This window comes from Staphylococcus sp. NWU MKU2 (assembly GCF_033283605.1).
Classification (GTDB): domain Bacteria; phylum Bacillota; class Bacilli; order Staphylococcales; family Staphylococcaceae; genus Staphylococcus; species Staphylococcus haemolyticus.
On record NZ_JAVSMH010000002.1, the window covers coordinates 115,344 to 230,686 of the forward strand.

The 115,343-nt window shown below is 32.0% G+C and carries 98 protein-coding genes, 1 pseudogene, 1 riboswitch and 3 other annotated features (2 of these 103 cut by a window edge); of the genes and pseudogenes, 83 read left to right on the top strand and 16 right to left on the bottom strand.

Features of this window, described 5'->3' with window-relative positions:
* From SBL15_RS04050 to ccpA, 6 genes are all read left to right on the top strand, one after another.
* On the top strand, positions 1 to 2,689 hold the 3' portion of the coding sequence (locus SBL15_RS04050; RefSeq protein ID WP_317955242.1) for a DNA translocase FtsK. 1,205 nt of this gene lie to the left of the window's left edge; only the last 2,689 of its 3,894 coding nucleotides appear in the window; the start codon falls outside the window, past its left edge; the stop codon is at positions 2,687 to 2,689.
* Between the two features lie 20 nt (positions 2,690 to 2,709).
* Positions 2,710 to 4,023 carry a UDP-N-acetylmuramate--L-alanine ligase gene (gene murC, locus SBL15_RS04055; protein WP_011275483.1) on the top strand — a complete coding sequence of 438 codons (1,314 nt, stop codon included), beginning with the start codon at positions 2,710 to 2,712 and terminating at the stop codon, positions 4,021 to 4,023.
* Positions 4,024 to 4,104: 81 nt separating this feature from the next.
* On the top strand, positions 4,105 to 4,611 hold the full coding sequence (locus SBL15_RS04060) for a DUF948 domain-containing protein (protein WP_011275484.1): 507 nt from the start codon (positions 4,105 to 4,107) through the stop codon (positions 4,609 to 4,611).
* Between the two features lie 71 nt (positions 4,612 to 4,682).
* Complete coding sequence (locus SBL15_RS04065; RefSeq protein WP_317955244.1) at positions 4,683 to 6,269, top strand: Maebl; 1,587 nt, start codon at positions 4,683 to 4,685, stop codon at positions 6,267 to 6,269.
* 282 nt (positions 6,270 to 6,551) lie between these two features.
* The gene (locus tag SBL15_RS04070; RefSeq protein WP_107613656.1) at positions 6,552 to 7,643 is read left to right on the top strand and encodes a bifunctional 3-deoxy-7-phosphoheptulonate synthase/chorismate mutase; all 1,092 of its coding nucleotides are present in this window, start codon (positions 6,552 to 6,554) and stop codon (positions 7,641 to 7,643) included.
* A gap of 320 nt (positions 7,644 to 7,963) precedes the next feature.
* Complete coding sequence (gene ccpA, locus SBL15_RS04075) at positions 7,964 to 8,956, top strand: catabolite control protein A (RefSeq protein ID WP_053016754.1); 993 nt, start codon at positions 7,964 to 7,966, stop codon at positions 8,954 to 8,956.
* Positions 8,957 to 9,101: 145 nt separating this feature from the next.
* Here the strand turns inward: ccpA and SBL15_RS04080 are convergent, their stop codons facing one another.
* Positions 9,102 to 10,259 (bottom strand): acetoin utilization protein AcuC, encoded by a 1,158-nt coding sequence (locus SBL15_RS04080; protein ID WP_107613654.1) that lies wholly within the window; start codon positions 10,257 to 10,259, stop codon positions 9,102 to 9,104.
* Between the two features lie 34 nt (positions 10,260 to 10,293).
* Positions 10,294 to 10,926, bottom strand: a complete 633-nt coding sequence (locus SBL15_RS04085; RefSeq protein ID WP_037536877.1) for a GNAT family N-acetyltransferase — start codon at positions 10,924 to 10,926, stop codon at positions 10,294 to 10,296.
* Positions 10,927 to 11,090: 164 nt separating this feature from the next.
* On the opposite strand from SBL15_RS04085, the gene acsA reads away from it, so the two are divergent.
* The gene (acsA, locus tag SBL15_RS04090) at positions 11,091 to 12,800 is read left to right on the top strand and encodes an acetate--CoA ligase (RefSeq protein WP_317955249.1); all 1,710 of its coding nucleotides are present in this window, start codon (positions 11,091 to 11,093) and stop codon (positions 12,798 to 12,800) included.
* Between the two features lie 333 nt (positions 12,801 to 13,133).
* Entirely contained in the window at positions 13,134 to 14,801 is a 1,668-nt protein-coding gene (locus SBL15_RS04095) for a formate--tetrahydrofolate ligase (RefSeq protein ID WP_037536874.1), read from the top strand.
* A gap of 139 nt (positions 14,802 to 14,940) precedes the next feature.
* Here SBL15_RS04095 and SBL15_RS04100 read toward each other — a convergent pair whose 3' ends face one another.
* Positions 14,941 to 15,855: a biosynthetic peptidoglycan transglycosylase gene (locus tag SBL15_RS04100; RefSeq protein WP_107611780.1), complete on the bottom strand. Its 915-nt coding sequence runs from the start codon at positions 15,853 to 15,855 to the stop codon at positions 14,941 to 14,943.
* 384 nt (positions 15,856 to 16,239) lie between these two features.
* Here SBL15_RS04100 and tyrS point away from each other — a divergent pair, with 384 nt between their 5' ends.
* The 3 genes and pseudogenes from tyrS (at position 16,240) to SBL15_RS04115 (ending at position 19,625) form a co-directional block, all read left to right on the top strand.
* Positions 16,240 to 17,502 (top strand): tyrosine--tRNA ligase, encoded by a 1,263-nt coding sequence (gene tyrS, locus SBL15_RS04105; protein WP_011275493.1) that lies wholly within the window; start codon positions 16,240 to 16,242, stop codon positions 17,500 to 17,502.
* 124 nt (positions 17,503 to 17,626) lie between these two features.
* Positions 17,627 to 18,097: a MarR family transcriptional regulator gene (locus SBL15_RS04110; protein WP_053016751.1), complete on the top strand. Its 471-nt coding sequence runs from the start codon at positions 17,627 to 17,629 to the stop codon at positions 18,095 to 18,097.
* A 119-nt stretch (positions 18,098 to 18,216) separates the two neighbouring features.
* Positions 18,217 to 19,625, top strand: a pseudogene (locus tag SBL15_RS04115) (DHA2 family efflux MFS transporter permease subunit).
* Between the two features lie 79 nt (positions 19,626 to 19,704).
* Here the strand turns inward: SBL15_RS04115 and SBL15_RS04120 are convergent.
* Positions 19,705 to 20,982: a S1C family serine protease gene (locus SBL15_RS04120; RefSeq protein WP_107611760.1), complete on the bottom strand. Its 1,278-nt coding sequence runs from the start codon at positions 20,980 to 20,982 to the stop codon at positions 19,705 to 19,707.
* A 167-nt stretch (positions 20,983 to 21,149) separates the two neighbouring features.
* Here SBL15_RS04120 and SBL15_RS04125 point away from each other — a divergent pair, with 167 nt between their 5' ends.
* From SBL15_RS04125 to SBL15_RS04135, 3 genes are all read left to right on the top strand, one after another.
* Positions 21,150 to 21,773, top strand: a complete 624-nt coding sequence (locus SBL15_RS04125; RefSeq protein WP_317955251.1) for a 1-acyl-sn-glycerol-3-phosphate acyltransferase — start codon at positions 21,150 to 21,152, stop codon at positions 21,771 to 21,773.
* Positions 21,774 to 22,108: 335 nt separating this feature from the next.
* A complete protein-coding gene (gene nagE / locus SBL15_RS04130) occupies positions 22,109 to 23,572 on the top strand; it encodes an N-acetylglucosamine-specific PTS transporter subunit IIBC (RefSeq protein WP_107611758.1) in 1,464 nt (487 codons plus the stop codon).
* A 224-nt stretch (positions 23,573 to 23,796) separates the two neighbouring features.
* Entirely contained in the window at positions 23,797 to 24,927 is a 1,131-nt protein-coding gene (locus tag SBL15_RS04135; RefSeq protein WP_107611757.1) for an HAD family hydrolase, read from the top strand.
* Positions 24,928 to 25,049: 122 nt separating this feature from the next.
* Here SBL15_RS04135 and serA read toward each other — a convergent pair whose 3' ends face one another.
* The 3 genes from serA to SBL15_RS04150 form a co-directional block, all read right to left on the bottom strand.
* The gene (serA, locus tag SBL15_RS04140) at positions 25,050 to 26,648 is read right to left on the bottom strand and encodes a phosphoglycerate dehydrogenase (protein WP_107611756.1); all 1,599 of its coding nucleotides are present in this window, start codon (positions 26,646 to 26,648) and stop codon (positions 25,050 to 25,052) included.
* Positions 26,638 to 27,798: a pyridoxal-phosphate-dependent aminotransferase family protein gene (locus SBL15_RS04145; RefSeq protein ID WP_107611755.1), complete on the bottom strand. Its 1,161-nt coding sequence runs from the start codon at positions 27,796 to 27,798 to the stop codon at positions 26,638 to 26,640. The genes serA and SBL15_RS04145 overlap by 11 nt, the downstream gene beginning before the upstream one ends.
* 115 nt (positions 27,799 to 27,913) lie before the next feature.
* Positions 27,914 to 28,354 carry an OsmC family protein gene (locus SBL15_RS04150; protein ID WP_107611754.1) on the bottom strand — a complete coding sequence of 147 codons (441 nt, stop codon included), beginning with the start codon at positions 28,352 to 28,354 and terminating at the stop codon, positions 27,914 to 27,916.
* 79 nt (positions 28,355 to 28,433) lie between these two features.
* On the opposite strand from SBL15_RS04150, the gene SBL15_RS04155 reads away from it, so the two are divergent.
* A complete protein-coding gene (locus SBL15_RS04155) occupies positions 28,434 to 29,180 on the top strand; it encodes a glycerophosphodiester phosphodiesterase (protein ID WP_107611753.1) in 747 nt (248 codons plus the stop codon).
* A gap of 75 nt (positions 29,181 to 29,255) precedes the next feature.
* Here SBL15_RS04155 and rpsD read toward each other — a convergent pair whose 3' ends face one another.
* On the bottom strand, positions 29,256 to 29,858 hold the full coding sequence (rpsD, locus tag SBL15_RS04160; protein WP_011275505.1) for a 30S ribosomal protein S4: 603 nt from the start codon (positions 29,856 to 29,858) through the stop codon (positions 29,256 to 29,258).
* Between the two features lie 224 nt (positions 29,859 to 30,082).
* A complete protein-coding gene (locus tag SBL15_RS04165; protein ID WP_107611752.1) occupies positions 30,083 to 30,550 on the bottom strand; it encodes a GAF domain-containing protein in 468 nt (155 codons plus the stop codon).
* A gap of 130 nt (positions 30,551 to 30,680) precedes the next feature.
* Here SBL15_RS04165 and ezrA point away from each other — a divergent pair, with 130 nt between their 5' ends.
* The 7 genes from ezrA to SBL15_RS04200 all read left to right on the top strand — a co-directional run bounded on the left by ezrA (position 30,681) and on the right by SBL15_RS04200 (position 38,870).
* Positions 30,681 to 32,375: a septation ring formation regulator EzrA gene (ezrA, locus tag SBL15_RS04170; protein ID WP_107611751.1), complete on the top strand. Its 1,695-nt coding sequence runs from the start codon at positions 30,681 to 30,683 to the stop codon at positions 32,373 to 32,375.
* A gap of 374 nt (positions 32,376 to 32,749) precedes the next feature.
* The gene (locus tag SBL15_RS04175; RefSeq protein WP_317955254.1) at positions 32,750 to 33,886 is read left to right on the top strand and encodes a cysteine desulfurase family protein; all 1,137 of its coding nucleotides are present in this window, start codon (positions 32,750 to 32,752) and stop codon (positions 33,884 to 33,886) included.
* Positions 33,887 to 35,110 carry a tRNA uracil 4-sulfurtransferase ThiI gene (gene thiI / locus SBL15_RS04180; protein WP_317955256.1) on the top strand — a complete coding sequence of 408 codons (1,224 nt, stop codon included), beginning with the start codon at positions 33,887 to 33,889 and terminating at the stop codon, positions 35,108 to 35,110.
* 41 nt (positions 35,111 to 35,151) lie between these two features.
* Positions 35,152 to 35,928: a TSUP family transporter gene (locus SBL15_RS04185; protein ID WP_317955258.1), complete on the top strand. Its 777-nt coding sequence runs from the start codon at positions 35,152 to 35,154 to the stop codon at positions 35,926 to 35,928.
* Between the two features lie 90 nt (positions 35,929 to 36,018).
* The gene (gene tpx, locus SBL15_RS04190) at positions 36,019 to 36,513 is read left to right on the top strand and encodes a thiol peroxidase (RefSeq protein WP_317955260.1); all 495 of its coding nucleotides are present in this window, start codon (positions 36,019 to 36,021) and stop codon (positions 36,511 to 36,513) included.
* A 131-nt stretch (positions 36,514 to 36,644) separates the two neighbouring features.
* Positions 36,645 to 37,592: a class I SAM-dependent methyltransferase gene (locus tag SBL15_RS04195; protein WP_317955262.1), complete on the top strand. Its 948-nt coding sequence runs from the start codon at positions 36,645 to 36,647 to the stop codon at positions 37,590 to 37,592.
* Positions 37,593 to 37,673: 81 nt separating this feature from the next.
* Positions 37,674 to 38,870, top strand: coding sequence for an acetate kinase (locus SBL15_RS04200; protein WP_107611746.1), 1,197 nt, complete (start codon positions 37,674 to 37,676; stop codon positions 38,868 to 38,870).
* 181 nt (positions 38,871 to 39,051) lie between these two features.
* Here SBL15_RS04200 and SBL15_RS04205 read toward each other — a convergent pair whose 3' ends face one another.
* On the bottom strand, positions 39,052 to 39,435 hold the full coding sequence (locus SBL15_RS04205) for a hypothetical protein (RefSeq protein WP_107613804.1): 384 nt from the start codon (positions 39,433 to 39,435) through the stop codon (positions 39,052 to 39,054).
* Between the two features lie 186 nt (positions 39,436 to 39,621).
* Positions 39,622 to 40,119, bottom strand: coding sequence for a universal stress protein (locus SBL15_RS04210; RefSeq protein WP_011275514.1), 498 nt, complete (start codon positions 40,117 to 40,119; stop codon positions 39,622 to 39,624).
* Positions 40,120 to 40,262: 143 nt separating this feature from the next.
* Between SBL15_RS04210 and ald the strand changes: the two genes are divergently transcribed.
* On the top strand, positions 40,263 to 41,384 hold the full coding sequence (gene ald / locus SBL15_RS04215) for an alanine dehydrogenase (RefSeq protein WP_011275515.1): 1,122 nt from the start codon (positions 40,263 to 40,265) through the stop codon (positions 41,382 to 41,384).
* A 72-nt stretch (positions 41,385 to 41,456) separates the two neighbouring features.
* Here ald and SBL15_RS04220 read toward each other — a convergent pair whose 3' ends face one another.
* The gene (locus SBL15_RS04220; RefSeq protein ID WP_107612623.1) at positions 41,457 to 42,512 is read right to left on the bottom strand and encodes a M24 family metallopeptidase; all 1,056 of its coding nucleotides are present in this window, start codon (positions 42,510 to 42,512) and stop codon (positions 41,457 to 41,459) included.
* A 154-nt stretch (positions 42,513 to 42,666) separates the two neighbouring features.
* On the opposite strand from SBL15_RS04220, the gene SBL15_RS04225 reads away from it, so the two are divergent.
* Positions 42,667 to 43,356, top strand: coding sequence for a metal-dependent hydrolase (locus SBL15_RS04225; protein WP_107612625.1), 690 nt, complete (start codon positions 42,667 to 42,669; stop codon positions 43,354 to 43,356).
* 122 nt (positions 43,357 to 43,478) lie between these two features.
* On the opposite strand, the gene SBL15_RS04230 is transcribed toward SBL15_RS04225, so the two are convergent.
* Complete coding sequence (locus SBL15_RS04230) at positions 43,479 to 43,892, bottom strand: universal stress protein (protein WP_011275518.1); 414 nt, start codon at positions 43,890 to 43,892, stop codon at positions 43,479 to 43,481.
* A 228-nt stretch (positions 43,893 to 44,120) separates the two neighbouring features.
* Here SBL15_RS04230 and SBL15_RS04235 point away from each other — a divergent pair, with 228 nt between their 5' ends.
* The 9 genes from SBL15_RS04235 (at position 44,121) to SBL15_RS04275 (ending at position 57,247) form a co-directional block, all read left to right on the top strand.
* On the top strand, positions 44,121 to 45,425 hold the full coding sequence (locus SBL15_RS04235) for a DRTGG domain-containing protein (RefSeq protein WP_107612627.1): 1,305 nt from the start codon (positions 44,121 to 44,123) through the stop codon (positions 45,423 to 45,425).
* Between the two features lie 37 nt (positions 45,426 to 45,462).
* Positions 45,463 to 46,401 (top strand): bifunctional oligoribonuclease/PAP phosphatase NrnA, encoded by a 939-nt coding sequence (locus SBL15_RS04240; RefSeq protein ID WP_317955263.1) that lies wholly within the window; start codon positions 45,463 to 45,465, stop codon positions 46,399 to 46,401.
* 21 nt (positions 46,402 to 46,422) lie between these two features.
* Complete coding sequence (locus SBL15_RS04245) at positions 46,423 to 49,626, top strand: DNA polymerase III subunit alpha (RefSeq protein WP_317955264.1); 3,204 nt, start codon at positions 46,423 to 46,425, stop codon at positions 49,624 to 49,626.
* Between the two features lie 156 nt (positions 49,627 to 49,782).
* The gene (locus SBL15_RS04250) at positions 49,783 to 51,012 is read left to right on the top strand and encodes an NADP-dependent malic enzyme (protein ID WP_107611710.1); all 1,230 of its coding nucleotides are present in this window, start codon (positions 49,783 to 49,785) and stop codon (positions 51,010 to 51,012) included.
* 128 nt (positions 51,013 to 51,140) lie between these two features.
* Positions 51,141 to 52,007 carry an acetyl-CoA carboxylase, carboxyltransferase subunit beta gene (gene accD, locus SBL15_RS04255; RefSeq protein ID WP_107611711.1) on the top strand — a complete coding sequence of 289 codons (867 nt, stop codon included), beginning with the start codon at positions 51,141 to 51,143 and terminating at the stop codon, positions 52,005 to 52,007.
* On the top strand, positions 52,000 to 52,947 hold the full coding sequence (locus SBL15_RS04260; RefSeq protein ID WP_107637939.1) for an acetyl-CoA carboxylase carboxyltransferase subunit alpha: 948 nt from the start codon (positions 52,000 to 52,002) through the stop codon (positions 52,945 to 52,947). Before accD ends, SBL15_RS04260 begins: the two co-directional genes overlap by 8 nt.
* Positions 52,948 to 53,232: 285 nt before the next feature.
* Positions 53,233 to 54,201, top strand: coding sequence for a 6-phosphofructokinase (pfkA, locus tag SBL15_RS04265; protein ID WP_037536816.1), 969 nt, complete (start codon positions 53,233 to 53,235; stop codon positions 54,199 to 54,201).
* 18 nt (positions 54,202 to 54,219) lie between these two features.
* Positions 54,220 to 55,980 (top strand): pyruvate kinase, encoded by a 1,761-nt coding sequence (pyk, locus tag SBL15_RS04270; protein ID WP_107611713.1) that lies wholly within the window; start codon positions 54,220 to 54,222, stop codon positions 55,978 to 55,980.
* Between the two features lie 289 nt (positions 55,981 to 56,269).
* A complete protein-coding gene (locus SBL15_RS04275) occupies positions 56,270 to 57,247 on the top strand; it encodes a tRNA dihydrouridine synthase (protein ID WP_037536813.1) in 978 nt (325 codons plus the stop codon).
* Positions 57,248 to 57,365: 118 nt separating this feature from the next.
* On the opposite strand, the gene SBL15_RS04280 is transcribed toward SBL15_RS04275, so the two are convergent.
* Positions 57,366 to 58,727: an amino acid permease gene (locus SBL15_RS04280; protein WP_317955266.1), complete on the bottom strand. Its 1,362-nt coding sequence runs from the start codon at positions 58,725 to 58,727 to the stop codon at positions 57,366 to 57,368.
* Between the two features lie 349 nt (positions 58,728 to 59,076).
* Between SBL15_RS04280 and SBL15_RS04285 the strand changes: the two genes are divergently transcribed.
* From SBL15_RS04285 to SBL15_RS04420, 28 genes are all read left to right on the top strand, one after another.
* A complete protein-coding gene (locus SBL15_RS04285; protein ID WP_107611714.1) occupies positions 59,077 to 60,195 on the top strand; it encodes a citrate synthase in 1,119 nt (372 codons plus the stop codon).
* A 43-nt stretch (positions 60,196 to 60,238) separates the two neighbouring features.
* Positions 60,239 to 61,507 carry an NADP-dependent isocitrate dehydrogenase gene (gene icd / locus SBL15_RS04290; RefSeq protein ID WP_016930833.1) on the top strand — a complete coding sequence of 423 codons (1,269 nt, stop codon included), beginning with the start codon at positions 60,239 to 60,241 and terminating at the stop codon, positions 61,505 to 61,507.
* Between the two features lie 368 nt (positions 61,508 to 61,875).
* Positions 61,876 to 62,586 carry a response regulator transcription factor gene (locus tag SBL15_RS04295; RefSeq protein ID WP_037536805.1) on the top strand — a complete coding sequence of 237 codons (711 nt, stop codon included), beginning with the start codon at positions 61,876 to 61,878 and terminating at the stop codon, positions 62,584 to 62,586.
* The gene (gene pnpS / locus SBL15_RS04300) at positions 62,586 to 64,283 is read left to right on the top strand and encodes a two-component system histidine kinase PnpS (RefSeq protein WP_317955268.1); all 1,698 of its coding nucleotides are present in this window, start codon (positions 62,586 to 62,588) and stop codon (positions 64,281 to 64,283) included. Before SBL15_RS04295 ends, pnpS begins: the two co-directional genes overlap by 1 nt.
* A gap of 242 nt (positions 64,284 to 64,525) precedes the next feature.
* A complete protein-coding gene (gene polA, locus SBL15_RS04305; protein ID WP_317955270.1) occupies positions 64,526 to 67,156 on the top strand; it encodes a DNA polymerase I in 2,631 nt (876 codons plus the stop codon).
* 15 nt (positions 67,157 to 67,171) lie between these two features.
* Positions 67,172 to 68,044 (top strand): bifunctional DNA-formamidopyrimidine glycosylase/DNA-(apurinic or apyrimidinic site) lyase, encoded by an 873-nt coding sequence (mutM, locus tag SBL15_RS04310; RefSeq protein WP_037536799.1) that lies wholly within the window; start codon positions 67,172 to 67,174, stop codon positions 68,042 to 68,044.
* Positions 68,045 to 68,060: 16 nt separating this feature from the next.
* A complete protein-coding gene (gene coaE, locus SBL15_RS04315) occupies positions 68,061 to 68,669 on the top strand; it encodes a dephospho-CoA kinase (RefSeq protein ID WP_037536797.1) in 609 nt (202 codons plus the stop codon).
* A gap of 220 nt (positions 68,670 to 68,889) precedes the next feature.
* Positions 68,890 to 69,915, top strand: coding sequence for a type I glyceraldehyde-3-phosphate dehydrogenase (gene gap, locus SBL15_RS04320; RefSeq protein ID WP_107611717.1), 1,026 nt, complete (start codon positions 68,890 to 68,892; stop codon positions 69,913 to 69,915).
* A 255-nt stretch (positions 69,916 to 70,170) separates the two neighbouring features.
* Complete coding sequence (gene nrdR, locus SBL15_RS04325) at positions 70,171 to 70,641, top strand: transcriptional regulator NrdR (RefSeq protein WP_011275538.1); 471 nt, start codon at positions 70,171 to 70,173, stop codon at positions 70,639 to 70,641.
* Positions 70,642 to 72,027: a replication initiation and membrane attachment family protein gene (locus SBL15_RS04330; protein WP_317955273.1), complete on the top strand. Its 1,386-nt coding sequence runs from the start codon at positions 70,642 to 70,644 to the stop codon at positions 72,025 to 72,027.
* Positions 72,028 to 72,948, top strand: a complete 921-nt coding sequence (gene dnaI, locus SBL15_RS04335) for a primosomal protein DnaI (RefSeq protein ID WP_037536791.1) — start codon at positions 72,028 to 72,030, stop codon at positions 72,946 to 72,948. It begins immediately after the preceding gene.
* Positions 72,949 to 73,268: 320 nt separating this feature from the next.
* The gene (thrS, locus tag SBL15_RS04340; RefSeq protein ID WP_107611719.1) at positions 73,269 to 75,206 is read left to right on the top strand and encodes a threonine--tRNA ligase; all 1,938 of its coding nucleotides are present in this window, start codon (positions 73,269 to 73,271) and stop codon (positions 75,204 to 75,206) included.
* Between the two features lie 49 nt (positions 75,207 to 75,255).
* A riboswitch (Lysine riboswitch) is annotated at positions 75,256 to 75,431 on the top strand.
* Positions 75,432 to 75,589: 158 nt separating this feature from the next.
* A complete protein-coding gene (locus tag SBL15_RS04345) occupies positions 75,590 to 77,083 on the top strand; it encodes an amino acid permease (protein WP_107613785.1) in 1,494 nt (497 codons plus the stop codon).
* A 63-nt stretch (positions 77,084 to 77,146) separates the two neighbouring features.
* Positions 77,147 to 77,274 (top strand) — a sequence feature (ribosomal protein L20 leader region).
* A gap of 22 nt (positions 77,275 to 77,296) precedes the next feature.
* Positions 77,297 to 77,824 (top strand): translation initiation factor IF-3, encoded by a 528-nt coding sequence (infC, locus tag SBL15_RS04350; protein ID WP_029376631.1) that lies wholly within the window; start codon positions 77,297 to 77,299, stop codon positions 77,822 to 77,824.
* 27 nt (positions 77,825 to 77,851) lie between these two features.
* A complete protein-coding gene (gene rpmI / locus SBL15_RS04355; protein WP_002448990.1) occupies positions 77,852 to 78,052 on the top strand; it encodes a 50S ribosomal protein L35 in 201 nt (66 codons plus the stop codon).
* Between the two features lie 54 nt (positions 78,053 to 78,106).
* On the top strand, positions 78,107 to 78,463 hold the full coding sequence (rplT, locus tag SBL15_RS04360) for a 50S ribosomal protein L20 (protein ID WP_011275545.1): 357 nt from the start codon (positions 78,107 to 78,109) through the stop codon (positions 78,461 to 78,463).
* Between the two features lie 150 nt (positions 78,464 to 78,613).
* Positions 78,614 to 79,222 (top strand): NUDIX domain-containing protein, encoded by a 609-nt coding sequence (locus SBL15_RS04365; RefSeq protein WP_107611721.1) that lies wholly within the window; start codon positions 78,614 to 78,616, stop codon positions 79,220 to 79,222.
* A 12-nt stretch (positions 79,223 to 79,234) separates the two neighbouring features.
* Positions 79,235 to 80,158, top strand: a complete 924-nt coding sequence (locus SBL15_RS04370; RefSeq protein WP_107611722.1) for a hypothetical protein — start codon at positions 79,235 to 79,237, stop codon at positions 80,156 to 80,158.
* Positions 80,159 to 80,316: 158 nt separating this feature from the next.
* Positions 80,317 to 81,621 carry a trigger factor gene (gene tig, locus SBL15_RS04375; RefSeq protein WP_317955275.1) on the top strand — a complete coding sequence of 435 codons (1,305 nt, stop codon included), beginning with the start codon at positions 80,317 to 80,319 and terminating at the stop codon, positions 81,619 to 81,621.
* 157 nt (positions 81,622 to 81,778) lie between these two features.
* Complete coding sequence (gene clpX / locus SBL15_RS04380; protein ID WP_033080133.1) at positions 81,779 to 83,041, top strand: ATP-dependent Clp protease ATP-binding subunit ClpX; 1,263 nt, start codon at positions 81,779 to 81,781, stop codon at positions 83,039 to 83,041.
* A gap of 217 nt (positions 83,042 to 83,258) precedes the next feature.
* A complete protein-coding gene (yihA, locus tag SBL15_RS04385) occupies positions 83,259 to 83,846 on the top strand; it encodes a ribosome biogenesis GTP-binding protein YihA/YsxC (protein WP_317955277.1) in 588 nt (195 codons plus the stop codon).
* Positions 83,847 to 84,016: 170 nt separating this feature from the next.
* Entirely contained in the window at positions 84,017 to 85,363 is a 1,347-nt protein-coding gene (gene hemA, locus SBL15_RS04390) for a glutamyl-tRNA reductase (protein WP_107614160.1), read from the top strand.
* Between the two features lie 21 nt (positions 85,364 to 85,384).
* The gene (locus SBL15_RS04395; protein ID WP_016930842.1) at positions 85,385 to 86,197 is read left to right on the top strand and encodes an inner membrane protein YpjD; all 813 of its coding nucleotides are present in this window, start codon (positions 85,385 to 85,387) and stop codon (positions 86,195 to 86,197) included.
* Positions 86,198 to 86,227: 30 nt separating this feature from the next.
* Positions 86,228 to 87,160: a hydroxymethylbilane synthase gene (hemC, locus tag SBL15_RS04400; protein WP_107611725.1), complete on the top strand. Its 933-nt coding sequence runs from the start codon at positions 86,228 to 86,230 to the stop codon at positions 87,158 to 87,160.
* Between the two features lie 26 nt (positions 87,161 to 87,186).
* Complete coding sequence (locus tag SBL15_RS04405; protein WP_107613833.1) at positions 87,187 to 87,867, top strand: uroporphyrinogen-III synthase; 681 nt, start codon at positions 87,187 to 87,189, stop codon at positions 87,865 to 87,867.
* The gene (gene hemB / locus SBL15_RS04410) at positions 87,857 to 88,831 is read left to right on the top strand and encodes a porphobilinogen synthase (RefSeq protein ID WP_107611727.1); all 975 of its coding nucleotides are present in this window, start codon (positions 87,857 to 87,859) and stop codon (positions 88,829 to 88,831) included. The genes SBL15_RS04405 and hemB overlap by 11 nt, the downstream gene beginning before the upstream one ends.
* Positions 88,832 to 88,853: 22 nt before the next feature.
* The gene (hemL, locus tag SBL15_RS04415) at positions 88,854 to 90,137 is read left to right on the top strand and encodes a glutamate-1-semialdehyde 2,1-aminomutase (protein ID WP_107611728.1); all 1,284 of its coding nucleotides are present in this window, start codon (positions 88,854 to 88,856) and stop codon (positions 90,135 to 90,137) included.
* An 80-nt stretch (positions 90,138 to 90,217) separates the two neighbouring features.
* Positions 90,218 to 91,294 (top strand): AbrB family transcriptional regulator, encoded by a 1,077-nt coding sequence (locus SBL15_RS04420; protein WP_107611729.1) that lies wholly within the window; start codon positions 90,218 to 90,220, stop codon positions 91,292 to 91,294.
* Positions 91,295 to 91,421: 127 nt separating this feature from the next.
* On the opposite strand, the gene SBL15_RS04425 is transcribed toward SBL15_RS04420, so the two are convergent.
* Positions 91,422 to 91,976, bottom strand: a complete 555-nt coding sequence (locus tag SBL15_RS04425; protein WP_317955281.1) for a DNA-3-methyladenine glycosylase I — start codon at positions 91,974 to 91,976, stop codon at positions 91,422 to 91,424.
* A 56-nt stretch (positions 91,977 to 92,032) separates the two neighbouring features.
* Positions 92,033 to 92,251, top strand: a binding site (T-box leader).
* A gap of 43 nt (positions 92,252 to 92,294) precedes the next feature.
* Here SBL15_RS04425 and SBL15_RS04430 point away from each other — a divergent pair.
* The 4 genes from SBL15_RS04430 (at position 92,295) to radC (ending at position 97,789) form a co-directional block, all read left to right on the top strand.
* A complete protein-coding gene (locus SBL15_RS04430; RefSeq protein WP_107611731.1) occupies positions 92,295 to 94,925 on the top strand; it encodes a valine--tRNA ligase in 2,631 nt (876 codons plus the stop codon).
* An 11-nt stretch (positions 94,926 to 94,936) separates the two neighbouring features.
* Positions 94,937 to 96,199 carry a bifunctional folylpolyglutamate synthase/dihydrofolate synthase gene (locus SBL15_RS04435; RefSeq protein WP_107611732.1) on the top strand — a complete coding sequence of 421 codons (1,263 nt, stop codon included), beginning with the start codon at positions 94,937 to 94,939 and terminating at the stop codon, positions 96,197 to 96,199.
* A gap of 192 nt (positions 96,200 to 96,391) precedes the next feature.
* The gene (locus tag SBL15_RS12980) at positions 96,392 to 97,087 is read left to right on the top strand and encodes a prepilin peptidase (RefSeq protein ID WP_411861507.1); all 696 of its coding nucleotides are present in this window, start codon (positions 96,392 to 96,394) and stop codon (positions 97,085 to 97,087) included.
* Between the two features lie 15 nt (positions 97,088 to 97,102).
* Entirely contained in the window at positions 97,103 to 97,789 is a 687-nt protein-coding gene (radC, locus tag SBL15_RS04440) for a RadC family protein (protein ID WP_107613701.1), read from the top strand.
* Between the two features lie 407 nt (positions 97,790 to 98,196).
* Here radC and SBL15_RS04445 read toward each other — a convergent pair whose 3' ends face one another.
* Entirely contained in the window at positions 98,197 to 98,376 is a 180-nt protein-coding gene (locus SBL15_RS04445; RefSeq protein WP_053016712.1) for a hypothetical protein, read from the bottom strand.
* A gap of 168 nt (positions 98,377 to 98,544) precedes the next feature.
* On the opposite strand from SBL15_RS04445, the gene SBL15_RS04450 reads away from it, so the two are divergent.
* From SBL15_RS04450 to SBL15_RS04535, 18 genes are all read left to right on the top strand, one after another.
* A complete protein-coding gene (locus SBL15_RS04450) occupies positions 98,545 to 99,021 on the top strand; it encodes a DUF4930 family protein (protein ID WP_053018225.1) in 477 nt (158 codons plus the stop codon).
* An 80-nt stretch (positions 99,022 to 99,101) separates the two neighbouring features.
* Positions 99,102 to 99,224, top strand: a complete 123-nt coding sequence (locus SBL15_RS04455) for a hypothetical protein (RefSeq protein ID WP_011275568.1) — start codon at positions 99,102 to 99,104, stop codon at positions 99,222 to 99,224.
* A 196-nt stretch (positions 99,225 to 99,420) separates the two neighbouring features.
* Complete coding sequence (gene mreC / locus SBL15_RS04460; protein WP_053016710.1) at positions 99,421 to 100,257, top strand: rod shape-determining protein MreC; 837 nt, start codon at positions 99,421 to 99,423, stop codon at positions 100,255 to 100,257.
* Positions 100,257 to 100,766 (top strand): rod shape-determining protein MreD, encoded by a 510-nt coding sequence (gene mreD, locus SBL15_RS04465; RefSeq protein WP_107611737.1) that lies wholly within the window; start codon positions 100,257 to 100,259, stop codon positions 100,764 to 100,766. Before mreC ends, mreD begins: the two co-directional genes overlap by 1 nt.
* 46 nt (positions 100,767 to 100,812) lie before the next feature.
* Positions 100,813 to 100,889 (top strand) — a sequence feature (ribosomal protein L21 leader region).
* A 13-nt stretch (positions 100,890 to 100,902) separates the two neighbouring features.
* Positions 100,903 to 101,211 carry a 50S ribosomal protein L21 gene (gene rplU / locus SBL15_RS04470; RefSeq protein WP_107611738.1) on the top strand — a complete coding sequence of 103 codons (309 nt, stop codon included), beginning with the start codon at positions 100,903 to 100,905 and terminating at the stop codon, positions 101,209 to 101,211.
* A gap of 3 nt (positions 101,212 to 101,214) precedes the next feature.
* The gene (locus SBL15_RS04475) at positions 101,215 to 101,535 is read left to right on the top strand and encodes a ribosomal-processing cysteine protease Prp (protein WP_037536746.1); all 321 of its coding nucleotides are present in this window, start codon (positions 101,215 to 101,217) and stop codon (positions 101,533 to 101,535) included.
* Positions 101,536 to 101,546: 11 nt separating this feature from the next.
* Positions 101,547 to 101,831, top strand: a complete 285-nt coding sequence (gene rpmA / locus SBL15_RS04480) for a 50S ribosomal protein L27 (RefSeq protein WP_011275573.1) — start codon at positions 101,547 to 101,549, stop codon at positions 101,829 to 101,831.
* Between the two features lie 152 nt (positions 101,832 to 101,983).
* Entirely contained in the window at positions 101,984 to 103,276 is a 1,293-nt protein-coding gene (gene obgE / locus SBL15_RS04485) for a GTPase ObgE (RefSeq protein ID WP_011275575.1), read from the top strand.
* Between the two features lie 11 nt (positions 103,277 to 103,287).
* The gene (locus tag SBL15_RS04490) at positions 103,288 to 103,743 is read left to right on the top strand and encodes an ACT domain-containing protein (protein ID WP_037536739.1); all 456 of its coding nucleotides are present in this window, start codon (positions 103,288 to 103,290) and stop codon (positions 103,741 to 103,743) included.
* 12 nt (positions 103,744 to 103,755) lie between these two features.
* Positions 103,756 to 104,361: a Holliday junction branch migration protein RuvA gene (ruvA, locus tag SBL15_RS04495; RefSeq protein WP_107611741.1), complete on the top strand. Its 606-nt coding sequence runs from the start codon at positions 103,756 to 103,758 to the stop codon at positions 104,359 to 104,361.
* 52 nt (positions 104,362 to 104,413) lie between these two features.
* The gene (ruvB, locus tag SBL15_RS04500) at positions 104,414 to 105,409 is read left to right on the top strand and encodes a Holliday junction branch migration DNA helicase RuvB (protein ID WP_037536735.1); all 996 of its coding nucleotides are present in this window, start codon (positions 104,414 to 104,416) and stop codon (positions 105,407 to 105,409) included.
* A gap of 12 nt (positions 105,410 to 105,421) precedes the next feature.
* Entirely contained in the window at positions 105,422 to 106,447 is a 1,026-nt protein-coding gene (queA, locus tag SBL15_RS04505) for a tRNA preQ1(34) S-adenosylmethionine ribosyltransferase-isomerase QueA (protein ID WP_317955286.1), read from the top strand.
* 19 nt (positions 106,448 to 106,466) lie between these two features.
* Positions 106,467 to 107,606, top strand: a complete 1,140-nt coding sequence (gene tgt, locus SBL15_RS04510) for a tRNA guanosine(34) transglycosylase Tgt (RefSeq protein ID WP_037536731.1) — start codon at positions 106,467 to 106,469, stop codon at positions 107,604 to 107,606.
* 15 nt (positions 107,607 to 107,621) lie between these two features.
* Positions 107,622 to 107,882, top strand: coding sequence for a preprotein translocase subunit YajC (gene yajC, locus SBL15_RS04515; protein WP_011275581.1), 261 nt, complete (start codon positions 107,622 to 107,624; stop codon positions 107,880 to 107,882).
* Positions 107,883 to 108,106: 224 nt separating this feature from the next.
* Positions 108,107 to 110,392 (top strand): protein translocase subunit SecDF, encoded by a 2,286-nt coding sequence (gene secDF / locus SBL15_RS04520; RefSeq protein ID WP_317955288.1) that lies wholly within the window; start codon positions 108,107 to 108,109, stop codon positions 110,390 to 110,392.
* Positions 110,393 to 110,533: 141 nt separating this feature from the next.
* Positions 110,534 to 112,807, top strand: a complete 2,274-nt coding sequence (recJ, locus tag SBL15_RS04525) for a single-stranded-DNA-specific exonuclease RecJ (protein ID WP_317955290.1) — start codon at positions 110,534 to 110,536, stop codon at positions 112,805 to 112,807.
* Between the two features lie 21 nt (positions 112,808 to 112,828).
* Positions 112,829 to 113,347, top strand: a complete 519-nt coding sequence (locus SBL15_RS04530) for an adenine phosphoribosyltransferase (protein WP_317955291.1) — start codon at positions 112,829 to 112,831, stop codon at positions 113,345 to 113,347.
* 367 nt (positions 113,348 to 113,714) lie between these two features.
* Positions 113,715 to 115,343, top strand: the 5' portion of a protein-coding gene (locus tag SBL15_RS04535) for a RelA/SpoT family protein (RefSeq protein WP_107613604.1). Its footprint extends 561 nt past the window's final position; only the first 1,629 of its 2,190 coding nucleotides appear in the window; the start codon lies at positions 113,715 to 113,717; its stop codon lies beyond the right edge, outside the window.

The following is a 115,343-nucleotide window of genomic DNA, read 5'->3' on the forward strand; positions in this document are numbered from 1 at the left end:
ATCATTAGCTGATGAGCATAATGGGCTAGTTCAATATCAAAATGATGAACAAACAAATAGTGATAAAGTTGATAATCAAACAGAAGTTACAAATGGATCTCATGAACCATACAATTATGAAGAAATTGATTTAAATAAAGTTTCTAGCGTCCAACAAGTTAGTCAGGATGATGTACAAGTTAAAAATGTATCAGAAGATCAATCATCAAAAATTAACAATAATAAAGTGGAAAGTTATTCAAATGAAAAATTTGATGAATACTTAGAGGACACCAATAGTCATGAAGATATGCTTCATGATGATGATTTACACGATCAAGTCATGGATGATGGTGAAAATGAAGGTATTAGTAATAAAACAACTGCTGATTACAATGATGAAAAAATAGACGATGCTAATTATAGAGAGATTAATGAATCAGAATCACTTATGCAAGATAAAGTGAATGATTTATCATTTAATGAAGAAGTGAATAACTCTGAAGATCAACAAAATTCATCTGAAAATAATATCAATAACGCTGTTCGTAATGCTGTTTCTTCAGATATAGAATACGCAACTAATGAAGACGAGGAAAATGATGAAAGATTGGCACAAGATACGAATAAAGAAGATCAAAAGTTATCACATACAGAAGATATACAAAACGAGTCTTATAATAACGAAGATGTATTATTTACGTCTAATACAACAGATGATTCAGAACATCTTGAAAAAGATAGTTTAAGTGAAGATAACAAACCTGAACAATCATTTAATAAAACTAATAAAGCACCTCAAAAAATGTCAATCAAGCCAGGTAGTAAACCATTTAATGTTGTAATGACACCTTCTGATAAGAAGCGTATAATGGATGCTAAAAAAAATTCAGTTTCAAGAAACAAAGTTAATGTGCCTGAATTAAAACCTGAAACAAAAAAAGAAGCACAAGATGAGGAAATGAATGCAGAATTCGACAATCATTTAAATGAGACACAATTAAATTCTGACGAATCATCTGATTTTAATGTGGCATCTCTTGAATACAATGAAAGTTCCGAACATTCAGTTGAAAAAGACAATATTATTAATGACGAAAACACAAGAGAAAATGAACATCAAGATGATGATAATAGTCAAAACAATGAAATACCTATAGGTAATCAATTTAGTAAAGTTCAAAATTCAAATAATCAATATGATAATAAACTAGATATTAATGAGTTTGTTTCTAAAGAGGGTTATTCCGAAGATTCTTCAACAAAGAATCATAAAGATGGAAATGACGCTAATCATAAGGCTCTAATAAGAAGAGGACCTAATATTAAGCTACCAAGCCTTGATTTATTAGAAGATCATGAAGAACATGAAATAGATGAATCATGGATTGAAGAGAAAAAACAAGAATTAAATGACGCTTTTTATTATTTTAATGTACCTGCTGAAGTTCAAAATGTTACAGAAGGACCAAGTGTGACTCGTTTTGAATTGGCGGTAGAAAAAGGTGTCAAAGTTTCAAGAATTACAGCTTTACAAGATGATATTAAAATGGCTCTAGCTGCTAAAGATATTCGAATTGAAGCACCAATTCCTGGAACAAGTTTAGTTGGTATTGAAGTACCGAATTTAAATCCTACGAAAGTCAATTTAAAATCTATTTTAGAGAGCCCTAAATTTAAAAATGCCGAGTCTAAATTAACAGTAGCAATGGGTAATCGAATCAATAATGAGCCATTATTGATGGACATAGCTAAAACACCTCACGCATTAATTGCAGGGGCGACTGGTTCAGGTAAATCTGTGTGTATCAATAGTATTTTAATGTCATTACTTTATAAAAATCATCCTGAAGAATTAAGATTATTACTTATTGACCCTAAAATGGTAGAACTTGCACCATATAACGATTTACCACATTTAGTTTCACCAGTTATTACTGATGTAAAGGCAGCTACACAAAGTTTAAAATGGGCAGTAGATGAAATGGAAAAACGTTACAAATTATTTGCGCAATTCCACGTAAGAAATATTACTGCTTTCAATAAAAAAGCACCATATGAGCAAAGAATGCCAAAAATTGTTATTGTTATTGATGAGTTAGCTGATTTAATGATGATGGCACCTCAAGAAGTAGAACAATCAATTGCTCGAATAGCTCAAAAGGCTCGTGCATGCGGTATACACATGTTAGTTGCAACACAACGACCTTCTGTGAATGTAATTACTGGTTTAATAAAAGCTAACATACCTACACGTATTGCATTTATGGTATCTTCAAGCGTTGACTCAAGAACGATTATAGATAGTGGCGGTGCAGAACGCTTGTTAGGATATGGGGATATGCTTTATTTAGGTAGCGGAATGAATAAACCAATTCGTGTCCAAGGTACTTTTGTTTCGGATGATGAGATTGATGATGTAGTTGATTTCATTAAAGATCAAAGAGAACCTGACTATTTATTCGAAGAAAAGGAATTACTAAAAAAGAATCAAACACAAGCTCAAGATGAATTATTTGATGATGTGTGTGAATTTATGGTTAAAGAAGGACATATATCTACTTCATTAATTCAAAGACATTTCCAAATTGGTTATAACCGTGCAGCTCGAATTGTAGATCAACTTGAACAATTAGATTATATTTCAGGTGCAAACGGTTCTAAACCTAGAGATGTATTTATAACTGAAGCAGACTTAAAGAAAGATTAATTTAAAGGAGTTTTATGTATATGACGCATTATCATTTTGTTGGTATTAAAGGCGCTGGAATGAGTTCGTTAGCACAGATCATGCATGATCTTGGTCATGAAGTGCAAGGGTCTGATATTGAAAAATATGTATTTACAGAAGTAGCATTGAAAAATAAAGGAATTAAAATACTACCATTCAATGCAGATAATATTAAAGAAGGGATGGTAGTAATACAAGGTAATGCGTTTCCAGATACACACGAAGAAATTGTTAAAGCGCATGATTTAAAATTAGATGTTATTCGCTATCATGACTTCTTAGGTCACGTAATTGATCAATATACATCTGTTGCAGTTACAGGTGCTCACGGAAAAACGTCAACAACTGGTTTACTATCACATGTTATGAATGGTGATAAAAAAACATCATTCTTGATTGGTGATGGAACTGGTATGGGATTACCTGCGAGCGATTATTTTGCATTTGAAGCATGTGAATATCGTCGACATTTCCTAAGTTATCATCCAGATTATGCAATTATGACAAATATTGACTTTGATCATCCTGATTACTTCAAAGATATTGATGATGTAGCAAGTGCTTTCCAAAGCATGGCGCACAATGTCAAAAAAGCAATTATTGCTTGGGGTGACGACGACCATCTAAGACAACTTAAAGCTGATGTTCCAATTTATTACTATGGTTTAAATAAAAATGATGATATTTACGCAGATAACATTCAAATCACGGATAAAGGCACTCAATTTGATGTTTATGTTAATGGTGAATATTATGATCAATTTTTATCACCTCAGTACGGTGATCATAATATCCAAAATGCATTAGCTGTTATCGCAATTAGTTACCTAGAAAAGATGGACGTTAACAACATTAAAGAGGCATTAGAAACATTTGGTGGTGTAAAACGTCGCTTTAATGAAACAAATGTTGCTAATCAAGTATTAGTAGACGATTATGCTCACCATCCTAGAGAAATTAGTGCTACAATTGAAACAGCACGTAAAAAATATCCAAATAAAGATATTGTGGCAGTTTTCCAACCACATACTTTCTCAAGAACACAAGCCTTCTTAGACGAATTTGCAACATCATTAAGTAAAGCGGACCATGTTTATTTATGTGAAATATTTGGTTCCATTCGTGAAAATACTGGCGATTTAACGATTCAAGATTTGATAAATCGTATTGACGGATCTGCGCTTATCGAAGAAAATAATATTGACGTATTAGATCAATTTGATAATGCAGTCATCTTATTCATGGGTGCTGGTGACATTCAAAAGTTACAACGTGCATATGAAGAACATGTCGGCATGACAAATGAATTTTAATATGTTTATATATAATTATGTTGGGTATTTATAATTAATAGCTTTTATTTAAAAGTAAATGGTAATTAGGAGGCGTTTTTAATGGATTGGATTTTACCAATTGCTGGAATTATCGCTGCGATTGCATTCTTAGTATTATGTATTGGAATCGTTGTTGTTTTAATTTCAGTTAAAAAGAATTTAGATCACGTTGCTAAAACACTTGATGGTGTTGAAGGCCAAGTTCAAGGTATTACTCGTGAAACAACTGATTTACTTCACAAAGCTAATCGCTTAACTGAAGATATTCAAGGAAAAGTTGAACGTTTAAACTCTGTTGTCGATGGTGTTAAAGGCATCGGTGATTCAGTACAAAACTTAAATGGTTCAGTTGATCGTGTAACTAACTCAATTACACATAATATTTCTCAAAATGAAGATAAAATTTCTCAAGTAGTTCAATGGTCAAATGTTGCAATGGAAATTGCTGACAAATGGCAAAATAGACACTACCGTAGAGGAAGTGCAAACTACAGAAACACATCTGTAGGTAATGATGCAAATCATTCTAACGAAAATTACACTACTAACGTTGAGAAAAACTTTTAATATGATTCAATCAAATGCACTTAAATGAGGTTTTTACTTATTTAAGTGCTTTTCTTATAGGAGGAGTTAATATGAGCAAGAAATATAATCGTGACGCATTTGAAACTACAAATTCTGGTAATGATTTACACGGAAAAGGTGCTAATCAACAAGATAGTGCAGCACAATCAAATGCAACAAAGCATTATGACAGAGATTCATTCGTAACATCTAATACAGGTAGTGATTTGCATGGACAAGGTGCTAATCAACAAGATAGTGCAGCACAATCAAATGCGACAAAACATTACAATAGAGATGAATTTGAAAAAAATAATTTTGGTCATGATTTACATGATAATGGACCAAACCAAAAAAATGGTAAATCTAGACAGGGTTTAAATACAGAACATTATAATAGAGACGAGTTTGTGACTAACAACACTGGTAAAGATTTACACGGTCAAGGTGAAAATCAAAATTCTAATAATTATGATGTTTCAAATTCTCAATATAGTCACAACAAGTTCAGTTCTCATCCTTCACGTAAGGACTTTGTAATTAGTTTTATTACAGGTGCTTTAATCGGTTCAGCTGTAGGTTTATTTTATAAAAATAAAGCTGAAGAAAAAATTGATGGTGCGAAGGCTAAAGAAAAAGAATTGAGAAATCGTTACCAAAATATTAAGCAACAAACTGAAAGTAACATCGAAAATGTTAAACAAAAAATTGATGACTTTAAAAACAGAGACAATTCAGAAGTTAGCACTGATGAACTTGTAGCTCAACAAAATGCAATCAAAGTTGAAACGTCGAATAATTTAGCAGATCAATCATCACAAGCGCAAGAAATACAAGAAGCTAAAGCTGAAGCTAAAAAAGATTCAAAATCGAAAGAAAATAGTGCTACAGAATTAGCTGCACAACAAAATGCAATCAAAGCTGAAACGTCAGATGATTTATCAGACCAATCACCACAAGCACAAGAAATACAAGAAGCTAAAGCTGATGAAATTCAAAATTTAAGAAATAATGAAGATAATAGTGCTGAAGAAATTGTAGCTCAACAAAACGCAATTAAAGCTGAAACGTCAGATGATTTATCAGACAAGTCACCACAAGCGCAAGAAATACAAGAAGCTAAAGCTGAAACAGAGAAAGAAGAAGAAAATGAACCTAAAGAGGTTAGTGCAACTGAATTAACAGCACAACAAAATGCAGTAAAAGTTGAATCATCAAATAATAATTTATCAGATCCTTCAATTAAGGATGATGCAAGCCATTATAAAAATGTTACTGCGAAAAATCTAGCATCAGCTGCTAAAACAAAAAAAAGTAAATTAGATAATGACTCAAACGTAGCCAATAAAACAAAAAATTTATTAGAAGAGCCTTCTGTTGCTAAATCAATTGGTAATAAAACTGTACCTAATTTAGTAACAAAAAATGATAATACCTTTAACAAAGATGAAGACCAAGTTAAAAAACATCAAGCTCACGCAACTTCTAAATTTGAAAATGGTGTTATCACACACGATACAAAATCAAACAATGAAAAATCAACAGGGAATAGTAAGCAATCACAAAATGAACCAAAAGCTAAAAATAAAACACCTAAACAACAACAAAGAGCTGAAAAAGCTAAAAGTAAAATAGATAAACGTACTTTTAATGATTAATGAAACTTTAACTTATTAATTAAGTTAATATTCATTCACTAAATGGAGTGGATTCAGAAATCTATATATATTAGATTTTTGATTCGCTCCATTTTTTATATCAAAAACGATTAATTAAACATTTCACAATAATAATTAGACAATTCATAAATTTTAGAAAATTTTTTGACTTCTAAGGTTGAACTATTATTTTTAAATTGTTAGAATATTATCTATCTAATATTATTTTATCGCTTTAAAGTAATATAATTGATTAAGTAACTTTTATTGAGGTGAGTAGTAATGTCAACGAAATTAGAACAATACAGAGAAGAAATTGTTTCGATTAATAATCAAATTTTAGAATTATTATCTAAACGTGGTGAGTTAGCTCAAAAGATTGGTGAAGAAAAAATAAAACAAGGCACAAAAGTTTATGATCCACAGCGCGAAAAGGAAATGATTAATGAATTAATGGATCGTAACCAAGGACCTTTTAATGATAATGTTATTAAGCAATTATTCAAAGAAATCTTCAAAGCGTCAACTGACTTGCAAAAATCTGAGAATGAAAAACATCTTTATGTATCACGTAAATTAAAACCTGAAGATACAATTGTTAAATTTAACAACGGTGGCATTATTGGCGATGGGAATAAATCATTTGTATTTGGACCTTGTTCTGTAGAATCTCAAGAACAGGTAGATGCAGTCGCAAAAGATTTGCAAGCTAGGGGAGAGAAATTTATTCGAGGTGGCGCATTTAAACCACGTACATCACCTTATGACTTCCAAGGTTTAGGCGTTGAAGGCCTTAAAATTTTGAAAAATGTTAAAGATAAATTCGGTCTTAATGTTGTTAGTGAAATTGTAAATCCTGCTGATTTTGAAGTTGCTAATGAATACCTAGATGTATTTCAAATTGGCGCGCGTAACATGCAAAACTTTGAATTACTGAAAGAAGCTGGCAGAACTAATAAACCTATCCTATTAAAAAGAGGATTGTCTGCGACTATTGAGGAATTTACCTTTGCAGCCGAATATATTGCTTCACAAGGAAATAAAAATATTATCCTGTGTGAACGTGGTATCCGTACTTATGAAAAAGCAACACGTAATACTCTAGATATATCTGCTGTTCCAATTTTAAAACAAGGAACGCATTTACCTGTAATGGTAGATGTAACGCATAGCACAGGACGCAAAGATATTATGTTACCAACTGCAAAAGCTGCTTTAGCTGTTGGTGCAGATGGTGTAATGGCAGAAGTTCATCCAGACCCATCTGTCGCACTAAGTGATAGTGGTCAACAAATGGATTTAAATGAATTTGATCAATTTTACAATGAATTGAAACCATTAGCTGAATTATATAATTCAAAAAAATTAAAATAATAAGTTCACCTAATTAGATAATTGAAATACATGAGCTATTCGTTTTACTGAATTATAAGTATGTTTTATAATACTAATTCTGGTAATAATGAATAGCTCTTTAAATTGTCAAACTTTAGCTATTCTATTTATTAATCAATGATTTCATTTTTATTTAATAATATGGCAAATCACTCTTTTGTAATAAAAATAATATAAAATTTGACATAAATGTGAAATTATTAACAATAGGTTTGAATGAAAGCGATTTTGTGGTAAACTTTGAAAATGAAATGAAAACACGTTATAATAATAAATAAAACGCTTACAAGGAGGAAATTATGACAGTAACTATATATGATGTTGCTAGAGAGGCCCGAGTATCTATGGCAACCGTTTCACGAGTAGTGAATGGTAATCAAAATGTTAAACCTGAAACTAGAAAAAAAGTTAATGAAGTAATCAAAAGATTAAATTATCGACCAAACGCTGTTGCAAGAGGACTAGCTAGTAAACGAACAACAACAGTAGGCGTTATCATTCCTGATATATCCAATATCTATTATTCTCAATTAGCTCGTGGTATTGAAGATATAGCAACAATGTATAAATATCATTCTATAATTTCTAACTCAGATAATGATTCTGAAAAAGAAAAAGAAATATTTAATAATTTATTAAGTAAACAAGTGGATGGTATTATCTTTTTAGGTGGAACGATTTCTGATGAAATTAAAGATTTAATTAATCAATCATCTGTTCCAGTCGTCGTATCAGGTACGAATGGAAAAGATGACAATATCGCTTCTGTTAATATCGATTTCAAAACTGCAGCCATGGAAATTACTGAGCAGCTAATTCAATCAGGTGCTAAAGAATTTGCATTAGTAAGCGGTGATTACTCTAAAAAAGCTCAAGAAGATGTATTCAATGGTCTTAAAGAAGTAGTGGATCGTCATCAATTAAAATTAAATGAAACTGTGCAATTCTCTGGATCTGAAAGTTATAAAGACGGTATTAAAGTATTCGAGGATTTAAAAGAGAATTTACCTGATGCTATTTTATCAATAAGTGATGAACAGGCAATAGGTATTATGCATAGTGCATTAGATGCTGGTATTAGAGTACCAGAAGATTTACAAATTGTTAGTTTCAACAATACACGATTAGTAGAGATGGTAAGACCAAAACTATCTAGTGTTATTCAACCATTATATGATATCGGTGCTGTAGGCATGCGTTTATTAACAAAATATATGAACGAAGAAGAAATTGAAGAACCTAATGTTATTTTACCTCACCGTATTGAGTATAGAGGTACAACCAAAGACTAGTAGTAAAAAAATAATTTATTATTAATAGTTACAATTTCAACACATACCAACTGACAAATGTAGAAGTTATGTTAAAACTCTCCAGTTATAGTTGTTTTAAGGGAGCGGTACGATGATTTTCAAATTAAATCATCATACCGCTCCCTTAGTGTGTATACCAATGAACGATTCTACTTGCTCGTTCGTTGTTTTTCTGTGAGATTTCATATGTTCTGGGTATTGTTTGATAGTCGCGATAATCTTCTGTCCAATGTTTAGGTAGGTTTACTGGTGAGTACGCACGCCATTTTTTAATCCATTGTTCTGGTAAAGGTCCTTCTTGAATAGGTTTATTAATTAATGCTAAAAATATATGACTCCACGCTCTTGGGACTACTTGCCAAATATTATAACCTCCACCACCAAACATTAAAACTTTTCCATCTGTATATTTGTTCGCTAATTTATTAATTATATACGGAATTTCGTATAAAGTTTCTAATGAACAACTCATATGTGTTAAAGGATCTAAGTAATGAATATCCACACCATGCACACTAAGTAGGATATCAGGTTTATAAGCCTCAATAACACTTGTCACGGATTCTTCAAAGACTTTTAAATAATTATCATGTTCAGTATAAGGTTCTAACGGTAAATTTACTGTATAACCATAACCCAAATCTTCGCCGCGTTCAGTGTAATGTCCTGAACCTGGAAATAAAAATTTCCCTGTTTCATGGATGGAATAACACATGATTGTATTATCAGTATAAAGGCTCCATTGAGTCCCATCACCGTGATGCGCATCTGTATCAATGACCATTACACGCTGATTATATTTAGTAGCAAGATATTTTGCTGTAATGGCAACATCATTATAAATGCAAAATCCATTGGCACGTCCGGGTAAACTATGATGTAATCCGCCACCTAAGTGACAACCATTTAATATATTTTCATTCATTATTTCATCTGCCAAATTAAGTGCACCGCCAACTATCCTTGCACTATGTCTGTGCATATGTCGAAATTGGAATGTATCATCTGTATTTAATCCATATTTATTAGCCTCCGATGGACTTAAAATTCCATGAGACGCATGTTTAATTGCTTGTATATAATCATATTTATGAATTAAAGCCAATTCCTCTTCAGTGGCTATTCTAGGAGTAATGATTTGATCATCCTTCAACATTTTCATCATTTGGAGTAATTCTGTAGTTAATTTTAATCGCATTTGATTAAAAGGGTGATTATCGTTAAAACGATATTTTAATAGTTCATCTGAATAGACATAACCCGTTCTTAAATTATTTTGCATAAATATCATACCCCTTAAATTTTTAACAGAAATCTTAAAATAAAAATCGATTCTTATAACGTAAATCATCAAAAGACTGTTGCTGGTCTAATGTAATTCTGTTTCCAATTCTCGCCATTAAACAATTAGCTGGATGACTCGTAATTTCTGGATCATCAGTAGCAAATACTTCTAATCCACCTTTAGACATTAATTTTTGCATCATTTTTTTATATTCAAAAACATCTAATTTAGCTGATTTCAAATCCCAATGCCAATAATACTCAGTTGTCAAAACAATATAGTCTTCAAACTCATCTTGAGAAAGACTTAATGAAATAAGCTCACCACCTAGATGAAACTGTCTAAAATCGCGATGCACTTCTATAGCACCTAACTCAATTAAATAGGGTAGCTGTCCTTCAGCCCATCTTTCAAATTCATCGGGATAGTGATATGTTACATACCCTATGACGTGTTTGTTTTCTCGAGCAATATAAATACGACCTTCAGGTAATTGCGTAATTTCTTTCAAAGCGTCAAATTGATCTTTTGCTGGTCTAAAGGCATTTAAGGACTCATCGAAAGAAAGCGTTTTCAAATAATTGCATGAAACAGGGCCTTCAATAGTGAAATGCTTATTGTTAATTGTAAGGTGCTTGGTTACGTTTGTTTTAATGTGTTTCATTCATCTCACTCCCAATATGAACTACTATTATAGTTATTTTATATTTATTTAGAGAAATAAACAAATTAAATTGTAATAATTATCTAAAAATTTTGAATAACACAAAAATTAATGTATAATACTTTTTAAAGAAAGCGATTTCATTAAACAAGGGGGAGTTTACAATGAAAGTAGAAGTATTTGAAAGCGAGCAAGGTAATTATAATTTACAAGATTATGAAAAGACATATCAGGACTTTGATTGGGATGAAGTGAAAAAAGCTTTCTCATGGAATGAAACAGGAAAAATAAATATGGCTTACGAGTGTATTGATCGTCATGTTGATAATGGTAAAGGCGATAAAATTGCACTTAATTATAGAGATGAAAAACGTAAAGAACAATATAGTTTTAAAGAATTAAAAGTGCTATCAAATAAGGCTGCCAACGTTTTAGTAGATAAAGCGAATGTTCAAAAAGGTGATCGTGTATTTATCTTTATGCCAAGAACGCCTGAACTATATTTTGCCTTTCTGGGTATTCTAAAAATTGGTGCTATCGTTGGTCCACTATTTGAAGCTTTTATGGAAAAAGCAGTAACTGATAGATTAGAAAATAGTGAAGCAAAAGTCATTGTTACTACAAATAGTTTACTAGGCAGAATTCCTAAGGATAAATTACCTCACTTAGAAACAATCGTAGTTGTTGATGATGAAGTTGATGAACAATATGTTGATTTCAATAAAGAATTGAAACAAGCAAGTGAAGAATTTGATATTGAGTGGTTAAAAGAAGATGATGGTTTAATCTTACATTACACATCAGGTTCTACTGGTCAACCTAAAGGGGTATTACACGTTCAAATAGCAATGTTACTTCATTATATTTCAGGTAAATATGTATTAGATTTAAAAGAAGACGACATTTACTGGTGTACAGCTGATCCTGGTTGGGTTACAGGTACATCTTATGGTGTGTTTGCACCGTGGTTAAATGGTGTTACAAATTGTATAGCGGGTGGTCGATTCTCTCCTGAACAATGGTATAGCATGATTGAAACATTTAAAGTAACAATTTGGTATACTGCGCCTACAGCATTAAGAATGTTAATGAGCGCAGGTGATGATGTAGTAGAAAAATATGATTTATCATCATTACGATCAATTTTATCTGTTGGTGAGCCACTTAACCCTGAAGTTATTAAATGGTCTAAAGATGTATATGATAAACGTGTATTAGATACATGGTGGATGACAGAAACAGGGGGCCATATGATTGTGAATTATCCTGCAGTTGACGTTAAATTAGGTTCTATGGGTAAACCATTACCGGGAATAGAGGCTGCTATTATAGATGACTCAGGTAATGTATTACCACCGAACAGAATGGGTAATTTAGCTATTAAAAAGGGTTGGCCATCTATGATGTATTCAATTTGGAAAAACCCTGAAAAATATAATTCCTACTTTATTGGAGATTGGTACGTTTCAGGTGATTCAGCATATCAAGATGAAGATGGTTATTTCTGGTTCCAAGGCCGTGTAGATGATGTTATTATGACTGCTGGTGAGCGTGTAGGTCCATTTGAAGTAGAATCTAAATTAGTTGAGCATGAAGCAGTAGCTGAAGCGGGTGTTATCGGTAAACCAGATCCTGTCAGAGGCGAAATTATCAAAGCCTTTATTTCATTACGCCAAGGATATGAACCTTCAGATGAGTTAAAAGCAGATATTCGTAAATTTGTTAAAGAGGGACTATCAGGTCATGCAGCACCAAGAGAAATAGAATTTAAAGATAAATTACCTAAAACACGTTCTGGTAAAATTATGAGACGTGTGTTAAAAGCTTGGGAGCTTAATTTAGATGCAGGTGATTTAAGTACGATGGAAGATTAAACTTTAATAAGTGTAAGTAAGCTAGGACAATTATTGGTCCTAGCTTTTTTAATGATTATAGTTGACCTAAGTAGAAATAAAGGTTTTTGAAATCATACTATGATGTAATTTTACTTTAAATATTTAGATTTATAAAATAGATTTATTTAAATTAGCAGATTTATCATAAAATTAAGTTAAATTTTACACAAATCATTGGAAACGCTCTCAAAAATTCGACATCGCTTACATTGTTAGTTATTATTAATATGTAAGATTAAAAGAAACCTTAAGCAACTGATTTGAGGTATTCTTACATAAATCAAATTATAATTAACAAGGGGTTGAAATAAGTTGGCACATTTATCAGATTTAGATATTGCTAATCAATCAGAACTAAAACCTATTGGAGAAATCGCTGAAAAAGCTGGAATCCCAGCAGACGCTTTAGAACAATATGGTCACTATAAAGCTAAGATTGATATCAATCAAATCAAACCAAAAGACAACAAAGGGAAAGTCGTTTTAGTAACTGCAATGAGTCCAACACCAGCAGGTGAAGGTAAATCTACAGTTACTGTTGGATTATCTGATGCGTTCAACGAATTAAAGAAAAATGTAATGGTAGCTTTACGTGAACCAGCATTAGGACCTACATTTGGTATTAAAGGTGGGGCAACTGGTGGAGGTTATGCTCAAGTATTACCAATGGAAGATATTAACTTACACTTCAACGGTGACTTCCACGCAATTACTACTGCAAATAATGCTTTATCTGCATTTATCGATAACCACATCCATCAAGGTAATGAATTAGGCATTGATGTACGTCGTGTTGAATGGAAACGTGTATTAGACATGAACGACCGTGCATTACGTCATGTAAATGTTGGTTTAGGTGGACCTACTAACGGTGTACCTCGTGAAGATGGTTTCAATATTACAGTTGCCTCAGAAGTAATGGCAATCTTATGTTTAGCTCGTAATATTAATGACTTAAAAGAAAAAATTAGCCGTATTACAATTGGTTACACTCGTGATCGTAAACCAGTTACAGTTGCAGACTTAAAAGTTGAAGGCGCATTAGCAATGATTCTTAAAGATGCTATTAAACCTAACTTAGTTCAAACTATTGAAGGTACACCTGCATTAGTTCATGGTGGACCATTCGCTAACATTGCACATGGTTGTAACTCAATTTTAGCTACTGAAACAGCACGTGATCTTGCAGACATCGTTGTAACAGAAGCAGGATTCGGTTCAGACCTTGGTGCTGAAAAATTCATCGACATTAAAGCTAGAGAAGCTGGCTTTGAACCTTCAGCAGTAGTTTTAGTTGCAACAGTTCGTGCCCTTAAAATGCATGGTGGCGTAGCTAAAGATGACTTAAAAGAAGAAAATGTTGAAGCAGTTAAAGCTGGTATTGTTAACTTAGAACGTCATGTTAACAACATCCGTAAATTTGGTGTTGAACCAGTTATCGCATTAAATGCATTTATTCATGATACAGATGCTGAAACTGAAGCAGTAAAAGCTTGGGCTAAAGAAAATAACGTTAGAATCGCTTTAACTGAAGTATGGGAAAAAGGCGGTAAAGGTGGCGTTGAATTAGCTAACCAAGTACTTGAAGTTATTGAACAACCAAATGATTTCAAATTCTTATATGATTTAGATCAATCATTAGAAGAAAAAATTGAAACAATCGTAAAAGAAATCTATGGTGGTTCTTCAGTTACATTTAGTAAAAAAGCTAAAAAACAACTAAAAGAATTTACTGACAATGGTTGGGGTCAATATCCAATCTGTATGGCTAAAACTCAATATTCATTCAGTGATGATGCAACTGCTTTAGGTGCTCCAACTGATTTTGATATTACTATTAGAGAATTAGAGGCTAAAACAGGTGCAGGATTTATTGTTGCATTAACAGGTGCAATCATGACTATGCCTGGATTACCTAAAAAACCAGCTGCATTAAATATGGACGTTACAGAAGACGGCCATGCAGTAGGCTTATTCTAGTAGACTGAAGTACCTACTATCATAATGTATTATTATGTTACATTGAAAACTGCCGACAAAGCGCAAAACTTGTCGGCAGTTTTTTTGAATTTGTTTTTGAAACAAAATATGAATTTAATTAAATAAGACATTTAATCAATTATGCAGATTGATTATTAGTTAATTGCGGTTTTGTAAGTAAATGGTCATAGATATGATATCGTTTAGCGTGGCGGTATTCCTCTTTATCGATTACACCTTCAACAAGCATTCGTTTTAATACATAGTGTTGACGATTAACACTGATTTTGACTTCTTTATAAGTTTTTAATTCACCATTTTCTTCATAGGGTGTATACATATACGGGCTTTGTAATAAACCAATTAAGTAAGCAGACTGTGCAATATTTAAATCTTTCGGTGGAATACCGAATAAACTATAAGACGCAGACGCAATACCTGTAATATTGTTACCTTCATAATCTCTACCGAAAGGTACAATATTTAAATATGTATAGATGATTTCATTTTTTGACAATAAATTTTCAAGACGCATTGCTAAAATAAGTTCATTTGCTTTTCGACTATATGTTTTTTTACTTGATAGCACTTGGTTTTTGACTAATTGTTGAGTAATTGTACTACCACCAGTGCTTTGATCAAGATTAAATACATCTTGTATCATTGCTCGTACGAGTGCTTTTGGAAGGATACCTTTATGTTTATAAAACATAGTATCCTCGGAAGAGGTAAGGGCTTTAATGACATTTGGATTGACGTGTTTAGGACCAACTATTAGAGAGTTCTCAGATTTATCATATTCACTTAAGACATCAGAATTTTCATGATTTATTAAATCGTCACCTGCAAAATGCAAGACTTTCTGTTTTAATTCACGGTCGCTTATTTTAGACGATTCATGCGTTAAATGATTGAAATAAATAACTGTACCTATAAATTCTATTAAACATATAAATAACCCAACACTAAATAATCCTACAATTGCATGTTTCGTTTTTTTGTAGGACTTTTCAAATGAATTAAATTTAGTATCTCTATTAATGTTGGTTGACATCTCTTTCACCTTAAGCCTCCTGAAATTTAAATATAGTATACCATAATCACTGATTTGACTTTTATATTTTTAATACTTATAATTAATTACAATTCAATATATTTTGGATGAGAGGACAAGTAATATATTTGTGATTTCCAGAGAGTTAGTGGTAGCTGTGAACTAATAGTTGCACTTATATGAATACACCTCATTATGAATTGTCCAACGTTTATTAATGAACGTATCATTGATAGAGTGAATAGCAATATGCTATTTAAGTATGGTGGTAACGTGCTCAAGCGCCCTTACATTTAACGATGTATGGGTGCTTTTTTATTTTTCATAAATAGAGTATAGATCACTAAATATTAAAAATAAAATCTTTGTTTAGGAGGAATATTGATGTCAAACGCTTTAATTGAAGAGTTACAATGGAGAGGTTTAATTTATCAACAAACAGATGAAAGTAGCATAGAAGAATTATTAAATAAGGAACAAATTTCTTTATATTGTGGTGCTGACCCTACTGCTGATAGTCTGCATATTGGTCATTTGCTTCCCTTTATGACTCTAAGACGTTTCCAAGAACATGGTCATCGTCCTATCGTTCTAATTGGTGGGGGAACTGGTATGATTGGTGATCCATCCGGAAAATCTGAAGAACGTATACTACAAACAGAAGACCAAGTAGAGGCTAACGTTGAGGGTATTAGTGCTCAAATGCATAAATTATTTGAATTTGGTACGGATAAAGGTGCCATTTTAGTTAATAACAAAGATTGGTTGAGTCAAATCTCACTAATTAGTTTCCTAAGAGACTATGGTAAACATGTTGGTGTGAACTACATGTTAGGTAAAGATTCTATTCAATCTCGCCTAGAGAATGGTATATCATACACTGAATTCACTTATACTATACTTCAAGCTATCGACTTTGGTCATTTAAACCGTGAATTAAATTGTAAATTACAAGTTGGTGGTTCAGATCAATGGGGTAATATCACTAGTGGTATTGAATTAATGCGACGTATGTATGGACAAACTGAAGCATATGGTTTAACAATTCCTTTAGTTACGAAATCAGATGGTAAGAAATTTGGTAAATCAGAATCAGGTGCTGTATGGTTAGACGCTGACAAAACAAGCCCTTATGAATTTTACCAATTTTGGATTAATCAATCAGATGATGATGTCATTAAATTCTTGAAATACTTTACATTTTTAGATAAAGATGAAATTAATCGTCTCGAAGAATCTAAAAATCAAGAACCTCATTTAAGAGAAGCGCAAAAAGCCTTAGCGGAGAATGTTACAGAATTTATTCATGGTAAAGAGGCATTAGATGATGCCATTCGTATCTCTAAAGCTTTGTTTAGCGGCGATTTAAAATCATTATCAGGCAAAGAATTAAAAGAAGGTTTCAAAGATGTTCCTCAAGTTGAATTATCAACTGAAACTTCAAATATTATTGATGTCTTAATTGAAACAGGCATTGCGACGTCTAAACGCCAAGCACGTGAGGATGTTAATAACGGTGCTATTTATATTAATGGGGAAAGACAACAATCAGTAGACTATGAATTAAGCAATGAGGATAAAATAGATGATGAATTTACAATCATTCGTCGTGGTAAGAAAAAATATTTCATGGTTAACTATAAATAATAAGGTTTAATTTTATTGGCAATGTAGCGAAATCTTATAGACTTTGCGCATTGCCCTTTTTATGAAAAATAAATAGAGTACGGGTATAATAAATGTGTTATAAAGATTAAAAAGAAGTGATGAAATGACTAATAATAAAGAAGAAATTTTAATGAGTAGCTTTAGAGATTTGTTTAATAAAATAGGTTGGCTAAATAAAGATAAAATGGAACAAGCACTTAAGGGGTTCAAATCATCTGAAGTTCATTGCGTTGAAGCGATTAAAGAATATCAGAATCCCAATGTACAATATTTAGCGAATAAGCTATTTATGACAAGAGGTGCAATTAGTAAATTAACAAAACGTTTGCAGCAAAAAGGTTTAATTGAAAGTTTTAAAAGTAAAGACAATAAAAAAGAAATATATTTTAAGTTAACTGAACAGGGTGAAAGTGTTTATCAAATTCACTCTGAATTACATGAATCGTTTCAAAATAGAGATCAAAGTGTTTTTGACAGCATGACAGAAGATGAATTTAATAATATGATGACCTTCATTAATAGGTATCATCAACATTTGGATCAACTAATCGAACAAGAGCATCGATCATTATAAGAGATTAAACTTAAAAACTCGCTTACAGGTTAAGCGAGTTTATTTGTTATATATTGTTGACAAGGAAACAAAAAGAGAGTATATTTTGTTGACGTGGAAACAATATATAGGAGGAACGTATGTCAAAATTAAATGATAGTCAAGTTTCGAGAGAAATTATGATAGCTGCTTGGGCAATAGCATTAGGGGCTATGGCACCTATGTTGAATTCGACAATGATTAATATAGCTATCAAACAACTTAACAACGCATTTAATACTACTATTGAAATCACTCAGTGGGGTATAACAGGATATGTCCTTGCTTTAGCGCTAGTTATTCCAATAGCAGGATGGCTGGTCAATCAATTTAATGGTAAGTATGTATTTATCGGAGCATCAATTCTATTTGGAATTACATCTGTATTAGCTGGTATTAGTTGGAATGTAGAGAGTTTTATTGTGTTCAGAATTATTCAAGGAATGTCTGCAGGCATAATTACAACGTTAATGTTCACGCTATTGATTAAGACAACGGGTCAAGACCATATTGGGAAAGTCATGGCTGTCGTAAGTACACCTATGATATTCGGGCCTATCATGGGACCAGTCATTGGTGGATTTGTAATTCATATTGTGTCTTGGCGCTGGATGTTCTTTATTAATGTCTTAGTCGTAATCATCGCCATATTATTGCAAATAAAATATTTACCGAACTTTGTCCCTTTTAATAAAAGTAAGTCTATTGACATTTTAGGAATGATATTGCTAGGTCTTATCAGCATATCAACCATATACGGCTTAACAAAAGCAAGTGATTACCATAGTTTTATAATAGAACTACTATTCTTCTTCTGATTATTGGTTGTATTATGATACTTATGTATTATATTCATAATAAAGTTAAACATGATAATACCATTTTGCCATTATCACTCTTTACTAAGGGAAATTATACAGCATCATTTATAGGCTTATTTCTCTCAAATATAGGTATCATGGGACCTATGGTCATAATTCCGTTATATTTTCAGACATTTAAGCATTACACTCCTATTGAAGCAGCTCTAGCACTTATACCACAGGGAATTGGAATGCTTATTACAAGACCATACTTGGGGAAATTAATCGATCAGTATGGAGCGAAATGGGTGGTTTTAATAAGTGTTATAATCTCGATGTTTGGATCAATACCTTTATTATTTATTACAGATCATACTAGTATCATTGCTCTATCTATTATCTTATTTTTAAGAGGATGTAGTGTTGGAGGCATTAATTTAGGTTTAACTACTGATGCATATATGGGCATTAAAGAGAGCGTATTAGCTGAAGCGGGTGTGGGAATTAATATGATTGAAAATATTGGTTCAAGTTTTGGAACAGCTTTCATTGCAACAATTCTTTCAGTTGTATTAAATCAATTAGGTAATTCCTTGACACACAATATTATCGCTTATCATGCTGGATTCTTAGTATCAGTCATTACATTAATTTTAATCATTGTTCCAGCTTTATTTCTTACTTATAAGTCAAAGGCGACTATATAAGCATTAATACGACCAGTAATTGATTTTGAATAATCATGTACTGGCCGTATTTGTGTATTATGTTCTTTTGTTAGAAAAACTATTGTATAAATTGACTGTTTCGACTATTATCTGATTCAGAGTCAGATGATTGAGTAGATGATATATCGGACTGGCTTTTTAGCTTAACATTAACTGTTAGCGTTTTTCCATCACGTAAAACAGTTAGTTTAGCAGTCTCACCAGGCTTCTTATTTTGATACAGATAAGTTCTTAAATCAGTATCTTCTTTTACAGTTTTATCATCTATTTTAGTAATGATATCGCCTGTTTTTAATTCACTTGAGCGACTTACTTTAGCAACATAAATACCATCATCACGATCTGTGTTTAATTCTTTTTTATAAGAATCAGGAATATCACTTAAATTTAGTAAACCAATTCCTATAGAAGGGCGTTCAATTTTACCATTTTTAACAAGTTGTTCAATAGTTACTTTAACTTCATTACTTGGAATAGCAAAACCAATACCTTCTACTTGCTCAGCGGCTATCTTCATAGAGTTGATACCAACCAAGTTACCATTAATATCTACTAATGCACCACCAGAGTTACCAGGGTTTATTGCAGCATCAGTTTGCAAGACGTTAACTTTAGTACCACCAGAAGTAGTATTTGACTCAATTGTACGCTCATTTGCTGAAACAATTCCAGAAGTAACTGAATTAGCAAATTCCAAACCTAGAGGATTACCCATAGCGAAAACACTATCTCCAGTTTGTACTTTTGACGAATTTGCAAATTTAATTGATTTAATACCCTTAGTATTATCTATTTTTAAGACAGCTATATCTGATACAGTATCTTTCCCAATTAACTTCGCTTTAACTTGTTTACCACTATGTAATTGGACTTTAATCTCGGATGCACCACTTATTACATGGGTGTTTGTCACAATGTAAGCAGAATTATTATTAATTTGGTAGATCACACCTGAACCAATACCTGCTTCTTCAGATTCAGATGATGATTTACCTTGTAAAAAATCTTCTAAACCATTAGCTTTTTGCATATTAATGACACCAACTATCGCAGGTGATACATCTTTAATCATTGCATTAACAGATTTATATTTATCACTTTTTCCGTCTAATACATTTCCACCTTTACTATTATTGGCTTCTTGAACTTGGGCACCACCATTATCTATTCCAACTAATCCCATTATTTTACTTGCACCTAAGACAAGTAAAGCACCTATCACACCAGCAATTAATGCAACGATAATTGTTTTAAACCATGGGAATTTAGGTTTTCCAGGTTGAGGTTGCTGATAGTTGTTATAATTTGATTGATTCTCTTGATTAAATTCAGACATTTTTAACCTCCTTTTTAATATTAACCCTTTATTTAATTATGAAAGGTTTAATCAAATATTGCCAGTAATCCACTATCAGACTTTAGATGTATCTTTTGATAAGTTGTTCATATATAAGGATAATGATAAAATCAATAAAGTATAGAAATCAATAAGCAGGTGACATAATGTATCAATTTATAAGTAGACTATTAGATTTTATATTAGTTAAAATGGCTAAATCATTATATGTTATTGGAAAGGAGAACATTCCTAAAGATAACAAATACGTAGTAACATGTACTCATGAAAGTTATAATGAAGTGATCATGTTAGGTATGGCATTAGTTCCTAATGAAATTCATTACATGGCTAAAAAAGAATTATTTAATAATAAATGGTTTGGTCAATTTTTAACTTCATTGAATGCTTTTCCTGTTGACCGTGAAAATCCAGGACCAAGTACAATGAAAAGACCAGTTAATTTGTTAAAAGAAAATAAAACTGTCGGTATCTTCCCAACGGGACATCGTACATCAGCGGAAGGGGCTCCATTAAAAAGAGGCGCTTCAACTATTGCAATGTTAGGCAAAGCGCCAATTTTACCAGCAGCCTATGTTGGACCTAAAAAATTACATGGTTTAATTACTGGTCAGGCACTTATTAAATTTGGTGAGCCAATTTATCAATCAGATATTCCTAAAGATTTAAAAAGAAATGAAAAAATAGATTATTTAACACATGAAATTGAAAGACGTACAGCACAATTACAAAAAGAACTACACTTAATTCAAGACAGTTTAGAAAAATAAATTATAGTAACTAATTAACAATAAACACTCTATTTAATGACCCAAATAGTTATTTTAATAGGGTGTTTTTGTTTTTAAATATACACTTAATTAATTTCGGTGAATTTAATATGAGACTTGTTATTTTTATAAACTTATTTAAATTTATAATTTTACATATATAGGTTTAAGAGCTTTAGCGTGATAGATACCTTTATGCTTATTATATTTTTAAAATGATTTAAAATTGACACATCAAAAGCGCTTACATTTATGGTAAATTAATAAAGGAACTATATACATATCTTAGTTATATATAAATTATTTGAATAATATGTGTTTTGGGAGTGAGTGAAATGTTTAAGTTTTTTCAAAATTTAGGGAGATCTTTAATGCTACCAGTAGCTGTTTTACCCGCTGGCGCAATAATCGTTGGAATTGGTAATTTGCTTAAAGCATTAAATATATTACCAACAGTGGCATTATTCTTCAGTACGGTAGGGAGTGCAATATTAGGCCAACTAGGGCTTATCTTTGCAATTGGCGTTGCGATTGGTATGGCAAAGAAAAATGATGGTGCAGTCGCATTAGCGGGTGCTTTGGGATATGCACTAGTCGTTAAAGTATTATCTCCTGAGTTCGTAGCACCATTATTTAATATAAAAGAGAGTGCTGTAAACGACGGATTTAGTAAGATGGATAATTCAAATGTGTTTATTGGTATTATAATAGGACTAATTGCAGCATACTGTTATAACAAATTCAGTGATGTTGAATTACCTATAGCATTATCATTCTTTAGTGGTAAGCGATTAGTTCCAATTATGACAGTATTCTATTGTACTTTTTTAATTGTGATTTTACTATTCGCATGGCCATTTATATATTCAGCTATAGTGGCATTTGGTGAATGGTTAGTTGGTTTTGGACCATTCGGTGCATTCCTATACGGCTTCTTTAACCGACTATTAATTCCTACTGGGCTTCACCATGCATTAAATGCTGTGTTCTGGTTTGATACAGCAGGAATTAACGATATCGGTAAATTCCAAACTGGACAAGATGCAATTAAAGGTATTACTGGTCGATATCAAGCAGGATTCTTCCCAATTATGATGTTCGGCATGCCTGCTGCAGCGTTGGCGATGTATCACACCGCTGAATCTACACAGAAAAAACAAGTATATGGTTGGTTTATAGCAAGTTCCATTTCTGCATTTATGGTTGGTGTAACTGAACCTATTGAATTTGCATTTATGTTTGTTGCACCGGTATTATTTGTAATCCATGCATTATTAACCGGTTTGTCATTATTTATAGCTGCACTATTTCATTGGACAGCAGGATTCTCATTTAGTGCAGGTTTAATTGATTACGCATTATCACTAATCAATCCAGTGGCTAATCATCCGTTAATGATTTTAGTTCAAGGCATTGTATTCTTTGCTTTATATTACTTTATCTTTAGATTTGTCATTAAAATCTTTAACCTCAACACAATTGGTCGTGGTGACAATTTATTAGCTGATCCAACTTCTAATACGACTGAGAGAGATGGGGCTGAAACTACAAGTAAAAGCAAATATCATCACACAGCAAGTCAAATCTTAGAAGGATTAGGTGGTAGTGAAAATATTACTACATTGACCAATTGTGCTACTAGATTAAGAATTGAATTAAAAGATAATTCTATTATTGACGAACAAAAAATTAGAAATGCAGGAGCGGTTGGCGTAACCAAAAATGGTCAACACTCAGCACAAGTTATAATTGGCACTCATGTACAGCAAGTCGCAGATGAAATTGAAAAGCAAATGTAAAATTTATACTTTCATTTTTTAAAAGTATTAAGACAGACAAAATATGTCTTACTGATTTGATAAGATATAACCATATTGATAAATATGTGTTGTTCAATTAACTGATGAATTTTAGGAGGATACCTTGAATTCATCAGTTTTTTATTATAGATTTATTGACATTGAGATATAAGACGTTAAGATTATAAGTATCAGAATATTCAAAAATAATGGAGCGAAAAGTCATGAAATCAATTTTATTTGATGTAGACGGTGTATTCTTAAGTGAGGAACGTTGTTTCGATACGTCAGCTTTAACAATAGAGGCGTTACTTAAAAGTGAACATTTTTTAGGTTTAGATAAATCATTTAAACTAAATACATTAAGTGACGAAACTATAAATAATATTCGCAGTAAAGTATTTAATAATGATTTAATTCTTAATCGATTAAAATCAATGGGATTAAATTCAAATTGGGATATGTTATTTGTCGTTTTTTGCATACATTTTATCCAATTAATAAAGCAATTTAACTTTCAAGAAATTAAAGACATTATAGAAGATAATCAATTTTCAGCTAAAAGTATTCAAGGCATTCAGTCATTGATCAATAGAGATTTTAAAATCGATTATGAACTTCCTATGAATTTTATTAATCATAGTCAAGGTGGTAAAAATAATATTTATGCTGAGTTAGAACAATATGCTAAGAAAGAATTAAATGTTAATGATGCGCGCTTGTTTAAACTTAAAGGACCTCTATGGTTTGTTGCTAGAGATTTATACCAAGAATTATACATGGGTTCTGAATTATTTGAACAAGTTGAAGAAAAGCCTTCTAATCTTGATGGTATTAATGGTTTTATTTATTACGAAACAGTTCTTAGACCTATTGAAGAGATAAAGTCATTACTTAATTCTCTTAAAGAGAAAGGCTATCATCTTGCAATAGCTACAGGTAGACCTAGAACTGAGACATTAGTTCCATTTGAATCTTTAGGTTTAAAAGCGTTCTTTTCAGATAATCACATTGTTACTGCAAGTGATGTTATGGAAGCTGAAAATGAATATCCTGACTTTATACCTCTAGGTAAGCCTAATCCTTTTTGCTACATAGCTACTCTATATGGAAATAACAAGGAGAATTATAAACAATTCATTACTCAACAAGATCAAATTGTAAATAAAGAAGATGTAATCATTGTTGGTGACTCACTGGCTGATTTATTCTGTGCTAAACAAATAGGTGCTACATTTATAGGTACATTAACAGGGTTAAAAGGGCAAGAGGCTCGTAAAGAATTGGAGCATCATGAAGCGGATTATATTGTTGATCATATAGGTTTGATTAAAAATATTTTATTGAAAGGTTAATTCATTATAAATTGATATTAAATCATTAGTATTAATATGCCCCTCAATGATGAAGTGAAATCCATCATAGAGGGGCATTATTATTTCAAGTAGTTATAGTAGTGAATCTTTAAAAAGATTAGTTATTTGACTGAGAGTGTAGTTCCATATATTTTATCGAAACCACCCACATCATATAGTTCATTGATAATATCCTCAGTAACAGGTTGATCAATTGATAATACCATCATCGCTTGGCCTCCTTGTACATTTCTGCCAAGTGACATTGATGCAATGTTAATATTATGTCTACCTAGTAGCTGACCAGTTAAACCGACCATACCAGGCTTGTCACCATGATAAGAAACAAGTTGGTAGGCATTAGGTTTAAAGTCAACAGAGTAATCATTAATACGTACAATACGAGCGCCAAAGCCAGCTATGACAGTGGCACCAATTTTTACTTCTTCCGTATCACTAATTAAATGAACTTGAATATAATTACTAAAAGTACCTTGTGATGCTCTTTTTTCAACGTTACGTGTTACACCTTGTTCATTTAAAAGTGCAAAAGCATTAATGATATTAACACGATCTCCTAAATCCTGTTGCAAAATTTGTTTTACAATTGAGCGTGTAATTAAGTCAGTTTCCTGTTTAGCGACATCACCATTAAAAGTCACCTTGATTTCTCTCGGTGCACCTTCAATTAATTGAATTGCTAATTCACCAGATAACTCACCTATTTCAATCCATTGTTGTGTTATTTCATCTATATCATTGAAACTAATTTTTGGCGCATTGACTGCGTGTGTTACATTACCGTTTTCCAGTATATCTATAATTTCTTCTGACACTGATACTGCAACTTTCTCTTGAGCCTCAATAGTTGATGCACCTAAGTGTGGCGTAACAATGATTTTTTCATGCTCTATTAATGGTGAATCGGTAGGGGGTTCATGTTCAAATACGTCTAATGCAGCACGTGCAATCTGATTATTATCTAGTGCATTTAATAAATCATCTTCATTGATAATACCGCCTCTTGCGACGTTAATAATTTGCAATGTTGGTTTTGCTTTTGAAAAGAAATCAGCATTTACAATACCTTTTGTTTTAGGTGTTAATGGCGTATGAACTGTTACAAAATCAGCTTGTCTAGCTATTTCATCTATAGTAGCAAGTTTAACGCCTAATTGCTGTGCTTTATCTTCCGTAAGATAAGGGTCATAAGCTAACACTTTCATACCGAAACTTTGAAGTCGTTGTGCTACACCAATACCTATTCGTCCTGCACCTATGACACCTATTGTTTTTTGATAAAGTTCGACACCCTTAAACGCTTTTCTATTCCATTCCTTATTTTTTAAAGATGCATGCGCTTGAGGAATATTTCTAGCCATCGCTAAAATCATAGCTACTGAATGTTCAGTTGCAGAAATAGTATTACCATCAGGTGCATTAATAACTAAAATACCTTGGAGAGTAGCAGCTTCAATATCAATATTGTCAACGCCAACACCAGCACGTGCGATAACTTTCAATTTATTAGCCTTTTCAATGACTTGTTGAGTCACTTGCGTCTGACTACGAACAATTAAACCCTCGTAATTACCTATAATATCTAATAATGATTGTTCATCCAAATCAGTTTTAATATCGACGTTAAAATCTGAATGGTTTAATAAACTTTGTAATCCATCTGTTGAAATAGGGTCTGACACTAGAATATTATGCTTCACTATGAATCACCTCTGAAAATTTTGTTAAGCCTTTACCAATATAATTCGTTTGACGGTAATCTGTAAGTATAATCTCTAAAGCACTTATCACTGAGAGTATATCGAAAGGTGAGACTTTACCCATATGTCCGATACGTAAAATTTTTCCTTTCAATTTACCTTGACCACCAGCGATTGTAATATTAAATCTTGTTTTTAAAGTTGATTTAATATGAGTTAATTCATCTTTGGATGTTGGTATGAACGATGTTACCGTTGGGGAAGCGAAATCATCTTCTACTAGAAGTTCCAAATCTAATGCATTTAAAGCTGATCTTAGACCGTCTCTAATAATATAGTGACGTTTAATGGTATTTTCAAACCCTTCAGAATGAATTAATTCGGCATAAGCGTTTACAGCTCTAAATAACCCGACATTTGGTGTAAAAGGAGTAGAATCTTGTTGAAGTGAGTCAAAGTATTTATTTAAATTTAAGTAAAAACGTGGTGTAGTCACTTCTTTGAAACGTTTCAACGCACGATCATTATAAGCAACGAATGCTAGTCCGGGTGGCAACATAATTGCTTTTTGACTTCCAGAAACTAACACATCTATGTAGTCACGCTCTAAATTAACATCTACAGCACCAATACAACTCACACCGTCTACAACAAAGTAGATATCTTGATCGAATGTTTTCAGTGCTTTACCAAGTTCACCTACAGGATGTAAGACAGCTGTTGACGTTTCGCAGAATTGAGTAAATACAGCACTGATTTGATGATTTAAATTGTCAAGATATGTTATGAATTCTTTAACATCAATGGGTTGACCCCATTCCACATTATATATGTGTACATTTTCATAGTATGTCTCAGCAATTTGTTTAAAACGATTGCCAAAGGCGCCTGACACTATAACAACAAAATGATCATCAGGATTAACTATATTTAACATACTTGCTTCTAAGACACTAGTACCACTTGATGTTAAAATCATAACTTCATTTTCTGTACCAAAAATGGGTTTTAAATTGTTAAATGCTTTTTTAGCTATAGATTCAAAATCTGGTGAACGGTGACCAACCATAGGTAAACCTAAAGCATGATTGATTTCCTTTGGAACTGGAGTAGGTCCTGGTGTTAATAAAAGTGGTTCATAATAATTCATTAAATTTCCTCCCACGGTATAAGATTTAATCATTTTACCAAATATTCTGATAATTTAAAAGAGCAATCACCATGTTTATATGAGATTCATGGTGAAACTAGCGCAATTTTAACAATTATTGAATTGACGCTTGAATTTTAATTTCTACATTATTACGTATAGAATTCGAAATCATACAATTATTATCAGCTATTTCTAATAATTTAGGAAGTCGTTTCTCAAGATTTGCTTTGTCTTCCGCAGTCACTGAAATTTTAGGATAATGTGTTATTGTAGCCATTTTAAACTTACCATTCTCGAATAGGGCAGTACCCACTGAATCATTTATCAGATTGATGTCGGTAAATTTTGCTCTTTCTAATGTTGCTGCTAATGAGATGATATAACAAGACGATGCTGCTGATACTAATAATTCATCAGGATTTGTACCTACTCCATTACCACCAAGCGGTGCAGGTATAGAAATTTGTTCAGAAATAATGTCTCCATTAACAGTTCCAACTTCTTCTCTTCCACCACGCCATTCTGTTTGTACTTTAAAATCATGCTTAACCATTTATGTTTAACCTCCACTTATAATATGGTAATTTAAGTGTAGTTTAAAGTGTGACATAATTAAAGAAAGGTGACTTTTTATGAAAATTAATAAACCTAATCAAGCATTTCAAATAGTTGCTCATCGTGGTTTATCTAATCAATTTCCAGAAAATACTCTTGTTGGTTTTAAGGCGGCTTTAATGCAACATGTTGATATGTTAGAAATAGATGTACATTTCAGCAAAGACAATCATTTAGTTGTTATACATGATGACACTATTAATCGAACTTCGAATGGTGAAGGAAAAGTAAAAGACTATACACTTGAAGAATTGTTAACATTTGATTTTGGAGTAAAACATGATAAATCTTTTCAAAATACTAAGATTTCAACATTTGAAGAGGTGTTATCCTTAATTAAAAATTTTTCAAAAAAGTTACTTATTGAGATTAAAGTTCCACATCAATATCCCGGAATAGAAGAAGCTGTATTAAATGCTTTAGAAATATATAAAGTTCCTAAACATAAGGCAATCATTCAATCTTTTGATGAAGATTGTATGAAACGTTTAAACTCATTGGATAGTGAGTATCAATTAGGGTTGCTTATTAGTAGAAAGAAATATTGGTATAAATCTCCAAATTTTGAAGAAATATCTGATTATGCAAATTTTATTAATCCTAATTACAAATTAGTTAATTCTAAATTTATAAAAAATGCACATAGTCAATCATTGAAGGTTATTCCATATACTGTGAATAAACCGAAAGATGTTAAAAAACTTATAAACCTTGGCGTAGATGGCATTATTTCTGATTTACCAGAGGATATCTTTAGAATATAAAATCATTTTGATCATCTATGATATAAAAAAAACCACCCATTCCATAAGAAAGGGTGGTTGTTCATTATCATGAACTTATCTTGAGTAGTACTCAACGATTAATTGTTCATTAATTTCAGCTGGTAATTCGCTACGTTCAGGGAAGCGTACGAAAGTACCTTTTAAGCTATCTGCATCAAAGTCTAAGTATTCTGGTACGAAATTATTAATTTCAACAGATTCTTTGATGATGTCTAAGTTTTGTGATTTTTCACGTACAGTGATAACTTGACCAGGTTTTAATGAATATGATGGAATATCAACACGACGACCATCAACTTCAACGTGACCGTGACCAACTAATTGACGTGCTTGACGACGAGTACGAGCTAAACCTAATGAATAAACAACTGCGTCTAAACGACTAGCTAGTAAAATCATGAAGTTTTCACCATGTACACCGTGTTGTTTACCAGCGATGTCAAATGTGTTACGGAATTGTCTTTCAGTCATTCCATATAAATAACGTAATTTTTGTTTTTCACGTAATTGTAAACCATATTCTGATAATTTTTTACGTTGGTTTGGACCATGTTGTCCTGGTGCGTAAGGACGTTTTTCTAATTCTTTACCAGTACCGCTTAATGAGATACCTAAACGACGAGATTTTTTCCAGTTTGAACCTCTGAATCGAGCCATATTAAGACTCCTCCTTTTTCTTTTTTGTTGTTATGAATAAACAAAAAAGAGTGTTGCATGCCCAATAGGATATGTTGTTTTATGTGTCTTCACCTTATAGCGTCAGTTACGCGACACGTCCTCATCGGGAACAACATAGAGCTTATTGATATGCAACTGCTATTTTCGTTAATTCACACAAAGTTCATTGTAACAGTATTTTACAAAGTGTCAATACTTTTTAGTTATTTAGTTAGCTGTTTTTCAAGAACTTTGACAATAACTTCTAAACCTTCCTTATCTTCATTAGTAAATCGATCTGCGATAGGTGCATCAATATCTAGAACCCCAATTATTTCATCATTGACATGAATTGGAATTACTATTTCTGATTTACTGTTTGCATCGCAGGCAATGTGTCCTGGGAACGCGTGTACATCTTTAACTAACTGAGTTTTATCTTCTGCAACTGCAGTACCACAGACACCTTTGCCAATTGCAATATGAACGCAAGCTGGATGACCTTGAAAGGGTCCAAGAATTAGTTCTTCATTTTCAATTAGATAAAAACCAACCCAATTAATTTGATCTAAATTATCATTTAATATAGCTGATGTATTGCTTAGAATTGCGATAAGGTTCTGTTCGTCTTCGATTAAACTTTGAAGCTGTTTCGTTAATAAATTATAATTTGTTTCTTTTATTAATGGCATATGCTTACCTCATTTTGTTATTTTTAATAAAAGTATAAATGGAAAAATTTATTCTATCAATTCATTCATTTACTATTTTAATGAAAGCGGTATTTGCGTTATAATAATGATAATATAGGAGGAGAATGAGATGGTTTTATACACAATATTAGCAATAATTATCATTGTTTTAATCATTGTAGGAATCATGTTTTATTTACGTTCTAACAAACGAAAAATTGTTGAAGAAGCTGAAGAACGTAAGTTGAAAGTTCAAAGATTACCTTTTGAAGAAAATTTAAAACAACTTTCTGAATTAAATTTAAAAGGTGAAACTAGAACAAAATATGATGCTTTTAAGAGAGACACCTTAGACTATACAAATAACTATTTAGCACCCGTAGAGGAAAAAATCCACGATGCTGAAATTCAACTTGATAAGTTTCAATTTTCTGGAGCTCAAAGTGACATTGACGATGCACATGAATTAATGGATAAATATGAAGCTGGGTATCAACAACAAGTTGAAGATATTAATGAAATTGTTTCTTTACATAAGGAAAATGAACAAGTTTATGAAAAGTGCAAGACTAATTATCGAGAAATGAAGCGTGATGTGTTAGCTAACAGACATCAGTTTGGCGATGCAGCTTCACCACTTGAAAAAAGAATTGAATCATTTGAGCCAGAACTTGTACAGTATGAAGAACTTAAAGAAGAAGGTAATTACGTTCAAGCACACAACCACATTATGGGTCTAAATGAATCTATGAATGAAGTCCAAAAGTATATGGATGAAATTCCAGAATTAATTAGAGAAGCCCAAAAAGAACTACCTGGACAATTTCAAGATTTGAAATATGGTTGTCGTGACTTAAAGATGAACGGTTATGATCTAGATCACGTTAAAATCGATGGTACGCTACAAAGCTTAAAGACAGAGTTGAATTTTGTAGAACCTATGATCAGTCGTCTTGAGTTAGATAATGCAAACGATAAACTTGAACAAATTAATGATAAGCTTGATGAAATGTATGATTTGATTGAGCATGAAGTTAAAGCTAAAAATGAAGTGGAAGAAACTAAAGAACAAATTACTGATGAATTGTTCAAAGCACGTGAGATGAATTACACATTACGTACAGAAATTGACTATATTCGTGAGAATTATTTCATTAATGAAAGTGATGTTCATAGCATTAGACAACATGAGAACGAAATTCAAAATTTAGTAGCAGTTTATGATGAAATTCTTAAAGAAATGGCTAAATCTGCTGTACGTTATAGCGAAGTTAAAGACAACTTAGAATATTTAGACGATCACGTTAAAGTAATTAATGAGAATCAAGAAAAATTACAAAATCATCTTATTCAATTGAGAGAAGATGAAGCTGAGGCAGAAGATAATCTTTTAAGAATTCAATCTAAAAAAGAAGAAGTTTATCGCCGACTTTTAGCTTCAAATTTAACAAGTGTACCTGAAAGATTCATTATTATGAAAAATGAAATTGACCATGAAGTTCGTGAAACGAATGATCAATTTAGTGAACGTCCAATTCACGTTAAACAACTTAAAGATAAAGTTGTCAAAATTGTTATTCAAATGAATACTTTTGAAGATGAAGCAAATGATGTATTGGTAAATGCCGTATACGCAGAACGTTTAATTCAATATGGTAACCGTTATCGTAAAGATCATAATAATGTAGATAAGAGTTTAAACGAAGCAGAACGCTTGTTTAAAAATAATCGTTACAAACGATCAATTGAAATTTCAGAACAAGCACTTGAAAGTGTAGAACCTGGAATTACTAAATATATTGAAGATGAAGTAGCCAAAGGTTAATTTCGCTTGTCTTATTGACAATAAAAATTTATAGCTTTGGTAAGTAATAAATGTTAGGTTAAAGCAAATAAATAGTAGTCTATTTTGAGGTGGGACCATGAATTCATAATGAATTCTGTCCCATCTTTTTTGATTTGTTTAAAGTTATAGTAAGTTATTGAATTCAAGGGGAGTTACTTAAATTCAGAACGCTTAATAAATAATGCTAAATAAGTTTTCAACTCAAAATCATTTAATTTGAGTCCGACGCCTTTTATTTTTATTTAAAAATAGTATAATGCTTTAGTATCTATTTTTGAAAAATATGTCTATAAAAGATAAATTTACTAAGGGTAAATAAATAATTTAATAGAGAATGAAAGAGAGTGTTTTAAGTGATCTATTTTGATAATGCAGCCACTACAAAGCCTCATAAAGATGTACTCGATTCATTTAATAAAGTAAATGAAACTGTTTATTTCAATCCAAATAGTCCTCATAAGTGGGGGTTGCAAGCGGAGAAGGTGCTTCTACAAGCAAAGGAGTGTATATCTTCAATGCTATCTATAGGACAAAATACAGATGTTATTTTCACAAGTGGTGCCACTGAATCGAATAATATAGCTTTAAAAGGTATTGCTTATCGTAAAAAGCAATTTGCAAATGAAATTATTACTTCCGTTTTAGAACATCCATCTGTCTTAGAAGTTATGAGATATTTAGAAGAAGATGGGTTTGTATTAAAATATGTTGATGTTAATGCGGATGGCCGTGTTGATATTGAACATTTAGCTTCATTGATGAATGATAAGGTCGGCCTTGTTTCTTGTATGTATGTGAATAATATTATGGGACAAATTCAACCTATTGATGAAATAGTGAACATATTAAAAGAATATCCTAAAGCACATTTACACGTTGATGCAGTTCAAGCTTTGGGAAAGATAACAATGAACCTTGAAGGTGTTAATAGTGTAAGCTTTAGTGGCCATAAATTTAATGGACTTAAAGGACAAGGTCTCCTATTAATTGACAATAAAGATAAATTAGAGCCTATTGTTCATGGCGGAGGACAAGAATACGGCGTAAGAAGTGGAACAGTGAACTTGCCGATGAATGTGTCACTAGTGAAAGCAATAACTTTAGCAATGGATAATTTAAATGAACGTAATCAACGATTAAGTGATTACAACCATGAATTACGTGAATTTTTAAAAGAGTTTAGAGGTGTATATATCAATTCTCCTATGGATTGTGCACCGCAAATATTAAATATTGCGTTTCCAGGTGTGAAAGGTGAGGTCTTAGTTAATGCATTTTCTAAAATGGATATCATGGTTTCAACTACAAGCGCTTGCTCATCTAAAAGAGGGAAACTAAATGAAGTTTTAATGTCAATGGGACTTCCTGATAATAAAATTGAAGGAAGTATTAGATTATCCTTAGGAGATATGACTACTCAAGAAGATATTGATCAATTTAAAGTGAAATTTGGAACAATATACAAAGAAATTAAGGAGTTGTTAAAGTAAATGGAGTTTGATCATTTATTAGTTAGATATGGTGAACTGACTTTAAAAGGAACAAATCGGAAAAAGTTTGTAAATGCTTTGAAAGATAACGTCATTAAGTCTTTACAAACTATAGAAGGAACGCATGTTAAAGGTAAGAGAGATAGAATGTATATCTCATTAACTGAAGAAGCGGATGCACAAGAGGTAATCAATCGCTTAACTAAAATATTTGGTATTAAATCTATTAGTCCTGTTCATAAAACATCTCAAGAATTAGATGAAATAAAAAAATTATGTGTTGATTTAGCTCAAGATTTTAAACCGGGAGAGACATTCAAAATTGATGTTAAACGTGTAGATAAGTCATTTCCAATGGACACATATGCTTTACAACGTGAACTTGGAGGTGCGATTTTACAAGCAACTGAAGATATATCGGTTGATGTGAAACAACCGGGTTATAACGTAAGAGTTGAAGTAAGAATGGATGGTGTGTATGTATTCACACAAATTTATGAAGGTGCTGGAGGTTTACCAGTTGGCACTGGCGGTAAAACACTCTTAATGTTGTCAGGAGGCATTGACTCTCCAGTAGCTGGAATGGAAATTATGAAACGTGGTGTTTATATAGAAGCGATTCATTTCCATAGTCCACCTTTCACTAGTGAAAAAGCTAAAGATAAAGTGATTGAACTTACACGTATCCTCTCTGAAAGAGTGGGACCAATAAAATTGCATATAGTGCCATTTACAGAATTACAAAAACAAATAAATAAAGTAGTTCATCCTAGATACACAATGACATCTACACGTCGCATGATGTTACGTGTAGCGGATATTGTATTAGAAAAAGTTGGGGCTAATGCGATTGTTAACGGTGAAAATTTAGGACAAGTGGCAAGTCAAACATTAAAGAGTATGTACGCAATTAATGATGTGACTTCTACTCCGATTTTAAGACCACTTGTTTCGCTTGATAAGGAAGATATTGTCAAGAAAGCACGAGAGATTGGTACATTTGATGTTTCGATTCAACCTTATGAAGACTGTTGTACTATTTTCACTCCTAAAAATCCTGTAACTGAACCAGATTTTGATAAAGTAATTAAATATGAAAGTGTATTTAACTTCGATGAAATGGTTCAACGTGCAGCAGATAATATTGAAACATTAACGATTAACAAAGATTATAAGAGCGAAAAAGACCAAAACACTGATGCATTAATTGATGAGTTATTCTAAAATAGAGTAATCAAGTATTAAAAACAAAGGGGATATGCATCATGGAGATAACGCTAAATATTATATTGATTATTATAGCATTTGGATTTTTAGCTGCTTTTATCGATGCAGTAGTAGGTGGTGGTGGCCTAATTTCAACACCAGCTCTATTAGCTATAGGAATGCCACCTTCATTGGCGCTTGGTACTAACAAATTAGCCAGTTCATTTGGATCGCTTACAAGTGCAATTAAGTTTATACGTTCAGGCAAAGTAGATTTAAATATTGTACTTAAGTTATTTCCATTTGTGTTTATATTTGCAGCAGGCGGTGCTAGTTTAGCTACTATGTTGCCTGCACAAGTTTTAAAGCTTTTAATTATCATTATATTGAGCCTTGTACTGATATATACAATTATGAAAAAAGATTGGGGAAATGTGCGCACATTTTCTAAGCTAACAATTGGTAAAGCTATCATTTTTGTATCATTAATGTTAATGATTGGCTTTTATGATGGTTTCTTAGGTGGAGGCACTGGCTCTTTTATGTTATTTGTTTTGCTTATGTTTGGATTTGATTTTTTAAGTGCAACAGGTAATGCGAAAGTCTTAAATTTTGCTTCTAATTTAGGTGCATTAGTTCTGTTTATTATCTTAGGTCAGGTTGATTTTGTGTATGGCTTAATTATGGCTGTAAGTATGATAATTGGTTCATATGTAGGTGCACAATTTGCCATAAGCAAAGGTGTTGGTTATGTAAAGATACTTTTTATCATCGTTACAGCAGTTCTAATTTTGAAAAACACATATGACTACATTTTACAACTGCTTCAACATTAGATATGCTTCAGTTTTAAATGATTGATTTAAGTTTTACGACTGTCGTATGATAACAATATAATGATAAATACTATAGGAGGTCATTTCATCATGCCACAAATTACTTTTAAAAATAATCCAGTTCATTTAGCTGGTTCTGAAGTATCAGAAGGGCAACATGCTCCTGACTTTAAAGTATTAGATAACGATTTAAATGAAGTTAGTTTAGAAAATTATAAAGGTCAAAAGAAATTAATCAGCGTTGTACCTTCTATTGATACAGGTGTGTGTGACCAACAAACTCGTAAATTTAATGAAGAAGCGGCGCAAGAAGACGGTGTTGTTTTAACTATTTCTGCAGATTTACCATTTGCTCAAAAAAGATGGTGTGCATCAAATGGTTTAGATAACGTTATTACTTTAAGTGACCATAAAGACTTATCATTCGGTCAACAATATGGTGTCGTTATGGAAGAGTTAAGATTATTAGCTCGTTCTGTTTTTGTATTAGATAGCAATGACAAAGTTGTATATAAAGAATTAGTTAGTGAAGGTACTGATTTCCCTAATTTTGATGCTGCATTAGAAGCATATCGCAACATTTAATATCAATTTTAGATGATAGATATAACGTAAAAGTGTCCATATTTATTTCAGAAATGCTACTTTAAATTAGCGTTGATTATTTTGAAGAAATAAACCGAATGGACACTTTTTTAATGGAGAGGATTAAGTTTATGAGTGAAGAACAAACAATCATGGAAAAGCTTTTCAAAACATTAGATGAAAAAGCTAAAGCTTTAAATGAACAAAACGGTCAAAGTTTTATTGAGAATTTAGGATTAGCAATGGAAGATGTTTATAGTAATAAACGTGAATTATTAGAACAAACCACATTACAAGATCGTAGAAAAGCATTTCAGTTCGCTTATTTAAGTTTAATGCAAGAAGAAACAATTCAAGCCAATCACCAAATAACACCCGATTCTATAGGTTTAATTCTCGGATTTTTAGTTCAAAAATTTACTGAAAACAACGAAGAATTACATGTTGTAGATATCGCTAGTGGTGCAGGCCATTTAAGTGCATCTGTTAATGAAGTGCTTAAGGATACTACAATAATGCATCATCTTATTGAAGTTGATCCGGTACTTTCAAGAGTTAGTGTACATTTAGCAAATTTCTTGGAGATACCGTTTGATGTTTATCCTCAAGATGCAATTATGCCGTTACCTTTAGAAGAAGCGGATATAGTTATTGGTGATTTACCGATAGGATATTATCCTCTAGATGAACGAAGTCATGAAATGCAATTAGGATTTAAAGAAGGGCATAGCTATTCTCACTATTTACTAATTGAACAAGCAATTACTGCTTTGAAACAATCTGGTTTCGCATTTTTAGTAGTTCCAAGTAATATTTTTGAAGATGAAAATGTAAAACAGTTGGAAAATTTCATTGCTACAGAAACAGAAATGCAAGCATTTCTAAATTTACCTAAGACGTTATTTAAGAACGAAAATGCGCGTAAATCAATATTGATTTTACAAAAAAAAAAATCGAATGAGACTAAGCCAGTTGAAGTGTTATTAGCAAATATTCCTGATTTTAAAAATCCTAATCAATTCCAAGGATTTATTGGTGAATTAAATACTTGGATGAAAGACAATCATCCTCAAAAATAAACTGTGATATTCTTGAATTATGTCTGTATTAATGGTTAAATAAATATGGATATTAATTAATAAATTGGAGGACAATAATATATGTCTAGTTTAGTTTTAGCGATTAACGCTGGTAGTTCTTCTTTAAAATTTCAACTAATAAGAATGCCTGAAGAAACTCTAGTAACAAAAGGTTTAATCGAACGTATCGGTATTAAAGATTCAATCTTCACAATTGAAGTGAATGGTGAAAAAATTAAAGATGTTAAAGATATCAAGGATCATGAAGAAGCAATTAACATCATGTTAGACAGTTTCAAACAACATGGCATCATTGATGACATTAATGATATTGCTGGTACAGGACAACGTGTTGTGCACGGTGGTGAGTTATTCCCAACGTCTGCATTAGTTACAGATAAAGTGGAAGAACAAATTGAGTCATTAAGTGAATTAGCACCATTGCATAACCCTGCTAACTTAATGGGTATCCGTGCATTCAGAAAATTATTACCAAACATTCCTCATGTAGCAGTGTTTGATACTTCATTCCACCAATCAATGCCAGAACAATCATATTTATATAGCTTACCTTACCAATACTATAAAGATTATGGTATTCGCAAATATGGTTTCCATGGTACAAGTCACAAATATGTATCACAACGTGCTGCTGAAATCATGAATAAACCAATTGAAGAGTTACGCATTATCTCTTGTCATATTGGTAATGGTGCATCAATTGCTGCCATCGATGGTGGTGAATCAATCGATACATCAATGGGATTCACTCCATTAGCAGGTGTTACAATGGGTACACGTTCAGGTAATATCGACCCTGCATTAATTCCTTTCATTATGCAAAAGACTGGTCAAAACGCCGAAGAAGTTCTTAATGTATTAAACAAAGAATCAGGTCTACTTGGTATTTCAGGTACATCAAGTGACTTACGTGACCTTGAAAGTAATGCAGAAGAAGGTAAAGAACGTGCACAATTAGCACTAGACGTATTTGCTTCAAGAATTCATAAATATATTGGTTCTTATGCTACAAGAATGCATGGCGTGGATGTCATTGTATTTACAGCTGGTGTAGGAGAAAACTCTTCAACAGTACGTGCTAAAGTATTAGAAGGCTTAGAATTCATGGGCATCTATTGGGATCCTAAGAAAAATGAAGCAATCCGTGGTGAAGAAGGATTTATCAATTACCCACACTCACCAGTTAAAGTTATTGTTATTCCAACAAATGAAGAAGTTATGATTGCTAGAGATACAGTTAAATTTGGCGAATTATAATCGATAGTAGGGTGAATAAAAAAGCACAAAAATGATTGTTGTTTTAAACATCATTTTTGTGCTTTTCCTATTATATTATATGCAAGATTCATTGTTAATATTCAGTATGATTAATCTTTAGTAATAATTTTGAAGTCATATACTTTAACTTAGACTTCATGTAGTACGTTTATGTTAATTATTACTCTCTATAATATATATCACCTTGAATTTCTTTGTCATACCTTTTTTCTAGGAGACCATTTGAATCAAATGAGAAATAAAATGTATCAATATTGTTGTTCACATCTATAAAATCCACCTCAGCAAACTTGCCATCATACTTTGTGACTTGATACTTTAATAATTCTTTTCTTCCTAATACTTCTCTTTTTAATTCTCCGTTAGATCTAAATTCTAGATATGAACCATATACTGTGAAATACTTACCGACTAATTTCTTTTTAAATTTTTCTTCTTCTGATATTTTTGGTTTTGTGATAGTATTAATAATATTTTGGCTACACCCAGAAACAATTAATGAAATGCAAATAATTGTAAATACAAGTAATAAGATTTTTTTCATAAGTTTACTCCTTAAATAATTTAAAAATATTTTATAAAACTTATTAAAATATATAAAGAGTTAAAAAATCTATTTTTTGGATATAAGTAACTAAAGAAAACTAATGTTGCATGGATATAAAATAAAAAAGAGATAGAGTATTATACTCTATCTCCATAAATATTTACCTTGAGTGTGATATAACTTTTATGAATATTGTTTTCTAAATTCTGGAGTCGCAACTTCAGGTTGGAAATCTTCAGGAATTTCTTCTGTACGTACTACTAATACATCACATGGTGCGTGACGTACAATTGCTTCAGATACAGAACCGACAATAAATCTTTCAACGGCATTTAAACCTGAAGTACCACACATAATTAAATCTACACCTAATTCACTTGCTAATTTTTTAGGGATAATTGCTTTAGGAGAACCAAATTCTAAACGAGTTTCAACGTTAGTTACTCCAGCACGCGTTGCAACTTCTTGATAACCTTTTAATAATTCTTCAGAGAAACTTCTAGACTTCTCAGTGAATTGTGCATCGTATACTTCATAAGAAGAATACGTTCTTGAATCGATAATGTTCACTATAGTTAATTTAGCGTCATTACGTTTAGCTACGTCTACTGCTTTGTTGAAAGCCCACTCAGCTTCGTGTGAACCATCAACTGCGATTAAAATGTTTTTGTATGTTAACATCTTAATAACCCCCTTAGCTTTTCTTACTTATATATTACCACAAATTTCAGAATTTTTACTCTTTATATTTTAACAATAATGTGTACTTTTTCTGATTGCGCTTTCATTGGTTTAGCGTTACGATAGTGATGGAGGTGGATGGAATGAAAATTGGTATTCCAAAAGAGATAAAAAATAACGAAAACAGAGTTGGTTTGTCACCAAGTGGTGTACATGCATTAGTTGAGCAAGGACATACAGTACTTGTTGAGAAAGATGCTGGTTTAGGTTCATTCTTTGAAGATAAAGATTACAAAGATGCAGGTGCTGACATTGTATCTGAACAGTCATCTGTATGGGATGTAGAAATGGTTATTAAAGTTAAAGAACCATTGGAAGAAGAGTATAAATATTTCAAAGAAGGACTCATCTTATTTACATACCTACATCTTGCTAATGAAGAAAAATTAACTCAAGCGTTAGTTGATAATAAAGTCGTAGGTATTGCCTATGAAACGGTTCAATTACCTGACCGTTCATTACCATTATTAACACCAATGAGTGAAGTTGCAGGACGTATGTCTGCTCAAGTTGGCTCACAATTCCTACAAAAATTTAACGGTGGAATGGGTATTTTACTTGGAGGCGTTCCTGGAGTACCAAAAGGTAAAGTATCTATCATCGGTGGCGGTCAAGCTGGTACAAATGCGGCTAAAATCGCACTAGGTTTAGGTGCTAATGTTACAATCTTAGATGTAAACCCTAAACGATTAGCTGAATTAGATGATTTATTTGATGGCCGTGTGAACACAATTATGTCTAACCCATTAAATATTGAAAATGCAGTTAAAGAAAGTGATTTAGTTATTGGTGCCGTATTAATCCCTGGTGCAAAAGCACCTAGCTTGGTAACTGAAGATATGATTAAACAAATGAAAGATGGTTCAGTGATTGTTGATATCGCTATTGACCAAGGTGGTATTTTTGAGACTACAGATAAAATTACGACACACGATGATCCAACATATGTAAAACATGGTGTTGTTCACTATGCAGTTGCGAATATGCCAGGTGCAGTACCTCGTACATCTACAATTGCATTAAATAATGCAACATTACCTTATGCGCAATTATTAGCAAGTAAGGGTTACCGTGAAGCATTCAAAGCTAACCACGCATTATCTTTAGGTTTAAATACGTACAAAGGTCATGTAACTCACAAAGGTGTAGCTGAAGCGTTCGGTTTAGAATATACATCTGTTGAAGATGCATTAAAAGAAGATTAATAATTGATTTAATATAAATAATCCAGTTGAGTGCATAGTTTTTTACTATAAACTCAACTGGATTTTTAATTTTTATTTATCATAGTGTGTTAGTATTTCATAACCATTTTCAGTTACTAAAATATCATCTTCAATACGAACGCCAGCAACATTTGGTACATATATACCAGGTTCTATCGTAATAACCATTCCCGCTTCAAGTAGGTTTGAATTTGTACTTGAAACATCTTGATATTCATGTTCTTCTAAACCAAGGCCATGTCCTAATCTGTGAGGGAAATAATCACCGTATCCAGCATCACTTATAATGTCTCTAGCGATTTTATCAATTTCTTGTAAAGGGACGCCTGCTTTAATTGCCTCAATTGCATTGGTTTCTGCTTCTAAAACAATATTATAAATTGTTTGAGCTTCTTCAGAAGGGGTTCCGAATTTTACTGTACGTGTCATATCGCTACAATAATGATTATATATAACCCCTAAATCAAATAATACATATTCATCTTTAACAAGTTTTCTTTCTCCTGGTGTCCCGTGAGGTGATGCAGCGTGATCTCCAAATAATACCATTGTGTCAAAACTCATCTCACTAACACCAAATTTTTTGATTTCATTTTCAATATGATTGACTACTTCACGTTCTGTTACACCAACTTTAAGGAATTCGGTACCAATTTCGATGCATTTGTCAGCGAGTTTTGCCGCTTCGCGAATATTTTCAATTTCGGATTCGTTTTTAATATTACGTAATTCTTTAATTGTTTGATCAATATCGCCATAGTGCTGAACACCAAAGTTTTGAGTTAACTCGCGTTGACGTTTTACTGTTAAGTGTTCACTTTCAATCAATAACTTATTAAAAGATAACGGATCAATTTCAAAAGGATTCTCAGTATCTAAGTAGCCAATGATTTTTCCTTCAAATGGAGAATTCTTAACTTCTTCAACTTCCATCTTTGGACAATATAAGGTTTGATCTCCATTTGCTGTAATTAATAGTGCAAATAGTCTCTTATGAGGTTCGCTTCTATACCCAGTGAAGTAGAATACATTGAGAGGAGTTGTTATCCATGCAGCGTCAGCTTGTTCATGTTGTAATTGTTTAGTTATTTTTTCGATTTTACTCATTCAATCATCTCCATTAAGTATTTATGTTAATTTTACGTCTAATCAGCTTAGAATTCAAAATTATTTAATGCAATAAGCGATTATTTTAGTTTCATGTTATATCTTTAATAGCTAGGGTATAATTATAATAATCAAGCAATAGGAGGCTATAATTATGAAACTTTCTTTTCATGGGCAATCAACGATTTATTTTGAAGGTAATGGTAAAAAAGTAATTGTAGATCCATTTATTTCGGGTAATGACAAATGTGATTTAGATGAACAAACATTAGATGTAGACTATATTATTTTAACTCATGGTCATGCCGATCACTTTGGCGATGTAGTTGAGTTAGCAAATCGTAATCACGCAACTGTTATAGGTTCTGCTGAATTACAAGGGTATTTAAGTACTTATCACGGTGTAGAAGATGTTCATGGTATGAATATCGGTGGCAAAGCTAAATTTGATTTTGGTAGCGTTAAATATGTTCAAGCTTTCCATAGTTCAAGTTTCACACATGAAGATGGTATCCCTGTTTACTTAGGCATGCCAATGGGACTTATATTAGAAGTTGAAGGTAAAACGATTTATCACATGGGTGATACAGGATTGTTTAGTGATATGAAATTAATTGTTGAAAGACACCCTGTTGATGTATGTTTTGTTCCAATTGGAGATAACTTTACTATGGGTATTGATGATGCAAGTTATGCAATTAATGAATTTGTTAAACCTAAGATTTCGGTTCCAGTTCATTACAATACTTTCCCATTAATTGAACAAGATCCACAGCAATTTAAGGATGCAGTGCATGAAGGTGAAGTACAAATATTAGAACCTGGTGAGTCTGTATCATTTTAATAAATGTAAATATAAATGAAGTAATTAATTAGTTTAATGAAATAAATAAGCACAAAGGTGATTTATACATGAACAATCATCTTTGTGCTATTATTTTGACGCATCTTTTGAAATTGTACTAACTATTTTACAATCAATACAGGGATGGTAGCACGTTTAGCTACTTTGTGACTTACGCTGCCTAATACGAATTTTTTCTGAGATTCAGCTTTACGGTTACTTAATACGACGATTTCATATTTACCACTATTAGCGTGTTTCACTAATTCGTCCTTAGGGTTACCACGCACGATGATTTGATCATAATCAATGCCGTAGTCTTCTAAAGTAGTTCGTGTTTTTTCTAGCAATTGACTACGTTTTTCAGTCAATTCATTAATATGCGTACCAGCTTTAATTGATGCTTGTGCATCCTGTTCACCAATCGCATTTAAAATAGTTACTACGGTATCTGGACCTGCTAATTTTGATACTTCCTTCAACGCTTTCTCATTTTTTAATTGAGTATCTACACCTAATAAAATATTTTTATACATAGGTCATCCCTCCTCATAAACAATTATATATAAAATATTTTAATTTTACCAATGTATATAATTAAAATAATTAAAGATTTAATTAACATAACTTGATTTATTAATTAATAAAAAATCAAACTGATGAAGCGTTTTTAAAACTAATTAATTTACATTTTCTAAATCGATTTTTTATGATTAAAAAGTTATAATAAATAAAACACTGTACATTATAAAGAGGTATTATCAATGACTAAACATGAACAAATCATAGCATACATAGAATCGTTAAATGTTGGCCAAAAAATTTCTGTCAGGAAAGTTGCCAAAGTAATGAAAGTATCTGATGGGACGGCATATAGAGCTATAAAAGATGCCGGACAACTTGGGTTAGTAACTACCATTGATAGAGTAGGTACAGTACGTATTGATAAAAAGAATCGTGAGGAGATTGAGAACCTTACGTTTAAAGAAATTTTAAAAATCATTGATGGAGATATCATTGGTGGTAAAAATGGATTAACAAAAAGTGTTTCAAAATTTGCGATAGGTGCAATGGAACTTAAAGATGTGGTTAAATATTTAAGTCATCATACATTGTTAATCGTAGGTAATAGGCCCGATGTTCAGTTAGAAGCGTTAAAAAGAGGTAGTGGCGTACTTATTACTGGAGGTTTTAAAACAACACAAAAAATTATTGATTATGCTAATAATCATGATTTACCAATCCTGTCTTCAAATTATGATACATTTCTTGTAGCCAATATTATTAATAGAGCAATGTATAATCAAATGATTAGAAAAGAAATTTTAATAGTTGAAGATATAGTGAAACCAATTAACGATATGACGGTTATATTTGATGAAATGGGTATTGAAGATTATAAATCACGTGCCAAAGTTACAGGTCATTCAAGGTTTCCAGTTGTAGATAAAGATTGGCGATTAGTTGGGATCGTTACGAGTAAGGAAGTCATTCAAATGAACTCGGATGATACCATTGCTAAAGTAATGACGAAACGTCCTATCAATGTTGAATTAAATACAACGGTAGCGAGTTGTGCTCACATTATGATTTGGGAAGGAATTGAGATATTACCCGTAACTCAGAATAAAAGAGCAATAGGTGTAATAACGAGAGATGACGTATTAAAAGCGATGCAACTTATTGGCAGACAACCTCAAATAGGTGAGACGATTAATGATCAAATAGCGAAACATATTACGATTTCACAAAGTGATATTTCGGTTGAGGTTTCTCCGTTATTAACCAATCAATATGGCACATTAAGTAAGGCTGTATTTGTCGCTATTATTGAAGAAACAATAAAACATGAATTGCGAAAATATAAAAAGGTAGATGTTATGATTGAAAGTTTAAATATCATCTATATTAAAACTGTGCCAATTGAAGCATCAATTAGAGTTCAATATGACATGCTCGATGTTGGAAGGAACTTTGCTAAATTGGAAGTCGCGATGGTAAGCGGGAATGAAAAAGTCGCAAATGCAATGATAATTTGTCAGATGTTTGAGGATATGCAAAGTATTTAATTTTAAAGTAATAAATCTAATTTAAGGAGATATAATAATGGTAGAAATTTTTAATGAAATCATGCAAAGAGTTAAAGAGGCAGAAACAATTATTATTCATAGACATGTGAGACCAGATCCAGATGCTTATGGCTCACAACTTGGATTAAAGTTATATCTTGAACGAAAATTCCCTGAAAAAAATGTCTATGCTGCAGGTGAAGCTGAACCATCATTATCATTTATAGGAGACTTAGATAAAATTGATGACAGTTTATATAGTGATGCACTTGTAATTGTATGTGATACTGCAAATGCAGCACGTATTGATGATCAAAGATATTTAAATGGACAGTCATTAATTAAAATAGATCATCATCCTGCTACTGATCAATACGGCGATGTAAATTTTGTTAATACTGAAGCATCTTCTACAAGTGAAATTATATTTGATTTCATCGTACATTTTAATGATCTAAGTTTTATTGATGAACAAGTAGCTCGAGTATTGTATTTAGGTATTGTTGGAGACACAGGGCGATTCTTATTCAGTAATACATCACCCCATACAATGGAAGTTGCTAGTCAATTATTGGCATATCCATTCAATCATAATGCCGAATTAAATAAAATGTCCGAAAAAGATCCTAAGTTAATGCCTTTCCAAGGATATATTTTACAAAATTTTGAACTATCAGATTCACATGAATATTGTCAAATTAAAATAACTAATGATGTTTTAAAGCAGTTTGACATTCAGCCTAATGAAGCTTCTCAATTTGTAAATACAGTTGCGGATATTAGCGGTTTAAAAATATGGATGTTTGGTGTAGATGAGGGAGATCAAATTAGATGTCGTATTCGATCTAAAAGGATTACTATTAATGATGTCGCTAATCAATTTGGTGGGGGAGGCCACCCAAATGCATCAGGTGTGTCAGTCTATAGTTGGGATGAATTTGAAGAATTAGCACAAGCTTTACGTCAGAAATTATAAATTTAAGAAAGGAAGTCATTCATGGTTGCTCATTTAAATCTTCATACAGCATATGATTTATTAAATTCTAGTTTGAGAATCGATGATGTAGTTAAAAAAGCACAACATAATCATTATGATACATTAGCGATTACTGATACTAATGTCTTATATGGCTTCCCTAAATTTTATGATGCTTGTATTAAAGCCAATATTAAACCAATTTTTGGAATGACAGTTAACGTTACGGATGGTTTGTATACAATTGAGACTGTGGTTTTAGCTATAAATAATGATGGCTTAAGATCACTATTTCAACTCTCTTCCGCAATTAAAATGAAGCAAAAAGACGTTATATCAGTTGAGTGGTTAAAAAAGTATTCAACAAATATAGTAATCATATTTAAACAAGCAAATCAATCTCATTATTCTATAGTTGAACAATTTCAAAACCACCAAAATATATTTATAAATCATTCAAGCGACTTAGCATTTTATAATAATATAAAAGTAGTTTGGTTTGAAAATGCACGATACTTAAATCAAGAAGATGTTGGGACGATTCCAGCACTTGAAGCAATTAAAAATAATACTAAGCTAGATTTGGTTAATGATACTGAAGATATTGGGGAACATTTTCCTAATCAAAATGAATTAGAAACATTAAATATAGACAGAGAGGTATGGAATAATACACTTGAACTAGCTAATTTATGTAGTGCAAGCTTAGAATATCATCAAAATTTACTACCTAAATTCGATGCACCATCAGGTAGTTCCTCAAAAGAGTGTTTATGGTCACAACTTCAATCAAGTTTAAAGAAGATGGAATTAAATCATGATGAACGCTATACAAAAAGATTAGAACATGAATATCGCGTTATAACTGAAATGGGTTTTGAAGACTACTTTTTAATTGTGAGTGATTTAATTCACTACGCTAAAACACATGATGTTATGGTTGGTCCTGGGCGGGGATCCTCAGCTGGTTCATTAGTTAGCTTCCTACTCGGCATTACTACAATAGATCCAATTAGATTTAATCTATTATTTGAACGTTTTTTAAATCCTGAACGTGTAACAATGCCAGATATAGATATTGATTTTGAAGACACGCGTAGGGAAAGAGTCATTCAATACGTTCAAGATAAATATGGAAAACATCGTGTTTCGGGTATTGTCACATTCGGACATTTATTGGCTAGGGCCGTTGCAAGAGATGTAGGTCGCATAATTGGATTTGATGATAAAACTTTAAATGAAATTTCTAAGTTAATACCTAATCAACTAGGTATAACTTTAGATAAGGCATATGAGGATGAGCAATTTAAGCAATTTGTACATAGAAATCATCGACATGAAAAGTGGTTTGAATTAAGTAAGAAATTAGAAGGCTTACCTAGACATACTTCAACACATGCAGCAGGTATTATTATTAACGATCAACCTTTATATAATTATGCACCACTTACATTGGGCGATACTGGTTTATTGACGCAATGGACGATGACAGAAGCAGAGCGAATTGGTCTACTAAAGATTGACTTTTTGGGGTTAAGAAATTTATCTATCATACATCAAATTATCACTCAAGTAAAAAAAGATTTAAATATTACTCTAGAGATTGAAGAGATACCGTTTAATGATGTAGATGTATTTAAGTTATTATCTAGGGGAGATACAACTGGAATCTTCCAACTTGAATCCGAAGGTGTAAGAAAAGTATTAAAACGACTTCAGCCTGAACATTTTGAAGATATCGTTGCGGTTACGTCTTTATATAGACCAGGACCTATGGAAGAAATTCCGACTTATATTTCACGACGACATAACGAAAGTGAAATTAAATACTTACATCCTGATTTAGAACCCATACTTAAAAATACGTATGGTGTAATAATCTATCAAGAACAAATTATGCAAATCGCTAGTCAATTTGCTAGCTTTAGTTATGGACAAGCAGATATTTTACGTCGTGCCATGAGTAAAAAGAATAGAGCAGTATTAGAAAGTGAAAGACAACATTTTGTCGAAGGTGCGATAAAAAATAAATATGATGAGAAGATAAGTAAACAAATATTTGATTTAATTCTTAAGTTTGCTGATTATGGATTTCCTAGAGCACATGCAGTAAGTTATTCAAAAATTGCATATATCATGGCATATTTGAAGGTTCACTATCCTAATTATTTTTACGCTAATATTTTAAGTAATGTCGTTGGTAATGAATCTAAAACAGCGGCCATAATTGATGAAGCTAAAAATCAAAAATTGAAAATTTTGCCTCCTAATATTAATGAAAGCTATTGGTATTATAGAGCAACTAAATCAAATATTTATCTATCCTTAGGTGCTATTAAAGGTGTTGGTTATCAGAGCGTTAAATCAATTGTTGATGAAAGGTATCAAAATGGTAAGTATAAAGATTTCTTTGATTTTACTAGACGAATTCCAAATCGCATAAAGACTAGAAAATTACTTGAATCATTAATATTGGTAGGCGCTTTTGATACTTTTGGAAAAACACGTTCAACTTTATTAAGTTCTATTGATCAAGTTTTAGATGAAGTGTCAAATGTAGAACAAAACGATTTGTTAATGGATATTTTAACACCTAAGCAAGCTTACACTGATAAAGAGGAATTTAGTGATCAAATGATTAGTAGTTACGAAATGGAATACTTGGGATTTTATGTTTCTAATCATCCAGTTGAAAAGCAATTTAATAAAAAGCAATATTTAGGTATCTATACACTAAGTAATGTTGTTAATCACAAACCTATTTTGGTTCAAGTAGATCAAATCAAACAAATAAGGACCAAGAATGGTCAAAATATGGCATTTTTAGTTCTAAATGATGGACGACATACGATGGATGCAGTTTTATTTCCAGATAAGTTCAAATGGTATGAAACTCAATTAAATGAGAGAGAAATGTATATTGTTTGGGGGAAATTTGAAAAGAGAAAACAACAATTGCAGCTCATTTTAAATCAAATGGATTCAGTTGAACATTTCGAAGTAACTAAAATAAATGAGGCATCTCAAATTATTTTAAGAAACATTCAAAACTTAGATGAAATTAAACAAATTCTTAATGATCATCAAAACAACTATATGATTAAAGTGAATATATATAATGAACAAACTGGAGAACTTGATTATTTGGGTAGTATGGATAAAACATCGAATGAAATTAAAAACTTTGTTGAGGCTTTTGATCCAAAAGATATAAGAATTTTATAACTTTTATGTATAAAAAAATTATGATATAGTAAACTGATGATTTATAAAATAAAGTCATCAGTTTATTTTATCTTAAAAAATTTTAAATGCAGAGAATATATATTCATTATACTGATGAACTTTCGATATTTTAGTAAATAAACAGGGGTTGATTTAATGTCTTTAAGAGATGATGCATTACAAATGCATAAAGAAAATCAAGGTAAGTTGGAAATTACACCTAATATCAAAGTTACTAATAAAGAAGAATTAAGTTTAGCCTATTCACCAGGCGTAGCAGAACCGTGTAAAGAAATACATGAAGATCCAAGAACTGTATATGATTACACGATTAAAAGAAATACTGTGGCTGTTGTTACTGATGGCACTGCAGTTTTAGGTTTAGGTAATATTGGTGCCTCAGCTAGTATTCCTGTTATGGAAGGTAAAGCTGTTCTTTTTAAAAGTTTTGCAGGTATAAATGGTGTACCTATCGCTTTAGATACTAAAGATACAGAAGAAATTATTAGAACAGTTAAATTAATTTCACCTAATTATGGAGGAATTAATCTAGAAGATATTTCAGCACCAAGATGTTTTGAAATTGAAGATCGTCTTAAAAAAGAAACTAATATTCCAGTTTTCCATGATGATCAACATGGTACAGCGATTGTTACTATGGCTGGTTTAATCAATGCACTAAGAATAGTTGATAAAGATTTATCTGATATTAAAGTTGTGTTAAATGGTGCAGGTGCAGCAGGTATTGCAATTGTTAAATTATTAGATTCTTACGGTGTCAGAAATATGATAATGTGCGATTCAAAAGGTGCTATTTTTGAAGGTCGATCTTATGGTATGAATGACACTAAGGATTATGTAGCTAAATTCACAAATAAAGATAAAATTGAAGGTTCATTACAAGATGTAATTAAAGATGCTGATGTATTTATAGGTGTTTCAGTTGATAACTTACTATCAAAAGACATGGTTAAATCAATGGCGGATGATGCAATCATCTTTGCAATGGCTAACCCAGATCCAGAAATCAAGCCCGATGATGCTAAAGAAGCAGGCGCTAAAGTTGTAGGAACAGGTCGTTCAGATTTTCCAAACCAAATTAATAATGTACTTGCGTTCCCAGGTATTTTTAGAGGTGCATTAGACACTGAATCAACACACATAAATGAAGATATGAAGAAAGCGGCGGTTGTAGCGATTGCTAATCTTATAGATGAAGATGAGTTAAATCCGGATTATTGTATTCCTGGTCCTTTCGATAAAAGGGTAGCTCCTTCAGTTGCACGTGAAGTTGCAAAAGCAGCAATGGAAACTGGCGTGGCAAGAATTGAAGTGGATCCTCAAAAAGTTTATGATAAAACAATGCAATTAACAGACTTGAAATAACCTAGAATTGCAACAATTTTAATAAAAAACAAAGACATGTATTATTTCTAACTCATATTTTATGTTCGATCATATATTAAATTGAGATGTAATAAATTAAGGTTGTATGGTTAGGTGGAGGTTTACGAATGTTTAAAGACTTTTTTAATCGTAGTAGTAAAAAACGAAAATATTTAACAGTTCAAGATTCAAAACAAAATGAAGTACCAGCAGGTATTATGACTAAATGTCCAAAATGCAAAAAAATAATGTATACAAAAGAATTAAATGAGAATTTAAATGTATGTTTTAACTGTGATCACCATATTGCATTACCTGCATATAAGAGAATTGAAGCAATCACTGATGAAAATAGTTTCGTTGAATTTGATAAAGGAATGACATCAGCAAATCCTTTAGACTTTCCTGGTTATCAAGAAAAAATTGAAAAAGACCAACAAAAAACTGATTTAAGCGAAGCGGTTGTAACCGGTACTGCCAAACTAGATGGTGTTCGATTTGGTGTAGCTGTTATGGATGCTAGATTTAGAATGGGAAGTATGGGTTCAGTTGTTGGTGAGAAAATATGTCGAATTATTGATTATGCAACAGAACATAGACTACCATTCATATTATTTTCTGCAAGTGGTGGTGCTAGGATGCAAGAGGGTATTATTTCATTGATGCAAATGGGTAAAACGAGTGTTTCATTGAAACGACACTCAGATGCCGGATTATTATATATTTCTTATCTTACGCATCCAACAACTGGTGGTGTTTCTGCTAGTTTTGCATCTGTTGGGGATATCAATTTAAGTGAACCTAAAGCCTTAATTGGATTTGCTGGTCGACGTGTTATTGAGCAAACTATTAATGAGAAACTTCCAGATGATTTCCAAACTGCAGAGTTTCTTCTTGAGCATGGTCAACTTGATAAAGTTGTTCACCGTAAAGAGATGAAAGAAACACTTGCTCAATTATTAAAATTGCACCAAGAGGTGAATAAAGATGCTTGATTTTGAAAAACCACTTTTTGAAATAAAAAATAAAATTGAATCTCTTAAGCAATCTCAAGAAAAAAATGATGTAGATTTACAAGATGAAATTGATTTACTTGAAGCATCACTTGAAAGAGAAACCAAAAAAATATATACCAATCTTAAGCCTTGGGATAGAGTGCAAATTGCTCGTCTCCAAGAACGACCTACGACATTAGACTATATTCCATATATCTTCGATTCATTTATTGAATTGCATGGAGATCGTAATTTTAGAGATGACCCTGCAATGATTGGTGGAATTGGGTATTTAAACGGTACCCCTGTTACAGTTATAGGCCAACAAAGAGGTAAAGATACTAAGGATAATATATATCGAAATTTTGGTATGGCGCATCCTGAAGGTTATCGTAAAGCATTAAGATTAATGAAACAAGCAGAGAAATTTAATAGACCTATTTTTACTTTCATTGATACTAAAGGTGCTTATCCAGGTAAAGCTGCTGAAGAACGCGGACAAAGTGAATCTATTGCCAGAAACTTAGTTGAGATGGCATCTCTAAAAGTGCCAGTTATAGCTATCGTTATCGGCGAAGGTGGTAGTGGTGGTGCACTAGGAATAGGTATAGCCAATCGAATTATGATGCTTGAAAACAGTACGTATTCTGTTATTTCCCCAGAGGGAGCAGCGGCACTGTTATGGAAAGATAGTTCATTAGCAAAAATGGCTGCCGAAACTATGAAAATTACTGCAAAAGATTTACATCATTTAAACGTTATTGATAGTGTGATTGACGAACCTTTAGGTGGTGCACACAATAATATAGAACAACAAGCTATTGATATTAAGCAAGCATTCGTAAATCAATTAGAACAACTTCAACAACAAAGTGCTGATGAATTAGTTGAAGATAGATTTAATAAGTTTAGAAATATCGGTGCTTTTATTGAAAAATAGCTGGGCTGGGACAAATACAAATTAATATTTAAAACTACTTTGAAAACACAGTTGCAAATTAAGTTGTGAAGGAACCTTTATTATATTTTTCTAGCTGTAGTTTTCCTTATAGGGGTGAAACAATTGATTCTAGTTGAATATTGTTCACCCTTTTTTTATTTCGAAAAGAAATATTGATTATAAAACGTTTACATGAATTTTGTGCACCTATATTGATGGAACACTAAAAAAAATTGTGGTAATTTATTATTAAAGAGAAATCTAGTTAGGAAAGGGAATGTCGTCATGAAGAAAATTGCGGTTTTAACTAGTGGTGGAGATTCACCAGGCATGAATGCTGCTGTTAGAGCAGTTGTGCGTAAGGCGATTTATAACAACATTGAAGTTTATGGAATTTATCAAGGTTATCAAGGGTTACTTGATGACAATATTCATAAACTTGAATTGGGTTCAGTAGGGGATACAATTCAACGTGGAGGAACTTTCCTTTACTCTGCAAGATGTCCACAATTTAAAGAGGCGAGTGTAAGACAAAAAGGTATAGAGAATTTACACAAACGTGGTATTGAGGGACTAGTAGTAGTTGGGGGAGATGGCAGTTACCGAGGTGCCCAACGTATTAGTGAAGAAACGAAAGATATTAAAACAATAGGAATTCCAGGTACTATTGATAATGATATTAATGGTACTGACTTCACTATTGGGTTTGACACAGCGTTGAACACAATTATTGATAGTGTAGACAAGATTAGAGACACAGCTTCAAGTCATGCTAGAACTTTTATTGTAGAAGTTATGGGACGTGATTGTGGTGATTTAGCATTATGGGCTGGCTTATCAGTTGGTGCTGAAACAATATTAGTTCCTGAAGCTAATACAGATATTAAAGATATTGCCGAAAAAATAGAAAAAGGTATCAAACGAGGTAAAAAACACTCAATCGTCATGGTAGCTGAGGGCAGTATGAGTGGACAAGAATGTGCGGATCAATTAATGAAATATATTAATGTTGATGCACGTGTGTCTGTACTGGGCCATATCCAACGTGGTGGTAGCCCATCAGGTGCTGACAGAGTATTAGCTTCACGCTTAGGTGGTTACGCCGTTGATTTATTAATACAAGGTCGTTCTGGACATGGAGTAGGTATTATGAATAACAAATTGACTGCTACACCATTTGATGAAATTTTCAATGGTAACGACCATAAATTCAATACTGATATTTATGAATTAGCGAAAGAGTTATCTATTTAATTTAGGAGGCTTTTTAAAATGAGAAAGACTAAAATTGTATGTACAATTGGACCTGCATCAGAGTCTGAGGAAATGTTAGAAAAATTAATGAAAGCTGGTATGAACGTAGCGCGTTTGAATTTCTCTCATGGTAGCCATGAAGAGCATAAAGCACGTATTGATACGATTCGTAAAGTAGCTGATAAATTAGGTAAAACAATTGGTATCTTATTAGATACTAAAGGACCTGAAATTCGTACTCATGACATGAAAGATGGCTTAATTATGCTTGAAAAAGGCAAAGAAGTTATCGTTAGTATGTCTCAAGTTGAAGGTACACCTGAAAAATTCTCAGTAACTTATGAAGATTTAATCAACGATGTTCAAGTAGGTTCTTACATTTTACTTGATGATGGTTTAGTTGAACTACAAGTAAAAGACATCGATAAAACAAAAGGCGAAGTTAAATGTGATATCTTAAATACGGGTGAATTAAAAAATAAAAAAGGCGTAAATTTACCAGGTGTAAAAGTTAATTTACCAGGTATTACTGATAAAGATGCTGATGATATCTTATTTGGTATCAAAGAAGATGTTGATTATATCGCAGCAAGCTTTGTACGACGTCCAAGTGATGTCTTAGATATTCGTGAAATTCTTGAAAGAGAAAACAATCATAATATCACTATTTTCCCTAAAATTGAAAACCAAGAAGGAATTGACAATATAGAAGAAATATTAGAAGTTTCTGATGGTTTAATGGTAGCTCGTGGTGACATGGGTGTTGAAATTCCACCAGAATCTGTACCAATTGTACAAAAAGATTTAATCAGAAAATGTAATAAACTAGGTAAACCAGTTATCACAGCTACTCAAATGTTAGATTCAATGCAACGTAATCCTCGTGCGACAAGAGCGGAAGCTAGTGACGTTGCTAATGCAATTTATGATGGTACTGACGCAGTTATGCTTTCTGGTGAAACTGCTGCTGGTTTATATCCAGAAGAGGCTGTTAAAACAATGAGAAATATTGCGGTTTCTGCTGAAGCGGCACAAGATTACAAAAAATTATTATCAGACCGTACTAAACTAGTAGAAACTTCATTAGTAAATGCTATTGGTGTTTCAGTTGCACATACTGCTTTAAATCTAAAAGTTAAAGCTATTGTTGCAGCAACTGAAAGTGGATCTACTGCAGTAACTATTTCTAAATATCGTCCACATTCTGATATCATTGCGGTTACTCCAAGCGAGCACACTGCACGTCAACTTGCTTTAGTTTGGGGTGCATATCCTGTAATTAAAAAAGGTCGTAAAACTACTGATGACCTATTAAATAACGCAGTTGCTACAGCAGTTGAAACTGGAAGAGTCACTAATGGTGATTTAATTATTATTACTGCTGGTGTACCTACTGGTGAAAAAGGTACAACTAATATGATGAAATTACATTTAGTTGGAGATGAAATTGCAAAAGGACAAGGTGTCGGTCGTGGATCAGTAGTTGGTAAAACTGTAGTTGCTAATAGTGCAAGTGAATTAGAAGGCGTAGATTTAAGTGAATCAGTTATTGTTACTAATTCAGTAGATGAGACATTAGTGCCTTATATTGAGCAAGCAGTTGGATTAATTACAGAAGAAAATGGTATCACATCACCAAGTGCGATTATTGGACTTGAAAAAGGTATTCCAACAATTATAGGTGTTGAAAATGCTACTAAAGAATTAAAAGATGGTATTTTAGTAACAGTAGATGCTGCCCAAGGTAAAATATTTGAAGGGTATGCTAACGTACTTTAATTCATTAATTTATTATTAAGAATGATGGCTAACCTAGTAAGATAAGAGAGCCAGAACAGATAATATTTCAAAGCGATATTGCAAATTCGCAAAAGTTGATTAAACTGGGAATAAGCTCGTGAAGAGTTTTTCTCAGTTTTTTCATTTCATTAGAAGGAAATTCATTAAATGAGAATTTCAAATAGGAAAGTTAATTGAGTTATAAAATTTCATTTTGAATAAGGTTATAATTTGTGGTAATATAACATGGATTAATTGAGATATACTATTATAAGAAGGTTTAATTATTATGAAAGAAAATTTTTGGAGTGAATTACCACGTCCTTTTTTTATTTTAGCACCTATGGAGGACGTTACTGATATCGTTTTTCGACATGTTGTTAGTGAGGCTGCTAGACCTGATGTTTTTTTCACTGAATTTACAAACACTGAGAGTTATTGCCATCCGGAAGGTATTCATAGTGTTCGTGGAAGATTGACATTCAGTGAAGATGAACAGCCTATGGTAGCACATATATGGGGCGATAAACCCGAACAGTTTAGAGAAATGAGCTTTGGTTTAGCTGAAATGGGTTTTAAAGGTATAGATTTAAATATGGGATGTCCAGTAGCTAATGTCGCAAAAAAAGGTAAAGGTTCTGGTTTAATATTAAGACCTGAAACAGCTGCTGAGATTATTCAGGCTACTAAAGCTGGTGGATTACCTGTTAGTGTTAAAACCCGTTTAGGTTATTATGATATTGAAGAGTGGAAAGATTGGTTAAAGCACGTTTTTAAACAAGATATCGCAAATTTATCCATACATCTTCGAACACGCAAAGAGATGAGTAAAGTAGATGCGCATTGGGAATTAATTGCAGCAATTAAACAATTAAGAGATGATATCGCACCTAATACATTACTAACGATTAATGGAGATATTCCAGATAGAAAAACTGGACATGAACTTGCGATGAAATATGGTGTTGATGGCGTGATGATAGGTAGAGGGATCTTTAATAATCCGTTTGCTTTTGAAAAAGAACCCCGTGAACATACTAGTAAAGAACTATTGAATTTGTTTAGATTGCATTTATCATTGTTTGAGAAATATTCAAGTGATGAAAGTCAACAATTCAAAAGTTTAAGAAGATTTTTTAAGATTTATGTGAAGGGGATTAAAGGAGCTAGTCAATTACGTCATCAATTAATGAGTACAGAATCGGTTGATGAAGCACGCGATTTATTAGATGAATTTGAGTCTAAAATTGAAGAAGATATAAATTAATTTTCTAAAACATTAGATATAGTTATTAGATAATAGGTTTATTATAAATAACAAGCCAGTAAATGAATTTTTATGTTAATTCATTTACTGGCTATTATAATCTCATAAAAATTTTAAATTATTTATTATGCTTAGCAACTTGTCTATATCTCAAATACATTAAACCTAGTAATATAAACCAAATTGGAGTTAAGAAAATAGCATTTCTAGTTGTTTCATTTACAAATAATAAACAAAATACTAAGAAGAAGAATACTAATATCGCGTAACCCATATATTTACCACCAGGAAGTTTATAAGATACAGTTTTATGTAGCTCAGGATTTTTTCTGTGATAGTTAATATAAGCAATAATAATTAATGCCCATACGATAATAAATAATACAGTTGAAATTGTTGTTACATAAGTAAACACTAACGTAGCATCTGGGAAGATGTAGTTTAATAATGCTGTTACTAATAATAATGCAGATGAACCAATAATAGCAAAATGAGGAACACCATTTTTATTAGTACTTCTAAAGATAGGTGGTGCTTGATCTTGTTCTGATAAACCAAATAACATACGACTATTTGAGAATATTCCACTATTACAAGATGATGCTGCAGCAGTTAATACTACAAAGTTGATCAATCCAGCAGCGAAAGGAATACCAATTAATGAGAATAATCTAACAAATGGACTTTCACTAGGGTCAACTTTATCCCAAGGAATAATAGACATAATTACCGCTAATGCACCAACGTAGAATACTAAAATTCTTAACGGTACAGCATTGATAGCTTTTGGAATTGTTTTCTGAGGATCTTTAGTTTCTCCAGCAGTTACACCAATCATTTCAATACCAACAAATGAGAAGAATGCCATTTGGAATGACATAAAGAAACCAGATGCACCGTGAGTAAAGATGCCATGTTTATATAAATTTGTAAAACTCGCATGTCCAAATTGAGTTTTATATGCCATTAAAATCATGACTAAACCTACAACGATTAAAGCGATGATAGTTATAATTTTAATTATAGCGAACCAGAATTCTAATTCACCAAATAATTTAGCACTAAGCAAATTAAATAACATTAATATTAGTACACAGAATAGTGCACTAACCCAGTTTGGAATTGCAGGGAACCAGAAACTAACATATTTAGCAACGGCAGTTACTTCAGCCATACCTGTTATAATCCAGCACAACCAATAAGTCCAACCAGTTACAAAACCAGCAAACGGTCCTATGTATTCATTTGTCACATCGGCGAAAGATTTGAAGCGAGTATTTTGAATTATAATCTCACCTAAGCCTCTCATAAACATGAACAACATGAAACCTATAATAATATAAGTTAATAGAATAGATGGACCAGTCATTGCTATTGTTTGACCTGCTCCCAAGAATAATCCAGTACCAATAGCGCCGCCAATAGCAATCAATTGCACATGACGATTACTCAATCCTCTTTGTAATTTTTCTTCAGCCATAAGACAACTCCCTTACATTTAATTAATATTATTATGCACTTATAAATTCAATTCGACAATTATTTTTCGAATTTTTTCTAAAAATTCCTTTAAATTTAGATTAAATAATTGTAATCAAGCTTGATAATTAAATTGAAATTTTCAATATTTTCTCATTAATTACATAATTTAAATTGGAATGAAAGCTTATATAATGGCGTTTATTGGGTATTTAAGTAAAAATAAGTTTAAAAATTTAAAGTTAAATAGCATTTATTGAGCGATATATAATCGTTCACAAAACTTATCACATTGGCTATAATAGTATTTGAAAGCCATTACATTATGTATAAGAAAAGGGGAATTACTTATGGCAGAATTACAAAAAGGTTTAGAAGGGGTAATTGCAGCTGAAACTAAAATCAGTTCAATTATTGATAGTCAATTAACGTATGCGGGATACGATATTGATGATTTAGCAGAAAATGCATTGTTCGAAGAAGTAGTGTTTTTATTATGGAATTATAGATTGCCTACTCAAGATGAACTAGATGCATTAAGAGAAAAATTTAATCATTATATGACTTTAAACCCAAGAGTTTATAAGCATTTTGAAGAATACGCAACTGATAATGTGCATCCTATGACGGCACTACGTACATCTGTATCATATATTGCTCATTTTGATCCTGATGCTGAAAATGAAACAGAAGAAAATAGAAAAGAAAGAGCAATACGTATTCAAGCGAAAATTGCATCTTTAGTTACAGCATTTGCGCGTGTTCGTGAAGGTAAAGAACCTGTTAAACCTAATCCTGATTTAAGTTATGCAGCTAACTTCTTATATATGTTAAGAGGAGAATTACCAACAGATACTGAAGTTGAAGCATTTAATAAAGCATTAGTGTTACATGCTGACCATGAACTTAATGCTTCTGCATTTACTGCACGTTGTGCCGTATCTTCTTTATCTGATATGTACTCAGGTATTGTAGCTGCTGTGGGTTCATTAAAAGGACCTTTACATGGTGGAGCAAATGAACAAGTAATGAGCATGCTTGCTGATGTTAAATCAGTTGATGAAGTTGATGCTTATTTAAATGAAAAATTCAAAAATAAAGAGAAAATCATGGGATTTGGTCATAGAGTATACAAAGACGGGGATCCAAGAGCTAAATATTTACGTGAGATGAGCCGAAAAATCACTTCTGAAACTGGTAGAAGTGAATTATATGATATTTCAATAGCTATTGAGAAACGTATGAAAGAAGAAAAAGGACTTATTCCTAATGTCGATTTCTTTAGTGCTACTGTATATCACAGTATGGATATTCCACACGATTTATTCACGCCAATTTTCGCGGTAAGTCGTACATCTGGTTGGACAGCACATATTCTAGAACAATATCGTGATAATAGAATAATGCGTCCTAGAGCTAATTACGTCGGTGAAACTAATCGTAAGTATTTACCAATTGAAGAAAGATAAATTATAAACTTTAATAGATTTCACTATATTTGGAGGTAAAATTATGTCAGCTGAAAAAATTACTAGAATTAACGATGGATTAAATGTACCTAATGAACCAATTATTCCTTTTATTATTGGTGATGGTATTGGCCCAGATATTTGGAAAGCAGCGAGTCGCGTTATTGATGCAGCTGTTGAAAAAGCATATAACGGCGAAAAACGTATTGAATGGAAAGAAGTACTAGCAGGTCAAAAAGCTTTTGATGAAACAGGTGAATGGTTACCTCAAGAAACGCTTGACACGATTAAAGAATATTTAATCGCTATTAAGGGACCTTTAACTACACCAATTGGTGGTGGTATTCGTTCATTAAATGTTGCATTACGTCAAGAATTAGACCTATTTACATGCTTGCGTCCAGTTCGTTGGTTCAAAGGTGTCCCTTCACCAGTTAAACGTCCACAAGATGTTGATATGGTTATCTTCCGTGAAAATACTGAAGATATTTATGCAGGTATCGAATTTAAAGAAGGTACTGATGAAGTTAAAAAAATCATTGATTTCTTACAAAATGAAATGGGTGCTACTAACATTCGCTTCCCAGAAACTTCAGGTATTGGTGTGAAACCAGTTTCTAAAGAAGGTACTGAACGTTTAGTTAGAGCAGCAATTCAGTATGCAATCGATAATAACCGTAAAACTGTTACGCTTGTTCATAAAGGTAATATTATGAAATTCACCGAAGGCGCATTTAAGCAATGGGGCTATGATGTAGCTCATAATGAATTTGCTGATAAGGTATTTACTTGGCAACAATATGATGAAATTGTTGAAAAAGATGGTAAAGATGCAGCAAATCAAGCTCAAGAAAAAGCTGAACAAGATGGGAAAATCATTATTAAAGATTCTATCGCTGACATTTTCTTACAACAAATTTTAACTCGTCCAGCAGAACATGATGTAGTTGCTACAATGAATTTAAATGGTGACTATATTTCAGATGCTTTAGCAGCTCAAGTGGGCGGAATTGGAATTGCACCAGGTGCAAACATTAACTATGAGTCTGGACACGCTATTTTCGAAGCAACACATGGTACTGCACCTAAGTATGCTGGTTTAAACAAAGTTAACCCATCTTCTGAATTATTAAGTTCAGTTCTAATGTTAGAACATTTAGGTTGGCAAGAAGCCGCTGATAAGATTACTGATGCAATTGAAGCTACTATTGCTTCTAAAGTTGTAACTTATGATTTTGCTCGTTTAATGGATGGTGCTACTGAAGTATCAACTTCAGAATTCGCTGATGAGTTAATTAAAAACTTAAAGTAATTTAATTACACATTAATATTTTAAAATTTTTAAAAATTAATAGATTGACGATGCATTGCACTAATGTAGTAGTTAAAACAAAAGCGCAAGTTTAAGGCATTCTCGATCATAGCAATTTTTAATAAAAGTGGAACAATGAATTTATATTAAATTCTGTTCCGCTTTTTTATTATGAAGTAAAACAAATAACTTTATTTTATTTATAATATGTTAATAATTTTTTAAAAATAATAAAATAAATACTCAATATGAGGAAAATAATCATATGATTGTTAAGATTATGTAAATTTAATATGTTGTATGTTATTTTTGTTTTAACTTCCGTTATAATGAAATTGAAATGTTATATTAATTCAGGGAGGCACATTATGTCACAAAAAGTATTAGTGGTTGACGATGAGCAATCAATTGTAACTTTACTTAAATATAATCTTGAAACGGCTGGTTACATCGTTGAGGTAGCTTACGATGGTGAAGAAGCTTTGGAAAAGGTAAATGAAATTCAACCAGAACTTGTCGTTTTAGATGTAATGTTACCTAAAAAAGATGGTATTGAAGTATGTAAAACAATACGTTCTGATAAGAATTTAGTACCTATTTTAATGTTAACTGCAAAAGATGATGAGTTTGATCGTGTATTAGGATTAGAATTAGGTGCCGATGATTATATGACAAAACCTTTTTCTCCTAGAGAAGTTGTGGCGAGAGTTAAAGCTATCTTGAGAAGATCGAAATTTGCTAGTGAAATTGAAAAAGAAGATGTTGATGATGAGGATATATTGATTGAAAATATTAGAATCAGACCTGAATTCTTTGAGGTATATAAAGATGATGAATTATTAGAACTCACTCCTAAAGAATTTGAACTATTGTTGTATTTAATAGAAAGACAAGGGCGAGTAATCACTCGAGAACACATGTTAAATTCTGTATGGAATTATGAATTCGCAGGAGATTCTCGGATTGTTGATGTTCATATAAGTCATTTAAGAGACAAACTCGAAGAGAATCCGAAACAACCTAAATTAATTAAAACTGTTCGTGGACTTGGTTATAAATTAGAGAGACCTAAAGCTTAATGCTTAAATTTCATCATAGATTATTATTGCTATTAAGCACAATTACTATAATCAGTTTTATTGGTTTAGGCGTCATTATTCATCATACAATTTATCAAATATTATCAACAGCTCAGGTTACGGAACTCAAACATGTATCTGAAAATTTTTTGAAATTAAACAAGCAAAATGAGAATAATGAAATTAAAAATATTTCAGCTAATCAAAATTTAATTGTTAGAATTTCTGAAAATGGTAAGGTGATATACCAAACTGGTAACCAAAATAAAATAAATGATAACATCGATAATGAAGCTAATCCATCAAATATCATTTATAAAAGAGAAAATGGTCAGGTTAGATACACATTTAAAACAACTGTCAATGACAAAACGATATACATAAGTGGGATGAATACTGAGATTCTTGAATTACAGAAGAGTATGTGGAAGTATTTATCTTTAATAGGAATTATTGTTCTTTTAGCGATTTATTTAGCTGTTAGAAGTATCAATCGTACATATATTAGACCGATTAATGAAGTGACTTATGCTACCTCGTTAATTGCTGATGGATACTATCATGTTAGAGTACCTGAAAGCAATGTTAAGGAGACAAAAGCGCTATTTGTCACAACTAACGATCTTGCAAGACGTTTACAAAAGCTTAATAATAAACAAAAAATGCAATCAAATCGATTAAAAACAACATTAGAAAATATACCAAGTTCAGTATTAATGATCGACAAACATGGTGAAATTGTTGTGGCCAATCATGCATACTATGAGTTGTTTAGGACAAACGGTAAGGTTGAAAATAAAAACTATACATCATATTTAGATCCTAAAATTCAACAATTAATTCTAGAAAGTTTTAAAACTGAAAAGCCACTATATGATCAGATAGAAATTTTATTAAATAATGTTCATCATAAATATTTCGATTTGTCATGTGTTCCAATACTAAGTAAATCTAAGAAAAAGTTACAAGGTATGGTTGTAGTAATGCATGACATAACAAATTTGAAAAAATTGGAAAACTTGCGTCGCGAGTTTGTTGCCAATGTATCTCATGAGCTTAAAACACCTATTACATCTATTAAAGGCTTCGCTGAAACACTTATCGAAGGTGCGAAAAACGATGAAGAATCACTTGATATGTTCTTAAATATTATTTTAAAAGAATCTAATCGTATTGAGTCACTCGTTATGGATTTATTGGATTTATCACATATCGAACAACAAACAGAGATAGAAACAGCATTTATGAATTTATCAGAGCTTGCTTACACAACTATTGATAACTTACAAAACCAAGCAAGATATAAAAATATTAAAATAGTATCCGATATAGAAAAAGATGTCATTATAGAAGCACATGAAAACAAAATCGCACAAGTCATTACTAATTTACTATCAAATGCAATTAATTATTCACTAGAAAATAATGAGGTTATTGTAAGAGTTTATAGAGAAGGACATGAAGTAAATTTAGAAATACAAGACTTTGGTATTGGAATAGATAAAAGTGATCAAAAGCATATTTTCGAAAGATTTTATCGGGTGGATAAAGCAAGAAGTAGAGATTCAGGCGGTACAGGTTTAGGTTTATCTATAACAAAACATATAGTAGAGGCACACCATGGAACGATTAATGTCGAAAGCAATATTGGTGAAGGCTCGCTATTTAAAGTTTCATTTTTAGATGAACAAGAATAATATCGTTCAATAAAGAATGACTAAAATATCGAGGTACTAGAACTTTTATTTTGATTAATAATTATTACTATTATTTTAAGGCCTTTCGTATACTTGCACCAAAAATTGGTTGAGGATATGAAAGTGCCTTTTTTATTTAAATAAGTAATGTAGAGTGTGAAAAGTTATTGTATAAACCATACATTCGTTATGCCACAGGTTATATGCTAAAATATAATAAAATCACTCTGGAGGTATACGCTTTGAATAAATTAGTTTTAATTGATGGTAATAGTTTAAGTTTTAGAGCATTTTATGCATTACCACTACTTTCTAACAAAGCAGGAATACATACGAATGCTGTATACGGTTTTGCTATGTTATTGGAAAAGATTATAAGAGAAGAACAACCAACACACTTTTTAGTTGCGTTTGACGCCGGCAAAACAACATTTAGACATTCAAAATTTAGTGAATACAAAGGCGGAAGACAGAGTACCCCACCTGAGTTAAGCGAACAGTTCCCATACATTCGACAATTATTAGATACTTACCATATAAAGCACTATGAGTTAGAAAATTATGAGGCTGATGATATTATAGGCACATTAAGTAAAGAAGCTAACGAGCAAGGGTTTGAAACGATTATTGTTACTGGTGATCGAGATTTAACACAGTTAGCAACTGATAATGTTACAATTTATTACACTAAGAAAGGTGTAACAGATGTTGATCATTATACTCCAGAATTCATTAATGAAAAATATGAGGGACTCAATCCAAGTCAAATTATAGATATGAAAGGTCTTATGGGTGACACATCTGATAACATCCCTGGTGTTGCTGGTGTAGGTGAAAAGACGGCTATCAAACTATTGAAACAATTCAATACTGTTGAAGGTGTTTATGACAATATAGAATCTGTTTCAGGAAAAAAATTAAAGGAAAAACTTGAAAACAGTCGTGAAGATGCATTCATGAGTAAAGAATTAGCAACAATTAATAAAGATAGCCCAATTGAAGTTGCATTACAAGATACTGAGCTAAAAAATCAAGATGATAATAAAGATAAAATTGAATTATTCAAAAAGTTAGAATTCAAACAATTATTATCTGATATAGATAGTAATAATACTGAAGAGAAACACGAAGATAAAGTCATTGAAGTGAGTAATGATTTTAACACCATAAATTTTAAAGAATTAAAAGAAGCTGTGATTCACATCGAAGTAGATGGTACCAATTACTTACAGGATACAATTTTAAAATTTGGATTTTATGATGGAGTGGACCATGTTGTAATAGCCTCCGATCAACTAAAGGAATATCCTGAATTGATTAAATGGCTAGAGAATGAGACTACAGAAAAAATTGTTTATGATGCTAAAAAAACATACGTTGTTGCGCATAGATTAGATATAGATATAAAAAATATTGTATTTGATGTTATGTTAGCAAGTTATATTATTGATCCATCGAGAACGATAGATGATGTGAACTCTGTAGTAAGTAATTATAATCAAAAATATGTCCAAGATGATATTTCAATTTATGGAAAAGGGAAAAAGCGACATGTTCCAGAAGACGCAATTTTAAATAAGCATATTGCTACAATCACAGAGGCAATTTATGCCTGCAAACCTGAAATGGTTACTGAATTAGAATCACACCAACAAACTGATCTATTGTTAAATTTAGAGCTTCCACTTGCACGTATCTTAAGTGAAATGGAAGAAACAGGAATTTATACGGATATTAATGATTTAAAACAAATGCAGTCTGAAATCCAAGAAAAATTAGATTTACTAATAAGTAATATTCACGAAGCGGCGGGGGAAGAATTTAACATTAACTCTCCTAAACAATTAGGTGTAGTATTATTTGAAACACTAGAACTACCAGTCATTAAAAAAACAAAAACTGGATATTCTACTGCAGTTGATGTGTTGGAGCAATTACAAGGTCAGCACCCAATCATTGACTATATACTTGAATATCGTCAATTATCAAAATTACAATCCACTTATGTAGAGGGATTACAAAAAGTCATAAGTAAAGATAACAGAATTCATACTCGCTTCAATCAAACATTAGCGCAAACTGGTCGTTTATCAAGTGTAGATCCTAATTTACAAAATATACCAGTCCGTCTTGAAGAAGGACGTAAGATTAGAAAAGCTTTTAAGCCTACTTCAAATGATAGTGTGATATTATCAGCTGATTACTCTCAAATTGAATTACGTGTACTAGCTCATATTACCCAAGATGAAAGTATGAAAGAAGCATTTATCCATGAAAGAGATGTTCATACTGCTACTGCGATGAAAGTATTTGATGTAGAAGCGAATGAAGTTAACGCTTTAATGAGAAGACAAGCTAAAGCTGTTAACTTTGGAATAGTGTATGGTATTAGTGATTATGGTTTAAGCCAGAGCTTGAACATTACTCGAAAAAAAGCAAAAGCATTTATAGATGATTATTTGGCAAGTTTCCCAGGTGTAAAACAATACATGTCTGATATTGTCAAAGATGGGAAAGCAGATGGATATGTTGAAACATTATTGCACCGTCGTAGATATATACCAGATATTAATAGTAGAAACTTTAATTTGAGAGGTTTTGCTGAACGTACGGCAATGAATACTCCAATACAGGGTAGTGCAGCAGATATTATTAAATTAGCAATGGTCGAGTTTGATAGACAAATTAAACAAACGTCTTATCATGCCCAATTATTACTTCAAGTACATGATGAATTAATTTTCGAAGTACCTGAAAATGAAGTTGAAGATTTTAGTTTATTTGTTGAGGAAATTATGGAACACGCATTACAATTAGATGTGCCGTTAAAAGTAGATTCTAACTATGGATCTACATGGTATGATGCAAAATAGAAAGAGGAATTAGAAATGCCAGAATTACCAGAGGTTGAACACGTTAAAAGGGGTATAGAGCCTTATATATTGAATGCAACTATTAAAAGTGTGACATTTTCAAACAAAGTTATTGAGGGTAAACAACAAGGAAAAGAGACAATTATCAAAGGAATTAATCTGGATGGTTTCAGATTGAATAGTGAAAGTTTTAAAATAAAATCCGTTGATAGAAGAAGTAAATATATTGTCTTCACTATTGAAAAAAATAACAACCAGCGTATTATATTAAGTCATTTAGGTATGGCAGGCGGATTTTTTATTGTCGATAAATTATCAGATATTAGTACACCTAACTATCGAAAACATTGGCATGTCGTGTTTCATTTAGATAATGGTAAACAACTCGTTTATTCTGATATTAGACGATTTGGTGAACTAAGAAATCTGGCTACTTATAATGATTATCCAGCTTTTCTTGAAATTGCGCCTGAACCTTTTGATGACAAAGCATTAAACTATTTTTTAGACCGGATTAAACTTAAGAAATATCAAAACAAACCTATTAAACAAATGTTGCTTGATCATAAAATGATAGCAGGTTGTGGAAATATTTATGCATGTGAAGCGTTATTTAGAGCGGGCGTTTTACCTGAGAGGAAAGTAAAAGATGTGTCTAATCAAGAACGACAAATGTTATTTTATTATGTTCAAGAAGTATTAAATGAGGGTATAAATAATGGCGGTACTAGCATTTCTGATTATCGTCATGCTGATGGCAAGACAGGAGAAATGCAATTACACTTAAATGTATATAAACAAAAGACATGTAAAATATGTGGTCATGACATTGAGCAAAAAGTCATTGCATCGCGAAATAGTCATTTTTGTCCACATTGTCAGAAATAAAGGTGAGTGAATATTTATGCCAAAAGTTATTGGATTAACAGGTGGTATTGCCACTGGAAAGTCAACGGTTTCTGAGTTATTAACAGCATTTGGTTTTAAAGTTGTAGATGCTGATATAGCTGCAAGAAAAGCTGTTGCAAAAGGAACCAAAGGTTTAGAACAAGTTAGAGCAGCTTTTGGTGATAGTGCTATTACTGATGAAGGTGAAATGGATCGCAAATATGTAGGTGAAATTGTTTTTAATCACCCAGAGAAACGTTTAGAGTTAAACGATATTGTGCATCCTATAGTTAGAGAAATAATGGAAGAAGAAAAGCAATCATATCTTAATCAAGGTTATGATGTCATAATGGATATCCCGCTTCTTTTTGAAAATGAATTACAAAATACAGTTGATGAAGTATGGTTAGTATATACGTCTGAAAGTATTCAAATTGAGAGATTGATGGAGCGAAATCAATTGTCATTAGAGGATGCGAAAGCGCGCGTTTATAGTCAAATATCAATAGATAAAAAGAGTAGAATGGCAGACCATGTTATTGATAACCTAGGGGATAAGTTGGAACTGAAACAAAACTTAGAACAGCTATTGACTGATAAAGGTTTTATTAACAAAGATATATAAAATTTGCTTAAGCAATTATTTATGCTTCGGCTCTAGTAGATGAATGATGTAAATGTCAAATTTTTACATAGATAAGTCTATTAGAGCTTTTTTGTTAATCAAATATTGTCGATTAAAAAATTTTTTAAAATTAATAGAAAACGCTTTCAAAATTAAATTATTATGTTACACTATTTTTATAAAGTATAACATATAAACAAACAATCAAGGGGTGCTTTAAATGTCAACAAATATTGCAATTAATGGTATGGGTAGAATAGGTAGAATGGTGTTAAGAATCGCATTACATAAAGAAGATTTAAATGTTGTAGCGATCAACGCAAGCTATCCACCTGAAACAATTGCGCATCTAATAAATTACGATACTACTCATGGTAGATTTGATAAAAAAGTTGAACCAATTGAGAACGGTATCCGTGTCGATGGACAAGATATTAAACTTGTTTCTGACCGTAACCCTGAAAATTTACCTTGGAAAGACTTAGACATTGATATTGTAATTGAAGCTACAGGTAAATTTAACCATGGCGATAAAGCAATAGGCCATATTAATGCAGGTGCTAAAAAAGTGTTACTAACTGGTCCTTCTAAGGGTGGCCATGTACAAATGGTGGTTAAAGGGGTAAATGATAACCAATTAGATGTAGATACATATGACATTTTTAGTAATGCATCTTGTACAACTAACTGTATTGGTCCGGTAGCAAAAGTGCTTAATGATAAATTTGGCATCGTTAACGGTCTTATGACAACAGTACACGCGATTACTAACGATCAAAATAATATTGATAATCCGCATAAAGATTTACGTCGTGCACGTTCATGTAATGAAAGTATTATTCCAACTTCAACTGGCGCAGCTAAAGCTTTAAAAGAAGTACTTCCAGAATTAGAAGGTAAATTGCATGGCTTAGCTTTACGTGTGCCAACTAAAAACGTGTCACTTGTAGACTTAGTTGTAGATTTAAAAGAAGATGTTACAGCTGAACAAGTCAATGATGCATTTAGAAATGTTGGCCTAGATGGTATTCTCGATGTAGAAGAGGCGCCACTAGTATCAATGGACTTCAATACAAATCCTAATTCAGCAGTTATTGACGCTCAAAACACAATTGTGATGGATGATAATAAAGTAAAAGTGATTGCATGGTATGATAATGAGTGGGGCTACTCAAATAGAGTAGTTGAAGTTGCTCAACAAATTGCTAAATTAATTGGCTCTGAAAATGTTGCAACGGCTAACTAACGAGACATTAATGTAAATTAATACGAGACTGTTAAATCTTTTCACTAAGATTTGATAGTCTCGTATTTTATTTTTATGTGATTTTGTATTTAAACTTTCACACATTCTTGTCATTTAAGAAATATATTATGCATAAAACTAGATTCTTATTAAGATACTTTTGTTTTAGTTTAATTTAAATGAGGATTAGACTTCTTTTGTCAAGAATGCTTTTATAGTATAATGAATCATAATCTATTCAAGAGGGTGAAAGATATGAAATGCCCAAAATGTAGTTCAACACATTCGCGTGTAGTTGATTCTAGACATGCGGATGATGCAAATGCAATTAGAAGAAGAAGAGAATGCGAAAATTGTGGTACTCGATTTACGACGTTCGAACATATAGAAGTAAGTCCATTGATTGTCGTAAAAAAAGATGGAACTCGAGAACAATTTTTAAGAGAGAAAATTTTAAATGGTCTTGTTAGATCTTGTGAAAAGAGACCAGTACGTTATCAACAATTAGAAGATATTACTAATAAAGTTGAATGGCAGCTACGTGATAGCGGACAAACTGAAATATCTTCACGAGATATTGGTGAACATGTTATGAACCTGTTGATGCATGTCGATCAAGTTTCTTATGTGAGATTTGCTTCAGTTTATAAAGAGTTTAAAGATGTTGATCAATTGTTAGCATCAATGCAAGGTATCTTGAACGATAATAAACGGAGTGATCTATAAATGAGTTTACAATCGTATGAGTATGGTTTGAGTCCACATGACGGTTTTAAAGTGTATCGTCAGTTCCAATTTAATCATAATCATTTGGAAATACTTAATAGATTGTATATGCCATTAATTGGCGCGCAAGCGATAGGTACATATCACTTTATGAATCAATTCGTGAATAGTGATGACACATTAACGCATTACACAATAATGAATGAATTGAAAATGAATTTATCAGAATTTAGACAGTATATGGATTTATTGGAAGCAATCGGTCTATTTAAAACATATGTAAAGCATGATGAACAACAATCATTTTTTATTTACGAATTGATACAGCCACCAACTGCCTATCAATTTTTTAATGATCCAATGTTATCAATTTATCTATATAACCAAGTCGATAAACAACGTTTTAAAAGCTTAAAAAATTATTTTAAAAAATATGATTTTGATTTAAGTGGTTTTCAACAAGTAACTCGCAAGTTTACTGATGTTTTTAAAATTCCACACTCAAGCGTTACTATTGATGCTTCATCAATTAAAAAAGAAAAACCATATCATGGTATAGATTTATCCAATGTATCATTTGATTTTGAGATTTTAAAAGAAATGCTACGTCATCATTTTATTAGCGATGAAATTATAACTAAAGAAGCTAGAGATTTAATTGTTCAATTGGCTACATTGTATGGTTTAACAGAAGATGCTATGAAACGAATTATATTGAATTCTATTACAAGTAATCAACAATTATCATACGAAGAAATGAGAAAGCATGCGCGTTCGTATTATTTAATTGAACATAATCAACAATTACCTGAATTAGAGCCTAAGGCAAGTAATCAAAATGAAGTGAATAGTAACAATCAATCTGTGTCTTCAAGTCAGCCCACTTCAAATGATGATTGGTTTCAATTGTTAGAGGAAACAAGTCCAGTAGATATGTTGGCGTCATGGTCAGAATCAGAACCAACATTTCAACAAAAGAAAATGATTGAAGAGTTAGTCGAAAGAGAGAAATTAAACTTTGGTGTAATTAATATTCTTTTACAATTTGTAATGCTAAAAAATGAGATGAAACTACCTAAAACATATATTTTAGAAATCGCATCTAATTGGAAAAAATTAGGTATTAAGACTGCAAAAGAAGCATATAACTATGCTTTAAAAGCAAATGAACCAAAATCAGAATATAAAGGTAATGACCTACGTCAATCAAGAAAACGTTATTCAAAATCACGTGAGATTGTATCTAGAGAAAAAACACCTAAATGGTTAAAAAATAGAGGTCAAGAAAATACTGATAAAGAAACGACTAAAGAAGAACAAGAACAGTTTGAAAATGAAAGAGCTGCGTTTCGTGAACAACTAAAACGCGATTGGGAGGAGGATTAAATGAAATCATTCAATAGTATTATCAAATCAAATGGCGATTTAGAAAAAAGAATTGCTAAAATTAAAAAACAAGTTATTAACGATCCTGACGTTAAATCATTTTTAAATGAACATCAATCTGAATTGACTAATGAAATCATTGATAATGACTTAAATGTGTTACAAGAGTATAAAGATCAACAAAAAAATTATGATGGACATGATTATGAAAATTGTCCGAACTTTGTTAAAGGTCATGTACCTGAATTATATATCGACAATAATAGAATTAAAATACGTTATAATATGTGCCCTTGCAAAATTAAACACGATGAAGAAAGATTTAATTCTCACTTAATCACATCTCACCATATGCAACGTGATACATTAAACGCTAAGATGAAAGATATTTATGACACTGATTTGAACCGATTAGTTATAGCTAAAAATGTAAATGATATCTGTAAACAATTAGTTAATGGAGAAAATGTAAAAGGAATGTATATTCACGGTCCATTTGGAACAGGGAAATCATTTATTCTAGGTGCAATTGCCAATCAACTTAAAGCTAAAAGTGTTGCTTCTACGATTGTTTATTTACCTGAGTATATTCGCACGCTCAAAAGTGGTTTCAGAGATGGTAGTTATGAAACAAAGTTACAACGAATAAGAGAGGCAAATATATTAATGATAGACGATATAGGTGCGGAAGAAGTGACACCATGGGTGAGAGATGAAGTGATTGGTCCATTGTTACACTATCGTATGGTTCAAGAACTACCAACGTTTTTCTCATCGAATTTAAATTTTGATGAGCTAGAACATCATTTATCTATTACACGTGAAGGTGCGGAAGAAACAAAAGCTGCTAGAATTATTGAACGAATTAAATCTTTATCAACGCCATATTATTTGGATGGTAAAAATTTAAGAAACAATTGAAATTTAAAATAACTATTGTATAATTAAGATAAATCTTAATCGTTGAAATAATTGAAGATATGATAATTTAATCCATGTTATACAGCGAGCTAATATATGATGAGAGATTAGCTAACAAATTAAATTATTACTCCTTCATCATTAGGTGTTGGTAATCAATGCCCGGCTCAAGACCGTTATCTTAAGTAGAGATATTTAGCTATTGCTAAATAACTAGGGTGGTACCACGACGAACTCGTCCCTTTTTTAGGGGCGAGTTTTTTTATTTCAACGAAATTAGAATTTAATTGAAATTAGAATTTATTTATGGAGGTTTTATAATGGATCAAATAAATGTTCAATTCCCAGATGGTAATTCGAAAGCGTTTGATAATGGCGTAACAACTGAAGAAATTGCACAATCAATTAGCCCTGGATTAAGAAAAAAAGCGGTTGCTGGTAAATTTAATAATCAAATGGTTGATTTAACTAGACCATTAGAAGAAGATGGTTCAATTGAAATTGTGACTCCAGGTAGTGATGAAGCGCTTGAAGTTTTACGTCATTCTACCGCCCATTTAATGGCTCAAGCTTTAAAACGTTTATATGGGGATGTTAAGTTTGGAGTTGGCCCTGTTATAGACGGTGGGTTCTATTATGATTTTGATATGGATGAAAAGGTTTCGTCAGATGATTTTGAAAAAATTGAAAAAACGATGAAGCAAATCGTTGATGAAAATCATAAAATTGAACGTAAAGTTGTATCAAGAGAAGAAGCTAAATCATTCTTCAAAGATGATCCTTATAAATTGGAATTAATTGACGCTATACCTGAAGATGAAAGTGTTACTTTATATTCACAAGGTGAATTTACTGATTTATGTCGTGGTGTACACGTTCCTTCAACTTCAAAAATCAAAGAATTTAAATTACTTTCAACTGCCGGTGCATATTGGCGTGGGGATAGCAATAACAAAATGTTACAGCGTATTTATGGTACAGCATTCTTTGATAAAAAAGATTTGAAAGCACATTTAGAGATGCTTGAAGAACGTCGTGAGCGTGATCATCGTCGAATTGGTAAAGATTTAGAGCTTTTCACTAACAATCAATTAGTAGGTGCAGGTCTTCCATTATGGTTACCTAATGGAGCTACAATTCGTAGAGAAATTGAACGTTATATAGTTGATAAAGAGGTAAGTATGGGTTATGACCATGTATATACTCCAGTGTTAGCAAATGTTGAGTTATACAAAACTTCTGGACACTGGGATCATTATAGAGATGATATGTTCCCACCAATGAAATTAGACGAAACAGAAGAAATGGTATTACGACCTATGAACTGTCCACATCATATGATGGTCTATAATAATCGTCCTCATTCTTATCGTGAACTACCTATCCGTATTGCAGAATTAGGAACTATGCACAGATATGAAGCCAGTGGTGCAGTATCAGGATTACAACGTGTACGTGGAATGACATTAAACGATTCACACATATTTGTTAGACCTGATCAAATTAAAGATGAATTTAAACGTGTTGTTAACATGATTCAAGAAGTATATAGTGACTTTGGCTTTGAAGATTACACATTCAGATTAAGTTACAGAGATCCTGAAGATAAAGAGAAGTATATGGATGATGATGAAATGTGGAACAAAGCTGAGACTATGTTAAAAGAAGCAGTCGATGAAATGGGATTACCATATGTTGAAGCAATTGGTGAAGCGGCATTCTATGGTCCTAAACTAGATGTTCAAGTTAAGACTGCTATGGGTAAAGAAGAAACTTTATCAACTGCTCAAATTGATTTCTTATTGCCAGAGCGTTTTGAATTAACATACATCGGTAGCGATGGTGAAAATCATCGTCCAGTAGTTATTCATCGTGGCGTAGTTTCAACTATGGAACGATTTGTAGCGTTCTTAACTGAAGAAACTAAGGGTGCATTCCCAACTTGGTTAGCACCTAAACAAGTTGAAATAATACCTGTTAATGTTGACTTACATTATGACTATGCTAGAAATTTACAAGATGAATTAAAATCACAAGGTGTACGTGTAGAAATTGATGATCGTAATGAAAAAATGGGATACAAAATTCGTGAAGCACAAATGCAAAAAATACCTTATCAAATAGTTGTTGGTGATAAAGAAGTTGAAAACAACCAAGTCAATGTACGTAAATACGGCTCTCAAGATCAAGAAACAGTTGAAAAAGATGAATTTATTTGGAATTTAGTAGATGAAATTCGTTTGAAAAAACATAGATAGTCTTGATAAAAATGATAGCTTAATGTATATTACTATATAGTTAATTAAAAAAAGAGTTAGAGGTTGCGTCTTTAATTAGTAACACTTCAGAAGTTATTAAGGAACGTATGTTGAAAGTGTGGAAGGTAAAGATGCCGAAATTAATGATACCCTTAATTATCATTTGTTGGGACAGTTATCGAATAGAAACTGTACTGTCACAATTTGTGATGTGCTACCGACATAGATTAAGCAGATGGTTGCATATCTAAAGGTATGCAACCATTTTTTATGCTTTAAAGAATTATAAACTATTTGGAAGTATAATTAGAATGCGTTCATAATCATCGCATAACACAACAAAACTATTTTAGTTAGCCTCTACTGTAAGAAAGGGAGCTTCTATGAAAAAAGTCGAAAATCAAGATGATGGAATCAAAAGAGGACTTAAGGACCGCCATATTTCTATGATAGCAATGGGTGGTTGTATCGGTACCGGATTATTTATGACCTCTGGGGGAGCAATACACGATGCAGGGGCATTAGGTGCTTTAATTGCATATGCGATTATTGGAGCTATGGTATTCTTCCTCATGACATCTTTAGGTGAAATGGCAACGTATTTACCAGTGTCTGGTTCATTTAGTACTTACGCAACACGTTTTGTAGATCCATCTTTAGGATTTGCGTTAGGTTGGAACTATTGGTTTAACTGGGTTATTACAGTTGCAGCAGATGTAACCATTGCTGCACAAGTCATTCAATATTGGACACCTATGGCTGGTATTCCAGCATGGGTTTGGAGTTGTATATTCTTAGTTATTATATTCGCACTAAACTCTTTATCTGTTAGAGTTTATGGTGAAAGTGAATATTGGTTCGCTTTAATCAAAGTTGTAACAGTCATTATCTTTATCATTATTGGTCTTTTAACGATACTAGGTATTATGGGTGGAGAATTTGTAGGTTTTGAGACATTTACGAAAGGTGACGGACCAATTCTAGGTGGTAACTTAGGTGGAAGTTTATTATCAATTCTAGGCGTCTTCCTAGTTGCTGGATTCTCATTCCAAGGTACAGAGTTAATTGGTATTACAGCTGGAGAATCTGAAAATCCAGAACGCGCTGTACCTAAAGCTATTAAACAAGTATTCTGGAGAATATTATTATTCTACATATTAGCAATATTTGTTATAGGTATGTTAATCCCTTATGATAGTAATGCATTGATGGGTGGCGATGATAATATTGCTACTTCACCATTTACACTCGTGTTTAAAAATGCTGGGTTAGCTTTTGCGGCATCATTTATGAATGCAGTAATTTTAACATCAGTATTATCAGCAGGTAATTCAGGTATGTATGCCTCAACACGAATGCTTTATTCAATGAGTAAAGATAAATTAGCTTTTCATTCGTTTGGTAAAACGAATAAGTATGGTGTTCCTTATTTATCACTAGTTGGAACAGCGATTTTAGTTGTTATTATTTTCTTAGTGCAAAAACTAAGTGGTGACGCATATGAATATATTGTTGCTGCAAGTGGTATGACAGGCTTTATTGCATGGGTAGGTATTGCAATTAGTCACTACAGATTTAGAAGAGCTTTCGAAAAACAAAATCATAGTAAAAGGGAATTGAAGTATAAAGCTAAATGGTTCCCATTCGGTCCTATATTCGCAGGCCTGCTCTGTGTGATTGTCATAATCGGGCAAGATGTTGATTTTATTAAAACAGGTCATTTCGATTTAAATCGCTTCATTATCACATATATGGGAATCCCAGTTTTCTTAGTATTCTTCATTTATCATAAATTGAGATATAAAACGAAGATAATTCCATTAGATAAAGTAGATTTAAGACAAGATGTTTCAATGGATGAAGTAAAACATCACTAATATTAAAATAATTGTTGACTTATATGATATACACTGATATGATTATTAACGTTGAATACGAAACGTACCAAGTAGAAACACCCGTTTCTCACCTGTAGCGACGCTTAAAGCAGTTGGCAGGTCAATCATGTCACACATAAAATGTGTATGAGAGAAGAGCGGGCATAATATGTCCGCTCTTTTTGCTTGGAAAATTTCGTAAAATTTTGGGAGGTGTCAACCATAGCAAAAGATCAAACGCAAGTTAACGAAAAGATTCGCGCTAAAGAATTACGTTTAATTGGCCAAAATGGTGACCAAATTGGTGTTAAATCAAAACGAGAAGCATTAGAAATGGCTGAACGTGTTGAATTAGATTTAGTAGTTGTAGCACCAAATGCTAAACCACCTGTTGCAAGAATTATGGATTATGGTAAATACAAATTCGAACAGCAGAAAAAAGAAAAAGAAATGAAAAAGAAACAAAAAGTTATCAATGTTAAAGAAATACGCCTAAGTCCAACTATTGAGGAACATGATTTCCAAACTAAGTTGAAAAATGGTCGTAAATTCTTATCTAAAGGCGATAAATGTAAAGTTTCTATTCGTTTCAGAGGTCGTGCAATCACTCATAAGGAAATTGGTCAGCGCGTATTAGAAAAATTCGCTGACGAATGTAAAGATATTGCCACTGTTGAACAGAAACCTAAAATGGAAGGGCGTCAAATGTTTATCATGTTAGCGCCTATTAACGAAAAATAATTCACTATTATTAGGAGGAAATGAATCATGCCAAAAATGAAAACTCACCGTGGAGCAGCTAAACGTGTTAAAAGAACTGGTTCAGGTCAATTAAAACGTTCAAGAGCTTTCACATCACACTTATTTGCAAATAAAAACACTAAACAAAAACGTAAATTACGTAAAGCTAAATTAGTTTCTAAAAGCGATATGAAACGAGTAAAACAATTATTAGCTTATAAAAAATAATTGTAATTGATAAATGTACGATAATTAATTGTTATATCTAAGGAGGAATTTAATATGCCACGAGTTAAAGGTGGAACAGTAACAAGAGCACGTCGTAAAAAAACGATTAAATTAGCTAAAGGTTACTTCGGTGCTAAACACACATTATATAAAGTAGCAAAACAACAAGTAATGAAATCAGGTCAATACGCTTTCCGTGACCGTCGTCAACGTAAACGTGATTTCCGTAAATTATGGATTACACGTATTAACGCAGCTGCACGTCAACATGACATGAGCTATTCAAGATTAATGAACGGATTGAAAAAAGCTGACATCAATATTAACCGTAAAATGCTTTCTGAAGTTGCTATTTCAGATGAAAAAGCTTTCGCAGAGTTAGTTTCAAAAGCTAAAGAAGCTTTAAAATAATTGATTTATAAAAGATGACTTTGAAGTCATCTTTTTTTGTTTTCAAATAATTAATAATTGAAATTATAAATCGTTAATGCACCTTTATTTGTTCTTTGGTGATTGAGTTTGATAAAATGCTAATTAAGAAATTATTGTAAGGAGAACACTATGTCTAAATATGATGAGCAAATTATAGTTGTACCAAGAGATATCCTTTTTGAACAAGAGTCAAATGCTTTTAACGGCTTTTTAACTAAAAATGATCCACAAGGTGAAGCGATATTTAATACTTTTTCTAATTATGAAGTTAAAAGACGTGGAGATATGGAAGAAGATCCTTCATATAAACAATTAATATCATATTGTCTTTTAGAAAATGAGAAAAATGAAATATTAGTATACAAAAGATTAAGTGGTGGTGGAGAGTCACGTTTACATGGTCAATCTTCTATCGGTGTAGGTGGACACATGAATGATGTGATTGGCGCAAATTCTGTAAATGAAGTTTTAAGGGTAAATGCTCAAAGAGAGTTAGAAGAAGAAGTCGGTTTATTAGAAACTAATTCTCAGAATTTGGAATATATAGGTTTTATAAATGATGATACAAACGATGTGGGTAAAGTACATATAGGTGTAGTCTTTAAAATTAAAGTTAACTCAAATGATATTGAAGTACGTGAAACAGATACATTAAAAATTCAATGGTTAGAAAAAGAGCGTATTGATAATTATGATGAATTTGAAACATGGAGTGCATTAATTTTAAAAGATTTATAGGAGGGATACAACATGTCAGACATCATCCCTTTTCCAAAACTACAACAAAAATTGTATAAAGATATTAAATCATCTCATAACAGTCAACATTACGAAACGGTATATCAATTAATTGAAGATTATGAAGCACAATTTGAACTAGATGAGACATTAGCCTTAATTAAATGTGATATGTTATATCATTTGAATTCATTTTTGGAGTTAAGAGAAGAAGCTATTGTACTTTTAAAAAGAGGCATTCAAGCGTATGATGAGTTAATGTTATATTATATAAAGGCGTTAAATGGCTTAGGTCAGTATTATGAGTCTGTAAATGTTATCAATCAAATTATAGACGAAGTTCAAAGTCATAAAACAAGAATGGCGTTATTTCCATTAAAAGAATATGCTCAATCTCAACTCAATGAAGATAAACATATCACAAGTCAATCATTGGCTAAATTTAATACACTCAATTTGAATGAACAAATACAATTAGTTCTTAAATTAATTGATAATGGGCATTATGAATTTAAAGAAACTATAGCCTTTTTATTATCTAATGAGGTTGAGGCAGACAATTTAAAAAGTTTAATGTTAGAATTTTTAAGATTTGCTGGCTACAATACACCAATTAATATTAACAAGATGAATTATTCAGTTAACGTTATTCCTAATGAGCTTAACGGTTTGGAACATACTGAACTTAAAACTCAAGTAATTCCTCGAGTAATTGATAAGCTAGAAAATGGAGCACTCAATATCATTGATGAAGCAATACATACCATGAATAATCATGCTATATTACTATATCCACTCAATATATTCGATTTATACACCTGTGATGAATGGATTACTGGTTATGATGTTTACTTTAAATCAATGATTGGTATACAAACTAATGAAGATAATGTAAAAATATTAAATTTTATTAATAGTCTTGATGGTCAACTTTGAGCAAATTATTTTATATTGTTAAATTAATTCGTTAAAGTTAGATTATTGAATTTTAAAAGTGTTTTAAGCCCTATAAAAGACTGTTTGTGTCCGTATAGGACGTGTGCTATAATAGGGAAGTTGAAAAAATAAAAATGTAATCATGGAGGTATTTATACATGACAGCAACTTGGGAAAAAAAGGAAGGTAACGAAGGATTATTAAAAGTTACAGTTCCAGCAGAAAAAGTAGACAAAGCATTAGATCAAGCATTTAAAAAAGTAGTTAAACAAATTAACGTGCCTGGTTTCCGTAAAGGTAAAGTGCCTCGTCCTATCTTTGAACAACGTTTCGGTGTAGAAGCATTATATCAAGATGCAGTAGATATTCTATTACCTGAAGCTTATGGTGAAGCTATTGATGAAACTGGAATCAATCCAGTAGCTCAACCAGAAATTAATGTTACACAAATTGAAAAAGGTAAAGATTTTGAATTTGAAGCTACTGTAACTGTTGAACCTGAAGTTCAATTAGGTTATTACAAAGGTTTAGAAATAGAAAAACAAGATTCAGAATTAACTGATGAAGATTTACAAGAAGCAATTGACCACAGCCTAGGACACTTAGCTGATATGGTAGTAAAAGAAGATGGTGCTGTTGAAAATGGAGATACAGTAAACATTGACTTTGATGGCTATGTTGATGGCGAGCAATTTGAAGGTGGACAAGCAGATGGTTATGATCTTGAAATTGGCTCAGGCTCATTTATTCCTGGATTTGAAGATCAATTAGTAGGCGTTAAAACAGGTGAAGGAAAAGATGTAGTTGTAACTTTCCCTGAAGAATATCACGCTGAAGAATTAGCTGGCAAAGAAGCTACTTTCAAAACTAAAGTAAATGAAATTAAATATAAAGAAGTACCTGAATTAGATGATGAAATTGCAAATGAATTAGATTCAGATGCTAACAGTGTTGATGAGTACAAAGAAAACTTACGCAAACGTTTATCAGAACAAAAAGCTGAGGAAGCTGAAAATGTTGAAAAAGAAGAAGCAATTAATAAAGCAACTGATAATGCTACAATCGATATTCCTCAAGCAATGATTGACACTGAATTAGATCGTATGGTTCAAGAATTTGGTCAAAGAATCCAACAACAAGGATTAGATTTACAAACTTACTTCCAAATTTCAGGTCAAGATGAATCTCAATTAAGAGAACAAATGAAAGATGATGCAGAACAACGCATTAAAACAAACTTAACACTTTCAGCTATTGCGGATAAAGAAAATATTGAAGCAAATGATGAAGATATCGATAAAGAATTAGAAAAAATGAGTAAACAATTTAATATCTCAGTTGAAGATATTAAAAATACTTTAGGTAATACTGACATTATTAAAAATGATGTACGTATCCAAAAAGTAATTGACTTACTTAGAGACAATGCTAAATACGTTGAATCTACTAAAGAAGATAAATAATAATTCATTGTTAAATTAATAATTAAAATTTAAAGTAGCAGGTGCATCAATATATGTAACCTGCTACTCTATGTTTTAAGCATTTTAGTTGTTAACCATGAATTTGCATTTTAGAATGCTATCTAGTATAGTCGTTTAAGAATAGAGGTGTAAATGAATGTTTAAATTCAATGAAGATGAAGAAAATTTAAAATGTTCTTTCTGTGGTAAGGACCAAGACCAAGTTAAGAAATTAGTCGCAGGAAGTGGCGTATATATCTGTAATGAGTGTATCGAACTATGTTCAGAAATTGTAGAAGAAGAGTTAGCTCAAACGACTTCTGAAGAATTTACTGAACTGCCTACACCGAAAGAAATTATGGATCATTTAAATGAATATGTTATTGGTCAAGAAAAAGCTAAAAAATCTTTAGCAGTTGCCGTATATAATCACTATAAACGTATCCAACAATTAGGACCTAATGAAGATGAAGTTGAGTTACAAAAAAGTAATATTGCGTTAATAGGACCAACTGGTAGCGGTAAAACATTATTAGCACAAACATTAGCTAAAACTTTAAACGTTCCATTTGCTATTGCAGATGCTACAAGTTTAACTGAAGCAGGTTACGTTGGTGACGATGTAGAAAATATTTTATTACGATTAATTCAAGCAGCCGACTTCGACATTGATAAAGCTGAAAAAGGTATTATCTATGTTGATGAAATTGATAAGATTGCTAGAAAATCTGAAAACACATCAATTACGCGTGATGTATCTGGTGAAGGTGTTCAACAAGCCTTACTTAAAATTTTAGAGGGTACGACTGCAAGTGTGCCTCCACAAGGTGGACGTAAACATCCAAACCAAGAATTAATACAAATTGATACAACAAATATCTTATTCATTCTAGGTGGTGCGTTTGATGGCATCGATGAAGTAATTAAACGTCGCCTAGGAGAAAAAGTGATTGGATTTGCAAGTAATGAAGCGGATAAATACGATGAGGAAGCATTGTTAGAACAAATTCGCCCAGAAGACTTACAATCATATGGTTTAATTCCTGAGTTTATTGGTCGTGTGCCAATAGTTGCTAACTTAGAAACATTAGATGTTGAAGCGCTTAAAAACATTTTAACGCAACCTAAGAACGCTTTAGTAAAACAATATACTAAAATGTTAGAACTTGATAATGTTGAGTTAGAATTTACCGAAGAAGCATTAGCTGCAGTAAGTGAGAAAGCTATTGAGCGTAAAACAGGAGCACGTGGATTACGTTCTATCATTGAAGAAGCATTAATCGATATTATGTATGATGTTCCTTCATCAGAAGACGTAACTAAAGTTGTTATTACTGATAAAACAATTAACGATGAAGTTGACCCAGAATTATACGATTCTGAAGGTAACTTATTGAATGATAGTAAAACATCAGCATAATACAAGTTATTTAAGTTTGAATTTGCTCTGTAAAGATTGAGCCGAACAGTTGAAATAATTTTAAGATCCTATAAACAATTAAAGTTGGAGTGGAACATCGAATTCTATTAGAATTCTGTTCTGCTCCTTTTTTAATTAAAAAATTGCTTATTTAGATATAATGAAATATATATTATAATGAAACAGTTAAATTTAATTACAAAAGAGAGGATAATTTATGAATATTAATCCTAATAACATTGATTTGATTATAAGTGCTGTACAAGAGGCTCAATATCCTGATACAGGTTTATCTGAAGTGGCATTAAGTGGGCGTTCAAACGTTGGTAAATCATCTTTCATTAATAGTATGATTGGCAGAAAAAATATGGCTCGCACGTCGCAACAACCAGGTAAAACACAAACATTAAATTTCTTTAATATTGATGATCAATTAATATTTGTCGACGTCCCTGGGTATGGCTATGCAAAAGTGAGTAAATCACAACGTGAGAAATTTGGTAAAATGATTGAAGAATATTTGACTAAGAGAGAGAGTTTAAAGCTAGTCATTCAACTAGTTGACTTACGCCACAATCCTACTGAAGATGATATTTTAATGTATAATTACTTAAAACATTTTGATATACCTACACTTGTTATTTGTACTAAAGAGGACAAGATTGCAAAGGGGAAGATTCAAAAGCATATTAAAAATATTAAAGAGAAATTAGATTTAGATCCAGATGATACGATTATTAGTTACTCATCAATTCAAAATACAAAGCAGCAACAAATATGGGATTTAATTGTTAATTATTTATAATTATTTTAATCTAATCAGAGGTCAAACTTCTGTTTAGATTTTTTTATGGGATAAGTGTCAAAATTTTGACTTTAAATTAGAATCTTTCTAATTTGTTTGAGCAATCAACTTAAAATCATTAAATTATGTGTTATACTAACTGTATTGTTAGTATTTGGAGGGCGTTATAAATGCATTTTATTGCTATAAGTATAAATCATCGCACTGCCGATGTAGCACTTAGAGAGCAAGTAGCTTTTAGAGATGATGCCTTGCGATTAGCCCATGAAGATTTGTTCGAAACTAAATCTATTTTAGAGAACGTCATTTTATCTACATGTAATCGTACTGAAGTATATGCTATTGTTGATCAAATTCACACAGGTCGTTACTATATTCAAAGATTTTTAGCGCGCTCATTTGGATTTGATGTAGATGATATAAAAAATATGTCAGAAGTTAAAGTGGGGGACGAAGCAGTTGAACATTTACTGCGAGTCACTTCTGGCTTGGATTCAATTGTATTAGGTGAAACTCAAATTCTTGGACAAATGAGAGATGCATTCTTTTTAGCTCAAGACATTCAAACAACTGGTACAATTTTTAATCATTTATTTAAACAGGCTATTACTTTCGCTAAAAAAGCTCATAATGAGACTGACATAGCAGATAATGCTGTGAGTGTTTCATATGCAGCAGTTGAATTAGCTAAAAAGGTATTTGGTAAACTAAAAGGTAAACAAGCTATTATTATAGGTGCAGGGGAAATGAGTGAATTATCACTCTTAAATTTATTAGGTTCTGGTATTGATGATATTACTGTCGTTAATAGAACTGAAACTAATGCGAATAAATTAGCAACGAAGCACGGCGTAAATTATAATACACTTGAGTCATTACCAACTCTTTTGACTAATGCTGATATTGTCATCAGTTCAACAAGTTCGCCAGATTTTATTGTTACAAAATCTATGATTGAGTCGGTCAATCTTAAGAGAAAAGCTTCTTCATTATTGTTAATAGACATTGCGGTTCCTAGAGATATCGAACCAAATGTTAATATTAGCGAAAATATTTTCAGCTATGACGTGGATGATCTTAAAGGATTAGTTGATGCTAACTTGCGAGAACGTCAAATGGCTGCTGACTTTATAGCAAGTCAGATTCCTGATGAAGTCCAAGCTCATAATGATTGGGTAAATATGTTAGGTGTTGTACCTGTAATTAGAGCATTGCGTGAAAAAGCAATGACAATCCAGTCAGAAACAATGGACAGTATTGATAGAAAGCTACCTGATCTTAGTGATAGAGAACGTACAATCATTTCGAAACATACTAAAAGTATTATTAATCAAATGTTGAAAGATCCAATAAAACAGGCCAAAGAATTGAGTAATGATAAGAGAAGTAATGAAAAATTAGAGCTATTTCAAAACATATTTGATATTGATGCTGCAGACCCTTACGAGGATATTAAAGCTCGTAAAGCACAAAAAGAAAAAGAAGTTTCTATCCGTCACATCTTTAGTTTTGAATAAGCATATTAATATGGTGATAATATGCAAGAGACCCTGTTTATTAGATTTCATGAAATAATATTAATTATATATTTAATTAGTATTCTCTGTTATTTTATAGATTTCGTTAAAAAGAGTCATAAAATTAGAGAATTAGGAATTTATACATTAGGGATTGTTTGGATATTGCAAACAATCTCTTTGTCTGTTTATATCACTTCGCATAATGAAATTCCGTTGAGTTCATTATTTGATGTATTTTTCTTTTTATCATGGATAATTATATGTATAGCACTGGTTTTAAATGTAGTTAAAGTATTGAGTTTTTCAGTATTCTTTCTCAATGTTATCGGATTTATATTATTGATGATGAATACTTTTCAACCTGAACATTATTCAACAAATGTGCAACGCATTGCAGTTATAAATGAATTGTTATTAGTGCATATAGGCTTAGCGGTATTAAGTTATGCTCTTTTTGCACTAGCTTTTGTAAATTCACTACTTTATATTATTCAATACCGCAATTTAAGGGAGAAGAATTTTGATCAAAAATACTTTAGAATTGGTAGCGTAGCCACACTTGAAACGGTTGTGTTTTATTCATCTTTAAGTGGTTTCATTATTTTAATTTTGAGTGTTATTTTAGGCGCACAGTGGGGTGTCTATGCAATTGGACATAGTATTTTTGCTGACCCTAAAGTAGTACTATCTTCTATTATTACAATTTTTTACGCTATTTATTTACTAAGTCGAATTAATCGATGGTTTAAAACAATTTATTTAATTTACTTTAATATTATGTTATTTTGCTTATGCATGATTAATCTATTTTTTACAACACATTTCACTTAAATTTTCAAATGTCATTAGGAGGCAACATATATGCGCAAATTGGTTGTAGGCTCACGTAGAAGTAAGCTTGCCTTAACTCAGAGTCAACAATTTATAGATAAGTTAAAAGCGGTGGATCCAACACTTGAAATAGAAATTAAGGAGATTGTCACTAAAGGTGACCGCATCGTAAATAAACAATTATCTAAAGTGGGCGGTAAAGGACTATTTGTTAAAGAAATCCAACAAGAACTTTTTGACAAAGAAATTGACATGGCAATACACTCACTTAAAGATGTACCAAGTATCATTCCTGAAGGTTTAACACTAGGTTGCATACCTGATAGAGAAGTTCCATTTGATGCTTATATTTCTAAAAATCATATACCTTTAAATGAATTACCAGATGGTAGTATTATTGGTACGAGTTCATTAAGACGTGGTGCTCAAATTTTATCTAAATATCCAAACTTAGAAATAAAATGGATAAGAGGAAATATTGACACTCGACTAAAAAAATTAGAAACAGAAGATTATGATGCAATTATTTTAGCTGCTGCAGGACTTAGACGTATGGGTTGGTCAGATGATATTGTAACGACTTATCTGGACAAAGACATATTATTACCAGCTATTGGACAAGGTGCATTAGGTATAGAGTGTCGCAGTGATGATGTCGAACTATTGGAATTATTAAGTAAAGTTCATAATCAAGCAGTAGCGAATTGTGTTACAGCTGAAAGAACATTCCTTTCAGCTATGGATGGTAGTTGTCAAGTACCTATTGGAGGGTATGCAACTAATAAGGAGAATGGTGAAATTGAATTTACTGGGTTAATTATGACTCCAGACGGTACAAAGAGATATGAGCACACAGAAGTTGGTACAAATCCTGTTGCTTTAGGTGAAACAGTCGGCCGTGTTTTAAAAGAACAGGGTGCTTATGAAATAATCAAAAAACTAAATGAAGAACAAGCGCATTAAACCAAATTATTGAGGTGTAATGAAATATGAAACCAGTTGTAGTTATGACGCAATCGAGTGAATTTAATAGTGATTTAGTGGAAATAATGCATAAGCCATTTATAGAAATTCAATCACTTGAATTTGATACTCAAGTTTTGCATCATGATTATGACTGGATTATTTTTTCTTCTAAAAATGCGGTTCGCATATTTTATAAGTATTTAAATCAATTAGATGTTAAATATGTAGCTGTCATTGGACAGAAAACTGCCGAACTTTGTGAAGCGCTTAAAATTAATGTTGATTTTATACCCAATGACTACTCTCAAGAAGGATTTTTGAATCAGTTTAAAAAGGATCAACAAAGCATTCTCATACCAAGTAGTGCTGAAGCGCGTCCCAAACTCCAACATACATTAGCACAAAACAATATAGTGACTAAAATCGATTTATATAAACCTATTCCTAATGATAGGAATATTAGAGAAGTCATTCAATTGATAGAACATCACAAAGTTCATGCGGTAACATTTTCAAGTTCTTCTGCAGTAAAAGCGTATTTAAGGCATGACGTTCCTTGTGGTTTTGATAAGTATGTTGCTATTGGGGCTCAAACTGCTAACACATTACGAAAGAACGGTTTCAAGCCATTAATAGCTAATAAACAAACTTCGGAATCACTTATAAATAAAATTATTGAAAGTTGGTATAATAATGAAATTTGATAGACATAGACGATTACGCTCATCAGAGTCAATGCGTAATTTAGTTAGAGAAAACCATGTTAGAAAAGAAGATTTAATTTATCCAATATTTGTAGTTGAAAAAGATAATGTAAAAAGTGAGATTAAATCACTTCCAGGCGTTTACCAAATTAGCTTGAATTTATTAGATGATGAAATAAATGAGGCATATGAACTAGGTATTAGAGCAATCATGTTCTTCGGTGTACCAAATTCTAAAGATGACGTAGGTTCTGGTGCATATGATCATAATGGTATTATCCAAGAAGCAACAAGAAAGGCTAAAGAATTGCATAAAGATTTATTAATTGTAGCAGATACATGTTTATGTGAATATACAGATCATGGTCATTGTGGTGTTATTGATGATCATACTCATGATGTAGATAATGATAAATCATTACCTTTACTTGTTAAAACAGCTATCTCACAAGTTGAAGCGGGAGCAGACATTATCGCACCAAGTAATATGATGGACGGTTTTGTTGCAGAAATTCGTCAAGGTCTAGATGATGCCGGTTATTACAATATTCCAATTATGAGTTATGGTATCAAATATGCATCAAGTTTCTTTGGTCCATTTAGAGATGCAGCTGATTCTGCACCCTCTTTTGGTGACAGAAAGACTTACCAAATGGACCCAGCGAATCGTTTAGAAGCATTTCGTGAACTTGAAAGTGACTTAAAAGAGGGCGCAGATATGATGATAGTAAAACCTGCGCTAAGTTATTTAGATATTGTAAGAGACGTTAAAAACAATACAAATATTCCTGTTATTGCTTATAACGTAAGTGGTGAGTATGCAATGACAAAAGCAGCAGCACAAAATGGTTGGATAGATGAAGAACGTGTCGTTATGGAACAAATGGTTTCAATGAAACGTGCAGGTGCAGATATGATTATTACTTACTTTGCGAAAGATATTTGTCATTACTTAAATAAATAATTAATTTTAGGAGGATTTTGATATGGGTTACGAGAAATCGATTGAAGCGATGAAAATCGCTGAAAATTTAATGCCAGGTGGCGTTAATAGTCCTGTAAGAGCATTTAAATCTGTAGATACACCAGCGATTTTTATGGATCATGCAAAAGGATCAAGAATTTATGATATCGATGGTAACGAGTATATTGACTATGTATTAAGCTGGGGACCTTTAATTCTAGGACATAAAAACGAACAAGTTATAAAAAAATTACATGAGGCTGTTGATAGAGGAACAAGCTTCGGAGCATCTACCTTAGAAGAAAACAAACTTGCAGAATTAGTAATCGAACGCGTACCATCAATTGAAAAAGTGCGTATGGTTTCATCAGGAACTGAGGCAACGTTAGCAGCGTTAAGATTGGCTCGTGGTTATACTGGAAGAAATAAGATTATAAAATTTGAAGGATGCTATCACGGTCATAGTGATTCCTTATTAATTAAAGCGGGTTCTGGTGTTGCAACACTAGGATTACCAGACTCACCTGGTGTCCCAGAAGGTACTGCTAAGAATACGATTACAGTTCCGTATAATGATTTAGAAGCGATTAAAATTGCTTTCGAAAATTATGGAGATGATATCGCTGGAATTATCGTAGAACCAGTTGCTGGTAATATGGGCGTTGTACCTCCTAAGGATGGCTTCCTACAAGGGTTACGTGAGATTACAAATGACTATGGTGCGCTATTAATATTCGATGAAGTCATGACAGGTTTCCGAGTAGGGTACAATTGTGCGCAAGGTTACTTTGGTGTTACACCAGATCTTACATGTTTAGGTAAAGTTATTGGTGGTGGATTACCAGTAGGTGCGTTTGGTGGTAAAAAAGAGATTATGGACAAAGTTGCTCCAGTTGGAAATATTTATCAAGCTGGAACATTATCCGGGAATCCATTAGCAATGATGAGTGGTTACGAAACTCTAAGTCAATTAACACCTGAATCTTATGAGTATTTCCAAGAATTAGGTGATATCTTAGAAGAAGGACTTAAAAAAGTATTTAGCAAACATAATGTCCCAATTACTATAAATCGAGCTGGTTCTATGATTGGATATTTCTTAAATGAAGGCCCAGTAACTAACTTTGACGAAGCAAATAAAAGTAATTTAGAATTGTTCAGTCAAATGTATCGTGAAATGGCTAAAGAAGGCGTATTCCTACCACCTTCTCAATTTGAGGGAACATTCTTATCTACAGCACATAGTAAAGAAGACATTGAAAAAACAATCCAAGCATTTGATACTGCTTTAAGTCGTATTGTATAATGTTATGAAATAGAATGAGGTTAGGACTTTCAACTCGATGACGTCTTAACCTCATTTTTAATGAAAGAAGTGGCTGCATAATGAAAAATGTATGGATCAATAACTTTATTCTATTAGTAACTGCTATTGTTATAAGTCTGTTATTACATGTTGCGCACGTTCTTTTACCATTTATGTTCGGTCCGATTATTGCATCGATAATCGTCATTAAAGTATTTAAATTAAAAGTTAAATGGCCATTTTGGCTTAGTCAAATTGGATTGATTCTATTAGGGGTGCAAATTGGATCAACATTTACGTCTGAAGTGTTGCATGATATTAAAAATGATTGGTTGATAATTGTTGTTATTACACTATTACTAATAGTTTTATCTCTATTGATCGCCTTCTTTTTCAAAAAAATTGCAAGAGTAAACACTGAGACAGCTATATTAAGTGTCATTCCAGGTGCTTTAAGTCAAATGCTAATTATGGCAGAGGAAAATAAAAAGGCAAATATTCTCGTAGTGAGTTTAACTCAAACGTCTCGCGTTATATTCGTCGTGATATTAGTACCCTTAATTTCTTATTTCTTTAGTAGTAATAGTGGAAATGAAACAACTTCTATTAAATCACCTCCATTAACGGAAGTACTAAACTTATCGCAAGTAATACTATTAATGTGTTGTATTGCAATCATTTATAGTCTTATGGCTAAAGTCAATTTTCCAACTAAGCAATTATTGGCTCCTATTGTCGTATTAGTAATATGGAATTTAACTACACATCACACATTTACATTAGATAATTATATTCTTGCTTCTGCACAAGTGATTTATATGATTAGAATTGGATTGCAGATTGCCAATTTACTTTCCGATTTAAAAGGTCGAATTGCCGTAGCAATCATTTATCAAAATGTCTTTCTAATCATTGGTTCATTTATCATGGTATATATTGTGCACATATTTACAAATAATAATATTAATGAGTTGTTTTTGGGTGGAGCGCCAGGAGGAATGAGTCAAATTGTTTTAGTTGCTATGGCAACTGGGGCAGATGTGGCTATGATTTCTAGTTTCCACATATTTAGAATCTTTTTTATTTTATTTGTAGTAGCGCCTATCATTGGCTTTTTCTTACGTGGCGGTATATCAAAATTTAATCAAAAAAGATAGGTTGTGTCATGTAAAGTTTAAGCGTTAGTAACTCTAATATTAAAGAGGGTTGATAAAACCTTCTACTTACAATTACTTTTCGACTTATTTCTTAAATTGCACTCTATGACACAACCTACATAAATTTTTATGAAGGTTTAGAAGGACATCCTTTCAAATGGGCATCATATAAACCTGCCGCTTCTAAAAATGAAAAAACAGTTACTGGTCCTAAAAATTTAAAACCATATTTTTTTAAGTCTTTAGATAATTGCTTAGCACGATCATCAACAGTAATTCTTTCTGAGGCAGTCGTATAGTTCAAATCTATAGGTTGATGATTAACATAGGACCAAAGGAAATTACTAAAACTACCAAAGTCCTTTTCTATTTCAAAATAACCTTGTGCTTGTGATACAATCGCTTCTAACTTTTTACGATTATGAACAATGTTAGGAAATTCCATTAAATCATCAATATCTTTCGAAGACATCTGAGCAATTTTGCTTGGCTCAAAGTTGTGAAATGCTTGTTCATAAGATTGTTTCTTTTTTAAAATGGTTAGCCAAGATAACCCAGCATGTTGAGATTCTAAAGCCATTAATTTAAATAAGGCTTTGCTATCATATATAGGTTGACCCCAAACATTGTCATGATAATCTAAGTAAGTCGAGTCTTTTGTGCTAAATGCACATTCATTCATAAATATACCTCCAAGAGATTGACTTATCACGATTTCCATTATACTATAATTAAGTAATGAAATATATTATTGGGAAGAGTAAGTTTGAATGATAGCACAGAGAGCATATGGTCGGTGTAAATATGTATAACATTCAATCTGAAGGTAGCCCACTTGAACTTTTATTGAACCATTTATTAGTAGATAAAAGCGTGTTTGAGCGTTAATCAAATTAAGTGCAAGTATATTAATTTTTACTTGAATTTAGGTGGTACCACGGAACATCCGTCCTATATTATTTAGGAGGATGTTTTTTTAATTATTAGGAGGTTTTAATCGATGAATATGGAGCCTAAGTATAATCCACGCGAAGTTGAGGCTGGGCGTTATGAAGAATGGGTAAAGAATGATTATTTCAAACCCTCAGAAGACAAATCAAAAGAGACATATACAATTGTAATTCCACCACCCAATGTGACAGGGAAATTACACCTTGGACATGCGTGGGATACAACTTTACAAGATATTATTACGCGTATGAAACGTATGCAAGGGTATGACACACTTTATCTACCTGGTATGGACCATGCAGGTATTGCTACTCAAGCAAAAGTAGATGCTAAATTAAAAGAACAAGGCATTTCTCGTCATGATATCGGACGTGAGAAGTTCCTAGAACACGCTTGGTCATGGAAAGAAGAATATGCGTCATTTATACGCCAACAATGGGCTAAATTAGGTTTGGGTCTAGATTATAGCAGAGAGCGTTTTACTTTAGATGATGGGTTAAGTAAAGCAGTAAGAAAAGTCTTCGTTGACTTATACAATAAAGGCATTATTTATCGTGGTGAACGTATTATTAACTGGGATCCTGAAGCTAGAACGGCTTTATCAGATATTGAAGTAATTCATGAGGATGTGCAAGGTCATTTCTATCATTTTAAGTATCCTTACGCTGATGGTGATGGCTATATTGAAATTGCGACAACAAGACCTGAGACAATGTTAGGAGACACTGCCATAGTTGTTAATCCTAATGATGATCGCTATAAAGATGTAATTGGTAAGAAAGTTATATTACCAATTGTTGGTCGAGAGTTACCGATATTAGCTGATGAGTATGTTGATATTGATTTTGGTAGTGGTGCTATGAAAGTAACGCCTGCACACGATCCAAATGATTTTGAGATTGGTCAACGACATAGTTTAGAGAACATTATTGTCATGGATGAAAATGGTAAAATGAACGATAAAGCTGATAAATATGCTGGATTAGATCGATTCGAATGTCGTAAACAATTGGTTGAAGATTTAAAAGCGCAAGATCTAGTCATTAAGATTGAAGAGCATGTTCATTCAGTTGGTCATTCTGAACGCTCAGGTGCTGTTGTTGAACCTTACTTATCAACGCAATGGTTTGTAAAAATGAAACCATTAGCGCAACGTTCACTTGATAATCAAAAAACTGATGATCGTATCGATTTTTATCCACCACGTTTTGAGAACACTTTCAATCGTTGGATGGAAGAAATTAGAGACTGGACAATTTCAAGACAATTATGGTGGGGTCATCAAATACCTGCTTGGTACCATAAAGAAACTGGTGAAATTTATGTTGGTGAAGAAGCACCTAAAGATATTGATAATTGGGTACAAGATGAAGATGTTCTAGATACTTGGTTTTCTAGTGCATTGTGGCCATTTTCAACTTTAGGTTGGCCGAATATCGATGCAGATGATTATAAACGTTACTATCCAACTAATGCACTTGTAACTGGATATGACATTATTTTCTTCTGGGTTGCAAGAATGATATTCCAAGGTCTTGAATTCACTGACAGAAGACCATTCAATGATGTTTTACTTCATGGTTTAGTTCGAGCTGAAGACGGTCGAAAAATGAGTAAATCTTTAGGTAATGGTGTAGATCCTATGGATGTAATTGAAGAATATGGAGCAGATAGCTTAAGATATTTCTTGGCAACAGGATCATCACCTGGTCATGACTTACGTTATTCTACTGAGAAAGTAGAGTCTGTTTGGAATTTCATTAATAAAATATGGAACGGTGCGCGTTTTAGCTTAATGAATATAGGTGATGAATTTAAATTTGAGGATATCGATCTAACTGGAAACCTTTCATTAGCGGATAAATGGATCTTAACTCGTTTAAATGAGACGATTGAAACAGTTACTAATTTAAGTGAAAAGTATGAGTTTGGAGAAGTTGGCCGTGCGCTATATAATTTCATTTGGGACGAGTTCTGTGATTGGTATATTGAAATGAGTAAAATACCAATGAATGGTGAAGATGAAGCACAAAAACAAACAACACGTTCTGTTTTAAGTTATACACTAGATCAAATTATGAGAATGTTACATCCGTTTATGCCTTTTGTTACTGAGAAGATATGGCAAAGTCTTCCACATGAAGGTGAAACGATTGTGAAAGCATCATGGCCAAAGGTTAGGGAAGAGCTTGTATTTGAAGAAAGTAAGCAAACGATGCAACAATTAGTTGAAATTATCAAATCTGTAAGACAATCTCGTGTTGAAGTAAATACGCCACTTTCTAAAGCTATACCTATTTACATTCAAGCCAAAGATGAAAATATTAAAGCAACACTAATTGAAAATGAAGATTATATTCATAAATTCTGTAATCCTAGTGAATTAACGATTGATACACATATTGATATTCCTGAAAAAGCAATGACTGCAGTAGTCATCGCTGGTAAAGTTATATTACCTTTAGAAGGTCTAATTGATATGGATAAAGAAATTGCACGCTTAGAAAAAGAATTAGATAAATTACAAAAAGAACTTGATCGTGTTGATAAAAAATTATCTAATGAAAATTTTGTTAATAAAGCGCCTGAAAAAGTTATCAACGAAGAAAAAGAAAAACAACTACGTTATCAAGAAAAATATGATGGTGTGAAAAACAGAATTGAACAATTAAAAGCATAGGAGAATCGCCAATGAATTACCTAGAGAGTTTGTATTGGATACATGAGAGAACTAAATTTGGTATCAAACCTGGTGTAAAACGTATGGAGTGGATGCTAGATCGTTTGAATAACCCTCAATTAAATATTAGAGGCATACATGTTGGTGGTACAAATGGTAAAGGCTCAACTGTAGCTTACATTAGAGCCGCTTTAGTGGAAAATGGTTATGAGGTAGGAACGTTTACTTCTCCATTTATTGAAACTTTTAATGAAAGAATTAGCCTAAATGGACTTCCAATTACAAATGACGAGATTGTTGAATTAGTCGAAATAGTTAAACCAATTAGTGAAGCTTTAGAGCAGGAAACAGAACTAGGTGGTGCTACTGAGTTTGAAATTATTACAACAATGATGTTTGTATACTTTGGACAAATTCACCCCGTTGATTTTGTTGTAGTTGAAGCGGGGTTAGGTATAAAAAATGACTCCACTAATGTGTTTAACCCAATTCTCTCAGTACTTACAAGTATTGGATTAGATCATACTGATATTTTAGGTAACACTTATTTAGATATTGCAAAAGACAAAGGTGCCATTATTAAACCTAATATACCTGTGATTTATGCTGTTAAAAATGAGGTAGCATTAAAATATATTAGAGACCTAGCTGAAAGTAGTGAGGCTAAACCAATTGAATTAGACCGTGAGATTGTGGTTGTTTCACAAGACGATGAATTTACTTATCGTTATAAGGACTATGAGCTGGAAACAATTATTTTAAACATGCTTGGTGAACATCAAAAAGAAAATGCAGCGCTTGCAATCACTGCATTGATTGAGCTATATGAACAAGAAATTATTACGTTAGATTTTAATAAGATGATTGATGCTATTGAGAGTGTTAGTTGGACTGGTCGTATTGAACAAGTAAAAGAGAATCCATTAATCATTATAGATGGAGCCCACAATAACGAAAGTATTGAAGCTTTAATTGATACGATTAAGAATTATTATGATAACGAAAAAATGGACGTTCTTTTCTCGGCAATAAAAGGTAAACCAGTGCATGGCATGCTTAATAAACTTGAAGAGATCTCAAATCACCTATATTTCACTGAATTCGATTTCCCTAAAGCATTGACCAAAGATGAGTTGTCAGAACAAGTAAATTTAGAGCATATTGAATTTATTGATGATTATGTTTCTTTTATAAAAAATTATGAAGGCAATGGGTTATTAATTACAGGTAGTTTATATTTTATAAGTGAAGTAAAAAGTAAAACTGAATTTTAAATTTGAAATAGTATATCCCCGAGTCATTTAGGCTAACGTTGTACCTAAATGACTCGGGGATATTTGATTATCACTAAATTTTAGTTATTGATAATGAGAATAACATTTTTCTTAAATACTATTATATATTTATAAAATAAATAACATAACTCATTTACTTTCAAGGTGAAATAGTTATAATTAGTTTAGGTGATGCTAGTGTTATTAATATCTTATGTTTGTAGTGTTTTGTTTAGTTTTTTATACCATCTTACCAATACGAACAGTTTGAATTTGAATTATCTGGTTAGGCGTTCCAAGTGTGATCATTGCGGTCGTAAATTAGGTTGGTTCGAATTAATACCTATATTTAGCTTTTTTATTTTAAAAGGAAAATCTCATTGTTGTAGTCGAAAGTTAAAACGTCATTATATTTTTGGGGAATGCTTAGCCTTCTTAATTATCCCTTTAGTAATTAATTTTGATACTAATGTACACTTCTCTCTGTTTATTACTACTTATTTATTTCTTCTTACAATGGCATTATATGACCTTCAAACGTTAACAATTAATATAGTCATGATAATTCTATATACTATTGTATGTGCAAAAATCACGATAATTTATTTTTCAACTTTTATATTCTTCACTTTAATATTTCATCTATACTATTTTCTTTTTCCAAGACAAATAGGATATGGTGATATATTACTTTTAAGTATCTTATCTTGTTTTTTCCCTTATCACTTTTATTTGATATTTCTCCTTTATACGCTATTAATCGCTATTATAGTTTCTTCAATTTTATTAATAATGAAACAGCAAACTTATATTCCATTTGTACCATTCATGTTTATTGGTTTTATGATGACAAATTATTTATACCAGAACACGCTATTATACATTTAGAAAGGTTGATCTAGTTTGAGAATTAAAAGTATGGCAAAGTCTGAATTACCTAGAGAGCGTCTTATTCACAATGGAGCAAAAAGTTTATCCAATAGTGAGTTATTAGCAATTCTTATAAATACAGGAAGACACGGATTTTCAAGTTTAGATATTGCTAATGAATTAATGATTAGCTTTAATGGTTTGAAAGAACTAAAACATTTATCGATTAATGATTTAACTACAATTAAAGGAATTGGACTCTATAAAGCAGTCATCCTTAAAGCTGCTTTTGAATTAGGTGAAAGAATGTATGCTAGAGATTTTAATGAAAAAGTTAAGATAACATCACCAAGTGATGTATCTAATATTATGATGTCAAAAATGAAAGATTTGACGCAAGAACATTTTGTAGTACTTCTATTAAACTCTAAAAATATTGTGATAAAAGAAGAAACGATTTATAAAGGGACATTAAATTCTTCAGTAATACATCCACGTGAAGTTTTCAAAGCAGCTATTAGAGCATCTAGTAATGCGATTATAGTTTTACATAATCATCCTTCTGGCGATGTCACACCTTCTAAAGAAGATATAGAAACAACAATTAGGTTAAAGGAATGTGGTGAATTACTAGGAATTCAAGTCCTTGATCATATAATTATTGGTGATCAAAAATATGCTAGTTTAGTAGAAGAAGGTTACTTTGACTTGAGTAATTAAGGGTATTATTTGTTTAAAATATTAGTAATCTTGTATAATTATGGTTGAAAAATTTTATAGAGGTGTATTATGACATTATTTTTAATAATAGGAATTTTGATACCAGTAGTTTATGTTCTAAGACTTACTATTAAAGAACATACAATTGGACTCAAAGAAATGTTCACGACAATTATATTATCTATGATGGGGATTGTCATATTTACTGTGATAGGTGTACTGATTAGCAGTCAAAATATTAATATAGCATCATTAATCTTTGCCTCGCTAATTACTGGGGTAATATGGGGACTATTATTATCTGGTGTATATAAATTATTTAACTATCTGACACATACATTTAAAAAATAAAACTAGCCATTGCAATATCAATCCTACAAGAATTGAGACTTGGCTAGTTTAATAATTTATTGAATATAGGCTGAAAGTACTTGGAAATTTTCCATAATCCAAAGTATGCCTTGATATCCTAAATATAATCCTAATACTATTAAGGCTGCAGATATTATAAATCTAAGAATTGCAAACCCAACTCTAAATAACAATATCACAAGTAATGCAATTAAAATGATACTTACAATACTCATTATCAACACTCCTCATGAATATCCATAAACGATAATATAACCTTATTATAAAGCATCCAGGATTAATTTGGAATCATACTTTAGTACAGAGCATTATCATGCTAAAGACTGATGTTGATATAATGTTGTTCTATTATAATGATAAAGATTACTATTGGAGGGTATTTAATGCGGTTTTTTCTTAGTATTATAAAAAATATTATTGCAGTTATAGCTATTATTTGTATTATATATTTTGCATTAAAATACGCACCATTTCTAAGGGACCAAGATTGGAATCCGATAAATCATTCTATAAACAATGAGCAGTTGAATAACTCACCAAACAATTTAGATCGTCCTCATAACATATCAACAAATGGTAAGCGTTATGTGCTTGAGGATAATGATATTTTACAAAATATCCCGGCAAGTCAAACTAGAAATGTATTTAAATACATAGATAAGAAAGAGTTTATGGCGGTATCAGGCTTAGGAAGAATGGGATATAATGACAATTACATTGCTGGACAACGTAATGACGAATTCATTATTTATAAATTTGGTAGTGATCAGATAAAAGTATATCGAACTGAAATAGAAATGGAACAAGATTTGAATGCACTTGGTCAATATATTGAATTAAAGCCTTTTGATGCATATTAATTAAGTTTTCATAATTGAACTAGTTTATTTTCTACGTTATGGTTAAGTTATAAACTATATTTCAAAGGTTGGTGTGATACATGTCTGAACAATCTAAAGAAAAACAAGCAAATGAACAAGCAAAAGCACAAAATCTTTTCGCTAAATGGAGAAAAGATGAAAAACTTTATAGTGACGATGATAAAAAGGATAAAGATAAATAACTAAATTGAGTTCATACTGAGTTTATTAAGATTAGGTACCACTAGCTATTTGACGCATTGCGTAATAGTTGTGCTATCTAATCTCTTTTTTATTCAAAGATGTTGATATAGAATGAACTTAGTGCTTTATTTCAAACAACGAGTAATATAAAATAATAAAGGATGATTTAAATTAGAATTTGTAGAGGTGTTATGAGTGCAAAAGTTTTTTAAAAATAACAAATTAATTGTTGTTTTTTGTGCTGTTATAATTTTTATTGCACTGATTGGTTTGTCCATAAGGTCACATACACAATCACCTCCTGAACAATATGTGGGAGATTCTGTTTCTCTTGGGCAAAGAGTCGTGAGCTATCCTGTCAATTTTGTTACTGGAGCGATAAATAATCTTTTTAGCTCAAATAAAACAACTGACAACAAGAAAATAAAACAACTAGAGGCTAAAAATGAAAAGTTAGAAGCGGAAAATAAAGATTTAAAAAAAGAATTAGATATGACTGATATTTCTAAATATGATCCAATTTCTGGTGCTGTAATCGCTAGAAATGCTGACCAATGGATGAATACAGTAATCATTGATAAAGGAAATAAAGACGGTGTTAAATCAAATATGGCTGTTATGACAGCTGAAGGTTTAGTTGGAAGAGTAACGAAAGTTAACCAATTTTCAGCACAAGTAGACTTATTATCTACTAACACTAGAACAGGTAAATTGTCTGTTAACATTCAACACGATTCTAAAAATGTATTTGGCTTAATCGACCACTATGATAAAAAGAATCAAGAACTAGTCATTGGCAATATCAATAATAAAGATAAGATTTCAAAAGGCGATAAGGTTGTAACTAGTGGGTTAGCCGATCAATTACCAAGTGATTTATACATAGGTGAAGTGACCAAAGTTGAAAATGATGAGTACGGATTAGCAAAAGAAGTTAGAGTTAAAACAGGCGCTAATTTATCCGATATTAGCCATATATATATCGCCAAAAAAGATCCTGACAACGCTACCGATGAAAGCAGGGACAATTGATGAGAGTATTTTTGTACTTAATTGTTGGTGTAGTACTGTTTTACATTGACAGTATCATTGGACTTCTAATCCCAATGCATCTTGGTCATTTCGAGTTTAATTTTATTCCTCACTTAATTTTGTTGTATATATTGTTGATAACGATTTATCGTGGCTTTGGAATCGGATTAATATTCGCAATTCTGTTTGGAATCGTAACTGATGTATATGTCGGCAGTGTCTATGGATTATATATGTTTGGTTACTTAGCACTTGTCGTTATATTTGATAAATTTCTTAAAGTTTTTTATCGAGACTATACAATGATTTGTATTTTGAGTATTATTAGTATTATTGTTTTCGAAATTTACGTAGCAATTATTTATGCTGTGATTGGATTCGCTAATATTGATATAATCAATTTCATTTTATTAAGAATGATTCCAACTATTATATTAAATGTCATTTTACTTATTATACTTTTCCCAGTTTTTATAAAATTTATGAAAAAAACTCATATACAAGATTGACACCGGTATTTAGTAATGGTAAGATGAAATAGTTGAGTAGTTTTATAGCTACATACAACCGCTCAAATATAGGTTTAAGAACATTTTTAATGTCACCTATATATGGCGTGACTTATTAATATAGGAGGTGCAAAGTATGTTTGCTATTATCGAAACAGGCGGTAAACAAATTAAAGTAGAAGAAGGTCAAGAAATCTTCGTTGAAAAATTAGATGTTAATGAAGGTGACTCATTCACATTTGATAAAGTATTATTTGTAGGTGGCGATTCAGTTAAAGTTGGTGCCCCAACTGTTGAAGGTGCTACTGTTACTGCTACAGTTAACAAACAAGGTCGCGGTAAAAAAATCACTGTATTTACGTATAAACGTCGTAAAGACTCTAAACGTAAAAAAGGCCATCGTCAACCATATACTAAATTAACTATTGATAAAATCAACGTTTAATTTATGATTACAGTCGACATCACTATTAATGATAGTGGAAAAGTAACAGACGTTATTATGGATGGTCATGCTAATCATGGTGAATATGGACATGACATTGTTTGTGCAGGTGCGTCAGCGGTTTTATTTGGAAGCGTTAATGCAATTCTAGGTTTAACTTCTGAGAAACCAGACATTGACTATGAGGATGATGGAGGTCATTTTCATATTAGAAGTGTAGATACAAACAATGAACAAGCGCAATTAATTCTTCAAGCAATGTTAGTTTCTTTACAAACGATTGAAGATGAATATAATGAAAATATCAGATTAAATTACAAGTGAGGTGTATCCCGATGTTAAAATTAAACTTACAGTTCTTCGCATCTAAAAAAGGGGTAAGTTCTACTAAAAACGGTCGTGACTCAGAATCAAAACGTTTAGGTGCTAAACGTGCTGATGGTCAATACGTTACAGGCGGCTCTATTTTATACCGTCAACGTGGTACTAAAATTTATCCTGGTGAAAATGTAGGTCGTGGTGGCGATGATACATTATTCGCTAAAATCGACGGCGTTGTTCGTTTCGAACGTAAAGGTCGCGACAAAAAACAAGTTTCTGTATACGCAGTAGCTGAATAATTTTGTCTAGTTAACACCAGAAGTGAATGCTTCTGGTGTTTTATTTTGTTTTAATATAAAAGCAGTAATTTTATAGTGTTAATTTTTCATGCTTTAATGGATAATGATATAATGTTGTCATTAAAGAACAAATCGTAAAAGAGGTGAGATATATGTTTGTCGATCAAGTTACAATATCTCTTAAAGCTGGTGATGGTGGTAATGGTATCACTGCCTATAGAAGAGAGAAATATGTTCCATTTGGAGGACCAGCTGGTGGCGACGGTGGTAAAGGCGCATCAGTTGTTTTTGAAGTAGATGAGGGATTAAGAACATTATTAGATTTTAGATACCAACGTCATTTTAAAGCTAAAAAGGGCGAAAATGGGCAAAGTAGTAATATGCATGGTAGAGGTGCAGACGATTTAGTGTTAAAAGTACCTCCTGGTACAATAATCAAAAGTGTGGAAACTGATGAAGTATTAGCTGACCTTGTTGAAGATGGCCAACGTGCTGTCGTAGCTCGTGGTGGACGTGGTGGACGAGGTAATTCTCGTTTTGCTACACCTAGAAACCCAGCACCAGACTTTAGTGAAAATGGTGAGCCAGGTGAAGAATTAGATGTAACATTAGAGCTTAAATTATTAGCAGATGTTGGATTAGTTGGATTCCCTAGTGTTGGTAAATCAACATTATTGTCAATAGTTTCAAAAGCAAAGCCTAAGATTGGTGCGTATCATTTTACTACAATTAAGCCAAATTTAGGTGTCGTTTCAACACCTGACAATAGAAGTTTTGTTATGGCCGATTTACCAGGTTTAATTGAAGGCGCTTCAGATGGTGTTGGATTAGGACATCAGTTTTTAAGACATGTTGAACGTACAAAAGTGATTGTTCATATGATAGATATGAGTGGGTCAGAAGGTAGAGATCCATTTGATGATTACCAAATTATAAATAAAGAATTAGTAAATTATAAACAACGATTAGAGGATAGACCTCAAATTGTGGTCGCTAATAAAATGGATATGCCCGATGCACAAGATAATTTAACTTTATTTAAAGAACAAGTTGATGATAGCGTTACGATAATTCCTGTTTCTACAATTACAAGAGATAATATTGAACAGTTATTATACGCTATAGCAGATAAATTAGATGAAGTTAAAGATATTGACTTTAGCGTTGATAACGATGAAGAAATAGGTGTTAACCGTGTACTTTATAAACACACGCCTTCTCAAGATAAATTCACTATCACTAGAGACGACGATGGTGCGTATGTAGTAAGTGGTAATGCAATTGAGAGAATGTTCAAAATGACAGACTTTAATAGTGACCCAGCAGTAAGAAGGTTTGCTAGACAAATGCGTTCAATGGGTATAGATGATGCACTGAGAGAACGTGGCTGTAGTAATGGAGACATCGTTAGAATTTTAGGTGGAGAATTTGAATTTGTAGAATAGGAGTGCTAACAGTGGACAACAAAGATTATAAAAAGTTTTACTTGATACGTGAAGATGTCTTACCTGAATCAGTGGTAAAAACATTAAAAATTAAAGATGCTTTAAAAAATAATCCAGAATTGTCCATTTATGAAGCTGTTAAATTATTTGATCTTTCACGTAGTGCATTTTATAAATATAGAGAAACAATCTTCCCTGTAGATGAAAAAATGTTAGATCATCGTGAATTTACGCTTATTCTTTATGTTAATGATATTGTTGGGATGTTAGCGCAAGTACTTAATACGGTTTCTAAATTGCAATTATCTGTTCTTACTATACATCAAAGTGTACCAATGGAAGAGAAAGCTACGATAACATTATCACTTAGCGCAAAAGATACCACCATTTCAATTGATGAAATTATAAAGGCATTAAGAAATATTGAACATGTTTCTAAAGTTGAATTAATAAGTATGAGTATGTAAGGAAGGTAACGAATGTACGCTTATATTAGAGGTAAATTGACGCAATTATTTCCAACGCATGTAGTTGTTGAATCAATTAATGGAGTTGGATATGAAATTCAGACTCCAAATTCCTATCGATTTCAAAAATATTTGGAGAAAGAATTAGTAATTTATACATCTTTAATTGTTAGAGAAGATGCTCAGTTACTTTATGGATTTATTAATGAAGAAGAAAAAGATATGTTCTTAAGTTTAATCAAAGTTACAGGTATAGGTCCAAAGTCTGCATTAGCAATTTTAGCTACTAGTACACCAAATGAAGTTAAAATGGCAATTGAAAATGAGAATGATGCATATTTGACTAAGTTTCCAGGTATTGGTAAGAAAACTGCACGTCAAATTGTGTTGGATCTAAAGGGCAAAGTTCAAATTACAAATGAAACAACTGAGACACTTTTAAGCATCAATGAAGAAAATTCAAATAACGAAAAACTAGTTAAAGAAGCATTACTCGCCCTAGAGGCTTTAGGTTACTCAAAACGAGAAATTTCTAAAGTTGAAAAAGTACTCAACAAATCAACATTTGATTCTGTTGATGAAGCAGTAAAACTAGGACTAAAAACACTTGTGTCTTAAATTTGAAAAATCATATTATTTACAACTACTAATGTAACTGGGGGGAGAAATTATGGATGACAGAATGGTTGATCAATCTTTGCATAGTGAAGAAACTTCTTTCGAATTATCACTTAGACCAACAATGTTAAAACAATATATTGGGCAATCATCAATAAAGAACAACTTAGAAGTATTCATTAAAGCAGCTAAACTACGTGAAGAGCCATTAGATCATGTACTTCTATTCGGTCCACCAGGGTTAGGTAAAACAACACTATCAAATATTATCGCAAATGAAATGAACGTTAATATAAGAACTGTCTCAGGTCCGTCATTAGATAGACCAGGTGACTTAGCAGCAATACTATCTGGTTTGCAACCTGGGGATGTACTATTCATTGACGAAATTCATCGTTTAAGCAGCACCGTTGAAGAAGTTTTATATTCAGCGATGGAAGATTTCTTCATTGATATTATCATTGGAAAAGGTGATGAAGCTCGTAGTATTAGAATAGATTTGCCTCCATTTACGCTAGTAGGTGCGACTACACGGGCTGGAAGCTTAACTGGTCCACTAAGAGATAGATTTGGCGTTCATCTGAGATTAGAATATTATAATGAGAATGATTTAAAAGAAATTATAATTCGAACAGCAGAAGTGTTAAACACAAAAATTGATGATGAAAGTGCAACTGAGTTAGCTAAACGTTCACGAGGAACGCCTCGAGTCGCAAATCGTTTATTGAAACGCGTTAGAGATTTTCAACAAGTCAATGAAGATGAACAAATTTATATTGAGACTACGAAACAAGCTTTACAATTGCTTCAAGTAGATGCAGAAGGTTTAGACTACATTGATCATAAAATGATGAGATGCATCATTAATCAATATGATGGTGGTCCGGTAGGTCTTGATACTATAGCTGTTTCTATCGGTGAGGAGCGTATAACAATTGAAGATGTCTATGAGCCTTTTTTAATTCAAAAAGGATTTATAGAGCGTACACCAAGAGGTAGAAAAGCTACTGCATTTGCATACGAACATTTCAAAAATTTTAATAAATGAGGGATATAAAAAATGAATGTTGAGGAATTTGATTATGACTTGCCTGAATCATTAATTGCTCAGACCCCATTAAAAGATAGAGACCAAAGTAGATTGTTAGTGTTAGGTAGAAACAGTGGTAACATTGAACATAAACATTTTAAAGATGTCATTGATTACTTGGAAACTGGTGATACACTTGTCTTAAATGATACACGTGTTATGCCTGCACGATTATTTGGTTTAAAAGAAGAGACTGGTGCAAAAGTTGAAATGCTTATGCTTACTCGAATTGAGAATAATGATTGGGAAGTTTTACTTAAACCAGCAAAGCGAATTAAAGTGGGGAATAAGTTGTCTTTCGGAGAGGGTAAGATAATAGCTGAATGTATAGAGGAATTGGATCAAGGTGGACGTATCATGCGTTTGCATTATGAGGGAATTCTTGAGGAAAGATTAAATGAACTCGGTGAAATGCCTTTACCGCCATATATAAAAGAACGATTAGATGACCCTGACCGCTATCAAACTGTTTACGCTAAAGAAAGTGGTTCTGCAGCAGCACCAACAGCAGGGTTGCATTTTACAGATGAACTATTAGATGAAATTAGAGCAAAAGGTATAAATATTGCATTTATAACATTGCATGTTGGATTAGGAACATTTAGACCTGTAAGTGTTGAAGATATTAATAACCATGAAATGCATAGTGAATATTATCAAATGACCCAAGAAACAGCTGACTTATTAAATCAAACAAAAAAAGAAGGTCATAGAATCATTTCTGTAGGTACAACCTCAACAAGGACTTTAGAGACTATTCGTCGTGATTACAATGAATTTGTAGCTGTTAGTGGATGGACTGATATTTTTATATATCCAGGATTTACATATAAAGCTATAGATGGTTTAATTACTAATTTCCATTTACCTAAATCAACTTTAGTCATGCTTGTATCAGCATTTAGTAGTCGAGAAAACATTTTAAACGCATATAAAGAAGCTGTTAAACTAGAATATAGATTTTTCAGTTTTGGAGATGCGATGTTAATTATTTAATGAATGAGAGGTATTAAATATGCCAGCAGTAACTTATGAACATATAAAGACTTGTAAACAATCAGGTGCACGTTTAGGTATCGTTCATACACCGCACGGTTCTTTTGAAACGCCTATGTTTATGCCAGTAGGAACAAAAGCAACTGTTAAAACAATGAGTCCTGAAGAATTAAGACAAATAGAAGCGAAAATAATATTAGGAAATACATATCATTTGTGGTTACAACCTGGAAATGATATTATCAAACAAGCTGGGGGTCTACATAAGTTTATGAATTGGGATGGCCCTATTCTTACTGATTCAGGTGGTTTCCAAGTATTTAGTTTAAGTAATCTTCGTAAGATAACTGAAGAGGGTGTTGAGTTTAGACACCATACAAATGGATCGAAGTTATTTTTAAGTCCAGAGAAATCAATGGAAATACAAAATGACTTAGGTTCAGATATAATGATGGCTTTCGATGAATGTCCACCTATGCCTTCTGAGTATAAGTATGTTAAGGATTCAATTGAACGCACTACGAGATGGGCTGAGCGTTGTTTAAACGCACATAAGCGCCCAGAGGACCAAGCACTCTTTGGTATTATTCAAGGTGGCGAATATAAAGATTTAAGAGAACAAAGTGCTAAGGAATTAGTTGCTTTAGATTTCCCTGGATATGCTATCGGTGGGTTGTCGGTAGGCGAACCTAAACCAGTTATGTATGAAATGGTTGAACATACAGTGCAATATATGCCAGATGATAAACCTCGTTATTTAATGGGCGTAGGTTCTCCTGATGCATTAATTGAATGTAGCATACGTGGCATGGATATGTTTGATTGTGTATTACCAACGCGTATTGCTAGAAATGGTACATGTATGACTTCAAACGGAAGATTAGTAATTAAGAATGCTAAGTATGCAAACGATTTTAAACCACTAGATGAAAATTGTGATTGCTACACATGTAAGAATTATTCACGTGCTTATATCAGACATCTGATTAAAGCTGAAGAAACTTTCGGTATCCGTCTTACTACTATTCATAATTTACATTTTCTGCTAAAATTGATGGAAGATATTAGACAAGCTATTCGAGAAGATCGTCTTTTAGATTTTAAAGATGAATTCTTTGAACAATATGGGCTTAATGTAGAAAACCCTAAAAATTTCTAATAAGGAGACAACATAATGAACGTTTCAGCACTTATTTTACCTATAATTTTAATTATAGTATTTTATTTCTTTTTAATTCGACCTCAACAAAAACGTGCTAAAGAACATCGTGAAATGATTAGCCGAATCGAATCAGGTCAACGTATTACTACTATTGGTGGTTTGAAAGGAACTGTTAAAGCTGTCGATGAAACTACAGTTGTTATCACAGTTAATGGTCATGGAACAGAAATGACTTTTGAAAAACCAGCAATTAAACAAGTAGACCCTTCTTAAAGTTAAGGGTAATGAAATTTATTTATTTAAAACTGTCGACAAAGTTCATACTATGTTGACAGTTTTTTATATTTTATGTATGTGCATAATAATCTTAATTTCACTAAAAGATGTAGTATGTTAATATAGATAGGTCATGTAATAACTATGTAATTTTTAATTAACTTGCACATGGTTTATTAAAAGATTATTCTTAGTACATAAGTAAACAATGAGGTGTTCATGTGAAGAAATTTAGTAGGATAATTGCATTCATACTAATTGTAGCCGTTTTGTTCGTTGGAATGGGGCTTACATATAAGAATTTAGTTAAAAACGTAAATCTTGGATTAGATTTACAAGGTGGATTTGAAGTTCTTTATCAGGTTAAACCATTAGATGGTGATAAAAAAATTGATGAGAAAGCCTTACAATCGACTGCTAGAACTTTGGAAAATCGTGTCAATGTTCTCGGTGTTTCTGAACCTCATATTCAAGTTGAGGATCCAGACAGAATTAGAGTTCAATTAGCAGGTGTTAAAGATCCAGATGAAGCTCGTAAAATATTATCTTCGCAAGCTAATTTAACTATTCGTGATGCCAATGATAAAGTTAAATTAACTGGTAAAGATATTGTACAAGGTTCAGCTAAACAAGAATTTAAGCAAGGTACTAATGAACCAGCTGTTACATTTAAATTAAAAGATCGTGCTAAATTTAAAAAAGTAACAGAAGAAATTTCGAAAAAACAAGAAAATATGATGGTAGTATGGCTTGATTATAAAAAAGGTGATAGCTACCATAAAGAGTTAGAAAAACCTGAAGATAAACGTAAATACGTTTCAGCTGCTTCAGTAGATCAACCTATTAATTCAGATAGTGTTGAAATTTCAGGTGGATTCCATGGTCAACAAGGTGTGGAAAGAGCTAAACAAATTGCAGAATTACTAAATGCTGGTTCACTACCTGTTGATTTAAAAGAAATTTATTCTAATTCAGTAGGTGCACAGTTTGGTCAAGATGCACTTGATAAAACAATATTTGCATCAGCGATAGGCGTAGCAATTATATATCTATTTATGGTCGGTTTCTATAGACTACCTGGTTTAGTTGCTATCATCGCTTTAACTGTTTATATTTATCTTACTTTAGTAGCATTTAATTTCATTTCTGGTGTTCTTACATTACCAGGATTAGCAGCTCTCGTACTCGGTGTAGGTATGGCTGTAGATGCGAACATAATTATGTATGAACGGATAAAAGATGAATTGCGAATTGGTAGGACGTTAAAACAAGCCTACTCTAAAGCAAATAAGAGTTCTTTCTTAACGATATTTGACTCGAACTTAACTACAATTATTGCTGCGGGTGTATTATTCTTCTTCGGTGAAAGTTCAGTAAAAGGTTTTGCGACAATGTTACTCTTAGGTATTCTTATGATATTTGTAACAGCTGTATTTTTATCAAGAGGTTTATTATCATTACTTGTATCATCTAATTACTTTAAGAAGAAATTCTGGCTATTTGGAGTTAGTAAGAAAAATAGACATGATATTAATGAAGGTGTAGATGTTCATGACCTTAAAACTTCATATGAAAAGTGGGATTTTGTTAAATTAGCCAAACCATTAATCGGATTCAGTATTCTGATTTTGATTGTTGGTATTGTGATTTTAAGTATATTCAAATTAAACTTAGGTATTGATTTCTCTGCAGGTACGCGTGTTGATATCGACTCTGATACAAAATTATCTCAACCTAAAGTTGAACGTACGATGAAAGACATGGGATTAACTCCAGATCAAGTTCAAATTAATGGTAGTGACAATAAACAAGCAACTGTGCAATTTAAGAAAGATTTATCTAAAAATGAAGTTGTAGAACTTAACAAAAAAGTGAACGATGAATACGGTCATAAACCAACTGTAAATACAGTATCACCAATGATTGGACAAGAATTAGCTAAAAACACTATGAAGGCTCTTATCTATGCGGCAATAGGTATTATTATCTATGTTTCACTAAGATTCGAATGGAGAATGGGTCTATCATCAGTATTAGCATTACTGCATGACGTCTTTATGATTGTTGCATTATTCAGCTTACTTCGCTTGGAAGTTGATATTACATTTATTGCAGCAGTACTAACTATCGTAGGTTATTCAATTAATGATACGATTGTAACATTTGACCGTGTAAGGGAAAATCTGCATAAAATTAAAGTCATTACCAAACCAGAGCAAATCGATGACATCGTTAATCGCTCTATCCGTCAAACAATGACTCGTTCCGTTAATACTGTTTTAACAGTAATTGTTGTCGTAGTTGCGATTTTAATATTTGGGGCATCAAGCTTATTCAATTTCTCATTAGCATTATTAATTGGATTAGTATCTGGTGTATTCTCTTCAGTATTTATCGCTGTACCTTTATGGGGTATAATGAAGAAACGACAACTTAAAAAAGCAGATAATGGTAAATTAACGGTATACAAAGAGAAAAAATCAAATGATGAAAAGATTTTAGTATAAATTATTAGGGAGTAGGACATTGCATTCAATGTTCTACTCTTTTTCTAATATCATTAATAGTTTTATCAACTTAACGTTGTTTACTTTTTATTTAGTTGAATTTTCGGTATAATGACCTTTGGAAAAAGGGAGGATAATTACATGATTAAATCTAAATATAACTGGCTCTATGAACCTCCAACAGAATACATAAATGAAACTTTAATAAAAAAATATCAATTAACACCTATTATAAAAAAACTACTTGAAAGTAAATCGATAACTGATGATGAGTCAATTAAAGCCTTATTAGATGAAACCATCATTAACCACAATCCATGGCTATTAAGTGATATGGAAAAAGCGGTGACTCGAATCAATGAAGCAATTGATAAAAATGAGCGTATATTGGTATATGGTGATTATGATGCCGATGGTGTCACTTCTACAACTATATTAGTTAATACATTGCAGACATTAGGTGCTGAAGTGGGTTGGTATATTCCTAATCGATTTTCAGAAGGTTATGGTCCTAATGAACTTGCATTTAGAAATGCCTATGATGAAGGCGTGTCTCTCATCATAACTGTCGATAATGGCATACAAGGTCATAAAGAGATTGAAATGGTACAAAAGCTAGGAGTTGATGTCATAGTAACTGATCATCATGAAATTGGACGTACTTTGCCTGAAGCGTATGCCATCGTACATCCAATGCATCCAGAGTATGAATACCCATTTCACTTTTTATGTGGTGCAGGTGTAGCTTACAAATTATCTCAAGTTTTATTAGAAAATCCTCCTAATTATTTTGTAAGTTTAGCTGCGATTGGTACTATAGCAGATTTAGTGTCAATGACAGATGAAAACCGCTCTATAGTAAAACAAGGTTTATCATTTTTAAATCAAAACTGCCCGATTCAAATTAAAGCATTACTTAACCAAGCTGGTTATAATGACACGATTAACGAAGAAACTGTAGGTTTTATTATAGGGCCGCGACTTAATGCCGTTGGTAGATTAGAGGATGCATCATTAGCTGCTGAGTTATTAATGACCGAAGATGAAGAAGAGGCTGAATTTCTTGCCGAACAAGTAGAACATTTTAATGTTGAACGTAAAGAAATAGTAGCTCAGATAACTGATGAGGCACTAGCCATTGCTGAAGAAAAAGTGAATAATGGCAATCAATTTTTACTATTAGCTAAAGAAAATTGGCATGAAGGTGTCTTAGGTATAGTAGCATCTAAAATTGTTGAGACATATGCATTACCTACCTTAATTCTGAATATTAATTTAGAACAAAATCATGCTAAAGGATCAGCTCGTAGTATAGAACAAGTTTCAATGTTTGAAATTTTGAGTGCACATCAAGATTTAATTTCTAAGTTTGGTGGTCATCATATGGCTGCGGGTATGACTATGGAAATAGATTATATTAAAGCATTAGAGCAAGGATTGAATGACTGGATGTTTAAATTATCAGAACATACGTCACTAGAACCGACGAAACATGTATCAGTTAAATTAGAAGAGAATGATATTTCAATAAATAACATTCGTGATATACAAAGACTAAGTCCATTTGGCACAGACTTTGAAAAACCATTATTGGAAATTGATGATAATGAAGTCGTTGATGTTAGAGCAATTGGAAAAGATAAAAACCATTTGAAACTAGTAACCGGTCAGTTACAATTACAAAGCCTATATTGGAAAAATGGTCAGTTAGCAACTCAAATTGAACCTGGTCAACCAATCAATCTACTAGGAAATTTACAAATCAATGAATGGAACGGAAATCAATCACCACAGTTTATTATTCAAGATATAGCAACGAATAATGAACAAATATTAGATTACCGAAGTAAACGTAAACAATTAAATATAGACCCAAACGATACTAGAGTTGCTTTTTTAATACACCCTAAAAAAGAAAAATTGAATCATAATTACTATTATTATGGTGATAAAATCGATCAAGAACACGAAGTAGTAATTTTAAGAGACTTGCCAAATGATTTAGACAGTCTTAAAGATAGTCTCAAAAACTTAAATTATTCACAACTCTATTTAGTATTGCAACATCAGCAGAGTATATATTTTGATGGTATGCCCACGTCAAATCAATTTAAAAGCTGTTTCAAAGCGCTAATGACTAAAAAAGAAACCAATCTTGAACAAGAGGGTATGTTACTGTGTCAACATTTGAATGTTAAACCTAATATTTTAAAATTTATGCTTAAAGTATTTTATGAGTTAGGTTTTGTAACAGAAGAAAATGGTATAATTAAAATTGTAGATAATGCTAACAAACAAAATATTGAAACAAGTCGTGTTTATCAATTAAGACAATCCAGAATGGAAGTTGAGAAACTTTTACTTTATGATGATTTTACGCAATTAAAAACTTGGATCAAATCACAGAAGGGTTAGTAAATAGGAGGAAATAGATATATGGATTTAAAGCAATATGTTTCGGAAGTGCAAGATTGGCCTAAACCGGGAGTTAGTTTTAAAGATATAACAACAATTATGGATAACGGGGAAGCTTATGGTTATGCTACCGATCAAATTGTTAAATATGCTAAGGAGAGAGACGTTGATATAGTTGTAGGTCCTGAGGCAAGAGGATTTATAATTGGGTGCCCTGTAGCTTATTCAATGGGGATTGGTTTTGCGCCCGTGAGAAAAGAGGGTAAATTACCTCGTGAAGTTATCCGATATGAATATGACTTAGAATATGGTACAAATGTTCTTACTATGCACAGTGATGCAATTAAACCAGGTCAACGTGTTCTTATAACTGATGACTTATTAGCTACTGGAGGTACTATAGAGGCGGCAATTAAACTAGTTGAAAAACTAGGAGGAATCGTCGTAGGTATTGCATTTATAATTGAACTTAAATATTTAAACGGTATTGTAAAAATTAAAGACTATGATGTCATGAGTTTAATTTCATATGATGAATAGATGACTAGAATTAAAAGACATAGTCCATGCTTTTAATGTCTAACAATTTTTGGGAATGAGATAATGAATTCGTATAGGGATTCTATCTCATTCCCATTTTTTCGTTAAATTGTTTACTTGATTTGATTTCAGCGTAACACCATTTATTTATTTAAAAACTTGTAGTATCATAGAACTATTATTTATAAAAATGTTAAGGCGTTTGTAGTTCTTTTAACATTTGATAAAATTAAAGTAATACTCGCATTTCTATATCTAAATAGATGATATACTCGGATTAATGAAGGACAATGTATGTTTTCTTAATTTTCAAAAATTCGAATATGAGTTGAGTATTTGAAATACAAATGAGTTGGGGTGTCATATATTGAATAACGAGTATCCATATAGCGCTGATGAGGTGCTAAATAAAGCTAAATCATATTTATCAACTGATGATTATCAATATGTCCTAAAAAGTTACCATATAGCTTATGAAGCCCATCAAGGACAGTTCCGTAAAAATGGTCTTCCGTATATCATGCATCCTATTCAGGTAGCGGGCATATTAACAGAAATGCGTTTAGATGGTCCAACGATAGTGGCAGGTTTTCTGCATGACGTCATCGAAGATACGCCATACACATTTGACGATGTTAAAGATATGTTTAACGAAGAAATAGCGCGAATTGTTGATGGTGTTACTAAACTTAAAAAGGTTAAATACCGCTCTAAAGAAGAACAACAAGCAGAAAATCATCGTAAATTATTTATTGCAATTGCAAAAGATGTTCGAGTGATACTTGTCAAATTAGCCGATAGATTACATAACATGAGAACACTAAAAGCTATGGCTAGAGAAAAACAAGTGCGTATCTCTAAAGAGACACTAGAAATTTATGCACCATTAGCACATAGGTTAGGTATTAATACGATTAAATGGGAATTAGAAGATACTGCACTTAGATATATAGACAGTGTTCAGTATTTCCGTATTGTCAATTTAATGAAGAAAAAGCGTAGTGAACGAGAAGCTTATATCGCTAATGCAATAGATAAAATTCAAACAGAAATGATTAATATGGACATCACTGGAGAAATTAGCGGTAGACCTAAACATATTTATAGCATATACCGTAAAATGATGAAGCAGAAAAAGCAGTTTGATCAAATATTCGATTTATTAGCTATTCGTGTAATTGTAAATTCTATTAATGATTGTTATGCAATTTTAGGGTTAGTCCATACATTATGGAAACCTATGCCTGGAAGATTTAAAGATTATATTGCCATGCCTAAACAGAACATGTATCAATCTCTCCATACAACTGTCGTTGGTCCTAATGGAGACCCTTTAGAAATACAAATTAGAACGTATGAAATGCATGAAATAGCTGAACATGGTGTTGCAGCTCATTGGGCATATAAAGAAGGAAAAACAGTTAATGAAAAGAACCAAGATTTTCAAAATAAATTAAATTGGTTAAAAGAATTAGCTGAAGCTGATCATACATCATCTGACGCACAAGAATTTATGGAATCACTGAAATATGATTTACAAAGTGATAAAGTTTACGCTTTCACACCTGCAAGTGATGTTATTGAATTGCCTTATGGTGCGGTTCCAATAGATTTCGCTTATGCTATTCATAGCGAAGTCGGAAATAAGATGATAGGTGCAAAAGTTAATGGTAAAATTGTTCCTATTGATTATGTTCTTCAAACCGGAGATATTATTGAAATTCGTACAAGTAAGCACTCTTATGGACCTAGTAGAGATTGGCTTAAGATAGTTAAATCATCAAGTGCTAAAAGTAAAATTAAAGGTTTCTTTAAAAAACAAGACCGTTCATCAAACATTGAAAAAGGTAAGTTTATGGTCGAAGCAGAAATTAAAGAACAAGGCTTTAGAGTAGATGATATTTTAACTGATAAAAATTTAGAAGTTGTTAATGAGAAATACTATTTTGCTAATGATGATGATCTATTTGCAGCAGTTGGATTTGGTGGTGTAACG

Excerpts from the sequence above, each read along its gene's own strand:
- murC (WP_011275483.1), top strand. The coding sequence starts at position 2,710 with ATGACGCATTATCATTTTGTTGGTATTAAAGGCGCTGGAATGAGTTCG.
- SBL15_RS04060 (WP_011275484.1), top strand. The coding sequence starts at position 4,105 with ATGGATTGGATTTTACCAATTGCTGGAATTATCGCTGCGATTGCATTC.
- SBL15_RS04065 (WP_317955244.1), top strand. The coding sequence starts at position 4,683 with ATGAGCAAGAAATATAATCGTGACGCATTTGAAACTACAAATTCTGGT.
- SBL15_RS04070 (WP_107613656.1), top strand. The coding sequence starts at position 6,552 with ATGTCAACGAAATTAGAACAATACAGAGAAGAAATTGTTTCGATTAAT.
- ccpA (WP_053016754.1), top strand. The coding sequence starts at position 7,964 with ATGACAGTAACTATATATGATGTTGCTAGAGAGGCCCGAGTATCTATG.
- SBL15_RS04080 (WP_107613654.1), bottom strand. The coding sequence starts at position 10,259 with ATGCAAAATAATTTAAGAACGGGTTATGTCTATTCAGATGAACTATTA.
- SBL15_RS04085 (WP_037536877.1), bottom strand. The coding sequence starts at position 10,926 with ATGAAACACATTAAAACAAACGTAACCAAGCACCTTACAATTAACAAT.
- acsA (WP_317955249.1), top strand. The coding sequence starts at position 11,091 with ATGAAAGTAGAAGTATTTGAAAGCGAGCAAGGTAATTATAATTTACAA.
- SBL15_RS04100 (WP_107611780.1), bottom strand. The coding sequence starts at position 15,855 with ATGTCAACCAACATTAATAGAGATACTAAATTTAATTCATTTGAAAAG.
- tyrS (WP_011275493.1), top strand. The coding sequence starts at position 16,240 with ATGTCAAACGCTTTAATTGAAGAGTTACAATGGAGAGGTTTAATTTAT.
- SBL15_RS04110 (WP_053016751.1), top strand. The coding sequence starts at position 17,627 with ATGACTAATAATAAAGAAGAAATTTTAATGAGTAGCTTTAGAGATTTG.
- SBL15_RS04120 (WP_107611760.1), bottom strand. The coding sequence starts at position 20,982 with ATGTCTGAATTTAATCAAGAGAATCAATCAAATTATAACAACTATCAG.
- SBL15_RS04125 (WP_317955251.1), top strand. The coding sequence starts at position 21,150 with ATGTATCAATTTATAAGTAGACTATTAGATTTTATATTAGTTAAAATG.
- nagE (WP_107611758.1), top strand. The coding sequence starts at position 22,109 with ATGTTTAAGTTTTTTCAAAATTTAGGGAGATCTTTAATGCTACCAGTA.
- SBL15_RS04135 (WP_107611757.1), top strand. The coding sequence starts at position 23,797 with ATGAAATCAATTTTATTTGATGTAGACGGTGTATTCTTAAGTGAGGAA.
- SBL15_RS04145 (WP_107611755.1), bottom strand. The coding sequence starts at position 27,798 with ATGAATTATTATGAACCACTTTTATTAACACCAGGACCTACTCCAGTT.
- SBL15_RS04150 (WP_107611754.1), bottom strand. The coding sequence starts at position 28,354 with ATGGTTAAGCATGATTTTAAAGTACAAACAGAATGGCGTGGTGGAAGA.
- SBL15_RS04155 (WP_107611753.1), top strand. The coding sequence starts at position 28,434 with ATGAAAATTAATAAACCTAATCAAGCATTTCAAATAGTTGCTCATCGT.
- rpsD (WP_011275505.1), bottom strand. The coding sequence starts at position 29,858 with ATGGCTCGATTCAGAGGTTCAAACTGGAAAAAATCTCGTCGTTTAGGT.
- SBL15_RS04165 (WP_107611752.1), bottom strand. The coding sequence starts at position 30,550 with ATGCCATTAATAAAAGAAACAAATTATAATTTATTAACGAAACAGCTT.
- ezrA (WP_107611751.1), top strand. The coding sequence starts at position 30,681 with ATGGTTTTATACACAATATTAGCAATAATTATCATTGTTTTAATCATT.
- thiI (WP_317955256.1), top strand. The coding sequence starts at position 33,887 with ATGGAGTTTGATCATTTATTAGTTAGATATGGTGAACTGACTTTAAAA.
- SBL15_RS04185 (WP_317955258.1), top strand. The coding sequence starts at position 35,152 with ATGGAGATAACGCTAAATATTATATTGATTATTATAGCATTTGGATTT.
- tpx (WP_317955260.1), top strand. The coding sequence starts at position 36,019 with ATGCCACAAATTACTTTTAAAAATAATCCAGTTCATTTAGCTGGTTCT.
- SBL15_RS04195 (WP_317955262.1), top strand. The coding sequence starts at position 36,645 with ATGAGTGAAGAACAAACAATCATGGAAAAGCTTTTCAAAACATTAGAT.
- SBL15_RS04200 (WP_107611746.1), top strand. The coding sequence starts at position 37,674 with ATGTCTAGTTTAGTTTTAGCGATTAACGCTGGTAGTTCTTCTTTAAAA.
- SBL15_RS04205 (WP_107613804.1), bottom strand. The coding sequence starts at position 39,435 with ATGAAAAAAATCTTATTACTTGTATTTACAATTATTTGCATTTCATTA.
- SBL15_RS04210 (WP_011275514.1), bottom strand. The coding sequence starts at position 40,119 with ATGTTAACATACAAAAACATTTTAATCGCAGTTGATGGTTCACACGAA.
- ald (WP_011275515.1), top strand. The coding sequence starts at position 40,263 with ATGAAAATTGGTATTCCAAAAGAGATAAAAAATAACGAAAACAGAGTT.
- SBL15_RS04220 (WP_107612623.1), bottom strand. The coding sequence starts at position 42,512 with ATGAGTAAAATCGAAAAAATAACTAAACAATTACAACATGAACAAGCT.
- SBL15_RS04225 (WP_107612625.1), top strand. The coding sequence starts at position 42,667 with ATGAAACTTTCTTTTCATGGGCAATCAACGATTTATTTTGAAGGTAAT.
- SBL15_RS04230 (WP_011275518.1), bottom strand. The coding sequence starts at position 43,892 with ATGTATAAAAATATTTTATTAGGTGTAGATACTCAATTAAAAAATGAG.
- SBL15_RS04235 (WP_107612627.1), top strand. The coding sequence starts at position 44,121 with ATGACTAAACATGAACAAATCATAGCATACATAGAATCGTTAAATGTT.
- SBL15_RS04240 (WP_317955263.1), top strand. The coding sequence starts at position 45,463 with ATGGTAGAAATTTTTAATGAAATCATGCAAAGAGTTAAAGAGGCAGAA.
- SBL15_RS04245 (WP_317955264.1), top strand. The coding sequence starts at position 46,423 with ATGGTTGCTCATTTAAATCTTCATACAGCATATGATTTATTAAATTCT.
- SBL15_RS04250 (WP_107611710.1), top strand. The coding sequence starts at position 49,783 with ATGTCTTTAAGAGATGATGCATTACAAATGCATAAAGAAAATCAAGGT.
- accD (WP_107611711.1), top strand. The coding sequence starts at position 51,141 with ATGTTTAAAGACTTTTTTAATCGTAGTAGTAAAAAACGAAAATATTTA.
- SBL15_RS04260 (WP_107637939.1), top strand. The coding sequence starts at position 52,000 with ATGCTTGATTTTGAAAAACCACTTTTTGAAATAAAAAATAAAATTGAA.
- pfkA (WP_037536816.1), top strand. The coding sequence starts at position 53,233 with ATGAAGAAAATTGCGGTTTTAACTAGTGGTGGAGATTCACCAGGCATG.
- pyk (WP_107611713.1), top strand. The coding sequence starts at position 54,220 with ATGAGAAAGACTAAAATTGTATGTACAATTGGACCTGCATCAGAGTCT.
- SBL15_RS04275 (WP_037536813.1), top strand. The coding sequence starts at position 56,270 with ATGAAAGAAAATTTTTGGAGTGAATTACCACGTCCTTTTTTTATTTTA.
- SBL15_RS04280 (WP_317955266.1), bottom strand. The coding sequence starts at position 58,727 with ATGGCTGAAGAAAAATTACAAAGAGGATTGAGTAATCGTCATGTGCAA.
- SBL15_RS04285 (WP_107611714.1), top strand. The coding sequence starts at position 59,077 with ATGGCAGAATTACAAAAAGGTTTAGAAGGGGTAATTGCAGCTGAAACT.
- icd (WP_016930833.1), top strand. The coding sequence starts at position 60,239 with ATGTCAGCTGAAAAAATTACTAGAATTAACGATGGATTAAATGTACCT.
- SBL15_RS04295 (WP_037536805.1), top strand. The coding sequence starts at position 61,876 with ATGTCACAAAAAGTATTAGTGGTTGACGATGAGCAATCAATTGTAACT.
- pnpS (WP_317955268.1), top strand. The coding sequence starts at position 62,586 with ATGCTTAAATTTCATCATAGATTATTATTGCTATTAAGCACAATTACT.
- mutM (WP_037536799.1), top strand. The coding sequence starts at position 67,172 with ATGCCAGAATTACCAGAGGTTGAACACGTTAAAAGGGGTATAGAGCCT.
- coaE (WP_037536797.1), top strand. The coding sequence starts at position 68,061 with ATGCCAAAAGTTATTGGATTAACAGGTGGTATTGCCACTGGAAAGTCA.
- gap (WP_107611717.1), top strand. The coding sequence starts at position 68,890 with ATGTCAACAAATATTGCAATTAATGGTATGGGTAGAATAGGTAGAATG.
- nrdR (WP_011275538.1), top strand. The coding sequence starts at position 70,171 with ATGAAATGCCCAAAATGTAGTTCAACACATTCGCGTGTAGTTGATTCT.
- SBL15_RS04330 (WP_317955273.1), top strand. The coding sequence starts at position 70,642 with ATGAGTTTACAATCGTATGAGTATGGTTTGAGTCCACATGACGGTTTT.
- dnaI (WP_037536791.1), top strand. The coding sequence starts at position 72,028 with ATGAAATCATTCAATAGTATTATCAAATCAAATGGCGATTTAGAAAAA.
- thrS (WP_107611719.1), top strand. The coding sequence starts at position 73,269 with ATGGATCAAATAAATGTTCAATTCCCAGATGGTAATTCGAAAGCGTTT.
- SBL15_RS04345 (WP_107613785.1), top strand. The coding sequence starts at position 75,590 with ATGAAAAAAGTCGAAAATCAAGATGATGGAATCAAAAGAGGACTTAAG.
- rpmI (WP_002448990.1), top strand. The coding sequence starts at position 77,852 with ATGCCAAAAATGAAAACTCACCGTGGAGCAGCTAAACGTGTTAAAAGA.
- rplT (WP_011275545.1), top strand. The coding sequence starts at position 78,107 with ATGCCACGAGTTAAAGGTGGAACAGTAACAAGAGCACGTCGTAAAAAA.
- SBL15_RS04365 (WP_107611721.1), top strand. The coding sequence starts at position 78,614 with ATGTCTAAATATGATGAGCAAATTATAGTTGTACCAAGAGATATCCTT.
- SBL15_RS04370 (WP_107611722.1), top strand. The coding sequence starts at position 79,235 with ATGTCAGACATCATCCCTTTTCCAAAACTACAACAAAAATTGTATAAA.
- tig (WP_317955275.1), top strand. The coding sequence starts at position 80,317 with ATGACAGCAACTTGGGAAAAAAAGGAAGGTAACGAAGGATTATTAAAA.
- clpX (WP_033080133.1), top strand. The coding sequence starts at position 81,779 with ATGTTTAAATTCAATGAAGATGAAGAAAATTTAAAATGTTCTTTCTGT.
- yihA (WP_317955277.1), top strand. The coding sequence starts at position 83,259 with ATGAATATTAATCCTAATAACATTGATTTGATTATAAGTGCTGTACAA.
- hemA (WP_107614160.1), top strand. The coding sequence starts at position 84,017 with ATGCATTTTATTGCTATAAGTATAAATCATCGCACTGCCGATGTAGCA.
- SBL15_RS04395 (WP_016930842.1), top strand. The coding sequence starts at position 85,385 with ATGCAAGAGACCCTGTTTATTAGATTTCATGAAATAATATTAATTATA.
- hemC (WP_107611725.1), top strand. The coding sequence starts at position 86,228 with ATGCGCAAATTGGTTGTAGGCTCACGTAGAAGTAAGCTTGCCTTAACT.
- SBL15_RS04405 (WP_107613833.1), top strand. The coding sequence starts at position 87,187 with ATGAAACCAGTTGTAGTTATGACGCAATCGAGTGAATTTAATAGTGAT.
- hemB (WP_107611727.1), top strand. The coding sequence starts at position 87,857 with ATGAAATTTGATAGACATAGACGATTACGCTCATCAGAGTCAATGCGT.
- hemL (WP_107611728.1), top strand. The coding sequence starts at position 88,854 with ATGGGTTACGAGAAATCGATTGAAGCGATGAAAATCGCTGAAAATTTA.
- SBL15_RS04420 (WP_107611729.1), top strand. The coding sequence starts at position 90,218 with ATGAAAAATGTATGGATCAATAACTTTATTCTATTAGTAACTGCTATT.
- SBL15_RS04425 (WP_317955281.1), bottom strand. The coding sequence starts at position 91,976 with ATGAATGAATGTGCATTTAGCACAAAAGACTCGACTTACTTAGATTAT.
- SBL15_RS04430 (WP_107611731.1), top strand. The coding sequence starts at position 92,295 with ATGAATATGGAGCCTAAGTATAATCCACGCGAAGTTGAGGCTGGGCGT.
- SBL15_RS04435 (WP_107611732.1), top strand. The coding sequence starts at position 94,937 with ATGAATTACCTAGAGAGTTTGTATTGGATACATGAGAGAACTAAATTT.
- SBL15_RS12980 (WP_411861507.1), top strand. The coding sequence starts at position 96,392 with ATGCTAGTGTTATTAATATCTTATGTTTGTAGTGTTTTGTTTAGTTTT.
- SBL15_RS04445 (WP_053016712.1), bottom strand. The coding sequence starts at position 98,376 with ATGAGTATTGTAAGTATCATTTTAATTGCATTACTTGTGATATTGTTA.
- SBL15_RS04450 (WP_053018225.1), top strand. The coding sequence starts at position 98,545 with ATGCGGTTTTTTCTTAGTATTATAAAAAATATTATTGCAGTTATAGCT.
- SBL15_RS04455 (WP_011275568.1), top strand. The coding sequence starts at position 99,102 with ATGTCTGAACAATCTAAAGAAAAACAAGCAAATGAACAAGCAAAAGCA.
- mreD (WP_107611737.1), top strand. The coding sequence starts at position 100,257 with ATGAGAGTATTTTTGTACTTAATTGTTGGTGTAGTACTGTTTTACATT.
- rplU (WP_107611738.1), top strand. The coding sequence starts at position 100,903 with ATGTTTGCTATTATCGAAACAGGCGGTAAACAAATTAAAGTAGAAGAA.
- SBL15_RS04475 (WP_037536746.1), top strand. The coding sequence starts at position 101,215 with ATGATTACAGTCGACATCACTATTAATGATAGTGGAAAAGTAACAGAC.
- rpmA (WP_011275573.1), top strand. The coding sequence starts at position 101,547 with ATGTTAAAATTAAACTTACAGTTCTTCGCATCTAAAAAAGGGGTAAGT.
- obgE (WP_011275575.1), top strand. The coding sequence starts at position 101,984 with ATGTTTGTCGATCAAGTTACAATATCTCTTAAAGCTGGTGATGGTGGT.
- ruvA (WP_107611741.1), top strand. The coding sequence starts at position 103,756 with ATGTACGCTTATATTAGAGGTAAATTGACGCAATTATTTCCAACGCAT.
- ruvB (WP_037536735.1), top strand. The coding sequence starts at position 104,414 with ATGGATGACAGAATGGTTGATCAATCTTTGCATAGTGAAGAAACTTCT.
- queA (WP_317955286.1), top strand. The coding sequence starts at position 105,422 with ATGAATGTTGAGGAATTTGATTATGACTTGCCTGAATCATTAATTGCT.
- tgt (WP_037536731.1), top strand. The coding sequence starts at position 106,467 with ATGCCAGCAGTAACTTATGAACATATAAAGACTTGTAAACAATCAGGT.
- yajC (WP_011275581.1), top strand. The coding sequence starts at position 107,622 with ATGAACGTTTCAGCACTTATTTTACCTATAATTTTAATTATAGTATTT.
- recJ (WP_317955290.1), top strand. The coding sequence starts at position 110,534 with ATGATTAAATCTAAATATAACTGGCTCTATGAACCTCCAACAGAATAC.
- SBL15_RS04530 (WP_317955291.1), top strand. The coding sequence starts at position 112,829 with ATGGATTTAAAGCAATATGTTTCGGAAGTGCAAGATTGGCCTAAACCG.